The sequence below is a fragment of the Agrococcus sp. Ld7 genome, from assembly GCF_045064095.1.
Lineage (GTDB): Bacteria > Actinomycetota > Actinomycetes > Actinomycetales > Microbacteriaceae > Agrococcus.
Genome location: NZ_JBISGY010000030.1, coordinates 1 through 113,523, shown reverse-complemented (window position 1 = coordinate 113,523; position 113,523 = coordinate 1). Strand labels below are relative to the sequence as shown.

Here is a 113,523-nt window from a genome sequence, read left to right as displayed (position 1 = left end):
CGCCTCCAGAACCGCCTGCGCGAGCCGACCAATCTCCACACGCATGGGCTCCACGTCTCCCCGGCAGGGAACGGAGACAATCCCCTCATCAGCCTCGCACCCGGCGAGGTGTTCGACTACCTCTTCGACATCCCGCGCGACCACCCCAGCGGCGTGTTCTGGTATCACCCCCACCACCACGGCAACGTCGCCGATCAGATCTTCGGCGGCCTCTTCGGCGCCATCGTGGTCGAGGACGACGCGCTCGCGGTCGCCCGCGAGCGGGTGCTCGTGATCTCGGACATCTCGTTCGCCGGCGGAGCCGTCGCTGCCGCTTCGGAGGCAGATCGCATGATGGGCCGGGAGGGCGACTTCCTGATGGTCAACGGTCAACTGCTGCCCGAGATCGTCGCGCGGCCGCGGGAGCGAGAGCGCTGGCGGATCGTCAATGCCTGCACGGCGCGCTACCTCCGACTCGCGCTGCCTGGTCAGCGGCTGGAGCTCCTGGGCATCGACTCCGGGCACGAACCGCGGCCCCGCGCCGTCGATGAGGTCCTGCTGGCTCCCGGCAACAGGGCGGATCTCCTGGTGACGATGCAGACCGGAAGTGCCCAGCTGCGCACACTCGGCTACGACCGGGGCGCCGCCATGATGGGCGGGATGATGGCCGGCGGGGGCAGTTCCTCCGGCCCGGCGCTGCTCGCCTTCGTCGAAGTTCGCGGGCCCGACGCCGCGGTGCTGCCCGCCGTGCCCCCGCGCGCGCCCGACGCCGACCTGCGCTCGCACACGCCCGACGCGCGGCGCGAGATCTCCTTCACCATGACCATGGGCATGGGCATGCCGCAGCAGGGCGGGATGATGGCCCTGGGTTTCGACGGGCGCGCATTCGACGCGGGGCGCATCGATCAGCGCGTCGGCGCGGAGACCGTGGAGGAGTGGACGATCCGCAACCCCACGCCGATGGATCATCCGTTCCACCTGCACGTCTGGCCGATGCAGCTGATCCAGGTGAACGGATCGGCGATCGACGGCACCCAGTGGCGGGACGTCGTGAACGTCCCGGCTCAGGGCTCGGTCGTGGTGCGCATCGACTTCGCGCGGTTTACGGGCCTCACGGTCTACCACTGCCACATCCTCGATCACGAGGACCTCGGGATGATGGGAACGGTGAAGGCCGCCGCGTGAAGCGCGACGCGAGTCGCCCTGCTCCCGCGACCCGCGGAGCCTCGGTAGGCCGCGAGCCGCCGTCGACGGTAACGGCCCGACACGCCGGCCGGGATCGCGTCTCGATGTGATGCCCAGGGACGTTGTTTCGTGACACGCCCTCTTCGCCAGGCTGGTTGTGAATCATTTCACGATCAGCCAGGAGGCGATGTTCATGTCTATCGGTCCAGGGTCCACGGCGTCGGAGATTCGCGAGTTCGTGCATGAGTACCAGGTGCAGCCGCACGGGCAGAAGGGTGCGTGGCCGCTGGCGCGGAACGTCCCGAATCGGCGTCCACGATCGAGACGGCGCTCGAACATCAGACTGCTGAACCCGGCCGATGCTCATAGCCACGTCCTTCGCCTCCGGTGCGCTGAAACGGGCGCGCCAGACCTGCGCATCCACGGCGCTGAGACCCGCGACCGCTCCATCGCGCTCGGCGAGCCGGAGCATCTCGACAGCTCCGGGGCGGGCCAGGACGCGGCCGTCACCGGATCGTTGGGATCGACGAGCATAGACAGCACCATTCGCGCGGTTCGTTCGTCGGTCGCCAGCTCACTCAAGCTCGGCATCGTCGGTTCCTCTCGGCGTTCGTTACCGACGAGGTGCGCCGACAGCCCCAGTGGATCAGCTCCGCGGAGGTGCGCTATGAACCGTCGCTGGCGTCGTCCATGATGAGCCCAGCCTCGACCAGCGCCGCTCGCACGGCCTTGCGGTTTACGCCCATCCGGCGACCGATCGCCCGCATCGAGACACCCGCCCGCGTGAGCCGCACGGCCTCCGCCTTCTCGTCGAAGCCCAGCCCCGGTCGACGACTCGGCACTTTCCGGCGGCGGAGGTGGGAGAACACCGTGGCACGATGGATTCCGTACCGCTCGGCGAGCTGCTTGACGCCCATCCCGGCCAGGTAGTCGCCGACGAGAGTGTCCACCTCAGCAGCGGTCAGAAAAGTTTGAGCCGTCTCGACAGTCCTCACGACTGGCCCCCGATCGTCCCTCGGAGCGCTACACCGGGGACGCCGCGAGACCTCGTAGACCCCACGATTCAAACGGTTGACAAGGGTTTTCGTCTTGGAGGCGGAGTTGCCGAACGTACTACTCAGGTACCCCGAACGGGTCAGGTTCGGATGTTCGACGCGGGTAACCCGCCGGACGTTCGAGCCTGGCCCAGGCTTGTCCCATCCCGCAGCTTCGGAATCGCGCTCAGCCGGTCGGTTCCTTCTCAGCGGAGCGACGCGGGAAGTGCGCTTGATTGCCCTCGCGATCCAGGATCGTGAGGATCTCGGCGGGGCCGCCGTGGGCGCGGACGGCGTGGGGCGTCATGGTGGAGAACTCCGCCGCCTGCCCCTCATCGACGACCACGGTCCGCTCCCCCAGCTGCAGGTGGATGATGCCGCGCAGCACGGTGAACCACTCGTAGCCGGGATGCACCTGCAGTCCGCCCAGCTCCCGATCAGGCTGCAGGCGCATCTTGGCGATCATGACCCCACGGCGATCCTGCTCGCGGGAGAGCAGCCACAGCGTTGCGCCGTTCATGGATTCGGCCGCGGGACGGATCACCACGTCCTCGTCGTCGTCCGGCTCCACGAGCTGATCGAGCGTGGTGCCGAGCGCCTGGGCAATGGTGACGAGCTGCTCGAGTGCGATGCGGCGCTGCCCCGTCTCGATGCGACTCAACGTCGAGATCGAGACGAACGCGCGGGAAGCGAGCGTCTCGAGCGTCCATCCCCGAGCCAGTCGGAGCGCACGCACGCGCTGGCGCACCACGGCATCCACATTGCTTTGCGTCATAGGCAAAAGACTATGCCTCAAACGCGAATACGTCTACCGTTGCCGTATGCACGCATCATCTCCCTCCTCCCATGAGTCCCGCCACGACCCGGTTTCCCTCGGCGGCGACCGTGCGTCCCACGCCGCCCACGGCGCGGACGACCTCGCTCATCACCTCGACCTGGGGGCGGCCGTCGCCAGACCCGCGACCGAGGCCGCGCTCGACGCCGCCGCGGCCGCGCTCGGCTCCGAACCCGCCCGGATCATCGACCTCGGCGCAGGCACGGGCGCTGGCTCCGTCGCCTTGGCCCGTCGGTTCCCGAACGCTCGCGTCGACGGCATCGATATCGCCCCGGATCTGCTCGACCGGCTCGGCTCAGCCGCCGCCGCTGCCGGCGTGGCCGAGCGCGTCACGGCGCACCGCGCCGATCTCGACGGCGACTGGTCGAGCCTGATCCCGGCCCCCGTCGACCTCATCTGGGCCTCGCTGTCGCTGCATCATGTCGACGACGCGCAGGCGGTCCTCCGGCAGGCGTTCGCCGCTCTGCGACCGGGTGGCGTGATCGTCGTCACCGAGATGAACGGCACCCTCGCCCTCGAGCCCCAGCACCTCGGCAGCAGCGTGGCGGGGCTCGGCGGCCGCATCGTCGCCGAGCTCGAGGCGGCGGGGTACCCGCCGAAGGCCGAATGGTCGCACGCACTCGCAGCAGCCGGCTTCGCGTCGGTGCGGCGCGAGGAGCACACCCTTGCCGCGGCCGGAGACACGGTCGAAGGAGCCTGCTACCTGCAGCACCAGCTGGAGTCCTGGCGGCATCGCATCGCCGACGGCCTCAGCCCCGCAGAAACCTCCGGCCTCGAGCGCGCGATCGCCGACCTCGAGGCCGATGACTCGACGATCGTGCTCAGCTCGGGTCGGGCGACCTGGGTGGCCGTGCGACCCGCGGAGGCGGCTGCGCCCGCGACCGAGCCGCACCGGTCGACCGCGGCGAATGCGGACGATTCCGCGCAGGGCCGGCGTGCGACGGTCGCTGCGGAGGTGGTCGTGATCGGCGGAGGTGCTGCAGGACTTGCGGCAGCCATCGCCCTCGCCCGCTCGCGGCGACGCGTCGTCCTCATCGACGCCGGAGAGCCTCGCAACGCCCCCGCGCATGCCGCGCACAACGTGCTCGGCAACGAGGGCATCGCACCCCGCGAGCTCCTGGCCCGGGGCCGTGCGGAGGCGCGTGGCTACGGTGTGGAGATCCTGCGTGGCGAAGCGACTGCGGCGCGCGGTGCGATCGACGACTTCACGATCGACGTCGACGGCGGGACGAGCCGGGTGCATGCCCGCCGCGTCATCCTCGCCACCGGTCTGATCGATGCGCTGCCGGACATCCCAGGCATCCGGGAGGCGTGGGGGACGTCGGTGCTGCACTGCCCCTTCTGTCACGGCTGGGAGGTTCGCGACCAGCGCATCGGCATCCTCACCAGGGACGAGATCGCGATCCACCACGCCATGCTGTTCCGCCAGCTCAGTGACGACGTCACGCTGTTCCTGCAGGGAGCAGCCGAACCGACGCCGGAGCAGTCGGAGCAGCTCGCAGCGCTGCACGTGCGCGTGGTCCGCTCACCCGTCGTGAGCCTCGTGCTCGACGGACGCCGGCTGCAGGCAGCGGCACTCGACGACGGGCAGCGCTACGGCCTCGACGCCCTCGTCGTCGCTCCGAGGTTCGAGGTGCGCACCGAGCTGTTCGAGAGCCTGGGCGGCGCGGCCGTTCCGACGCCCTGGGGCAGGCAGGTCGCGGCGGACGCGCGCGGCACCACTGCCGTGCCGGGCGTGTTCGCCGCCGGGAACGCGAGCGAGCAGATGGCGATGGTCGCGGCCGCGATGGCATCCGGTGTCGCCACGGGCTCGGGCGTCCACGGCAGTCTCGCGTCCGCAGATCTGGAGGCTGAGGTGCAGGCTCGGCGAACGATCTCCGATCCTCGAGGCCCCAGCGTTCCCCCGCTGTCGTAGCGTTGAGGCATGCCGCCTCGCTCTCGTCTCTCCCGCCTCGCCGCGGTGCCGCTGGCCGTCGCGCTCCTCGTGACCGGCTGCACGAGCGCCGACCCCGAGCCGTCGCAGGACGCGATGGTGCGGACGAGCGATCCGGATGCCGCACTGACCGTGATCGCCGACGCGAGCGACGCGGATGCCTCCCTCGCCACCAGTCGGGCGCTGTTCGACAGCTCGCCGCTCGTCATCATCGCCGCGTCCGGCGACGCGGTGGCGCAGGAGCTGAGCGCGCGAGCTGCGATCGAGCTCGGCGTGCCCCTGCTGCTGGCTCCGGCGGCCAGCGCCACCGAGGCCTCCACCGCGCCACCGACGACTGCCGCCTCCGCTACGTCCGATGATGAGGATGCGGTGCCATCGCTGTCGGGAGAACTGGAGCGACTCGAGGCCTCGTCCGCGCTCATCGTCGGCGCGGTGGCGCCGCTCGCAGAGGAGGACGACGGCGGATCACTGACTGCCGAGCGGGTCGAGGTCTCGGCCGATGCCGTGGGTGAAGCCGTCGGCGTGACGCTCGGCGCGCCGACCGCAGCCGACGCTGTCGGGTTCGCAGCGGCGATCGCTGCCTACGACGGCGAAACGCGCGGCTCTGCTGATTCGGACGAGGACGCCCCGCAATCCGGCACGCTGCCGCAGCCGGTGCCCGCGGCGCCCCTCGATGACACGGTCGCCCTGGCCGTCGACGGCATCGACCAGCTCGCGGCCATCGCCACCGCCCGAGCAGCGGGCATCGCCGTGCACCTCATGCCCGAGGGCTCCACGAACCCGCAGGCAGCGCCATCCGTCATCGATGCCCTGCACGCCTCCACCACGAGCAGGACGCTCGCGATCGGGGCCGCGTTCAGCGAGGACCCCGCACTGGACTGGCGGGTGCGCGCCGCGCGCAGCGGCTTCCAGCTGCCGGGCGGCGGACAGCTCGTGTTCGACGAGCGCCAGTTCGTCGCGCTCTACGGCACGCCGAGCACGAGCGTGCTCGGCGTGCTCGGCGAGCAGGATGTCGCCGGGTCGGTGCAGCGCGCCCGCGAGGTCGCGGCCCCGTACGAGGCACTGACGGACAGCACCGTGGTGCCGATGTTCGAGGTCATCGCGACGGTCGCGGCTGGTCAAGCTGGGGCGGATGGCAACTACTCGAACGAGCTGCCGGTCGAATCGCTGCGACCGCTGATCGATGCGGCCGGCGAGGCGGGCATCTCGGTCGTGATCGATCTGCAGCCCGGACGGGCCGACTTCCTCACCCAGGCGAAGCAGTACCAGTCGCTGCTCGAGCTGCCGCATGTCGGGCTCGCGCTCGACCCCGAGTGGCGCCTCGCCCCTGACGAGGTGCACCTGCGGCAGATCGGCTCCGTCAGCGCCACCGAGATCAACAGCGTGGTCACCTGGCTCGCGGATCTCACGAACGAGCGCGGCTTGCCGCAGAAGATGTTCGTGCTGCACCAGTTCCGCCTGGACATGATCACGGATCGGGACACGCTCGAGATGAGGCGGCCGGAGCTCGCGATGCTCATCCACGTCGATGGGCTCGGCTCGCAGCCCGCGAAGCAGGCCACCTGGGCAGCGCTGATGCGTGACGCCCCCGCTGGGCTGCACTGGGGCTGGAAGAACTTCTACGACGAAGACCTCCCCATGCTCACTCCCGAGCAGACCATGCGCGACGTCTCTCCGGTGCCCGATCTGGTGACGTACCAGTAGCGCGATGCGAGACCGCGCATCGCGCTCGCATCAGCCGTCGAGCCGGATGCGGATCGGGCCGCGCGCGAGTTGCGGATCGACCGGCTCGCCGCCCTGGGTGATGACGACCTCCCCGCGATCGACGAGCCGCGCCGCCGCGGCCCGCGCCTCATCCATGCGCGGCCGCCAGTCGGCCGGGTCATCTCCTGCGACGCGACGAGCGGCATCGCTCGGGCAGATGGTCGCGCCCTCGCGACGCGCGGCGAGCAGCTCGAGGATCGCGGTCTCCATCGCATCGTCCATGCCGATCATCCTGGCGCGAAGTGCGAGTTCGCGCACGCGCAGCCCCGCGGGTCAGCGCTCCGGCGGCAGGACCACGCCGATCGGCTCGCGCTTCTCAGCCTGGAACCGATCCTCGGTGCGGCCCTGCGCCCAGTAGCCCGACAGCGACACCTGTGTGCGCTCGAGCCCGCGGCGAACGAGCAGCTCATCGCGCATCGCCTTCATCGACTCTCGCTCCCCGTGCACGAACGCGTGCACGCGTCCCTCGGGGAACTCGAGCGCCGCCACGGTCTCGGCGAGCAGACCGACGGTCTCCTGGCGCGGCGCACCGCGATGCAGCCAGCGCAGCTCGACGCCGGCCGGCGCGGCGATGTCGAGCTGCTCGGTCGCATCCCGCACCTCCAGGATCGCAATGCCCTGCGCATCCGGCGGCAGCGACTCGATCGCACGTGCGATCGCGGGCAGCGCGGACTCGTCGCCCACGAACAGATGCCAGTCGGCGGCAGGATCCGGGGCGTAGGCACCGCCTGGGCCGGAGAGCGCGATCCGCTCCCCGACCTGCACGTTCTCGGCCCACGGACCGGCGAGCCCACCGTCATCACCGTGGGTGACGAAGTCGAGCGAGATGGATTCGGCGCCGACCTCGCGCACGGTGTACGTGCGCGTCACCGGGATGTCGTCCGGCGGCAGGCTCCGTCGCAGCTCGGCCAGGTCGTACGGCGGCTGCAGTCCGAGCTCTGGCTTGACGAAGATGAGCTTCACGTAGGCATCGGAGAACTCGTTCGGGCTGAAGGTTGCCAGGCCGGGTCCGCCGAGGTGCACGCGCACCATGCTCGGGGCGATGCGTTCGCTGCCGAGCACCTCGAGCACGTGCTGGGGACGGGGTGGGCGGGGCGGACGCTGCGCAGGGCCTGGGTTGCTCATCGCTGTCGACGCTAGCAGCGGGGTGCGGACCGGAAGGCGGATAGGCTCCGACGCAGGTGCGGAACGGGGTGGGTCGATGGTCGAGATGCGCTTGGAGGCGTTCGAGGAGCTCGTGACCGCTGTGCTGGACGAGCTGCCCGATGAGATGGTCGAAGGGCTCGACAACGTGGTCTTCCTGGTCGAGGACGAGCACCCCGATGAGGACCTGCTCGGGCTCTACGAGGGCGTCGCCATCACCGAGCGCGGCAACTACGGCTTCGGCGAGCTGCCCGACCGCATCATGGTCTACCGACTGCCGCACACGGAGACGGCCGAGACGCTCGACGAGCTGCGCTCGGAGGTCCGCACGACGCTTGTGCACGAGATCGCCCACTTCTACGGCATCGACGACGAGCAGCTGCACCAGCTCGGCTGGGCCTAGCCCCTCCTCCGCCCCGCCGCACCCCGTAGGTCGAGCAGCCCCGCCGCAGCCGCCCGCATCCCACCCCCGTAGGTCGAGGAGCGCCCACCGCAGCCGCCCGCGTCCCACCGTCGTAGGTCGAGGAGCGCCCACCGCAGCCGTCCGCGTCCCACCTTCGTAGGTCGAGGAGCAGGCGGCGTAGCCGTCGGCGTCCCACCTTCGTAGGTCGAGGAGCGGTCGCCGGAGGCGTCCGCGTCACGAGACCGAAACCGTCCCCGACGTCGCCCTGTGGAGAACGCTCTCCATGTCAGTGGCCCATGGTTTCCTTCGCTCATGGACACCTGGGGCATCGATGGCGAGGACTACATCGCCGCGATCCGCGCCGGCGCCATCGACCCGTTCGGGCAGTCCGCCGATGAGCTGCAGGCGTCGCTGGATGCCGACGACCGCGACTGGGCGGAGCGGCTCGCTGCGCTGTCGGAGGCGGAGATCGACGCGGTGGTCGACGGCCGCATGACCGTCCCCGAACTGCCCGTGCCAGCCGATTCCGACTACACGCGTGAGCTGGCCGCGGAGGCCGAGTTCGTGGGCCGCATGCGGGCGTTGGAGGCGCGCACGGCCAGGCTGGAGGCGGAGAAGCGGGAGCTGTTCGCCGCCCGCCTGTCGCAGCTGCTCGACGGCGGCGGCAACATCGATACCGCCCGGCGTGAGAGCGCGTCGGTGCTGGCGGCCGAGTTGCGCTTGTCGGATCGCACGATCGAGCAGCGCATGACCGGCGCCTGGCAGCTGGTGCGGGAGCTGCCGCTGGCGCACCAGTCCCACAAGGCTGGCCGGATCACCGCCGGGCACCTGCGCACCATCGACCAGGCCACCCGGGCGCTGCGCCTGGATGCGAACGTCGACGCCGACGAGCGGGCCCGGGTGGAGGCGGCGCTGGTCGCGATCGCCGAGACCACCACGCCTGGCCGGTTGCGGTCGCGCGCGAAGCTGATCGTCGACCGGGCCCTCACCGCCCCGCTGCAGCAGCGGCACGATCTCGCCCGCGAGCAGCGGGCCGTGTGGGTCGACGACGCCGGCGACGGGATGGTCGTCCTCGCCGGCCGCGTACCCGCCGCGCTCGGCTACGGCACCCTCGACCGGCTCAGCCAGGCCGCCCGAGCCAAGGACAAGGACGACCCGCGCACCTTCGACCAATACCGTGCCGACGCGTTCCTCGAACTGCTGCTGTGCGGTCAGGTCCCGGACGACCTCACCGGCGTCAACACCCTCACCGCCACCATCGCCGTCACCATCCCCGCAACCACCCTGCTGCTCGACGACATGCAGCGGCGCGACGACGGCGCTGACGCTGAGGCGGGCAGTGGCGAAGACGCGGGAGATGGCGCGGGCGGGCGCCAGGGCCCGCCGGACCCGGAGCTGCAGTACCCCGCCATGCTCGATGGCCGCATCCTGGTCGACGCCGCCACCATCCGCGCACTCGCCGCCGACACCATCACCTGGGAACGACTCTTCCTCCACCCCGTCACCGGCATCCCCATCACCGTCGACACCTACCCGCCCAACCGCGCCATGCGCCGCTGGCTCAAAGCCCGCGACGGCCACTGCCGCTGGCCCGGCTGCAACAACCCCGTCAGCCGCGCCGACACCGACCACACCCGCGCCTACGCCGACGGCGGCACCACCGCCCTCGCCAACCTCGCCCACCTCTGCCGACGCCACCACACCATGAAGCACGCCACCCGCTGGGCCGTCCAACAACTCGCCGACGGCATCCTCGAATGGACCAACCCCCTCGGCGACACCTACCGCGACGAACCCCAACCCCAAGGCCCACGCTTCACCACCACAACAACCACCGACGACCGGCCACGAGGCACCCACGAACGCGGCGAACCCGAGCAATCCAACGCCCCACCCGCCGCACTGCCGTTCTGACCGCGGTGCGCCCGGCTCAAGTGGAAGGCACGACCTCCTCGTCGGCGAACGTGGCCGTGTCGATCACGAAGCGGAACTTGACGTCGCCGTCGACGACGCGGTCGTAGGCTGCATCCGCATCCGCGACGCCGATCCGCTCGATGACAGCACCGATGCCGTGCTGCGCGCAGAAGTCGAGCATCTCCTGGGTCTGACGGATGCCGCCGATGTTCGAGCCCGCAAGCACCTTGCCGCCGCTAATGAGCGAACCGAGACCGAGCGACTGGGCGTCGGGCGGCAACCCGACGTTCACCATTGCCCCGTGGGGCTTCAGCAGCCGCAGGTAGCGGTCGAGGTCGAGGTCGGCGCTGACGGTGTTCAGGATGACGTCGAACGTGCCTCGGAGCTCAGCGTCCCAATCCTCTTCGCCCGTCGCGATGGTGCGGGATGCGCCGAGCTCTGCCGCGAGATCCGCCTTCGCGAGCGAGCGCGACAGGACCGTCACGTCCGCGCCCTTCGCGGCCGCGATCTGCACGCCCATGTGGCCGAGGCCCCCGAGTCCGATCACTGCGACCGCCTTGCCCTCGCCAACTCCCCAGCGGTCGATCGGCGAGTACAGCGTGATGCCGGCGCACAGCAGCGGTGCCGCGACGTCGAGCTCGATCCCCTCCGGGATGCCGAGCACAAAGCGCTCGTCGACGACGACGTGCTCCGCGTATCCGCCCTGCGTGATCGACCCATCCCTGTCCTTCGAGGCGTAGGTGCCGACGTTGCCGCGCAGGCAGTCCTGCTCCTCGTCGGCGAGGCACTGCTCGCACTCGCCGCACGAGTCGACCAGGCAGCCGACGCCCACCCGGTCGCCCACCGCGTGCTTGGTCACGGCGTCGCCGACCGCTTCGACGATGCCGGCGATCTCGTGGCCGACCGTCAGCGGGAACGGCGCCTTGCCCCACTCGTCGCGGGTCGTGTGGATGTCGCTGTGGCAGATGCCCGCCGCCTTGATCGCGATCACAACGTCGTGCGCGCGCGGGTCGCGGCGCTCGATCTCGGTGACCCGGAACGGCTGATCCGGTGCGGTCTTCTGCAGTGCCTTGGTCTTGAACGGCATGGGGCCTCCTCGAAGTCGGTGGCATGCGGGATGCCGGCGGTCAGACTACGCGCACGTGGTGGGGAGAGCCTGGGCGAAATGTGAGCGCCGCGGGCAGCGGCAGGAGCGCGCCAGGCAGCGGCAGGAGCGCCGCAGGCAGCGGCACGAGCGCCGCGGGCAGCGGCAGGCAACAGGATGCGGCCGCCGACTGGGCTGGCAGCGTGCTCATCGGTGCAGCTCAGCCGGTGTGTCGCACCTCGTCGGCGAGCAGCGCCGGGCGGTTCGCGCTGATGTGGAGATCCTCCTGCTCGCGCCACAGCGTCCACCAGGAGTCCTCCCCGTCGCGCCGCAGCGCTCGAGCACGTCGCACGCGCTCCGGCGCCTCCAACCAGATGGCGCGATCCGCATGCTCACGGCTCTCGATCGTGAGCGACCCGCAGCCTTCGATCACGAGCGACTCCGCCGGCCCCGCGTGGTCTGCGGTGCCCCAGTCGCCCGCGAGCCAATCCCAGCGCCGCCAGTGCGCCGTCTCACCGCGCGCGATCGGCAGCAGGATGCCTCGCTCGAGCAGACGAGAGCCTGCCGCGAGCCCGTGCCAGCCCGCATAGAGGTCATCCATGTGGATGACGCGGGCTCCGAGTTCGTTCGCCAGTTGAGCCGCGAGCGCCGTCTTGCCCGACCCGGAGCGCCCGTCGATGATCGTGATCACCACGCGCCCTCCCAGACCGGTCGGAACGAGCCGGTCGCGAGCGAGACGCCGATTGCGAGTGCCGTGATGGCGACGGTGATGACAAGCAGCACCAGGTCGGCCCTGCCGACGGTCGAGGGCCGCGCCCAGGTGCGCTCCGGACCACCGAAGCCGCGAGCCTCCATCGCCGTCGCGAGGGTGCCGCCGCGCCGAAGGGCGACCACGAGCAGCGCGAATGCCGCCTGCAGCGCGCGCCGCACCGCGCCGGTGTCGCCGAGCCCGCGCGCTCGCCGCGCGAGGGCGATCTGCCGCCAGTCCTCGCCCAGCACACCGAACAGCCGCACGCCGGCGAGGGCTGCGAGCACGAAGCGGTGCGGAAGGTGCGCGACCTGAGCGAGCCCATCCGCGAGCCTCGTCGGATCCAGGCCCACGATCCCCACGAGCGTCGGCACGCCCACCGCCAGCACGCGGAGGCTGATCGCGAGCGCCAGCTCGATCGACTGATCGCTGATGATCGCCAGCCACACCTGCGCATGGATGCGGCCAGCAGGCTCGGCGTAGAGCAGCATGCTGATGCCGGACAGCGGCGCGGCGATGAGCAGCGGCCAGGAGCGCCGCAACACCGTGCGCGGCCCGATACCGGCCGCCGCGAACGCGATCGCCCACCCGGCGAGAGCAACGCCCGCTGAGACGAGATCGATCGTCAGCAGCATGGGGATGGAGTAGAGCAGCGCGGCGAGGAACGGCGTGACCGGGTTCGCCCGCTCCAGCGGCAGCAACCGCGCGGCAACGGGCGTCGCACGAGCAATGTCTGTCATGACTCCCCCAGCCGCAGCGTCCGATCGCCGAGCACGCGCTCGACGTCGGCGTCGTGCGTGACCGCGACGACCGCGCAGCCTCGGTCGTCCACGAGCGATGCGATCAGGCGCACGAGCTCTCGCCAGGCGCGACGGTCTTGGCCGAACGTCGGCTCGTCGAGCACCATCACTCGCGGCGCGGGCGCGAGCACGGTCGCGACCGAGAGTCGCCGCTGCTCACCACCCGAGAGCGTGAACGGATTCGCGTCGGCCAGCGCGTCAAGGCGCAGTGCGGCGAGCAGTCCGTCGACGCGCGCGTCGATCTCGGCCTGCGGCTGGCCGAGCGCTCGGAGCCCCGCCGCGATCTCGTCGCGCACGCGAGCGGCGACGAACTGATGCTCGGGCTGCTGGAACACCGTGCCGATGCGCGTCGCCAGCTGCTTCGGTCGCCACCGCAGCGGTGCGGATTCGCGGAGGTCCGGAGCACGCAGTGCCTCACTGGCGCGCACCGATCCGCGCACCGGCGGCATGAGGCCGGCGAGCGTGAGCGCCAGCGTCGACTTCCCCGCACCGTTGGGGCCCGTGACGACCAGGCACTCACCGGCGCGGATGTCGATCGTGACCGGCTCGTGCACCGGCAGGTCGCCGCGGCCCGCCTGCACGGCGTCGAGCGCCAAGAGCGGGCCGCCCGGCGAGCGATGGCCGCGGGCGATGTCCACGGGCATGCCCGGCACCCACACGCCATCGGCCGCGAGCGGCTCGCGATGCGCGTCGAGCACGCGCGCCGGGGTGCCATCTGCGACGGCACCGCCGCCGGCGGCCAGCACCACCACGCGATCGACGACCGGCAGCCACGTCTCGACGCGGTGCTCCACCACCACGAGCGTCGCGCCCGTGGCGTCGGCGACACGCGCCACCGCATCCCGGACCTCGAGCACCCCTGCGGGGTCGAGGTTCGCGGTCGGCTCGTCCAGCAGGATGAGCCCCGGCCGCATCGCGATCACGCCCGCCAGCGCGAGTCGCTGCCGCTGCCCGCCGGAGAGCGCCGCCGTCGAGCGGTCGAGCGCGACCTCGAGGCCGACGGCATCGAGGGCGTGGCGCACCCGCTGCCAGATCTCATCCCGCGGCACGGCGAGGTTCTCGCAGCCGAACGCCACGTCGTCGCCGACGCGCGACATGATCGTGTTCGCCTGCGGATCCTGCAGCACGAGTCCCGCGGTGCCGCGCAGCGTCGACGGGTGGGCCCCGTCGACGCTCAGCGCACCGGACTCGTCGCCCTCGTCCTCGCCGCCGAGCACCCCGGCCAGCGCCGACAGCAGCGTGGACTTGCCCGCGCCGGACGGCCCGAGCAGCAGCACCCGCTCGCCGGGCTCGATGTCGAGATCGAGCCCGGCGAGCGCAGGCGCATGGCGACCGGCGTGCCGCCAGCCCCATCCGCTCGCGCGGACGCGAGAACCGGTCACTTGCCGCGCGACCGACCCGACGCGAAGCGGTCGAGCACGCCGGTCGATGCAAGCGCTCGCGTCAGCAGCCAGCCGACGAGGCCGGCGAGGAGCGCACCCGACACCACGAGGCTCGCGAAGTAGATCACGAGGAACTCGCCGCTCATCGCGAGGTTGCCGGATGTGAAGAGCTCGAGCACCCACGCCGCGACCGCGGCGCCGGCGCCTGCGAGCATCGCGACCGGCAGGCCGAAGCGCCGATAGGCGAACAGCAGGAAGATGAGCTCGGCGCCGAGACCCTGCGCGATGCCCGCATAGACGGTCTCGATCGCCCACTGGCTGCCCAGCAGCATCGAGACGGTTGCGGCGAGCAGCTCGACGAACAGCGCCGCACCCGGCTTGCGGATCACGAGGCCGCCCAGCACGCCGCCCAGCAGCCAGATGCCTGCGGCCAGGCCGCCGAAGCCGGGCGTGAGGGCGTCCATGGCGCTGAACCAGACGTAGCCGACGCCGTTCCAGAGCACGAAGATGAGGCCGGTGGCGACTCCGAGGACGGCAGCGACGACGATGTCGACGACCCGCCAGCTGCTGGTGCGCTTCGCGGGCGCGGTGGATGTGGTGGTCATGATGAGTGCCTTTCTCCGAGTGAGATGGCACGGGTGTTGTGTCTCCCTGCGCTGGCATGATCCAGATCAGGTGTGACGGTCGAAGATTGCGATCTTCCTCTCAGCCCGGCGCACCGGACTCCCGTGTTGACCCCTAGCCTAGCCTGCGCGCGATCGCGCGTCGCGCCTCAGGCGGGCGGTCGTAGGCTGGGCCGGTGGCTGAGACCGTGCAGGAGATCCGTTCATTCGTCGCCGTGGGCGACAGCTTCACGGAGGGCGTCGGTGATGAGCTGCCGGATGGCTCGGTGCGGGGGTGGGCAGACTTCGTCGCCGCGGGTCTCGCCACGGCGCAGGGATTCCCCGTGCGCTACGCGAACCTCGCGATCCGGGGTCGCAAGCTCGCCGGCATCCTGCACGAGCAGCTGGATGCCGCGATCGCCCTGCGGCCGGACGCGATCTCGATCAACGGCGGCGGCAACGACATCCTGCGCCCGCGCGTCTCGATCGAGCACGTCGCCGAGCGGCTCGCCGACGCCGCGCATCGCATCGCTGACGCAGGCATCCGGCCGATCCTGCTCTCGGGCGGCAACCCCAGCCAGGTGATGCCGATCGGCGCCGTCATGCAACGCCGCGGCGACGCGCTCGCCCGAGCGGTCGAGCGGCGCGTCGGCGACCTGGATGCGCCCTACGTCGACAACTGGGCCGACCCCGAGCTGCGCGACGCGCGGTTCTGGTCGGTCGATCGGCTGCACCTGAACGCCGCGGGGCACGCGCATGTCGCGCGCAACGTGCTGCGAGCGCTCGGCCACCAGGCACCGGATGGCTGGCGCGACCTCGCCGCGGCGAGCACCGCCGAGGGCCCCCGGAGCCTCGCGTACTACCGCGAGTTCGTGCTGCCGTGGCTCGGCCGACGCTTCACCGGCCGTTCGTCCGGCGACGGTCGCGACCCGAAGCTGCCGCAGCTGGTCGAGGTCGAGCCGATCGCCTGATGCGGCTCGAATGAGCCGGAGCCGGCGGCAGGCGGGTGTGGCCCGGCGCGCACGACGAAGGGCCGCGACGCGAACGCCGCGGCCCCTCAGCCCTGTCTGGATCAGCCGGCGTCGACCAGCTGCTCCTTGAGCGAGTCGATCGCGCCCGCGAGCGTCTCGACGTGCGTGCCGAGGCCATCGGCGATGGCGTCAGCCGGCAGCTCGCCGCCCGAGATCTCCTCGAAGAACGCCCCTGCCGTGGGGCGGTAGCCGTCCAGGTCCATCAGCGCCTGGTCTGCTGCTGCCTGGTCATCCGTGGCGATCGCCGTCGCGTAGTCGACGAAGTAGCCGATGTGCTCGCGCCACAGCTCGAGGAACGCGGTGCCGTTCTCCTCGCCCGCCAGCGTGCCGATGGCCTCGCTGAGGGCCACCGAGTTCGCGTCGAGCGTTGCCGCTGCGCCCTCGAACGCCTGCGACTCGACGCCGTCCTCGGCCGTGTACGCCGTGAAGACGGCGATGCTGGCGAGGTAGACGTGCTCCTGCAGGCCAGCGACGAGCTGCGAGCGCAGCGTCGACGCCTCATCGGCGACATCGCCCTCGAGCGCGCCTGTCGTGGCAAGACCACCGGCGAGCACCTCTGACGTCATCACGACGTGGCTCGCGGCCTCCTGCAGCGTGTCGGTCGCGGTCGGCTCGCCCGCTGCGAACGCATCGATCGCGGCGCTGAGGGTCTCGACGTGCATGACGAGGTTCTCGGCGATCGCGTCTGCGGGCAGCACGCCGCCCGAGATCTCCTCGAAGAAGGCGCCGGCCTCGCCGGTGTAGCCCTGCAGGTTCATGGTCGCCTCGTCGGCCGCGGCGTCGTCCCCGCCCTTGACGGCGACCGCGTAGTCGACGAAGTAGCCGATGTGCTCGCGCCACAGCGCCAGGAAGGCCTCGGCCTCATCCTCGTCGGAGAACGAGCCGACAGCCTCGGAGAGGTCGACCGAGTTGGTGTCGAGCGCGGCCGCGGCGGCCTCGAACTGCGCAGAGTCCGCACCCGCGTGGTACGCGGTGGCGACGGCGATGCCTGCGAGGTAGACGTGCTCCTGCAGCAGCGCGGTCAGGTCGGCGCGCAGTGTCGCCGCGTCCGAGTCGACCTCGCCCGGGATGTCGAGGGCCGTGACGAAGCCGCCCGCGAGCGTCGTCGCCGTCATCGGCATGTGGCTGGCGGCCGTGCGTGCGTCAGTGAAGGGATCGCCGGTGCCGGAAGGCATGAGCATCGAGCCCGCGTCCATGGACTCCATGGGCGTCGCGGAGGTCTCGGGTGCCTGGCTGGTGGCCGGATCGCTCATGGGCGAGCAGGCGCTGGCTCCGAGGACGACTGCGACGGCGCCGACCCCGGCGACCGCTCGGTAGAACGCTGACTTCTGCATGGTGTGACTCCTTCGTGCACGAGCACCTGGTGGGTGCTTTCGATTGCGTGCACCGGGGGTTCGGCGCCGTCCCCGATCCGGATGGGTTCGGTCCGATCACTCCTGCGCGGTGACGAAGTCGATGAGCTCCTCGACGCGACCGAGCAGCTCGGGCTCGAGGTCGTTCCAATCGCGCACGCGCGAGCGGATGCGCTGCCACGCGCGTCCCACGTCGTCCTGACTTCCGTGCGGCATGCCGAGGCGCCTGAGCGTGCCGCGCTTCCAATCCTCGCCCTTCGGCACCTCCGGCCATGCCTGGATGCCGAGCCGGGCGGGCTTGATGGCCTGCCAGATGTCGATGAAGGGGTGCCCGACGATCCGCACGTGCGCCCCGTAGCGCCCGCTCGTCACCGTCGTGGCGATCCGTGACTCCTTCGAGCCCGGCACCAGGTGGTCGAGCAGGATGCCGAGGCGGCGGCCGCGGCTCGGCGCGAACTCGGCGACGATCGCCGCCAGGTCGTCGGCGCCGTGCAGCGGCTCCACGACCACGCCCTCCACGCGCAGGTCGTGGCCCCACACCTGCTCGACCAGCTCGGCGTCATGCACGCCCTCGACGAGGATGCGGCTGGGCAGCGCGACGCGCGCCCGCACCCCGGAGACCGCCCTCGAACCGGATGCGGTACGGGTCGGACCCGCTGCGGCGGCGACCGCGGGCACGAGCTCGACCTCGACACCGTCGATGAAGAACCCGCGCCCGAGTGGGAACGCGCGCACCGCGCCACGCCTGTCCTCGAGGTGCACGCTGCCGGCCTCGACGCGCACGACAGCACCGACGTAGCCGTCGTGTCGCTCGACCACCAGCTCGCGTGCGGCCGGCACGCGCTTCGGGGGCGGAGGCGTCCGCGCAGCCTTGGCCTCTGCGGAGAGCACGTCGCCGCCCCAGCTGTCCCAATCCATCTGCACCGCTCGATCGTATGGATGGTCCGGATGCGGGCGCGCCTGAAACGCCGCCGGCGGCGTGAGGCGCGAGCGGTCAGCCGCGCAGCTGCGCGATCGCCCGGAGCGCGGTCGCGTCGCCCTGCACGAGCATCCGCGTCACCACCGACTCCTCCCAGCGCTCCAGTCCGTCACGGATGCGCTCGGCCGGTCCGACGAGCGCGATCTCATCGATGAGTCGCATCGGCACGGCGGCGATCGCTTCGGCCTTGCGCCCGGCGAGGTAGTGCTCCTGGATCTCCAGGCACTCCGCCTCGAAGCCCAGCCGCGCGACCGCATCGAAGTGGAAGTTGGCGCCCTTCGCGCCCATGCCGCCGACGTACAGCGCGATCATCGGGCGCAGCCGGTCGGCGGCGGTGTCGAGATCGTCATCGACGACGATCGGCACCGGCACCGAGACCTCGAAGGCATCGGCGGGCGGGAGCGCCCTGTCGCGCTTCGCGAAGCCCTCGGCGAGCAGGGCCCGCGCGTCGGCGTCGCGGTCCGGCGAGAACAGGAATGGCAGCCAGCCGTCGGCGATCTCGGCCGCGAGCGAGGTGTTGCGCGGCCCTTCCGCTGCGAGGTGGATGGGGATGTGCGGACGCAGCGGGTGCAGCGTCGAGATGAGTGCCTTGCCGAGCCCGGTGGTGCCCTCGCCGGTGCGCGGCAGCGGCAGCTGTGGGCCGGGAGCCTCCACCGGAGCCTCGCGCGCCATCACACTGCGCATGATCGACACGTACTCGCGGGTCCGTGCCAGCGGCTTCGGGAAGGGCTGGCCGTACCAGCCCTCCACGACCTGCGGGCCGCTGATCCCCAGCCCCAGGATGACGCGGCCCCCCGAGAGATGATCGAGCGTCATCGCGGTCATCGCCGTCGAAGCGGGCGTGCGGGCGGAGAGCTGCGCGATGCCGGTCGCCAGCTTGATGGTCGACGTGTGCGCGCCCCACCACGCGAGCGGCGTGAAGGCATCGGAGCCGTATGCCTCCGCCGTCCAGACGGAGTCGAAGCCGAGGCGCTCGGCCTCCTGCACCGCTTCCAGCGCGCCAGCAGGCGGGCCTGCCTTCCAGTAGCCGAGCGAGTAGCCGTAGTCCATGCCTCGATCGTCGCACCTGCCGACCTGCGGCGAGCGTCCTTTGTGGCACTCCGACCACGCGGAGCGCGGTGTCGGCGGCTCCGTAGGCTGAGGGCATGGACTTCCGCATCTTCACCGAGCCCCAGCAGGGCGCCTCCTACGACCAGCTGCTCGCCGCGGCGCTCCGCACCGAGCAGCTCGGCTTCGACGGCTTCTTCCGCTCCGACCACTACCTGCGGATGGGCGACGGCGACCCCGGCTACGGGCCGACGGATGCGTGGACGGCGCTCGCGGGCCTCGCGCGCGACACCCAGCGGGTGCGGCTCGGCACGCTCGTCTCCTCCGTCACCTACCGGGTGCCGGGGATCCTCGCGGTGCAGGTCGCGAACGTCGATCAGATGTCAGGCGGCCGGGTCGAGCTCGGGCTCGGCACCGGGTGGTTCGCGGAGGAGCACGCGGCGTACGGCATCCCCTTCCCGAAGCGCCGCTTCGACCTGCTCGAGGAGCAGCTGGCGGTCGTCACGGGCATGTGGGAGACCCCGGAGGGAGCACGCTTCTCGTTCGACGGGGCGCACTACGAGATCGTGGACTCCCCCGCGCTGCCGAAGCCGACGCAGGATCGCCTGCCGGTGATCGTGGGTGGGCTGGGCGAGCGGCGCACGCCGCGGCTCGCGGCGCAGTTCGCCGACGAGCACAACCTGCCCTTCCCCGCACTCGACCGCATCCGTCCGCTCTTCGCGGCGCTCGACCGCGCGATCGAGGCCGAGGGGCGATCGCGGCCGGTGGTGCGCTCGGTGGCGCTCGTGGCCTGTGTCGGTGAGGACGAGGCGGCCGTGCACCGGCGCGCGGCTGCGATCGGGCGCGAGCCGGCGGAGCTGCGCGAGCACGGCATCGCGGGCACGCGAGCCGAGGTCGAGGATCGACTATCAGCGCTCCAGGCGGCGGGCGTCGAGCGCGTCTACCTGCAGACGCTCGACCTCGAGGACCTCGACCACATCGACGACCTGGCGGCGTTCACGGGTGTCGACGCGCCATGATTACACGAAGAAGGGGGCTGCCAGCAGGCAACCCCCTTCTCTGTTCAGGAACGGCCGTCAGGCGGCCGTGCGTCCGCGGTTCTTGGTGAGCAGGCCCCAGATCAGCAGCACGATGATCGCGCCGCCGATGGCGAGCAGCCACGTCTGGATCGACCAGAACTCCTCGAGGCCAACGCCGAAAATCGCCGAGCCGATGAAGCCGCCGAGCAGTGCGCCGACGACCCCCAGGATGAGCGTCATGATCCAGCCGCCGCCCTGCTTGCCGGGGAGGATGAGCTTCGCGATGGCGCCGGCCACAAGGCCGAGAACGATCCAACCGATGATTCCCATGATTGTGGTCCCTTCTCTGTGAAGGCGGTGCAAGGGTAAGCTCCGCCGGTTCCCCGCACATGCGAGGTCCTGGAAACGAGAATACCTAGGCGATTGAGAGTTTCCTGAGAAGCCGCTCCTAGGAGGCCGCTCGCTCGATCACGATCTCGCGCACGCGAGCCGCATCAGCCTGCCCGCGCATCGCCTTCATGACCGCGCCGATCACGGCGCCGGCTGCCTGGATCTTGCCGTCCCGGATCTTCTGCAGCACGTCCGGCTGCGCAGCCAGCGCGTCGTCGACCGCAGCGACGAGCGCCGACTCGTCGCTCACGACCTGCAGACCGCGCGCCTCTGCGACCGCCGCCGGGCTCCCCTCGCCCGCCATCACGCCTTCGAGCGCCTGTCGCGCAAGCCGATCGTTGAGCGTGCCCGCGTCGACGAGCCGCTGCAGCTCCGCGACGTGCGCGGGCTCGACGAGGCTCGCGGCCTCGACGCCGCGGTCGTTCGCGACCCGGGCGATCTCGCCGGTCCACCACTTGCGCGCCGACTGCGGCGAGGCTCCCGCGAGCACGGTCGCCTCGATCAGGTGCAGCATGTCGGCGTTCACGACGTCCTGGAACTCCAGATCGGTGAACCCCCACTCCGTCTTCAGACGGCGGCGCCGCGCCACCGGCTGCTCCGGCAGCGCTGCGCGCAGCTCGTCCACCAGCTCGCGGCTCGGCGCGACCGGCAGCAGGTCGGGCTCCGGGAAGTAGCGGTAGTCGTCGGCATCCGACTTCGGCCGCCCGGGGCTCGTCGCACCGGTGTCCTCGTGCCAGTGCCGCGTCTCCTGCGTGATCGTGCCGCCGTCGGCGAGGATCGCCGCCTGTCGCTGGATCTCGTGCCGCACCGCGCGTTCGACCGAGCGCATCGAGTTGACGTTCTTCGTCTCGGTGCGCGTGCCGAGCTGCTCCGAGCCGCGAGGGCGCAGCGACACGTTCGCGTCGCAGCGCAGGTTGCCGCGCTCCATCCGCGCCTCGGAGATGCCCAGCGACAGCACGATGTCGCGGATCGCGCGCACGTAGGCGCTCGCGATCTCGGGCGCGTCGTGCTCGGCGCCGAAGATCATCTTCGTCACGATCTCGACGAGCGGCACGCCGGCGCGGTTGTAGTCGACCAGCGAGTACTCGGCGCCCTGGATCCTGCCTGTCGCGCCGCCCACGTGCGTGAGCTTGCCGGCGTCCTCCTCCATGTGCGCGCGCTCGATCGGCACCGTGACCGCTCGCCCGCTCGCGAGCTCTATCTCGACCTGCCCCTCGAAGGCGATGGGCTCGTCGTACTGCGAGATCTGGTAGTTCTTCGGCGTGTCGGGGTAGAAGTAGTTCTTCCGCGCGAAGCGGCAGCGCTCGGCGATCTCGCAGCCGAGCGCGAGCCCGAGCGAGATGGAGTGGCGCACCGCCAGCGCGTTCGTCACCGGCAGGCTGCCCGGCAGGCCGAGACTCAGCGGGTCGATGAGCGTGTTGGGCGCCGCGTCGTGGAAGTCCGGATGCGCCGGATTGGGCGCCGCCGAGAACATCTTCGTCCGGGTGCCGAGCTCGACGTGCACCTCGAACCCGAGGACGGGCTCGAACAGCTCGAGCGCCTTGTCGAAGTCCATCAGCTTGTCTTTCATCGCTGCACGCCCTCTCGATCGTTCCCGTTCCCTGAGGAGCCGCCGGAGGCGGCGTCACGAAGAGCCGGTGCCTTGGTGGTGAGGATGCCGCCCCAGCGGTCGGCGAGCAGGGCCTCGATGGTCGCCCCTGCGCGGTAGAGCCGCACGTCCTCGAACATCGGGGCGAGCAGCTGCAGGCCGACGGGCATGCCGTCGTCGCCCAGGCCCATCGGCAGGCCCATCCCGGGGATCCCCGCGAGGTTGGCGGGGATCGTGGTGATGTCGTTGACGTACATCGCCAGCGGATCGTCGATCTTCTCGCCGATCTTGAACGCCGTCGTGGGCGCCGCAGGGCTGATGAGCAGGTCGACCTGCTCGAACGCGGCATCGAAGTCGCGCTGGATGAGCGTACGCACCTGCTGCGCCGAGCCGTAGTAGGCGTCGTAGTAGCCGGCCGAGAGTGCGTAGGTGCCCAGGATGATGCGGCGCTTCACCTCCGGCCCGAAGCCCGCCTCGCGGCTGGCCGCCATGACGTCCTCGACGGTCTGACCCGGCTGCTCGACGCGCATGCCGAAGCGCACCGAGTCGAACCGCGCGAGGTTCGACGACGCCTCCGCGGGCAGGATCAGGTAGTAGGCCGCGACCGAGTACTCGAACGACGGGCAGGAGACCTCCACGACCTCGGCGCCGGCATCCGTCAGCAGCTGCACCGTCTCCTGGAACCGCGCCTGCACATCGGGCGCGATGCCCTCGCTGTCGAGCTCCTTGACCACGCCGACCTTGAGCCCCGTGAGGCTGCCGGTCTCGGTGCCCTGCCGAGCCGCGGCTGCGAACGACGGCCAGGTGCGATCGAGGCTCGTCGAGTCGTGCGGGTCGAAGCCGCCGATCACGTCGTGGACGAGCGCTGAGTCGAGCACCGTGCGCGTGACCGGGCCGACTTGATCGAGGCTCGATGCGAGCGCGATCGCGCCGTAGCGGCTCACGCCGCCGTAGGTGGGCTTGACGCCGACGGTGCCGGTGACGGCAGCGGGCTGGCGGATCGAGCCGCCGGTGTCGGATCCGAGCGCGAACGGGGCCTCGAATGCGGCGACAGCGGCCGCGGAGCCGCCCCCGGAGCCACCGGGGATGCGGTCGGTGTCCCAGGGGTTGCGCGTGGGGCCGTACGCGGAGTGCTCGGTCGACGAGCCCATCGCGAACTCGTCCATGTTCGTCTTCCCGAGCGCCACGAGCCCAGCGGCCTTCAGGCGCGCGACGACGGTCGCATCGTACGGCGGGACCCAGCCCTCGAGGATCCTGGAGCCGGAGGTCGACGGCATCCCGATCGTGCAGAGCACGTCCTTGATGGCGACCGGGCTGCCCGCGAGGGGGTGGAGCCGCTCGCCTGCAGCGCGACGGGCATCGATCGCCTCCGCCTGCTCGAGCGCGCCGTCGTTGACGTGCAGGAACGCGTGGATCTCGCCGTCGACCGCCGCGATGCGGTCGAGGTGCGCGCGGGTGGCCTCGACGCTCGAGATGTCCCGCGAGCGCAGCAGCGCCGCGAGCTCGTGCCCGTGCATCCGCGTCAGGTCGTTCGTCGACTGCTCCATCACTGCTCCTCCCCCAGGATCGCGCTGACGCGGAACCGCTCGCCGTCGTGGCCGGGCGCACCCGCGAACGCCTGCTCGTGCGTGAGGGTCTCGCCCACGACGTCGTCACGCAGCACGTTGTCCATCGGCACCGGATGGCTCGTGGCGGGCACGTCGTCGCCCGCGACCTCGCGGATGGTGGCGATGGCATCGACGATCTGCGACAGCTCGGTCGTCAGGCTCGTCACCTCGTCGTCGGTCAGCGCGATGCGAGCGAGCCCAGCCAGGTGCTGGACCTCTGCGCGTGTGATCTCAGACAATGCGTCTCCAACTCTTCTGGGCTGCGTCCGGGAGATCTCGTGACGCGCCGCGCTCGCGCGGCGCTCCTCGATCTGGAGTCCTCCGGGCTCACGGCCGTGAGCCCTGCGGACTCCAATCCTACGGTTGCTGGAGCAGCAGCCAGGCCGCGAGCGACCAGAGCGCGGCAGCCAGCCCTGCGCTCCACCACCGATGCTCGGCAGCGACCGCGAGTGCCTCACGCACCACCGCTCCCGGCAGGTAGGAGCGCCGCGTCCACGCGCCGACCACGACGCCGTCGATGCCGACCTTCGCGAGCAGCCCAGCGGTGCGGAAGGCGTGGTACTCGCTCGTCACCACCGCGAGCGGTGCCCTGCCCGGTCCGATCACGAATTCGCGGGAGCGCTCGAGGTTCTCGCGCGTCGTGGTCGACGCCTCCTCCAGGTCGATCGCCGTCGCCGGCACCCGCAGGTGGCGGACGAGGTGCTCGGCCATCGCCGACGCCTCGGTGCGCTCCTCGTCGGGCCCCTGCCCGCCGGAGACCACGATGCGCGCATCCGGTCGGTGTTCGAGCGAGCGACGCCACAGCTCGGCGCCGCGCTCGACGCGCCGGCGCAGCAGCGGACCGACCTCCCGGCCTCGCAGCCCAGCGCCCAGGATGAGCACCGTGCCCGGCGTGGCGGGCATCCGCCCGCGCCGCAGGTGGATGAAGATCGCCATGGCGAGGCTTGCGCTCGCGATGCCCGCGGCCCAGAGCGGGAGCGCGAGCAGCAGCATCGCCCGCGCTGCCGCAGCGTCGATCGCCGCGGCCGCCGCGATCGCGAGCGCGAGCGCGAGCACCCCCACGCCCAGCGCGGCGATGAGCAGATCGACGCGGCGCACGCGCACGAGCCTGGTGAGCACGAACGCGTGCCAGAGCGAGGCTCCGCCGAGCCCGACGGTGGCGACGACCGCGGAGGCGACCAGCAGTGCCCAGCCGCCGTGCTCCACGGGCGTCTCCAGCCACACGGCGACGGGACGGCGCAGCGCGCGCGTCAGCAGCGCGGTGAACGCCACCACGATCGCGGTCGCCCAGAGCGCGGGCCGCAGGACCCGCATCCGTCGACTCGCCCTCACGCACTGCACCCTAGCCGCGGACGGCTGCCGCTTGCGCGAGGCTCGAACGTGTGTTCGAATAGTGGCATGCGATGGGACGGGCAGACGGCGACGCACGTCGACGCCGACGCGCTGCCGGGGCTGCAGGAGCGCGCGAGCGTGCTCGAGCAGTGGCCGACGCCTGGATTCGACGGCACCTCGTTCCTGGAGGTCACCGCGAAGAGCGCCCTGAACCGCGTGCCGGGCGACGGGTTCATGGGCGGCACCTGGACGATCAATCCCTACCGCGGCTGCCAGCACGCGTGCCGCTACTGCTTCGCACGCAACACCCACACGTATCTCGACCTCGATGCGGGCGCCGACTTCGACTCGCGCATCGTCGTGAAGGCGAACCTGGTCGCGGTGCTCGAGCGCGAGCTCGCGGGCGCCAGGCGCGAGGTCGATGCGGTGCAGCTGGGCACGAACACCGATCCGTATCAGCGCGCCGAGGGCCGCTACCGGCTCATGCCGGGCGTGCTCCGTGCGCTCGCGCGCCACGGAGCGTCGATCTCGATCCTCACGAAGGGCACGCTGCTGCGCCGTGACCTGCCGCTGCTCGCCTCGATCGCGCGCGACGTGCCGGTGTCGGTCGCGATGTCGATCGCGATCTTCGACGACGAGCTGCAGCAGGAGGTGGAGCCGGGCACGCCGACGACGCGGTCACGGCTCGCGACCGTGCGCGCCGTGCGCGACGCGGGCCTGGACTGCGCGGTGTTCGCGATGCCCGTGCTGCCGGGGCTCACCGACACCCGCGAGCACTTGGAGCGAGCCTTCGCGTCGATCGCCGAGGCCGGTGCCACGAGCGCGATCGCGTCCTCGCTGCACCTGCGACCCGGCGCCCGCGAGTGGTACCTCGCCTGGTTGCGCGAGGCGCACCCGCATCTCCTGCCGCTCTACGGGCGCGTCTACGGCCGAGGTGCGTACGCCAACCGCGACTACCGCGAGTGGCTGCGTGCGCGCATCCGCCCGCTCATGCGGCAGCACGGCCTCGCGACGGTGCGCACGACCAGCGGTACGGGCCTCGCTGCTCCGCCGCCCAGGGCACGGCAGCTGCCCTCGACGAGCGAACCGGTACCCGTGCCGACGCTCTTCTGACGCGCCGCCTCAGGCGGTGACGAAGTCGCGGATGCGCTCGGAGCACGCCGGGTGGTCGACGACGCGATGATCGTGCCCGGCGAGCACCTCGTGCTCGGCGCCGAGCTCGACGAGTGCGGCCGCGACCTCCTCGTACTCATCCTTCCAGCCACCGGTGAGCACGAGCGTGCGCGTCTCGGCGAGGCACTCCGGGTCGATCGGATGCCGCCATGGCGCGCCATGCAGCCGTGTGCGGCGCGACCACCGCAGCGACTCGGCGGCGAGGAGCGGTCCCGGATCCTCCCCGCGCAGCGCGGCCAGGAAGCGGCGCCCGAAGGTCTCGTCGTCGAGGCTCGCATCGAGGTAGATCGGTTCGAGCCGCGCGATCAGCTGCGCGGTCGCCGGCCGTTCGCGGGCGAGCTGGAACAGCGCCGGCTCGATGAGCACGCGCGCCGCCGGCGGCTCCATGCCGACGGCCATCGCCGCGCTCACACCGCCGAAGCTGTAGCCGACCAGGCCATCGGCGTCGGCGGCGCGCATCGCGAGCGACTGCGCGGCGGCCGCGACGTCGCAGACGGTCGGGCCGTCGTCGCCGTAGCCCGCAAGCACGGGGAATTCCGCATCGGGGAACGCCGCGACCTGCTGCGGGAACGCGTGGCGGCCGACGTCGCCGGAGCCGTGCGCGAAGACGAGGTGCACGCTCGGCTCAGCGCTCCCGGGGCGCCGCGAGCGCGATGCGCGACTGGCTGCGGTGTGCTGGCATGCGATCCACTGTAGGAGCAGCGCGGACTGCCCGGAAGCGGTGCCGTGGGCGATCGCCTCAGGCGATCGGGTAGCGCGCGTGCTCGTCGAGCGTCAGGAGATCCTCGAGGTAGCCGAGGTTGCCCTCCGGCTCGGTCTCGACGCCCTCGGTGAGGTGCCACGTGCCCCACTCCAGCTTCATGTAGCTGAGCGCCGCCGGCCACAGCTCGCGCTCCTGACGCGTCAGCGGACACACCTCGAGGTAGGCGTCGCGGAACGCCAGCCACTCGTCGCTGCCCAGTGCACTGCCGCCGGAGCCCGCGTGCTCGAGCGGGAACAGCAGCACGGCGACCGCGAGATCGAGGATGCGCGGTGCGAGCGCCGCGTTCTCGAGGTCGAGCATGAGCGCGCCCTCGGCATCGAACAGCAAGTTGGAGGCCCGGTGATCGAGCGATGCGGGCAGCTGCGGCACGTCGGCGGCGCGCACGCGCTCGAGCAGCGCCGCGAAGTCGTCGAGCTGCTGCACCCAGCGCGCGACATCCGCGCCCGACCAGTGCTCGGCTGCGGAGGCTTGGATCGCGGCGATGTCCTCGTCGATCGAGTCCCGCTCGGCGCTGCCCCACTCGAAGCCGGGGAACCCGTCGATCGCGAGCGCCTCGGAGGCGACGTGCATCTGACCCAGGAGTCGCCCGGCCGCGGCCAGATCATCCGCACCCCCTGCGGGCTCGCCGTCGACCGACGCTCGTCCAGCCCACTCGCGACCGACGAGGCGCGGATACGCCACCCAGCACTCCGCATCGTCGCCCTCGCCCACCGTCACCGGTGGCACGAGCGGCGCAACCGTGCGGATCCCTCGGGCGACGAGGGTGCGCTGCCAGGCCTCGAGCGGCTCGGGGCTGCGCCACGTCTGCTTGACCACCGCCTGCACCTCCTCCGGACCGCCGTGCACGCGCGCGGGCCAGACATCGCTCCACGCCGAGAGGGAGACACCGCCGTCGATCGTGAGCAGGTCACCGAATGCGGTCTGGACGTCCTGTCGATCAGCCATGCCGAACACGGTACCGATCGCGGCTGTGGGCTGGGTCAGCGCTTCGGCCAGTGCCAGGCGGGCTGGTCGAGCAGCCCCTCGCGGCCCGCGACGATCGTCTCGCCGCCGCGCTTCGCGAGCTCGATGCGCAGACCGTCCAGCGCATCCGCCAGCTCCCGCTGGTGCGTGACGACGATCACCTGCGTGCTCGCGGCGGCATCGCGGATGCGCGCGGCCAGTGCCGGCAGCAGATCGCCGTGCAGGCTGCGCTCGGGCTCGTTCAGCACGATGAGGTCGGGCTTCTCGGCCGAGAGCATCGCCGCAGTCAGCAGCAGGTACTGCAGGGTGCCGTCCGAGAGCTCCGGCGCCGAGAGGGGCCGCAGCATGCCGGGCTGCTCCAGCGCCACCTGCATCCGGCCCTCGGCCACCGGCAGTCGCAGCCGCGAGCCCGGGAACGCGTCGTCGATCGCCCGCTGCACCTCGCGATCCCATCCCGATTCGATCGCGGTCTGCAGCACGGCTGCGAGGTTGGCTCCGTCATCGTCGAGCCGGGCGGCGCGCGTCGCGACCTGCGGCCGGCGCGCGGGCGCCGTCGCGTCGGTGCGCAGCGCGTCGTGGAACCTCCAGCCCCGCAGCATCCGACGCGCACCGGCGAGCTCCGCAGCCTGCGCGTGCCCCGCGAACTCGTCCAGCACCGACGACCACGGGTGCATGCCCCGCGCGAGCTCGGCGAAGCCGTCGTCGATCGCGACCCGCGCTATGCCGCGCGTGCGATCCATCAGCACACCCGCCGGCCGCGGCTCGGCGCCGACGAACACGTGCTCCAGCTTGATCTCCGGGTCCAGGTCGAACGCGCTGCGCTGCTCGATCGGCAGCCCCAGGTCGATCGCGTAGCCGAGATGATCGGTCGCGACGCCGAGCCGCAGCGCCACCGGTCCGCGCCGCACCGTGCCCTCCGTGCGCTGCCCGCGCGAGGTGCCCTGCTCCGGCCCGGCCCAGCGCACCGCGTCGATGCCGCCGACGCTCGCGAGCGAGCCGATCACCCGACCCTCCCCGCAGTCGGCGAGCAGCCGCAGCGCTCGGTAGAGACTGGATTTGCCCGAGCCGTTCGCGCCGGTCACCACCGTCAACGGCGCCAGGTCGACCACGAGCGACCGGATCGAGCGATAGCCCTCGATCGCCAGCCGCGTGATCACGCGCCCTGCAGCCCGCGCACGTAGGCGGCCTGGCCGGCGTGCTGCACATCGTCATCGACGATGCTGACGAGCCGCGCGCCGAGCGTGACGGGCGGGTCCCACGAGTCGTCCACCACGCGATCGAGATCGGCAGCAGTCAGCGTGCCGAGGAAGGCGCGCGTCGCCTCGTGCACGGCGTCCAGGTAGTCCAGGAGCGCCTGCGGCGAGGCGGGGCGCACCGCGTGCACGGCCGCCGAGTCGTGCCCGTAGCCGGTGTCGGCGGGATCGGGCCGCAGGCCGAAGCTCGCGGCCCAGTCGCCGGTCGCGTACACCTGCTCCGTGCCCGCGAGCTCGGCGATCTGGGCGTCCTGCCCTCTGGCGAGGTGCCAGATGAGCCACGCGATCGGGTTCGCTCCTTCGACGGGCGCCCAGCTGAGCTGCTCCGCAGTGAGTCCGTCGACCGCGCGATGCGCCAGCTCCGGCACGCGCGCGTACGCCTCCGTCAGCACCGCGATCGCGTCCATCACTCCCCCTCCACGGCCGGCAGCGCCTCCGGTCCCTCCGTGACCAGCAGCCGGAACCCCTCCGCGTCGAGGATGCGCACGCCGAGCGCCTCCGCCTTCGCGAGCTTCGAGCCCGCGCCCGGCCCGGCCGCGACGAAGTCGGTCTTCTTCGACACGCTGGACGCGGCCTTCCCGCCAGCCGCCATGATGGCCTCCTGGGCGCCCTCGCGGGTGTAGCCGTCGAGCGTGCCCGTCGCGACGACCGTGAGACCAGCGAGCACCCCGCCGCGCTCCGCGGCTGCACCGGGACCGGGGTGGTCGGGGGTCGCGAACCGCACTCCGGCCTCGCGCCACGCCTGCACGATCTCGCGATGCCAGTCGACCGCGAGCCACTCGACCATCGCGTCGGCGATGATCGGCCCGACGCCCTCGACCTCGGCGAGCTGCTCGGCTGTGGCCTCCTCGATCGCGGCCAACGAGCCGAACCAGTCGGCGAGCGCACGCGCGGCAACGGGGCCCACGTGCCGGATGTTCAGCGAGACAAGCTGGCGCCACAGCTCCTTCGTCTTCGCGCGCTCGAGCTCGGCCAGCAGCGTCTCGGCCTGCTTCGACGGCATCGGGCCCTTGTGGCCCGCCTTGCGCTCGGCAGGCGTCGCCGCGCGCTGGAACGGCCGGCGGATGCTCGGGTTGCCGTCGTCGTCGCGCTTCGGCTCACCGGTCTCGGCGTCACGCACGACCACCTCGATCGGCACGAGCTCGTCCATCGTGAGCTGGAAGAGCCGCGCCTCGGTCACGAGCGGCGGCTCGGCCGGCACCGTCGGCTGCGTGAGCGCGGCGGCCGTCACCTCGCCGAGCGCCTCGATATCGAGCGCGCCGCGCGAGCCGAGGTGCTCGACGCGCCCGCGCACCTGCGCAGGACAGGAGCGCGCGTTCGGGCAGCGGAGGTCGATGTCGCCCTCCTTCATGGGGCGGAGGGGGGTGCCGCACTCTGGGCACGCATCCGGCATCACGAACTCCCGCTCGCTGCCGTCGCGCAGCTCGACCACTGCACCGAGCACCTCGGGGATCACATCGCCGGCCTTCCGCAGCACGACGGTGTCGCCGATGAGCACGCCCTTCGCGCGCACCACATCCTGGTTGTGGAGCGTCGCCTGCCGCACCACCGAGCCGGCGACCTGCACGGGCTCCATCATCGCGAACGGGGTGGCACGGCCCGTGCGACCCACGGAGACGACGATGTCGAGCAGTCGCGTGTGCACCTCCTCCGGCGGGTACTTGAACGCGATTGCCCAGCGCGGCGCGCGCGAGGTGTGACCGAGCTCGGCATGCAGCGCCAGCTCATCGACCTTCACGACGACGCCGTCGAGCTGGTGCTCGACCTCGTTCCGGCCCGCCCCGTACCGCTCGACAAACGCGACGACCCCGTCGACGCTCGTCTCGACCCTCGTGTGCGGGCTGGTCGGCAGCCCCCAGTCGGTGAGCAGCTGGTAGATCTCGCTCTGCGCCGCGACGGGCGGGTCCTCCCAGGCGCCGACGCCGTGCACGTACAGCGCGAGCGAGGCGATGCGTGCCTCACCGGCCTCGAGCTCGAGCCCGCGCTTCTTCTCGAGCTGCTGCCGCAGGCCGCCGGAGGCGGCGTTCCGCGGGTTCGCGAAGGTCGGGAAGCGGTTCGTGGCGCGCTGCCGCTCGAGCATCTCGTCGAAGTCGGCCGCGCCGCCGCGGGCCTCGAACCGCGAGCGCGCCTCCTCCACCGCGCGGTCGCGCAGCTCCTCCTGCAGCACGTTCAGGCGCTCGAAGGCCGCGACCGGGATGAACGCCTCGCCGCGCACCTCCATGAGCGCCGGATGGCCCTCGCCCGAGAGCCGCTCGGGGATGCGCGCTACGCGCAGCGCATTCGCGGTCACGACCTCGCCGACACGGCCGTCGCCGCGGGTCGCCGCTGAGGTGAGCACGCCTCGCTCGTAGCGCAGCGCGACGGCCAGCCCGTCGATCTTCAGCTCCGTGAGCCACGCCACGCTGCGGCCGGATGCAGCCTCGGCCTTCGCGCACCACTCGCGCAGCTCGTCGACCGAGAACACGTTGTCGAGGCTCAGCATGCGCTCGGCGTGCTCGATCGTGGGGAGGCCGCTCGAAGCGCCGCCCTGCACCGCCTGCGTCGGTGAGTCCTGGCTCTGCAGCTCCGGATGCTCGCGCTCCAGCGCATCCAATTCCTGCACCATGGCGTCGTACGCGGCATCGTCGATGATCGACTCGTCGCGGTCGTAGTAGGCCGCCGAAGCCTCCTCGATCTGTGCACGCAGCGCCTGCGCACGAGCGTTCGCCTCGCTCAGCGCCGCCCCTTCACCGTTTCCCACCATGACCCCATTGTGCACGCGTGCGCCCGCGTGCATGCTGACGGCAGACGTGTTCCTCTGCGTCTGCTGTTCACTGCATACGGCCCTCCTCTCCCCCGACCAATCCGCCTGCGGGGGCGCTCCGAACCCTGACCAACACCGACGTGCCACGCAGGTGCGCGGGCCATCCACAGCCAGAACAGAAATGAGCAGTCATGACTCAGTCCCCGAACCGTCTCGTCGCCACCGTCTTCGGAGCCGTCTACCTGCTGGTGGGCGTGCTCGGCCTGTTCGTCGCCGGCAACAACTTCGCCGGGCCCGACGGCGGCCTGCTGCTCGGCATCTTCCAGGTCAACCACCTGCACAACATCGCCCATCTCGCGATCGGTGCCGCGCTGCTGATCTCCGGTCTGCGCAGCGCCCCGGCCGCGAAGGGCACCAACATCACGGTCGGCGCCGTCTACCTGCTGCTGGGCGTCGTCGGCTTCTTCCTGGTCGGCACCGCGCTGAACATCCTGGCGCTCAACACCGCCGACCACATCCTGCACCTCGCCTCGGCGATCGTGCTGCTCGGCACCGGCCTCGCGCTCGACCGCACGACGACCGCCCGCGCAGCGGTCTAGGACAGCACGTGTCTGCGCTGCTGCGGATGACCGGATCCGTCACGGCGCTCGGGTCGGCGCTCATCGCACTCGCGGTGGGCGCCGGCCCCACGCTGTCGCTCGGAGCCCCGTGGCTCAGCGTGCCGCTGCTGGCCGCGGGAGCCGCCCAGGCGGTCGTCGCCGTGCTCGCGCTGCGCGGCAAGCGACTCGCGTCGTCGGCGGTGCTCGCGGCGTTCGCGGTGCCGACGCTCGTCTGGGTCGGCACGCTCGCGGTGCCCACCGAGCAGGTGGGCGGTCTGCCGCTCGGCCCGATGCTGGGCGAGACAGTGCTTGCGCTCGTCGCCGCCGTCGTGCTGAGCCGCCAGTCGCGCGCGACCGCGGAGCCGAGAGCCCTCCCCGCCGTGCTCTCGCTGCTCGCATCCGCCGGCGTCGTCGCCGCGGTCGCCACCGCCGCGCTCGCGGGCACCGAGGCGGGGCAGTTCGCGGTGCCGCACGGCGAGCACGGCGGCGCCGAGCAGATCGAGGCGCCCGACGGTGATCTCCCCGTGCTCGACGAGTCGCTGCTCGAGGAGCACGGCCACCACTGAGGCTCGGGCCCGGTCCCGGGACGGCTGATCACAGCCGAGCTCGAACGGCAGCGCCGCCTCCCGTCACACAGCGAACGCCAGCCGGCGTGCCCGAGCTAGAGCAGCCCGCGGATCGCGCTCATGCGGCTGCCTCGGCATGGGCAACGGCGCCGGGCTCCGACCGGTCAGCCGCGACCGTCCGGTCGATCGTGCACTGACCGAGCACGCGGGTCCCCTCGTACAGCACTGCCGACTGCCCCGTCGCGACGCCGGTGAGCGGCTGGACTGCGGCGATCACGAGCTCGTCGCCCTCCAACCACGCGCGCGCGGGCTCCGGGTCGGCGTGGGCGCGGATCTGCACCTCGACGTCCAGTCCGTGCACGAGACCCGGGTGCGGTGCGCCGGCGTGCGAGACGCGGCTGCCGGCGAGGTGCGACACCGCGAGGGCCTCCTTCGGCCCGACCACCAGCTCGCGCGTCGCCGGCTTCACCTCGAGCACGAAGCGCGGGCCGCCATCCGGCGAGGGCACGCCCAGCGACAGCCCCCGCCGTTGGCCAACGGTGTAGCCGTGCACGCCGTCGTGGTTGCCCACCACGGCGCCATCGCGGTCGACGATCTCGCCCGGATCCGACCCCAGCCGCTCGGTGAGGAACCCGCGGGTGTCGCCGTCCGGGATGAAGCAGATGTCGTGGCTGTCGGGCTTCTGCGCCAGCGTGAACCCGCGCTCGGCAGCCTCGGCGCGCACCTCAGCCTTGGTGGGTGTCGAGGCGAGCGGGAACCAGCAGTGCGCGAGCTGGGATGCAGTGAGCACGCCGAGCACGTAGGACTGATCCTTGGCCCAGTCCGCGGCACGATGCAGCTCGGGGCCCGCGTCGGTGTGCTCGACGCGTGCGTAGTGACCGGTCACGACACGGTCGAACCCGAGCCCGATGGCGCGGTCGAGCAGCGCCTCGAACTTGATCTTCTCGTTGCAGCGCAGGCACGGGTTGGGCGTGCGGCCAGCCGCGTACTCGTCGACGAAGTCCTGCACGACATCGGCGTGGAAGCGCTCGGAGAAGTCCCAGACGTAGAACGGGATCCCGAGCCGGTCGGCGACCCGGCGAGCATCCATCGCGTCCTCGACCGTGCAGCAGCCGCGGCTGCCGGTGCGCAGCGTGCCGGGCATGCGGCTGAGCGCCAGGTGCACGCCGACCACCTCGTGCCCTGCATCGACGGCGCGCGCGGCCGCGACGGCAGAGTCGACCCCGCCGGACATCGCCGCAAGCACCTTCATGGCTCCCCTTTCGCCGGAACCAGGGTAGCGAGCCTCCCGCTCCGTCGGGGCCGGGCGTGGGAAACTGCAGGTGTGACCGATCCGAGCGCATCCCAGCATCCGAGGGTGTCGGTCGTCATCCCCGTTCGCGACGACGCCGCGGCGCTGCGCCGCTGCCTGGCGCACCTCGCCGCACAGACGGTCGCGCCGCACGAGGTGCTCGTGATCGACAACGGCTCGAGCGACGACTCGGCGGAGGTCGCGCTGGCGGCGGGGGCACGCGTGGTCGTCGAGGCACGCCGCGGCATCCCCGCGGCAGCAGCGCGCGGCTACGACGCGGCCACCGGCGACGTCATCGCCCGCTGCGACGCCGACACCGTGCTCCCAACCGACTGGGTGGAGCGCATCCGAGATGCCTTCGCCGACGACCCCCAACTCGAGGGGCTCACGGGACCGGGGCGGTTCCACGACCTGCCTCGGCAGTGGACGGCGCTCGCGAGCGCGTTCTACGCGCTCGGCACCTTCGTCGGCGGCGGCGCCGCGATGGCGAACGTGCCGCTGTGGGGCTCGAACATGGCGCTGCGACGCTCGGCGTGGCTCCGCGTGGCTGACCGCGTCGAGCGGACGGACTCCGGGGTGCACGACGACCTCGACCTGACGATGCAGCTGGGGCCGCGAGCCCGGCTGCGGTTCGACTCCCAGCTGCGCGTGGGTGCGGAGGGGCGCTTCTTCCACAGCCGCCGCGACGCGGGCGACCGCGTGCGCATCGCGATGCGCACGTTCCGCCGCAACTGGGCGACGGACGGCTCCGCGGGCCTCCGCTGGGTGCGGCGCGCAGGCGGGCCCGACCTGCGGCGCGTGCGCCCGTGAGCGCCCGGGCATCCGAGGGCTGGCTCGCCTCCCAGGGTCGGTGGATGCTCGGTGACGTGCTGCGCATCGTCCTGGCCGCCTCCGTGCCGCTCGCGTGGGCGGTCGCAGGGGGTCCGGCAGCCGCGGCGATGCTGCTCGCGCTGGGCGGCGCGATGGCGCTCCGCTTCGCGCGCATGCCGCTCGTCACCGACCTCTTGGGGCAGCTGGTGCTGCTCGCCGGCGCCTGGTTCGCGGCGCTCGGCACCTTCGAGGTCGTCCCCGGCCTCGACACGCTGTCGCACTTCGCGAGCGGCGCGGTGCTCGCGCTGCTGTCGCGCGAGCTGCTGCTGCAGCTGCGACTGCTGTCGAACGCTCCGGGCCGCAGGGCCGCGACGGCGCGCGTGCTGCACACCAGCACCGCGGTGCTGCTGCTCGGCTTCGTGTGGGAGCTCGGCGAGTGGGCCGGCCACGCGCTCATCACCCGCGACATCCGGGTCGGCTACGAGGACACGATGCTCGACCTCGCCGCCGACCTGGTCGGCGCGGTCGTGGCCGCGGCCGCCGTCGAACTGGCAGCGCGCGCCGCCTGACGCATCCGTCGCGTGTCGACTTGCTGCACGTTCCGAGCCGATCCAGTGCAACAACCCGACACGCCGCACCCGGATGCCCGGCGGGGCGGGGCGGGCGCGGCGGGCGCGGGTCAGGCGGCGAGCGCACGGGCTCGCGCGATCGTTGCGGGCAGCGCATCCAGCAGCGCATCGACGTCGGCCTCGGTCGTCGTGCGCCCGAGCGAGAGGCGCAGCGGCGCCACTCCCTCGATGCCGCACGCCCGCACCACGTGCGACTCACGGGCGACGCCCGCGGAGCACGCGGAGCCGTTCGAGACAGCGAAGCCCGCCTCATCGAGCAGGAACTGCAGCGACTCCCCCTCCGCGCCCTCGACGACCAGGTGGGCGATGCCCGGCAGCCGCTGGTCGCTCGCGAGCAGCCGGACGCCGGGCAGCGCTGCGGCGGCGGCGAGGATGCGGTCGGTGAGCCCACGCAGCCGCGCGGACTCACCGTCGAGCTCCGCGATCGCCTCCTCGGCCGCGAGCGCGAACAGGGAGGCGCCGAGGGCATCCTGCGTGCCGGAGCGCAGGCCGCGCTGCTGGCCGCCACCGTGATGCAGCGCGTGCAGCCGTGCGTCGCGGCGCACCACGAGGGCGCCGACGCCGTGCGGTCCGCCGAGCTTGTGGCTCGCGACGCTCATGAGCGCTGCCCCCGTGTCGGCGAACCGCAGCGGCAGGTGGCCGAAGGCCCCCACGGCGTCGAGGTGCAGCGGCACGCCCGCGCGCGCTGCGGCATCCGCGACGTCGGCGACCGGCTGCAGGGAGCCCACCTCGTTGCTGGCGACCAGCATGGTGGCGACCGACGCGACGGCACCCGACGCGGCGGCGACCGACGCGGTGGCGACCGACGCAACGGCACCCGACGCGGCCGCGTCCGACGTGGCGGCGCCCGACGCGGCGCTGCTCGACCCGCCGGTGACGGTTCCGCCCAGCCCGCCGAGCGCGGCCGCGAAAGCCTCCGCGTCAGTCACGGCGTGGGCGTCGACGGGCACCCAGCGCAGCACCGCGCCACAACGCTCGAGCCACTCGGCGGCATCGAGCGTCGCGTGGTGCTCGGCGACGGGCACCACGATCGGGCCGGGCGCGCCCGCGTCGGCGGCGGCCCACCACGCGCCCTTGAGCGCGAGATTGATCGATTCCGTGCCGCCGGACGTGAAGACCACCTCGGTCGGATGCGCGCCGAGCGCCGCCGCCAGGCGCTCGCGGGCGTCCTCGAGCACGGCCAGAGCCCGCTGTCCCTCGCGGTGGGTGGACGCGGGATTGGCGAGCGGCTCGGCGGCAGCGAGCGCAGCGCGCACCGAATCGCGCATGGGCGTGGCCGCGGCGTGATCGAACAGGTGCACGCTCACATACCCTAGAGCGCATGGTGGAGCTGCTGCGTCGGTCGCGAGGCGTCGAACGCACGGTGGACGGGCATCGCCTGACGGTCTGGTCGGCGAACGCAGACTCGATGGAGCTGCGGATCTTCGACCGAGACGACCCGGACTGGCTCCTGCACCGCGTCCCGATGGAGCGCATCGGCGATGACTTCGTCGTCGAGACCGCGCTGCTGGAGGTCGGCACGCCCTACGCGGTGGGCGTCGACGGCCCGGACGGACCCGGTCACGCCTTCGATCCGCATCGCAATGCCGTCCCGCCGCACGCTCGCGGCATCGTCCGCACACCGCACGGCCAGTACCGCGCGACCGTGATCGATCCGAGCTTCGACTGGGGCGACGTCGCGAGGCCGCACGTGCCGCTGCAGGAGCAGGTCATCTACGAGGCGCACGTCAAGGGGATGACGAAGCTCAACCCCCACCTGCCGACCGAGTTGCGCGGCACCTACGCCGGCCTCGCGCATCCGTCCACGATCGCGTACCTGCAGGACCTCGGCGTCACGACCGTGCAGCTGCTGCCGATCCACCTGTTCGTCTCCGAGCAGCGGCTGCTGCAGCAGGGACGCGTGAACTACTGGGGCTACAACACGCTCAGCTGGTTCGCCCCCCACAGCGCCTACGCATCCCGCCGCGCCCAGTTCGACGGCACCGGAGGGGTGCTGCGCGAGGTGAAGGGCATGGTGCGCCTGCTGCACGAGGCGGGGCTGCAGGTGTTCCTCGACGTGGTCTACAACCACACGGCCGAGGAGGGCATCGACGGGCCGCCCTCGAGCCTGCGCCTGATCGACAACGCCTCCTACTACCGCCACGATGCGCACGGGCGATACGTCGACTACACCGGCTGCGGCAACACCGTCGACTTCTCGGTGACGGCCGCGCAGGAGCTCGTGCTCGACTCGCTGCGCTACTGGCACCAGGACATGCAGATCGACGGCTTCCGGTTCGACCTGGCGCCCGTGCTCGGCCGCCGCGCCGACGGCGCCTACGACCCCGGGCATCCGCTGCTGCGCAGCATGCTGGAGGATCCCGTGCTGCAGTCGGCGACCATGATCGCGGAGCCATGGGATGTCGGACCGGACGGCTGGCAGACGGGCCGCTTCCCGGCCGGCTACGGCGAGTGGAACGACCGCTACCGCGACACCGTGCGGCAGTTCTGGCTCGGCGACTACCGCTCCTTCCGCCACGGCGGCGATGGCTCGACGGGCGTCGGCCCGCTCGCGCACGCCGTCTCCGGCTCTGCCGGGCTCTTCGACTCCACCCGCGGGCCGCTCGAGAGCGTCAACTTCATCACGGCGCACGATGGCTTCACGCTCACCGATCTCACGCGCTACGACCGCAAGCACAACGACGCCAACGGCGAGGAGAACCGGGACGGCGCCGACGAGAACCGCTCGTACAACCACGGCGTCGAGGGCCGCAGCGAGGATCCCGCCGTGCAGCTCGACCGTCGCACGTCGATGCGCAACGTGCTCGGCACGCTGCTCGTCTCCGCGGGCGTGCCGATGCTCACGATGGGCGACGAGTTCGGTCGCAGCCAGCGCGGCAACAACAACGCCTACTGCCAGGATTCGGCGCTGACGTGGATGCGGTGGGACCGCAAGGAATGGCAGCACACGTTCTTCGCCCAGACGAAGCGCCTGCTGCAGCTGCGCCGCGAGCATCCGGCGCTGCGACCGCTGGAGTACGGCGAGTCCGAGCAGCGCGTCGCCGGCTCCTCGAGGCTCGACTGGCACAACGCCGACGGCGCGCACATGACGATCGACGACTGGGATCACTCCCACGACCGCACGATGCAGATGCTGGCCGAGTCGACGCCGATCGACGAGCCGTACTCCCGCGTGCTCGTGATCTTCCACGGCTCACCGCGCGACGCATCCATCCGCACGCCGCGAGCCGACGGCGCCACCGAGCTCGAGCTGCTGTGGGACTCTGCTGCCGAGCAGCACGAGGACGAGCGGGTGGTCCCCGGTGACCGGGTTCCGCTCGACGCGATGAGCATGCGCGTCTACGCCGTGCACGGCGTGCCCGCGCGGGGCCTGCCGGAGGCGACGGTGATGCGACTGCGCACACCCCCGTCGCCGTCGGCGCCGACCGACCAGCCGGGCGGCTGATCGCGCCTACGCGGTCGCGTAGGTCACGAGCCCCAGCTCGGCGTGGGACGCGAGCATGTCGTGCTTCGGCACGACCCGCACCGTGTAGCCGAAGGTGCCGGCCGTCGGCATGGCGATCGCGAGCTCGAAGCGGTGCACCGTGCCCTCTGCGCTCGTGGGCGCGAGCGGGAAGCGCCGCCGACCGCGCAGCTCACCCTCCTCGGTGATCGCTCCCGCGACCACCTCGACCTCGACGTCGCCGGGGAGCAGCTCGCCCAGCTCGACGAAGGCACGGACGCGCACCTCCTCGCCGACCACCGGCGGCACATCGACGCCGTCGGCCTCGACGTGCTTGACCTCGACCCGCTCGAAGCCGTCACGGATCCGCCTGGTCCAGGCGGCGAACGCGCGGCCCGCTCGTGCGTCGTCGGCGGCTGCGAGCTTCGCGGCCTTCGCCGCGGGCGCGTAGAGCCGGTCGACGTACTCCGCGAGCATGCGCTCGGCCGACAGACCGGGGCTCAGCGTCGCGAGCGTGTGACGGATGGAGGCGAGCCAGGCCTGCGGCAGGCCCTGGGCATCGCGCTCGTAGAAGCGCGGGGCGACCTGGTGCTCGATGAGCTCGTACAGGGCGTTCGCCTCGACGGCGTCGCGCTGCTCGGCATCCATGTGGTCGTGCGCAGAGGGGATCGCCCAGCCGTTCTGCCCGTCGAAGTACTCCTCCCACCAGCCGTCCAGGATCGACAGGTTGAGCGAGCCGTTGAGCGCCGCCTTCATGCCGGAGGTGCCGCATGCCTCGAGGGGGCGCAGCGGGTTGTTGAGCCACACATCGCATCCCGGGTACAGCGACTTGGCCATCGAGATGTCGTAGTTCTCCAGGAAGACGATGCGGCCGCGCACGTCGGGCTCCTGCGAGAAGCGCACGAGCTCCTGGATGAGCTCCTTGCCCGCCTCGTCGGCCGGGTGCGACTTCCCGGCGATCACGAGCTGCACGGGGCGCTCAGGGTGCGTCAGCAGGGCGCGGAGGCGCTCGCGGTCGTGCAGCATGAGCGTGAGGCGCTTGTACGTCGGCACGCGGCGCGCGAACCCGATCGTGAGCACGTCAGGATCGAGGAGTCCGTCGATCCACGCCGGCGCGACGCCCTCGTTCCGCTCGTGCTTGCGGCGCGTGCGCTCGCGAGCCTCGTGCACGAGCGCCGCACGCATCTCGCGCCGCACCGACCAGAGCGTCTCGTCCGAGACCGCGTCGGAGGCCCAGTCGCAGCGCGTGGTATCGAGCGTGCCCAGCTCGCGCTCCGCCAGGTGCTTGAGGATGGGCGAGGTCCAGGTGGGCGCGTGCACACCGTTGGTGACGGAGGTGATCGGCACCTCTGCGGCGTCGAAGCCGGGCCAGCGGCTCTGGAACATGCCGCGCGAGACGCGGCCGTGCAGCTTCGAGACACCGTTGGCCCGCTGCGCGAGCGAGAAGCCCAGCTGCGCCATGTTGAAGATGCCCGGGTCGTCCTCGCGGCCCAGCTCCAGCACGCGCTCGACATCCACCCCCGGCACGAGCTCCTCGGTCAGGTGGCGGCGCACGAGTCCCACGTCGAAGCGATCGATGCCGGCGGGCACCGGCGTGTGCGTCGTGAAGACGGTGCCAGCGCGCACGACCTGCAGCGCCTCGTCGAAGGACAGCCCCTCGCCGATGAGGCGCGAGATGCGCTCGATGCCCAGGAACCCGGCATGGCCCTCGTTCGAGTGGTAGACGGCCGGCGCGGGCGCCCCGGTGAGCGCTGCGTGCACGGCGAGCGCTCGCACGCCGCCGATGCCGAGCAGCAGCTCCTGCTGCAGCCGGTGCTCGCCGCCGCCGCCGTACAGCCGGTCGGCGACCCCGCGCAGATCGCCGTCGTTCTCGAGGATGTTCGTGTCCAGCAGCAGCAGCGGCACGCGGCCGATGGTCGCCTGCCAGATGCGGGCGTGCAGCGTGCGCCCGCCCGGCAGCGCGATCGAGACGGTCGCGTGCGTGCCGTCCGGGTGACGCAGGATCGCCAGCGGCAGCCCGTCAGGATCCAGCACCGGGTAGCTCTCCTGCTGCCAGCCCTCGCGGGAGATCGCCTGCTTGAAGTAGCCGGCCTGGTAGAACAGGCCGACGCCCACGATGGGCACGCCCAGGTCGCTCGCGGCCTTCAGGTGGTCGCCCGCGAGGATGCCGAGGCCACCGGAGTACTGCGGCAGCGCGCTCGTGATGCCGAACTCGGGCGAGAAGTAGGCGATCGACTCCGGCGCGTCCTCGAGCGACTGGTACCACCGCGCCTGCGAGAGGTAGTCATCGAGGTCATCCGCGATGCGCTCGACGCGCGCGACGAACTCGTCGTCCTCTGCGAGCTCCTCGAGCCGCTCCGGGCCGACGCGTCCGAGCACCTGCACGGGGTCGTGGCCCGAGGCGCGCCACGCGTCGAGCGAGATCTCGCGGAACAGCTCCCTCGTCGGCTCATGCCAGGACCAGCGCAGGTTGGATGCGATGGTGTCGAGCCGGCGCAGGCGCTCGGGCAGGGACGTGCGGACGGTGAACTTGCGGATGGCTCTCACACTCGTCGAGCCTAGCGGCGGGGTGGGCCCTCGCCGTGCGCCCACGGCGGTGGGTAGGTTTGTGGCGTGGCGACTACACCCGAGACTCAGCGCACGACCATCCTCTCCGGACGGATCCCGGTGCTCGACCTGTATCCGCAGCAGCCGGACGGCCGGTTCCCGGCGAAGGCGGTGGTGGGCGACGTCGTGCCGTTCTCGGCTGTGGCCTTCCGCGAGGGGCACGACCGCATCGGCGTGACGCTCGTGCTGCGCTCGCCCAGCGGCAGCGTGCAGCGCGTGCCGATGGAGCCGCTCGGCGACGGCTTCGACCGGCACCGCGCGCTCGCGCTCGTCGACGAGCAGGGCATGTGGAGCTGGCACGTCGAGGCATGGGCCGACGAGTGGGCCACCTGGCACCACAACGCCGAGATCAAGATCGCCGCCGACATCGACGCGGAGCTCATGGCGACGATGGGGACGCAGCTGCTCGAGCGGGCCGCCGTCGACGCGGACGGTGCCGACGCGACGCTGCTGGAGCAGGCGTCGCTCGCACTCGCCGAGGCGACGACACCGATCATGCAGCGCTGGGCGGCGGTCAACCGGCCCGACATCCTCGCCGCCGTCGACCGCCACCGCCCGCGCTCGCTCGTCACCGCATCCGAGACCCAGCAGCTGCGCGTGGAGCGCACCCGCGCCGGCGTCGGCGCCTGGTACGAGCTCTTCCCGCGCTCCGAGGGCGCGGTCCAGCGCGCCGACGGCAGCTGGCAGAGCGGCACCTTCGCGACCGCGGCGAAGCGGCTTCCCGCAGTGAAGGCCATGGGCTTCGACGTGCTCTACCTGCCGCCCGTGCACCCCATCGGCGAGGTCAACCGCAAGGGGCCCAACAACACGCTCACACCGCAGCCGGGCGACCCCGGCAGCCCATGGGCCATCGGGTCGAAGGACGGCGGCCACGACACCGTCCACCCCGACCTCGGCACGATCGACGACTTCCGTGCCTTCGTGCGCGCGGCGGCGGATGCGGGGCTCGAGGTGGCGATGGACCTCGCCCTGCAGGCCGCGCCGGATCATCCGTGGGTGACGGAGCACCCGGAATGGTTCACGACCCTGCCCGACGGCACCATCGCGTTCGCCGAGAACCCGCCGAAGAAGTACCAGGACATCTATCCGGTCAACTTCGACAACGACCCGGACGGCATCGTCGCCGAGGTGCTGCGCATCATCGACCAGTGGGTCGACTGCGGCGTGCGCATCTACCGCGTCGACAACCCGCACACGAAGCCGCTGTGGTTCTGGGAGCTCGTCATCCGCGAGGTGAACGCCAAGCACGGCGACATCGTCTTCCTCGCGGAGGCCTTCACCAAGCCCGCGATGATGCAGGCCCTCGGCAAGGTCGGGTTCCAGCAGTCCTACACCTACTTCACCTGGCGCAACACGAAGGCGGAGCTCGAGGAGTACCTGCAAGAGGTCACCGGCACGCAGGCCGCCTGGTTCAAGCCCGCGTTCTGGGTCAACACGCCAGACATCCTCACCGAGTACCTGCAGTTCGGCGGCGTGCCCGCGTTCAAGGTGCGCGCGGCGATCGCCGCCACGGCAGTGCCCACGTGGGGCATGTACGCCGGCTACGAGCTGATCGAGGACGTCGCGCGGCCGGGGGCCGAGGAGGCGATCGACAACGAGAAGTACGAGTACCGTCCGCGCGACTGGGATCGCGCCGCTCGCAACGGCACGACCATCGCGCCGTACATCACGCGCCTCAACGAGATCCGTGCGGCGCATCCCGCGATCCGCCAGCTCTGGTCGCTCGACGTGCACTGGTCGGACGACGACGCGGTGCTGGTCTACTCGAAGCACCTCGACGGCCGCTTCACCGACAGCGGCGAGCACGACACGATCCTCGTGGTCGCGAACGTCGATCCGCACTCGGCGCGGGAGACCACGGTGCACCTCGACCTGACGAAGCTGGGCCTGCGACCCGGGGAGACGTTCGAGGCCCACGACCTCATCAGCGGCGACACCTGGCACTGGAGCGACCACAACTTCGTGCGCCTCGATGCCTTCGTGGAGCCGGCACACGTCATCCGCGTGCGACGATCGGGGGCATGATGCTCGAGAAGGAGACCATCCAGCAGCTCGCAGCCGGTGCGCACCCCGCACCGCACGACTGGCTCGGCGCCCACGTCGAGGCGTCCGCGCCGGACGCGGTCGCGAGGTCGACCGCTGCCGGCGGCACCACGCCGTCCTACGTCGTGCGCGCCGTCCGACACCTCGCGCAGGCCGTCACCGTGCTCGTGGAGACCGCGACCGGGCAGGAGGAGGTGCCGATGGAGCACGTCGAGCACGGCCTCTGGGAGGCGCGCGTGCCCGGCGACATCCAGCCATACCGGATCCGCACGAGCTACGGCGAGGGCAGCGCCTGGGAGTCGGAGGACCCCTACCGCTTCACCCCCACGCTCGGCGAGCTCGACCTCCACCTCTGGCGCGAGGGTCGGCACGAGCAGGTGTGGCAGGTGCTCGGCTCGCGGATGCGCGTGCACGAGGGCGTCGCCGGCACGTCGTTCGCCGTCTGGGCCCCGAACGCCCGCGCCGTGCGGGTGATCGGCGACTTCAACGACTGGGTCGGCCGCTCGCATCCGATGCGCACGATGGGCGCGTCCGGCGTCTGGGAGCTGTTCGTGCCCGGCGACCTCGAGCACAGCGCCTACAAGTACGAGATCCTCACCGACACCGGTTGGGTGACCAGGGCCGATCCGATGGCGCGCTACACGGAGGTGCCGCCCGCGACCGCGTCGAAGGTGGGCTCGAGCCGCTACGTCTGGAGCGACGACGACTGGATGCGCTCGCGCGCCGCGCGCGACCCGCACAACTCCCCCATGTCGGTCTACGAGCTGCACTTCGGCTCGTGGCGACCGGGACTCGACTACCGCGAGATGGCGGATGCGCTCATCGAGCACCTGGAGGAGACGGGGTTCACGCACGTCGAGTTCATGCCGCTCGCCGAGCACCCGTTCGGCGGGTCGTGGGGCTATCAGGTCACCGGCTACTTCGCCCCCACCAGCCGCTTCGGCCACCCCGATGATCTGCGCTACCTCATCGACCGCCTGCATCGCGCGGGCTACGGCGTGCTGATGGACTGGGTGCCCGGCCACTTCCCGAAGGACGAGTGGGCACTGGCTCGCTTCGACGGTCAATCGCTCTACGAGCACCCGGACCCGCGTCGCGGCGACCAGCCCGACTGGGGTACGCACGTGTTCGACTTCGGGCGCCCGGAGGTGAAGAACTTCCTGGTCGCGAACGCGGTCTACTGGATGGAGGAGTTCCACCTGGATGGGCTCCGCGTCGACGCCGTCGCCTCCATGCTCTACCTCGACTACTCCCGCAAGGACGGCGAGTGGCTCCCGAACGTGCATGGCGGCCGCGAGAACCTGGAGGCGATCGCGCTCCTGCAGGAGGTCAACGCCACCGTCTACCGACGATGCCCCGGCACCATCATGATCGCCGAGGAGTCGACCTCGTGGCCCGGCGTGACGAAGCCGACCGATGCCTCCGGCCTCGGCTTCGGCCTGAAGTGGAACATGGGGTGGATGCACGACACGCTGCAGTACATGGCGGTCGACCCGATGTACCGCTCGCACCACCACGGCGACATCACGTTCTCGTTCCTCTACGCCTTCTCGGAGCAGTTCCTGCTGCCGATCAGCCACGACGAGGTCGTGCACGGCAAGGGCTCGCTGCTGGGCAAGATGCCGGGCGATCAGTGGCAGAAGCTCGCCTCCGTGCGCGCCTATCTGACGTTCATGTGGGCGCACCCGGGCAAGCAGCTGCTGTTCATGGGCCAGGAGTTCGGGCAGCCGAGCGAGTGGAGCGAAGCGCGCGGGCTGGACTGGTGGATCCTCGACCAGCCCGTGCACCGCGGGCTGATGTCGCTCGTGTCGCAGCTCAACCGGCTCTACCGCGACACCTCGGCGCTCTGGCTGCGCGACAACGAGCCCGGCGGGTTCGAGTGGATCGACGGAGGGAACTCCGCCGACAACCTGGTCGCCTTCCTGCGCTGGGGCGCAGACGGCGATCCGGTCGCGGCGATCGTCAACTTCTCGGGCCGACCGATCGAGGGGTACCGGCTGGGCTTGCCGTTTGCGGGCGAGTGGGAGGAGGCCGTGAACTCCGACGCCATGGAGTTCGGCGGCTCGGGCCAGGGCAATCTCGGCACGGTGCACGCGGTGGCGGAGCCGTGGGGCGGCCGACCCGCGTCGGCCACCGTCACGGTGCCGCCGCTGGCCGGACTCATCCTGAAGCCCCGCGCGACCCAGCCTCCAACCCCGTAGGTCGGAGAGCGTGCGGCCGCCGCCCCCGCCCGTAGGTCGAGGAGCGCGCGGCCGCAGGCCGCCCGCGTCACGAGCTTGGCGGGGCGCCCTGCGGGCGCCGCTTTGGATGGGCGAAAGTGGGGCTATGGCTGGGTCTGGTGGCGGGCCATGCTGGGTGTGCTGCGGTCGACGCCGGTCGGTCTTAGTGCTTGTGAGCCTGTTCACGAGCTTGGCGTGGAGGGCTTCCACGGGGACCGTGGATTGGTGCGTCGACTACTACGACCACCGCAACCCCGACCAGATCAAACGACGCGCGCTCCGCAGCCTGCGCGGCCTCGGCTACGACGTCGACCTCACACCAGCAGCCGCATAGCTCACGTCACTTTCCTAGGAGACCGGAACCACCCCCGCCCGTAGGTCGAGGAGCGCGCGGCCGCAGGCCGCCCGCGTCACGAGACCGGAACCACCCCCGCCCGTAGGTCGAGGAGCGCGCGGCCGCAGGCCGCCCGCGTCACGAGACCGGAACTGTCCCAGCGAGGTCTCGCGACGCCTGCGGCCCCACGGGCCGCAGGCTCCTCGACCTTGAGGCCTCCGCGCGCAACGCGGCTCCGCCGCATTGCGCGCTGCGGCCTCAACTCAGTACAGCAGCGTCGTCAGGCGCCTGCGCGCCGCATTCACGCGCGGGTCGTCGACCCCGACGATCTCGAACAGGTCGAGCAGCCGCAGGCGCAGCTGCTGCTTCTCATCGCCGAAGCGCGAACCCACGAGGTCGAGCAACCGTAGGAACGCGTCCTCGACGTGGCCGCCGGAGAGATCAAGATCGGCCACGAGCATCTGCGCCTCGGTGTCATCGGGCTCGGCCGCCGCTGCCGCACGGATCTCGTCAGCGCTCCTGCCCTGCAGACGCGCGAGCAGGCGCACCTGCGCGAGCCCGGCGACGGCGTCGCTGTCGCGCGGGTTCTGCGCGATCGCCTTCTCGAACGCAGCGATCGCGGTCTCGAAGTCGCCGGCGTCGATCGCGTCGTACGCCTCCTGATGGAGCGGCGGCACGGGCGGCGCCGCCGGCTCGGCCGCCTCGCCCTCCTCGCCGTCCGCCTCGGGCCCATCCCCCGTGGGCACTGCCCCCGTGACGCCCTGCTGCGCGGCGAACTCCAGCACCTGCGCGAGCACGTCCTGCAGCTGGTCCTCCGGCAGCGCGCCGGTGAACAGCGGGGCCGGACGCCCACCGATGACGGCGGCGACCGTCGGCACGGACTGCGCCTGGAAGGCCTGGGTGATCTGCGGATTGCGGTCACCCTCGACCTTCGCCAGCACCAGCTTGCCGCGCTGCGCGACCACGAGTCGCTCGAGCAGCGGCAGCAGTTGCTGACTGGGCTCGCTCCACTCGGCCACGATTGCGACGAGCACCGGCACGCGGCTCGAGAGCTCGACGAGGGTCGGCAGGTCAGCATCGGTGATCGTGATGACCACCCCGGGTGCTCCCTCGGCGGGCGCCGCGGACTGCGGCGCTGCTGCCTGCTCGTGCCGCGCGGCGAGCGCCGACAGGTCGACCGCCCCCGCGATCGATGCGGGCATGGACTCTGGCATCATTCCGGAACCTCCTTCGCGTCCAACAGCGATTGCGCGTAGCCGACGACCTGGATCTGCGCCCCCTCGGGCGCGTCTGCCGGCGGCACCGCGAACAGCACCTGGATCTGGTACGTCGTCTCGATGCCGCGGCTGGAGGATTCGACCCCCGCGAGGATGCCCGCACCGTCGGCCGTGCTGATCTCGACACCCTCCTCCGCCGGCGTGGTCCGCTGCGTCTCGTTGAACGACGTCGCGACGAGCGCGCCGCCGTCGTTCGTGACCAGCATGAGCGGCTCCTGGTCGTCATCGCTCCACGTCCAGCTCAGGTCCGAGAGCTCGTACTCGGGCAACTCGCGCTGCTCATCCTTCCAGGCGCGGCCGGTCTGCTCGCGCAGCGCATCGCCGTCCTCCTGGAACCACGACGCGAACTCCGACTCATCGCCCTTGATCAGCACATCCGCGTACGCCGGGGTGACCTGGGTCGGCCGGTGCAGCAGCAGCGGGGTGTCGCCCGGCAGGCTCGCAGCACCGATCGTGGGGCTCGCGACGGCGGGGAGCTGGACACCCGACGCGAGCGTCATCTGGTAGACGAGCCGGTAGTTGCTGCGCGCGTCGGCCTGCTCGAAGACGAGCGCCGACTGCGCCTGCTCGGCATCCTGCCATCCGACCACCGCCATGACGGTCCGCGGCCACGACTCGGTCTGCTGCGGGAGCAGCAGCTCGACGTCGCCGTCGGGGATCCCCCGGATCGCTGCGAGCTCCTCATCCTGGCTGCGCACCTCGTAGTTGACCGCGAGCGCTGCGAGCGTCGGATCGGCGACTCTGCGTCGCGCGACCTCGCTAGAGAGCTGCTCGTCGGCCTCGGCGACCACGGCCCGCGTGTCCTCGAGGATGCGAGTGAACTGATTCTCCGTGAGCGCGACCTGGGGCAGCGTCTCCTCGAGCGTCGACGGCGTCGGCTCCGCAGCGGTCTCGCTCGGCTCGGCGCTGGGCCAGTACTCCGGCGCGCAGCCCGAGAGCGCGATCGAGGCGAGCACCGGCAGCGCGAGCAGCCCGAACCGCCGCGGGCGCTGCGTCGCACGTCGCTCGTTCCGGCCATCGCCGCGCGGCTGGGACGGCTCGTCACCGGCGGCATTGTTCGCCGAGTCCGAGCCGCTGGAGGCATCGGGCCCGTCCGCGGTGGGCCTGGCCCCCGCACCCTGCTCATCGGACGCCCCGGTGTCTGGCACGCCGGTGTCTGGCACGCCGGTCTCGATCGCGTCCTGCTCAGCGCTCGCCTCGATGCCGCGCTCCGGCCTCGGCAGGCCCGCGCGAGCATCGCGCTGGAGCTGGCGCCGCTCCGCCCGCGAGAGCTCCCGATGCGACCGCCGCTGCGGACCGCGGCGGCGCCGGTGGCGGCGCAGTGCCAACAGGAACAGCAGCAGCGCCAGCGCGAGGAAGATCAGTCCCGCGGTCACGAGCGGCCCGAACAGCGGAGTCTTGGCATCGAACGGCCACTCCACGCGGATGTCCGCGGGGGCGGCAGCACCGGGCTCACCCTGGACCAGCATCGAGAACCCGTCCGGGAGGTCGATCGCGAACCGCAGGTCGCCGTCGCCCTCGTACTCCTCGATCCACAGGTCGCTGCCGGCGATGGGCGGCAGCGCCTCGCTCTGGCCGGACTCCTCGTCGAGCACGAGCTGCCCGCTGTCGTCGAGCTGCGCGAGCGCATGCGCACTCTCGCCGATCCATCCGAGCACATCGTGGTCACGGCCGACCACCGCGGTCACGGGGCCGTCACCGTTGATGGCGACGCTCTGGCGACCGTCGTGCTCGTTCATGGTCGCACCCGAGATCACGATGACCTGTGCGTCGGTCGTCTGCTCGAGCTGGGTGACGATCGACTCGGGGGGCGCCCAGATGGTGCGCTGCCCGATGCCGAGGCCGAGCAGGATGAGCGAGATCACGAGGCTCACCGCCGCGAGGATGTATCGCACGAGTCAGGGGTCCTTTCACGCTCTCCCGGGCGTGCACGGGCCGCAAGGAGTGGACCGCGCCCGACAGGCAAGCCTCCAGGGTACCGGAACCCTGCGGGCTGGCGCCATCGAGAGCCCCAGCGTGCCGCACGGGGAGCCTCGAGGCCGCACCCTAGGATTCTCATGTGAACATCAGGAACGGCTTTCTGCTCGGGCTCGTCGGTGGCCTCGGCGTGCTCCTCGCGCTCGCGATCGGCGCCGGTGTCCAGCAGATCAGCACCGTGCTGCTGTGGGCGTTCGCGGGCATCTTTCTCGCCCTGGGCGTCGAGCCGCTCATCCAGTTCCTGCTGCGGCGCGGCCTCCCCCGCTGGGCGGCTGTACTCGTGGTCTTCGTCCTCATCCTGGGCATCGCGGTCGGCGCGATCTGGCTGATCGTGCCGACGATCGTCGCGCAGTTCACGCAGCTGGTGGAGTCGATCGTCGCGGAGATCGAGGACGGCGCCTTCGAGAGCGTGCTGGACTGGGTGCGCACCACGTTCCCGCAGTTCGATCTCGATGGAACGCTCGAGCAGCTCAGCAGCGCCCTGACGGACTTCGACACCTGGTCGAGCCTGCCGCCGTGGGTCGCGAACATCGCCACCGGCATCGTCGGGGGTGTGGGTCAGGTGGCGTTCGCGCTCGGCGGGCTGCTCATCGTCGTCGTGCTGATGCTGTACTTCACGGGTTCGCTGCCGACGCTGAAGGCCGGCATGTACCGACTGGTGCCCGCCTCGTCGCGGCCGAAGTTCATCGAGATCGCCGAGCAGATCATGAAGTCGGTGGGACGATTCGTGCTCGGCCAGGGTGCGCTCGGCCTCCTGAACGGCGTGCTCTCGTTCATCATGCTGTCGATCGTCGGCTCGGATCTCGCCGTCGTCTACGCCTTCATCGCGCTCATCGCCTCAACCATCCCGCTCGTCGGCACCATCTCCGCATCCGTGCTCATCTCGCTGCTGGTGCTGCTGCTCGACGGCCCGCAGACAGCGCTGCCGGTCGCGATCTACTACGCCGTCTACATGCAGGTCGAGGCCTATGTGATCAGCCCGCAGATCATGAACCGGGCCGTCAAAGTGCCGGGCGTCGTGGTCGTGCTCTCCGCGCTCATCGGCGGAACCCTCCTGGGGATCCTGGGCGCGCTCGTGGCGATCCCGGTGGCTGCGGCGATCCAGCTCATCCTGAAGGAAGTCGTGATCCCGAGGCAGGACGCACGGTAGCGCTCGCTGCACAATCCGCGGCGCTCGAAGCGCCAGTGCAGGGCGCGACCGGCCGTCAGTGCGCTCGCCAGCAGCCCGTGTGCCAGTGCCGACGGTCCTCGATCGCGCGATCCGCGAAGATCGAGTCCGCACGCCAGATCACGAGGTGCGCGGTGCCCTGCGACACCGTCCCTCCGCAACCGGGGCACGAGTAGTCCTTGACGGCGCTCGTCGCGGCCATAGGCTGCACGTGCCACTCGCCGGAGCCGCGCCGCTCGACCCGCGCGACACCGTGCATCAGCCGATCGACATCGAGCGGCACATGGGGCTGCGCGCGACGCTTCGGCCGCCGCGCAGGCATCAGTACCAGCCGACCGACTCGGAGTGCGCCCAAGCGCCGCAGGGCGTGCCGTAGCGGCCGGAGATGTACCCGAGGCCCCAGCTGATCTGCGTCACGGGATTCGTCTGCCAGTCGCCGCCGGCCGTCGCCATCTTGGAGCCCGGCAGTGCCTGCGGGATGCCGTAGGCACCGCTGGAGCTGTTCTGCGCGTAGACGTTCCAGTTGGATTCGCGCTGCCACAGGTTGTAGAGGCAGGAGTACTGCTCATCACCCCAGCCTCGGGCGCTGACCATGTCGCGCGCGACAGCCTGGGCGCTGCCCGGGTTGGGGGCCGCTGCGCGCGGGATCTCGATCGAGGGTGCGCTGCTGGCAGCGCTCGCGTTGCTCTCCGTGCTCCCGGACGCATCGTCCGGGGTCGCGGCGACCACCGGCTCGGACGTGGGTGTCGGGGTGGGTGTCGGCGTGTGCACGATGACCTGGTCGCGGACCAGCGCAACCTGCCCGCCGGTGACCTCGTCGAGCGCCTGACCGGGCCGCTGCTCGCTCGGCAGCTGCACCGGGTCGGCCATCACCTGCGGGCTCGGGCTCGCAGCGAGGGTCACGAGCACGAAACCGGCGGCCGCGAGCAGCGAGAGCCCGGAGAGCACGCCGCGGGTGCGCGTCGAGCGCGCAGCAGCGGAGGCAGGTCGGGTGAACACGAGGAGCGAGGTTATCACGAAACGGTAACGAAGCCGAGGGTGCTCGGTCAGCGCACCGCCAGCATCAGGCTGACGATGGTGTCGAGCAGCGCGTCGACCTCATCCTCGTCGTACCCGCCGAACTGCGCGTCGAACTGCACGGTCCGCACTTCGCGCGCGGTCATGTCGGGGCCGTCCTGCAGGTAGTCCGCGACCCGGCCGGCGAAGCTGTCGACCTCGGTCATGCGGTATCCGCGCGAGATGCGGCTCACGCGCCGGAAGCGCTTGCCGTCCGGCAGCGTGAGCGTTGCGAGAGCGGCCTCGGCGCGGTCGCGGACCTTGGCGAACCAGGCGTCCTCGCCGTGCTCGACGATGCCGCGCTCGTGCTCTCGGCGCGCGAAGGCCTCTTCCAGCCGCTCCAGCGCCGCGTCCACGTGAGCGGGCGAGTAGCCGCCCTTCTGCATCGTGAAGCTCGTGCGTCGGATCGCGGATGAGTCGATCGCCGTCGCTGCGCGGGCATCCGTCGCGTAGGCGCGTCGAGCATCTTCGAGGAAGTCTTCGACCTGCTCGATGTTGTAGCCCGGCTGCGACCGTCTGGCTCTGGGGAACGTGCTCATCGTCTCCATCATGCCAGCGGCCGCACGCGGTTCATGCGTGCGTGATCTGGAACAGGGCCATCATGACGACCGCGCTGGGCAGCACGGAGTCCAATCGGTCCAGGAAGCCGCCGTGGCCGGGCAGGAACGATCCGATGTCCTTGATGCCGAGATCGCGCTTGATGATCGACTCGGCGAGGTCGCCGACGGTCGCCGCAGCCACGAGCAGGACCGCGAGGATGATCCCGAACCACCACTCCTGCCCGAGCATCCAGATCGACAGCGGCACGCCAGCCGCGATCGCGAACGCCGCGCCGCCGAGCAGACCCTCCCAGGTCTTGCCCGGGCTGATGCGGGGCGCCAGCTTGTGCTTGCCGAGCCAGATGCCGACGGCAAGGGCGCCGGTGTCGATCACGGTGGTCATCGCGATCATCGCGAGCGTCCACCACTCGCCGCCGTCCTGCGAGGTCAGCAGCACCGCGAACGCGCCCAGCACGGCGACGTAGGCGATGCAGAGCGCGCCCGCGGTGACGTCGGCGAAGACGGCGCCCGCGCCGGTGCGCGTTGCAGGATCCGACAGCTCGATCAGTCGCACGATCGCGACGATCGCGATCGCGGCCAGGGTCGACCACCACATGCCGGCCGCCCCCAGGTACCAGGTGACGGGCACGATGGCGCAGCCGAGCAGCACGAGCGGCACCCGAGGCACATCCCGCCCCGCGAATCGCAGCGCGCTCGCCAGCTCGAAGAGCGCGAAGCCGATCAGCACGGTCGCGAAGACCATGAACAGCGTCTTGACGAACAGCAGGCTCACCAGCAGGGTGCCGCCCAGCACGATCGCCATGCCCACCGCGGCGGCGAGGTTGCGCCCGGTGCGCTTGTTCACGCGCTCGCGGGTCGCCTCGATCTGCTCTCGGGCGGCGTGGATCTGCGCCTGGATCTGCGCCTGGATCTGCGCCTCGATCTCAGCGGCGCTCCGATGCTCGCGTCGCACGCGTCGCCCCCCGTGCCCTCGATCAGACCTCGAGGAGCTCGGCTTCCTTCTTCTTCAGCGCGTCGTCGATGCCGTCGATGGCCTGCTTGGTGGCCGCCTCGAGCTCCTTCTCGGCGCGCGAGATCTCGTCGTCGCCGACATCGCCCTTCAGCTTCTCAAGATCGGACATCGACTGGCGTCGGACGTTGCGCACCGCGACGCGCGCCTGCTCGGCCTTGTCCTTGACGACCTTCACGTAGTCCTTGCGACGATCCTCCGTGAGCTCGGGCATCACGATGCGCACGATGTTGCCGTCGTTCTGGGGCGAGACGCCCAGGTGCGGTGCCGCGACGATCGCGCGCTCGATCTCCTTGAGCGCACCCTTGTCGAACGGCGTGATGACGAGCGTGCGCGCGTCGGGCTGCTGGAACGACGCGAGCTGCATGAGCGGCGTCGGCGAGCCGTAGTAGTCGGCGTTCAGCCGCTGGAACAGCGCGGCGTTCGCGCGGCCCGCGCTCACCGTCGCGAAGTCGGACTTGGCGACCTCGATCGACTGGGTCATCTTCTCCTTGGCCGAAGCCAGCACATCGCTGATCACGAGGTTCCTTCCGTCGCTGTCGAGTGTATCTGCGGGTCTGAGGCTCAGGCGCGCACAAGCGTGCCGACCGGCTCGCCGAGGATCGCGCGGCGCAGCTGGCCGTCGCCGTCCATCGCGAACACGCGCATCGGCATCCGGTTGTCCATACAGAGGCTGAACGCGGTCGAGTCGACGACCTTCAGGCCGCGCACGAGCGCCTCCTGGTAGGTGATCTCCTCGTAGCGGGTTGCGCCAGGATCCTGCTTCGGGTCGGCCGAGTAGACGCCGTCCACGCCGTTCTTCGCCACGAGCACCTGCTCGGCACCGATCTCGAGCGCCCGCTGGGCGGCGACGGTGTCGGTCGAGAAGTACGGCAGGCCCGCGCCCGCGCCGAAGATCACGACGCGTCCCTTCGCGAGGTGGCGCTCGGCGCGGCGCGGGATGTACGGCTCGGCGACCTGCGTCATCTGGATCGCCGACTGCACGCGCGTCTCGGCTCCCGCCTGCTCGAGGAAGTCCTGCAGCGCGAGCGCGTTCATCACGGTGCCGAGCATGCCCATGTAGTCGGCGCGGCCTCGCTCCATCCCTCGCTGGCTGAGCTCTGCGCCGCGGAAGAAGTTGCCGCCGCCCACGACGATCGCGACCTCGACCGTCTCGGCCGCCTCGGCGATCTGGCGCGCGATGCCCTGCACGACATCCGGGTTGACCCCCAGGCTGCCCGCGCCGAACGATTCGCCGGAGAGCTTCAGGAGGACTCGACGGCGCGGCTGTGCTGGCATGGATGCTCCTCGTGCAGGTCTCGGCCCGAGCGCGGACCGTGCAGAAGTCTATCCCGATCGCGTCCACGGGACGACGCAAGGGCCGGGGTCTCCCCCGGCCCTTGCGTCGTGCACTCGGTGCTTATGCGCCGATCTTGAAGCGGGCGAAGCCCGTGATCTCGAGGCCCGCGGCCTCGAGCACCTTCGCGACCGACTGCTTGTTGTCGCGTGCGTAGTCCTGGTCGAGCAGCACCATCTGCTTGAAGAACCCGGTCAGGCGTCCCTCGATGATCTTCGGCAGGGCGCCCTCGGGCTTGCCCTCGCCGCGCGCGATCTCGGTGACGAGCTCGCGCTCCTTCTCGACCTCTGCAGCGGGCACCTCGTCGCGCGAGACGTAGCGCGGGTCGAACATGGCGATGTGCTGGGCGACCGCGCGGGCGGTCTCCGCGTCATCGCCCGTGTAGGCCACCACGACGCCGACCTGCGGGGGCAGGTCCTTGGAGGTGCGGTGCAGGTAGACGGCGTGCTCGGCGCCCTCGAGACGAGTCACCTTCGTGAGCTCGACCTTCTCCCCGATGGTCGCCGCCTGCTCCTCGATGATCGACTGCACGGTGCCGGACTCGGCCGGTGCCGCGAGGCCCGACTCCAGATCGGTGGCACCGGAAGCCGCCACTGCCGCGACCACGCGCTCCGACAGCGCGATGAACTTCTCGTTCTTCGCGACGAAGTCGGTCTCGCACGCGAGGGCGATCATCGTGACCGCGCCGTCGCTCTCAGCGGTGGCGATGAGGCCCTCGCTCGTCGAGCGGTCGGCGCGCTTCGCGTTGCCCTTCGCACCCTTGAGACGCAGGATCTCGGTCGCCTTCTCGACGTCGCCGTTGGCCTCCTCGAGGGCGGCCTTGGTGTCGCTCATGCCGGTGCCGAGCTGCTCGCGCAGCATCTTGAGGTCGGCGATGCTGATGTTGGCCATGCAGCTGCTCCTTAGTTCGAGGTGGACGCGGCGGCGTCCTCGGTGGTCTCTGCCGGGGTCTCGGCAGCAGCGGGCGCCTCCGCGGCCTCGTCCGTGGTCTCCTCGGCAGCGGGGGCGGCTGCCGCGTCAGCGGCCGGCGCCTCGGTGGCAGTCGTCTCAGCGGCGTCGGCGGCAGGCGCCTCGGTCGCGTCCGCGGCGGGCGCCTCTGCAGGAGCGTCGGCGGCGGGTGCTGCGGACTGCTCCTCGAGCAGCTCGCGCTCCCACTCGGCCATCGGCTCTGCGGCGGCGTCGCCGCCACCGTGGCGCTGCATGAGGCCCTCTGCTGCGGCGTCCGCCACGATCTTCGTCAGCAGCGCGACCGAGCGGATCGCGTCGTCGTTGCCCGGGATCGGGAACTGCACGTCGTCCGGGTCGCAGTTGGTGTCGAGGATCGCGATGATCGGGATGCCCAGCTTCTTGGCCTCGTCGACCGCCAGGTGCTCCTTGTTGGTGTCCACGATCCAGATCGCCGAGGGCGTGCGCTGGAGGTTGCGGATGCCGCCGAGCGACTTCTGCAGCTTGATGAGCTCGCGCTTCTTGAGCAGCAGCTCCTTCTTGGTGTAGATCGACGTGTCTTCGAAGTCGAGCTCCTCGAGCTCCTTCATGCGGCTGAGGCGCTTGGAGATCGTGTTGAAGTTCGTCAGCAGACCGCCGAGCCAGCGCTGGTTCACGAAGGGCTGGCCGACGCGCGTCGCCTGCTCGGCGATGGACTCCTGCGCCTGCTTCTTCGTGCCGACGAACAGCACGCTGCCGCCGTGGGCGACGGTCTCCTTGACGAAGTCGTACGCCTTGTCGATGTAGGCAAGCGACTGCTGCAGGTCGATGATGTAGATGCCGGAGCGCTCCGTGAAGATGAATCGCTTCATCTTGGGGTTCCAGCGTCGGGTCTGGTGCCCGAAGTGCACGCCGCTGTCGAGCAGCTGGCGAGTGGTGACGACGGCCATTGCCGCCTCCTTCTTCTGTTGCGGTTCTGTCGGCATGGCCGGTGGCCCTGCCCCTGGCGCCCTGACCCGCTCCCGCCACCTGCCGGAGCACGAGGGCTCAGACGGATGGACCGGTGGAAGAGGTGTCGCGACGGACGCGCGAAGTCATCGCAGAAACGATGCCCTCCCATGGTACATGCCCGGTGACCGCGCTCGCGTGCCGAGCTGTCCACCGCGGCGCGGCACCGCGCAGCGGGCAACGGCACCGGTCGTGCACGATGCCGGCATGCATCGGATCATGCTGCTGCTCGTCGCCGCGCTCGCCGCCTGGGCCTGGCCGGCGGTGCCGCACGACGTCGTGCGGGCCTTCGATCCGCCCGCGACACCGTACGGACCCGGCCATCGCGGCATCGACATCGCGGCGCCGGAGGGGTCGCCGGTGCTCGCCCCGCAGGATGGCGTCGTGCGGTTCGCGGGACCGGTCGCGGGGCGCCCCGTCGTGTCGATCGACCATGCGGGCTCTCTGGTGTCGAGCTTCGAGCCCGTGCAGCCCACCGTCACCACGGGAGAGGTCGTCACGCAGGGGCAGCAGATCGGCGTGCTGCTGGCCGACCACGTGCCGGGAGCATCACGGCTGCACCTCGGCGCTCGGCGGGACGGGGCCTACATCGATCCGCTCTCGCTGCTGGGCGTCGAGCGTCCGGTGCTGCTGCCGAGCGGGGAGCGGAAGGCGGCGAGCCGGCCGCGCCGCGCGCTCACGCCCGAGGGTGCGCCGTCCGATAGGCGCTCGCGAGGCGATCCAGCGAGACGTGGGTGTAGATCTGCGTCGTGCCGAGGCTCGCGTGCCCGAGCATCTCCTGCACCGCCCGCAGGTCGGCGCCGCCGTCGAGCAGGTGCGTGGCAGCGGTGTGGCGCAGCGCGTGCGGTCCGTGCGGCCCCGATCCCGGCAGCTCGGCCAGCAGGGCGGTGACGAGCTCATGCACCCGCCGTTGACCGAGCCGTCCGCCGCGCGCCCCGAGGAAGAGTGCCGGATGCGGCTTCGCGGGGTTGGCGAGCCCGACGCGCCCCAGGCGCATCCAATCGACGAGGGCGTCGAGTGCGGGGCGCCCGAACGGCACCACGCGCTCCTTCGTGCCCTTGCCGACGACGCGCACCGTCAGTCGCTCGAGGTCCACGTCGTCGACATCCAGCCCGACGAGCTCGCTCACGCGGAGCGCTGACGCGTAGAGCAGCTCGACCACCGCGAGATCTCGCAGCGCGGTGCTCTCCCCCTCGGCAGCCGCAGCTGCCAGCCGCGCGAGCACGTCGTCCATCGCCTGCCGGGAGAGCACGCGGGGCAGGTGCCGATCTCGCTTGGGGGTGCGCAGTCGACCCGCGACATCGGCGCCTCCCTGCGCGGCGATCCAGCGGCTGAGGCCACGCGCCGCGGCACTGCGGCGCGCGATGGTCGCCTTGCCCATCCCGGCCTCCGCGCTGGAGAAGAGCCAGTCGCGCAGCGTGTCGATGTCGATCGCCTCGGCGTCCTCGATGCTCGCGGCGTCGCAGTGCTCGGCGAGGCTGCGCAGATCGCCGCGGTAGGCGCGCACGGTGTTCGCGGCGTATCCGCGCTCGCGCTCGAGGTGGGCGAGGTAGCCGTCGATGGCCGCGTCGAGCAGCACGTCAGTCGGGCTTCCTGCTGAAGCGCTCCATGCGCTCGGCCGGGTCGAGCTGCAGCACCTGCTCGACCACGTGCGCGGGCAGCGTCTCGCGCGACTCGTGCTGCAGCGCCGGCACGACCGTGTGGGACATCGAGTCGGGGTAGAGCTCGACCAGGTTGAACGACTGCGTGGCATCGATGCCGTGCATGGCCGGCGGCGGACCGCCCAGGTCGTCCGCATAGCTGGTCGCTCCGGCGAGCACCACGGGGATCCCGCGGAACGTGCCGGAGCCGTTGACGTGCAGGTGGCCGGAGAGGATCGCGCGCACCCGACCGTCTCCGAGCACCTCGGCCAGCGGCTCCTCGTCGCGGAACTCCAACAGCCGCATGAGCCTGCTGCGATACGCCAGCGGCGGATGGTGCATCACGAGGACGGTCCCGAGGGCGGGCGGATCCGCGAGCGCCGCGCGCAGCCAGTCGGCCTGCCCAGCATCGAAGCCGCCGTGGTGCCAGCCCGGCAGGCTGGAATCGAGCGAGACGATGCGCAGATCGCCGACCTCGATGGTGGCGTCGATCGGATCGGCGGGCGCGCCCGCGAGCCCGAGCGAGGTGCGCATCGACTGCCGCTCGTCGTGGTTGCCCGCGGCCCACACGATCGGCGCACCGAGCTCGGCGGCGACCGGCTCGATGATCTCGCGCGCGAGCGCATACGCCTCCGGCTCGCCCCGATCGGCGACATCCCCGGAGACGACAACGACGTCGGCGTCCGCAGCCGCCACGCGCAGGCGCTGCGCCGTGGCACGCAGGTGCGCGGCGGTGTCGACGAGATCGGCCAGCAGCGCACCCCCGGCCAGCAGGTGGGTGTCGCTCAGATGCGCGATCACCGCCGCGGGTGCTGGATGGATGCCGAAGCTCACGCGCCCAGGCTAGCGGCGGTGCCGCCCCGGGGTGCGCGGCTCCAGCCACTCGCCCGCTCGACGACGCGGCCGCCGAGCTCGAGCAGGGCGAGCACGGCGCGCACGTCGCGCGGTGCCATCCCGGTGCGGGATGCCAGGTCGTCGACGGTGCGCGCGGCTCTCGTGCTGAGCGCGTCGAGCACACGCACCTCATCGTGCGTCTCCCCGCCGAGCGGCGGGCTCTCCCGCGCGGGCCCGTCGATCAGCTCGACCACGTGCTCGGCGCGCTCGATGACTGCTGCGCCGTAATCCCGCAGCAGCCGATGGCACCCCGTGCTCGAACCGGAGGTCACCGGACCCGGGACGGCGCCGAGCGGACGGCCGAGTGCAGCCGCGTGCCCAGCGGTGTTGATCGAGCCCGAGCGCTGACCGGCCTCGACCACGACCGTCGCGCTCGCGAGCGCCGCAATCAGGCGGTTGCGCGCCAGGAACCGCCAGCGCGTCGGCGGCACGCCGCTGGGCGCCTCCGCGATCACGCAACCGGTGCCGGCCACGCGCTGCAGCAGCTCGTCGTGGCCAGCAGGATAGAAGCGGTCGAGCCCGCCCGCGAGCACCGCGACCGTCGTGCCGCCGCTCGCGATCGTCGCTCGGTGCGCCGTGCCGTCGATGCCGTAGGCACCGCCGGAGACGACCGCGAAGCCGCGACCGACGATGCCGCCGGCGAGCTGACTCGTGACCAGCTCCCCGTAGCCCGAGGACGCTCGGGAGCCGACGAGTGCCGCAGAACGCCCGCAGGTGTCGAGCGCAGCAGGGTCGCCGCGGACCCAGAGCGCCGACGGCGCATGCGGTCCGAGGTCATCGAGCGCACCCGGCCACTCGGCATCGTGCCGGGTGAGGAGGCTCTGCCGGTGGGTCGCACCCTGCGAGAACGCGGCCAGGATCCGTTCGGCGTCCAGCCGCGGCCGCCAGCGCGCCAGGGCGTCCGGCACCAGGCGAGCGACCTCGGGATCATCGAGCGCGCGCGCCCATGCTGCCGGTTCGGCGCCATCGACGAGCAGTGTCAGCGCGCGGACGTCGCCGAGCCGTTCGCGCACGAGCCCCGCGGCCGCATCACCGGGTTCCGGCAGCACGGTCCATGCGCCCGCCGCGAAGCGCGCGAGCACTGCTTCGTCGTCGGGAGGGCTGCTCGCGGTCGGCAGCGTGCTGACCACCGCTTCCCGGACGCGAGCTCGATCCAAGCGGAACGGCGTCTGCGAGTGCGTCATGCGGGGATCCCCTTCCTGAGCGCGAGCGCGCGCCCGACGTGCGTGCGGGTCGGCGCCGCGAGGCGGTCGAGGTCGGCCATGGTCCAGGCGACTCGCACCGCTCGATCGACGCCGCGCATCGTGAGCACGCCGCTCTCGAGCGCACGCTCGAGCGGCGCGAGCAGGTGGCCCTCGAGCGGTACGTGCCGGCGCAGCCACGGGCCGGGGACATGCCCCATCGCCGTCCACCCGGTGTCTCGCAGTCGTCGCGCAGCCCGCTCGCGCGCCTCGCGGACGCGCGCTGCCGCATCGGCGGTCGAGCGCCGCTGACCGGTGGTCTCCGTCGGTTCGAGGCCGGTCGCGGCGCGATCGACGCGGACCTGCAGGTCGACCCGGTCGAGCAGCGGGCCCGACAGTCGAGCGAAGTATCGCCGTCGCTGCTGCGGCGCGCACGTGCACTCCCCCGTGCCGAACTGACCGCACGGGCAGGGATTCGCGGCGAGCAGCAGCTGGAAGCGCGCCGGGAAGGTCGCGCTGCCTGCCGCGCGATCCACGGTGATCGTGCCCGACTCGAGCGGTTGGCGCAGCATGTCGAGCACCGCGCGCGGGAACTCCGGTGCCTCGTCGAGGAACAGCACCCCGTGCGAGGCCCGGGCGGCGGCGCCCGGCCGGATCACACCGGAGCCACCGCCGATGAGCGCCACCCCTGTCGCGGTGTGGTGCGGGTGCTCGAAGGGCGGCAGCACGTCGAGCGTCGCCGGGACGGCCTCCCCGCAGAGCGATCGCAGCGACGCCACCTCGAGCGCCTGCTGCTGGGTGAGCGGCGGCAGGATGCCGGGCAGGCGCATCGCGAGCATGGTCTTGCCCGCGCCCGACGGACCGATCATCATCAGGTGGTGCGCCCCCGCGGCGGCGACCTCCAGCGCCTCCACCGCATCGCGATTGCCGACGACATCCGCCAGATCGACCGCATCGTGCGCCCGTCGCGGGACAGCCTCTCGCGGCACGACATCGACCGGCGCTGGATCGAGCTCGGCGCCCAGCAGCGCCGCAGCGTGCGCGAGGCTCGGCGCGCCCTGCACGCGCAGGGCCGTGACCAGCGATGCCTCCTCGACGGAGGCGGTGGGCACGACCAGCCGCGTCATGCCGGCCTCGGCGGCGGCGCGCGCGAGCGGCAGGATGCCCGCGACCGGCCGGAGCCTGCCATCGAGCCCCAGCTCGCCCAGCAGCGCTGTCGATCCATCATCCGCGGGGACGACCCCGCTGGAGCGCAGCACGGCGATCGCCATCGCAAGGTCGAAGTGCGTGCCTGCCTTCGGGAGCGAGGCGGGCGTGAGGTTGATGACGACGCGCCCCGTCGGTGCCGTGAGGCCCATGCGGCTGATCGCGCTCCACGTGCGGTGGCGCGCCTGCTGCACGGCCGGTCCGGGCAGACCGACGATCACGACAGCCGGCAGCCCGGATGCGGCGTGCACCTCGATCTGCACCCCGATGCCCGTGAGTCCTCGCAGCGCCACGCAATCCGCGCGTCCGAAGCCGCTCACGAGATGCCCCGCAGGTGCTCGATGCGCCAGCTGCCGGATCGCGGTGCGATGACCGCGACCGCGTCCATCCGCACGGGTCCGCGCAGCTCATGCGCCTGCAGCCAGAGCCCGGCGAGTGCCCGCAGCCGGCGCACCTTCGCGGGCGTGATGGCTTCGAAGGGGTGCCCGAACGCGATGTCGCGCCTGGTCTTCACCTCGACGAAGACGACCGTGCTGCCGTCGATCGCGACGATGTCGAGCTCGCCGTGCGCGCAGCGCCAGCGTCGATCGACGATGCGCATGCCGGCTCGCTGCAGGTGCAGGCTCGCCGCCGCCTCGCCATCAAGCCCCAGCTGATCCTTCGCTCGCATGAGCGCAGGAAACCGGAGGTGAGCCCTCGCGCGCGCTGCGCTGCGGCACGGCTGTGGAGAGTCGGGTCGGTGCCCGGGTCACTCCTCGATCGCGAGGTCCTTCGGCAACTCCAGATCGCGCGACGCGAGCTCCTCGACGTTGACGTCCTTGAAGGTGAGGATGCGCGCCGACTTGATGAAGCGATCGGAGCGGTAGATGTCCCAGACCCACACGTCGGTGAGCTCGAGCTCGAAGTAGAAGTCGGTGCCCGCATCGTGGCGGGTGATCTTCACGTCGTTGGCGAGGTAGAAGCGCCGCTCGGTCTCGACGACGTGCTTGAACATCCCGACGACGTCGCGGTACTCCTTGAACAGGGCGAGTTCGACCTCGCGGTCGTAGTCTTCGATGTCCTCGGGTTCCACGCTGCCATCCTATGGCCCCGCGTCCGGCCCGATCGCTCAGCCGCCGTGCAGCCCTCAGCGCAGCCAGGTCCGCCGATGGAGGGCCGTCGCGCCGAGCGCCGCGATCGCCGCCATGTGGGCCGCAGAGCCGTAGCCCTTGTTCGATGCCCAGCCGTAGCCGGGGTGCTGCGCGTCGGCCTCGACCATCTGCTCGTCGCGCTCGACCTTCGCGACCAGCGCCGCCCCGGAGACGGAGGCGCAGTCGCGATCGGCCTTCGCCCGCAGCGTCGTCCGCACCGGCGCTCGCAGCGCGGGCGCGAGCCAGTCGAAGGTGCCGTCCAGCAGGATCGCTGCGGCACGCACGTCGACACCGGCCGTGTGCAGGCCGACGAGCGCCCGTCGGCCCGCGAGACCGAGCGCGACCGTCAGCCCGAGCGTGTCGATCTCGTCGTTCGACGCGTGGCCGACGGCGCTCACGCCCCATTCCCGCACGAGGGGTGCCGTGGATGCGCGGCGCAGGGGCGTCATCGTCTTCGAGTCGCGCAGGTGCTGCGGCCACTCGCCGCAGTCCGCGGCCAGCGCGAGCGCCCCGACGCTGACGGGGCCTGCCAGTGCTCCCCTGCCGACCTCGTCCATGCCGATGACGCAGGGCGCATCCGCCCACAGCGTCTGCTCATGATCGAGCGTCGGGGTGGCCGGCATCAGTGCGCCACCGCCTGCGGCAGCATCACCTCGGTCGCCGCGCCCTGCGCCTCCACGCCGACGAAGGACTGCGGGTAGTCGTCGAGCCAGGTCCAGCGGTCGACCGGCCAGGAGATCAGGATGGCGCGACCGACCACCGACTGCATGGGCACGAAGCCGCCACCGGGCGCGTCCGTGTGCGCGCGCGAGTCACCGGAGTGGTTGCGGTTGTCGCCCATCACCCACAGGTGGCCCTCCGGGACGGTCACGTCGAAGGTCGACGCGCTCGCCGGCTGGCCCTCCTGGTCGAGGCGCAGGTACGGCTCATCGATCGGCACCCCGTTGATGAGCAGCTGCCCGAAGTCGTTGCAGCACTGCACCGTGTCACCGGGCAGCCCGATGACGCGCTTGATGAGATAGCCGTGCTGATCCTCCGGCGCCAGGCCCACGAAGGTCAGGAACCAGTCGAGGGCTCCCGCGATGCCGGTCTCGGGCTCGCGCGGCTGCTCGGGCAGCCAGCCGCCCGGATCCTCGAACACGACGACGTCGCCGTGCTCGACCGGGATCAGCGCTGGGGTGAGCAGGCTGACGATGATGCGGTCGTCGACCTGGAGCGTGTCGTTCATCGACTCCGACGGGATCCAGAAGGGTCGGATGAGGAAGGTCTTGACGAGGAACGAGATCAGCAGGGCGACCAGGAAGATGACGACGATGTCGCGGAGGAACAGCAGCGCGCCGCGCCCACGACGGGCAGTGCCCTCACCGCGGCTCGACTCGCCAGCCTCGACCGAATGCGTCATCCCCGCCCTTTCGCTCTCGCAAGTCTAGGCGCGCACCGCTCGCCGTTCGGTCGCTGCCGGCCGCGTTGCATCACGATTCGGCGTCGAACGCACGAACGGGGTCGGCGTGATGCCGACCCCGTTCGCCGAAGACCTCAGCTGGCGCGCTTCTCGCGGATCTTCGCTGCCTTGCCGCGCAGTCCGCGCAGGTAGTAGAGCTTGGCGCGGCGCACGTCGCCGCGGCTCACGATCTCGATCTTGTCGACGACCGGCGAGTGCACCGGGAAGGTGCGCTCGACGCCGACCTGGAACGAGACCTTGCGGACGGTGAACGTCTCGCGCACGCCGTGGCCGGAGCGGCCGATCACGACGCCCTGGAACACCTGGACTCGCGAGCGCGAGCCCTCGATGATGTTGACGTGCACCTTGACGTTGTCGCCGGGGCGGAAGTCGGGGATGTCGGACTTGAGGCTTGCTGCGTCGACCTTGTCGAGGATGTGCATGGCGATGTCGCTCTCTGCGGCCGCCACAGGTCGACCGCGTCTTGGATAGGAAGCTTGGATGCGGTGCCGCGCGTCTGCTCCCCTGTGGCAGAGGCCGCCCCGAAGGGCCGCGCCGCGAGTGGCACCAAGGAACTATCTTGCCACACGCTGGAGGCTGTCACGAGCGCGACGGCCCCGTCAGCGCTCCGGGTCGTCCTCGATGCGGATCACGCGGCCCTGCTGCGGGCCGTCGATGCGCTGGAATGAGGCGTCTGCCTCGCGCGGCCGCTGCTCGAGCAGCGGAGCCTGCAGGTCGCTGACCACGCGCTCGACCCGGCGACGCGTCTCGCGGCCGAGCGCCATCGCCTGCAGCCAGAAGAGCACGATGCCGCCGAGGATCGTCACGAAGGTGCCGATGGCGGTGAACGACAGCGATGCCGTCAGCCAGCCGTCGCCGAACCAGGCAGTGAGCGCGCTGCCGGTGCGGCCTCCGGCCGAATCCACCACCGTGAATCCGAGGAGTGCGATCACGAGCAGCCACGGCCCGACCAGGCGCAGGTCGCGCCAGGTGATGGCGCGCGGTCTGCGCACCTCCTTGCGGGCGACCGTGATGCCGACGACGAGCGCGATGGCGATCGCGAGTCCCGGGCCGAGGAAGGCCTGCAGCAGCAGCGCGTCACCCAGCGGTGCGCCGGCCAGCGCGCGACCGAACATGATCCAGGCCGGCAGCACGATGATCGAGGCCGCGAACACCCAGAAGCCCGCGTGCAGCACGCCGTGCCGCCGGGGCCTGCGCTGGTCTGCTGTGCTCGTCGCCATGCCTCGAGGCTAGCGACCCGAGCCCGGCACCGCCGGAGTGTTCGCTGAGGGCTACCGACCGGAGTCGTCGTGCGAGAGCAGATCCGGTCGCACCCGGCGCGTGCGCTCCAGCGACTGCTCGTGCCGCCACGCCGCCACGTGCGCGTGATTGCCGCTGCGCAGCACCGCGGGCACCTCGAGCCCCCGCCAGACCTGCGGCTTCGTGTAGGAGGGGTGCTCGAGCAGCCCCGCCTCGTGACTCTCGTCGACGAGGCTGTCGGGGTTGCCGACCACACCGGGCACCAGGCGTCCGATGGCCTCGATCATCGCCATCGCGGCGACCTCCCCGCCGTTGAGCACGTAGTCGCCCAGGCTCACCTCCAGCACCCGGGCGCGCGTCGCGGCGTAGTCGGCGACGCGCGCGTCGATGCCCTCGTAGCGGCCGCACGCGAACACCAGGTGCGGCTCGGCGGCGAGCTCGCGCGCGAGGGCCTGGGTGAACGGCACACCCGCAGGCGTCGGGAAGACGACCACCGCATCCACGATCGGGTCTGCGTCGAGGATCGCGTCGAGCGCCTCACCCCACGGCTCCGGCTTCATCACCATGCCGGCGCCACCGCCGTAGGGGGTGTCGTCGACGGTGCGGTGCCGGTCGTGCGTCCAGTCGCGCAGGTCGTGCACGCCCAACTCGAGCAGACGCTCGCGGCGGGCCTTGCCGAGCAACGAGACGTCGAGCACCCCGAAGAACTCCGGGAAGATCGTGACGATGTCGATCCGCATAGCCTAGGCCTGGTCGTCGGCGGCGGTTCCGTCGGCGGGCTTGCCGGGCTCGAGCGTCTCGTCGTCGGGCTCGAGCTCCTCGAACAGTCCAGCAGGCGGCGTGACGGTGAGGCGCCCTGCCCGCAGATCGACCTCGGGCACGATCGCCTTCACGAACGGCACCATCACCTCGTTGCCACCGTGGTCGACGATCAGCATGTCCTGCGCGGGCATCGCGTCCACGCGCACGACGCGGCCGATGCGGGCGCCATCGCGCCACACCTCGAGGCCCGCGAGCTGATGCACGTACCAGGCATCGGGCTCGACCGGCAGCTCCGTGGGGTCCTGCTCGACCCACAGCACCGCCTTCACGAGCGACTCGGCCTCGGTGCGGTCGGTCACGCCGTCGAAGAACGCGACGGGACTGCCGTTGTAGACGCGGAGCTCTCGCAGCTCGAGCGACTTGCCGTGCCACTTCGACGACGTCGGCACCTGGAGCGCGAACCGGGCGCCCGGGACGAAGCGTCGACCGGGATCATCGGTGTAGAGCTCGACCTTGATCGCGCCCTTGAGCCCGTGGGCCCTGGCAAGCCGTCCGACGCGCAGCTGGGTGCGCGCTGGCACGGCGGGCCTAGCGATCGGTGTCCACCACGTCCACGCGGACGCGGCGTCCTCCGGGGAGCGCACCCATGACGGTGCGCAGAGCGCCGGCGGTGCGACCGCCGCGCCCGATGACACGACCGAGGTCCTCGGGGTGCACGCGCACCTCGAGGACCTCGCCGCGCTGCGTGTCGCGCGCGCCCACGCGCACCTCATCGGGGCGATCGACGATCCCCTTCACGAGGTGCTCGAGTGCATCGCGCAGCATGCTCAGTCCTGCTTCTCGGCTTCGCCGGCGTCCGCCGACTCGGTCTCGGTCGCCGGAGCCTCTGCGGCGGCGGTCGACGCCTCCGAGGCCTCGGCCTCGGCTGCGGGCGCCTCAGCGGGCTTCTCAGCCTTGGGCTTCAGGACCGGCTTCTTGGACTCGTCGGCCTCGAAGGACTTCTTGCCCTCGGGCGCCTTGACCTGGCTCTCGGTGGGGCCCTCGCCCGTGAAGCGACCCCAGTCGCCCGTGAGCTTCAGGAGTGCCGCGACCTGCTCGGTCGGCTGCGCACCGACGCCGAGCCAGTACTGCGCGCGCTCGCTGTCGATCTTGATGAACGAGGGGTGCTCGGTCGGGTGGTACTGCCCGATCTCCTCGATCACGCGGCCGTCGCGCTTGGTGCGCGAGTCGGCGACGACGACGCGGTAGAAGGGCGCACGGATCTTGCCGAAGCGCTTCAAACGGATCTTGACTGCCACAGTTCTCCTGCTTTGTGTAATGGATGTTGCACCGCGGCCTGCGCATGTGGGGATGCGCGGCCCGCAAAGCTCGGTGAGCGTCGCGCGCCGGATAGAGGGTCGGGCGCGTGCTCGACCCCCCATTCTGGCACATCTGCGAACGATGCGCGCGCCACTCGGGTTGTCGCCGTACGCTTCAGCCATGCAGTTCGCCGCCTCCCCGCGCTCGTCGCTCGGTGTCGAGTGGGAGCTCGCGCTCGTCGACCCCCGCACCGGCGAGATCGCGCCGCGCGCGAAGGAGCTGCTCGAGGCCATCGATGACCGGCGCTTCGACAAGGAGTTCCTGACCGGCATGATCGAGCTGATCACCGGTGTCCACTCCACCACGGACGAGGCGATCGACGAGCTGCGATCGATGCGCGACACCGCGTGTGCGGCCGCTGATCGGCTGGGCGTCGCGCTGGTCGGCACCGGCACCCACCCCACGAGTCGCTGGCGCGAGCAGTCGCAGGGCGACGATCCCCGGTACGCGCGCGTGGTGCAGAAGGCGGGCGATTGGGGGCGCCGGCTCATCATCTTCGGCGTGCACAATCACGTCGGCGTGGAGGACAGGAACAAGGTCGTGCCGCTCATGCGCACGATGCTCGACCGGTTGCCGCTCATCCTCGCCCTCTCCGCCTCCAGCCCGTTCTGGCAGGGGCTCGACACCGGCTTCGCCTCGCACCGCACGATGCTCTTCCAGCAGCTGCCGACGGGGGGCCTGCCGCCGATGCTCGTGGACTGGGGGGAGTACGAGCGCACACTGCACGACATGCTGACGGCAGGCGTGATCGACGACGTCGGCGAGCTCCGCTGGGACGTTCGCCCCTCCCCGGCGATCGGCACCGTCGAGGTGCGCGTCGCCGACGGCGCGCCGTCGATCGACGACCTCGCTGCGGTCACCGCCCTCATCCACTGCCTGATCGAGGAGGCATCGCGCGCACTCGACGAGGGAGAGCCGCAGCGGCATCTGCCCTCCTGGCTCGTGCGCGAGAACAAGTGGCGAGCGGCTCGCGACGGCCTTGAGGCGACGGTGATCATGGATGAGGACGGCACGCTGCAGCGTGTGCGCGATGCCATCGGCGAGACGCTGGAGCGCGTGGCGCCCATCGCGCGGGATCTGGGGGCGACGCGCTCGATCGCGGCCGCGGGAAGGGTGCTGGCGCGCGGCGGCTCGGCCGCGCAGCAGCGCGCCGCCTACGCCCGCGGCGGCCACGGCGCGGTGCTGGCCGAGATTCGCGAGGCGATGCGCGCCTGATCGTTGCGCTTCCCGGAATCGAGCCGCTGCGCGCTCATCCGCACCGGTGCGCGACGCCGGCCGTCACGCGTTCTTGCGGTCGCGCCAGTCGAGGAAGCCCTGCACGCGGTCGAAGGCATAGCCGTCCGGGGTGTCGTCGCCAGAGAGCGGGATCGTCAGCAGCCGGGTGCCCGCCGCGTGGAGGGCGTCGAGCCGTTCGAGGCCGACGGCGTCGCTCCCGCTGCGCACGCTCGCACCGTTCGAGATCTCGATCTCGGCGATGTCGCGTCCGCGCGTCTCGCACGCCCGTCGGAGCACGTCGAGCTTGTGCGGCAGCTCGTCGGGCCCGACGAAGGAGTGCCAGATGTCGGCGTGCTCTGCGACCATCGGCAGGGTCCTCCGCTCCCCCTTCCCGCCGATCAGGATGGGCATCTCGCCCATCGGCGGCGGGTTCAGCTTCGCCCATCGCGCACGGATGCGGGGCAGCGATGCCGCCAGGTCGCGCAGCCGCGAGCCCGGCGTGCCGAACTCGTAGCCGTACTCCTCGTAGTCGCGCTCGAACCAGCCGCCGCCGATGCCGAAGACGAAGCGGCCGCCCGCGATGTGGTCGATCGTGCGCACGGTGTCGGCCAGCAGCTCCGGATTCCGGTAGGAGTTGCAGAACACCAGCGCGCCCAGCTGCACCCGCTCGGTCGCGACCGCCCATGCGGCCAGCTGCGCCGTGGCCTCGAAGTGCACCCCGTCCGGGTCCCCCGAGAGCGGGAAGAAGTGATCCCAGCCGAAGACGGCGTCGACGCCCATGTCTTCGAGCCGCTTCGCGGCATCGATGGTGGCCTGCATCGTGATGTGCTGCGGCGCGAGCTGCACGCCGATCCTGGTGGGTCGATCGATCATGCGTCGAGCCTATGCGGGTCGCCGCGGGTCGCATCGCTCTACGCTGGTTTCGTGAACCAGCTCTCCCCCATTGCCGACCGTGCGGCCGCGCCCGCGACCCTGCCATCGATCACCGCGGGCTCGCTCTCGTGGCGCCCAGCGACCGTCGAGGACACGGCGCGCCTGACCGCCTTCAACAACACGGTGGCCGAGGCCGACGGTGCACCGTACCGCGAGACCGAGGCTGAGACCCGCGAGGAGCTCGGTGCCGCCTGGCGCGACCTCGAGCACGACACACTGCTGGGATTCGATGACGAGAGCGAGCTGCGCGCCGCGGCACTCGTGGGCACGGCCCCGGGCGACACGACCACGATCCGCGTCTTCGTCTTCGGCGGCGTGCACCCGTCCCGACGCGGCGAGGGCATCGGGCGCGAGGTGCTCGCGTGGCAGCTCGCACGCGCTCGGCAGATCCTGGCGTCATCCGGCAAGGAACTGCCCGCTCGCATCGCCGCCTACGCCGAGGACGACGATCCCGCCTCGAAGCACCGGCTCTACACGCACGCGGGCTTCGAGCCGCGCCGCTACTTCTCCGATCTCAAGCGCCCGCTCACGAGCGATGCGCCAGCCGTGCCCGAGGTCGAGCTCACCGGCTCGCTGCGCCTCGTGCCGTTCTCTCCCGAGCTCGACGACGCCACTCGGCTCGCGCACAACGACGCGTTCCGGGACCACTGGGGCAGCCAGCCGCAGACGATGGAGCAGTGGACGAACGGGCGCAGCGAGTTCGCACCCGAGTGGTCGTTCGTCGTCGTCGACGACGCGCCCGATGTGGGCGCGCTGCTGGCGGACGAGACCACGGATGCGGGGACGCGAGCGGCGCTCGAGGCCGGCGATCCGCTCGTGGTCGCCTACTCGATCAGCAGTCGCTACGCCGCTGACTTCGATGTGCGCGGCTACAGCTTCGGCTACGTCGACGTGCTGGGAACCCGTCGCGCCTACCGCGGCAGGAAGGGTGCGATCGCGGCGCTCGTCGCGAGCATGCGCGCATTCGCGGACTCGGGGATGGACGCGGCCGTGCTGGACGTGGACACCGAGAACCCCTCCGGCGCCCAGGGACTCTACGCCAGCCTCGGCTACACGAAGGAGCACGGCTCGACGATGTACTCGATCGAGCTCTAGCGCGTCACCCCCGCAGGTCGAGGAGCGTGCGGGCGCACCCCGCGCGCGTCACCTGTAGGTCGAGGAGCGTGCGGGCGCAGCCCGCGTGTCACCGTCGCAGGTCGAGGAGCGTGCGGGCGCAGCCCGCGCGCGTCACGAGACCGACATCCCGTCCAGCGCCTCGCCGACCTGCGCCGCGCCCGCGTTCGCACGGATCGTGACCCCGCGCAGCTCGGGCCGCGCGACGACCTCCGCGATGAGCCGCGCAACCGTGGCCCGCGGGATCTCGGTGGCTTCCAGCGAGCCCTCCGGCTCGTCGATCTCGATGCCGCTCTCGTCATCGAGCGTGAGCGACGACGGCGCCAGGATCACCCAGTCGGCGCCCGAGTCGCGGATCGCCTCGTCCACGAGCGACTTGGCCTCCGCGTAGGCGAAGAAGTCGTTGTCCTCCGGGACCCCGTGGTCGCGGCTCGCGCCGAAGTAGGAGACCATCAGCAGCCGCGCACCGGCGCGATCCGCGGCATCCACCACCTTGAGCGCGGCGTCGTGATCGACGGACCACGTGCGTTCCGGGCTGCCGCCGCCCGCACCCGCCGACCAGACGACGACGTCGTAGCCCTGCAGGAGCCGGTCGACCGCCGGCTGCTCGAGCGACTCGAGATCTGCGACCACCGGCTCAGCACCGGTGGCTTCGATGTCGCCCGACTGCTCGGGCTTGCGGATGACGCCGTGGACCGTGTGCTCCGCGTGCGCGAGCATGCGCAGCGCGTGGAGCCCCACCTTGCCGTGGGCGCCGAGGACGATGATGCGTGCCATGCCCCCACCGTACGCGACCCGATGCGCGGCCGCCTCAGTAATAGACCGCGAGCGGCCCGCTCGGGCCCTCGATCACCCGCACTGGAGTGTCGAACACCCGAGAGAGCACGTCGTCGGTCATGATCTCGGCCACCGGGCCGAACTCCGCGACTCGCCCCTCCTTCACGGCGCAGATGCGGTCGGCGTAGTGCCCCGCGAAGTTGATGTCGTGCACGACCAGCACGATCGTGCGCCCGAGCTCCTCGGCGGCGCGGCGGAGATGGCGCATCATCTGCACCGAGTGCCGCATGTCGAGGTTGTTGAGCGGCTCGTCGAGCAGCACATACTCGGTGTCCTGGGCGAGCACCATCGCGACATACGCACGCTGCCGCTGCCCGCCGGAGAGCTCGTCCAGGTAGCGGTGCTCGAGCGCGGCGAGGTCGACGAAGTCGATCGAGCGGTCGATCAGCTCCTCGTCGTGGGCCGTCAGCCGGCCGCGGGAATGCGGGAATCGACCGAACCCGACGAGCTGACGCACCGTGAGCCGGGTGATGAAGTGGTTCTCCTGCCGGAGGATCGAGACCACCTTGGCGAGATCCTTGGACCGCGTGCCGGTCACGTCGAGACCGGCGATCTCGATGATGCCGGCGTCGAGCCCCAGCAGCCGACCCATCATGGTGAGCAGCGTCGACTTGCCCGCGCCGTTCGGCCCGATGAGCGCGGTGATGCCGCCCTGCGGTATCTCGATGGTCACGGGACCGATCGCGACGTCGTCGCCGTAGTCCTTGCGGACGTCGTGGAGCGTGATCACAGTCGACCCTTCCTGAGGATGACGAAGAGGAACACGCAGCCGCCGACGAGCTCGATGATGATCGAGACGACGCCCTGCGCGTAGAAGATGTGGCGCATGACGAAGTAGGCGCCGCTGAGCACGACGAACGCGAGCAGCACGGCGACCGGCAGGATGCGTCGGTGGTCGTAGGTGTCTGCCGCCTGGTAGGCGAGCGTCGCCACGAGGAAGCCCAGGAACACCATGGGTCCCACGAGCGCGGTCGACACCGCCATCAGGACCGACACCAGGAACAGCACCTGCATCGTCTCGCCGCGGTGGCGCAGGCCCATGCCCATGCTGATGTCGCGGCCGAGCGCCATGACGTTGAGCCGGCGGGCGCGCAGCCAGAGCGCGCCCGCCGCGAGCACGCACAGGGGGATCGCGACCGGCAGGTAGGCGGGGTCGGCGTTCGAGACGTTGCCGAACAGCCTCGCGGTGAGCACGTCGAACTCGCTGGGCGTGAGCAGCCGCTGCATGAACGCGGAGACCGATCCGAGCCCTCCCCCGACCACGATGCCGATCAGGAGCATCACGGGCAGGCTCCCGTAGCGCCCGGAGAGCAGCCAGCCGTAGAGCAGCAGCGACAGCGCGACCATGAGCACGATCTGCAGCATGAACTGGGGCACGCCCTGCAGCGCCACGATCCCGGCGATGCCGAGGAAGTACACCGCCGAAGTCTGCACGGCGGTGTACAGCGACTCGAAGCCCATGATCGAGGGGGTGATGATGCGGTTGTTCGTCACGGTCTGGAAGCTCACCGTCGCGACCGCCTGGCACAGCGCGACGACCGCCATGACGACGACATCCGTCGCGCGCATCTGCGCGATGCGCCAGAACCCGTCGGTGCCGATCGGCATCGGGTTGTCCCACGCGAGCAGGCCGAGCGCGAAGGCGGCCGAGAGCACGATCAGCCCGGTCAGCACGATGCGGTAGCGACGTCCCGCCGCGGGCGTCGGAAATGCACCCGACCCGCTCCGCGGCGCGCTCCGCGCGGGCTCCACGGACGTCGTCCCAGCGATCGGCAGCTCAAGCACGACGACGCTGCCGCAGGATCAGGGCGATGAAGACCACGGCGCCGAGCACACCGAGGATCAACGAGACGGGCACCTCGAACGGCGCGATGATCGTGCGCCCGACGAGATCGCAGACGGTGACGATGGCGATGCCCGTGAGGCACACCCACGGGAGGTTGCTCCGCAGGTCATCGCCGCGCACCATCGAGACGATGTTGGGGACGATGAGCCCGAGGAACGGGAGGCTGCCCACGATCACCGTGACGACGCCGGTCGCGATGGCTACCAGGCCCGCGCCCAGCAGCACCACGCGGTGGTAGTCGACTCCGACGTTCGTCGCGATCTCCTCTCCCAGACCCGCAACGGTCAGGCGATCGGCGACCACGGAGACGGCGATCGCGACCAGCGCGACGATCCAGAGGAACTCGTACTGCCCGCGGAGCACCGACGTGAAGCTCCCCGCGAACCACACCCCGAGGCTCTGCAGCATGTCGGTCTGCAGGGCGATGAAGGTCGAGACGGCGGAGACCACGGCGCCCAGCATGATGCCGATGATCGGGACGATCAGCGACGCCCGCAGCGACACGCGGCGGAGGAACAGGAAGAAGACCATGGTGCCCACGAATGCCGCTGCGATCGCTCCCACCATGCGCGGCAGGATGCCGGCGCCGGGGATCGCGATCATCACGGTGATGAGCCCAAGACCGGCCCACTCGGTGGTGCCGGTGGTGGTGGGCTCGACGAACCGGTTCTGCGTCAGCAGCTGCATCACCAGTCCGCTCATCGCCATCGCAGCTCCCGCGAGCACGAGGGCGACCGTGCGAGGGATGCGCGTGATGGCGAACATCTCAGCGCCGTCGGCAGCGCCGACCACGTCGTAGACGCCGGTGACGAGCGACAGCGCCAGCAGTGCCGCGACGACGCCGACGCCCAGCAGCAGCCGCCAGTCGAACAGCCGGCGGCTGCGCGCGAGCGGCTGCGGTGCGGTCGTCGTCATCGTCCACCCATAGTCGTCTCCTGCGGTCGTGGCGGGCGGCGCACCCGGCTGGATGCGCCGCCACGGTCCATGCGTCAGCTGGCCTCGAGGGCCTCGGCGAACGCCTCGAGGAACTCGGTGTAGGTCTGGATGCTCTCGTTCGTGTAGGTGTCGGCGGGCATGTAGACGAGGTGGCCCTCCTGCACGGCGGTCACGCCTGCCAGCGCCTCCGAGTTCTCCAGGATGTCTGCCGCGGGCGAGAACTCCGGGTCGTCGGCGAGGATCGCGGCATCGCGATCCATCACCAGGATCCAGTCGGGGTTTGCTTCGGCGATCGCCTCGACCGAGATGTCGTCGCCCTGGTGGTCGTCCGTGGCGCCATCGACCTCGAGCGCCGGCGTAAGGCCCAGCAGATCGAAGATCGGCCCGAGCGTGCGACCGACGGAGGGCGCGAGGTAGCCGATCTCCCCACCGGAGGTCGTGACGGCCATCGTGGTCTCTGCCCCGTCATAGGCCGCAGCGGCGCGCTCGATCGCGGCGTCGAAGTCGGCGACCAGCTGCGAGGCCTCAGTCTGCTTGCCGAACACCTCGCCCAGCACCGTCACCTGGCGTCGCAGCTCCTCATCGAAGGGCTCACCGTCGCGCGGCTCCAGCTGCAGGATCGCCGCGTCCGGCACGAGCGCTGCCAGCTCTGCATCCCGGTCCGAGAAGCGCTGGCCGCTGACGACCAGGTCGGGATCCGCGGCCACGATGAGCTCGAGGTTGGGCTCGCGATGGTTGCCGATGTCGACGATGGAGTCGTCCTGCGTGTACGCGATCGTGTCCGGCATCAGTGCCACGGCAGCGGCAGAGAGCTCGATGCCCCAGTCGGACAGGGTCTCGAACGTGCGGTTGTCGAGCGCGACCACCGAGCTCGGGTTCGCGGGCACCGACTGCGAGCCATTGTTGTCCTCCACCTGGATGGCGGTGGTGGCCGCGGTCGTGGCGGCGGGCGCGGCATCGGAGGCAGCGCAGCCGGAGAGCGCTACGGCGGCCACGGAGAGCAGCGCCAGAGTGGCCAGGGGTCGCTGAGCGGGCATGGGAGTCTCCTTGGGAGGTGCGGATCGACGACGATCGGGCGGAACCGGGACGTGACCGTCGAACGGGGGTCACGTTAGGTAAGCCTAACCTAACCTAACCTACCGCCGTGCCGAACCCCAGTCGCCGCACCGCGCACGGCGCGCGAGATTCGGCGGCTGCTCTGCGGTCAGCGGTTGCCGAGCATGCGCTGCAGCGTCTCCTGATCGTCGCCGGAGAGCTCGCCGAAGGCGCCTTCCGCCTTCGGCGTGCCGAAGGCGCTGCCCTGCGGGGCGGCCGGTGCCGGCTCGACCCCCCGCTTCGCGGGGTTGCCGGAGCGGCGCTGCTGCTTGCCGCCCTTGGGCGCGGCCTTCTTCGACTGCCGCATGCCCGGCATCGGGCCCATGCCCGGCATCTGCGGCACGCCGCCGCGCGCGACGGTCTTCATCATCTTCGCCGCCTGCTCGAAGCGAGCGATCAGCTGATTGACGTCGGTGACAGTCACACCTGCACCTCGGGCGATGCGCAGACGACGGGAGCCGTTCAAGATCTTCGACTGCTTGCGCTCCTGCGGCGTCATCGACTGGATGATCGCCTCCGTCCGCACCAGCTCGCCCTCGTCGAAGGAGTCGATCGCCTCGCGCATGCCCTTGGCACCGGGCAGCATGCCGAGCATCTGCTTGAAGTTGCCGGCCTTGCGCAGCTGCTGCATCTGCTTCAGGAAGTCCTCGAGGGTGAAGCCATCGGTGGCGATCGACTCGGCGAGGCGGAGCCCCTCCTCCTCGTCGAACGCCTTCTGCGCCTGCTCGATGAGCGTCAGGATGTCGCCGAGGTCGAGGATGCGGCTCGCCATGCGATCGGGGTGGAACGGCTCGAAGTCGTCGAGCGTCTCGCCGGTCGACGCATACATGATCGGCTTGCCGGTGATGCCTCGGATCGACAGCGCCGCACCGCCGCGCGCATCGCCGTCGAGCTTCGTCAGCACGACGCCGGTGAAGTCGACGCCCTCCTGGAAGGCCTTGGCCGTCGCGACCGCGTCCTGCCCGATCATCGCGTCGATGACGAACAGCACCTCGTCCGGGTCGACGGCCCTGCGGATGTCTGCGGCCTGACGCATCATGTCGGCGTCGACGCCGAGGCGGCCGGCGGTGTCGACGATGACGATGTCGAACTGGCGCCGCTTCGCCTCCGCGACACCGTCGCGAGCGACCCGCACGGGGTCGCCGACGCCGTTGCCGGGCTCCGGGGCGAACACCTGCACGCCCGCCTGCTCGCCCACCACCTGCAGCTGCGTGACCGCGTTCGGTCGCTGGAGGTCGCTCGCGACCAGCAGCGGCTGGTGCCCCTTGCCCCGAAGGTGCTTCGCAAGCTTGCCCGCGAGCGTCGTCTTTCCCGCACCCTGCAGGCCGGCGAGCATGATCACGGTCGGTGGCTGCTTCGCGAGCTGCAGCTGGCGGCTCTCGCCGCCGAGGATGCCGACGAGCTCCTCATTGACGATCTTCACGACCTGCTGCGCCGGGTTCAGCGCCTCCGACACCTCGTGCCCGAGCGCGCGCTCGCGCACCGCTGCCGTGAAGGACTTGACGACTTCGAGCGCGACGTCGGCGTCGAGCAGCGCGCGACGGATCTCGCGCACCGTCCCGTCGACGTCCGACGCGGAGAGCTTGCCCTTCGTGCGGAGCTTCGCGAGGGTCTCGGTGAGTCGAGTGGAGAGTGAACCGAACGCAGCCATGGTGCCGCCAGTCTACCGTCGGCCTGGCATGCTGGTTCCGTCACCGCAGAGGGGAGACCGCATGGGCCTTCGAGGCATGCCGCCGACGCACGCGCGATCGCTCTGGAAGAGCGTGCGCGCCTACGGCTTCACGATCACGGCGCTCGCCCGGCACGCAGCCCGGGTGCATGGCGACCGGCTGGGGCTGGTGGTGGACGGCTGGAGCACGACCTTCCGCGACCTGTGGCGCTCGGCAGAGGGCGTCGCGGCGGTGCTCTACGTCGAGCCGCTCGAGCGCAAGCGGCTGCCCGTCGTGCTCGCGTGCGCGGGGCCGGCGATGGAGGTCGCGCTGCTGGCCGTCGCGCGACTCGGGCTCGACGTCATGCCGATGAGCCCGCGACTGCTGGACGACTTCCGGCGCGCCGTCCCCGGCGATGCGCTGCTGATCCACGACGGCGACGCACCCGAGTGGCATCGCGGCCCCGCGGCATCCGCCGACCAGATCATGTCGTGGGCGTCGACCGACGGCTCGGGCCTCGGCCGCACCCGGCACCGCGCGCGCATCGTACTGCCGTCGAAGACCGTCGCCGGCACGATCACGCCGCACGTGCAGGGCGCGATGGGCGTGCAGGGGCTGCGGCAGCTCGCTGGCCTGCATGATCGGCTGGGCATCGTCGGCACGGATGTCGTGCTCGCCTGCGCTCCCCCGCACCGCGGGCAGGGGCTGCAGATGCTCGGCATGTCGCTGCTCACCGGCGCGACGCTCGTGAGCGCCGCGCACACGTCGCCGGCCGACCGCATCCGCATCGTCCGGGAGCGCTTCGTCTCGGTGCTCTCCGCATCGCCGCTGCAGCTGCGGGGCATCCTCGACGAGCTCGAGCGCGCGGGCGCGGAAGCGCCGCGGCTGCGCCGCATCATGGTCGCTGGCGACGAGCTCGACGCCGATCTCGTGCGACGGCTGCACGCCACCTGGGGCCCGATCGTGCTGAGCGCGTACGGCTCGGTGCAGACCGGCACCGTGGCGGTCGCGACGCCCGAGGTGCTCGCCTCGCATCCCGGCACGGCTGGGCTGCGCCTGCCCGGCAGCGACTTCGGCGTCGTCGGCCACGCCGGACGCAGCGATGCCACCGGGCTGCTGTGGGTGCGCGGCGCGCACGCGACCGTGATCACGGAGGATCAGGCACGCATCGAGGACGCCAGGCTCACCATCGTGGGCGCGCTCTCGCAGCCCGACACTGCCGATTGAAGCGGGTCTCGTGACGCGCCGGCCTGCGGCCGCCGCTCCTCGACCGACGAGTCGGCTAGCCGACGAGCTGCTCGACGAAGACGTGGCTCGTGAAGCCGGTGAGGTCGTCGATGCCCTCACCCTGGCCGATGAGCTTGATGGGGATGCCGGTGCGCTCCTGCACCGCCAGGATGAAGCCGCCCTTGGCGCTGCCGTCGAGCTTCGTGATGACGAGCCCGGTGATGCCGGCCGACTCGATGAAGGACTGGGCCTGGGAGACGCCGTTCTGACCGGTGGTCGCGTCGAGCACCAGCAGCACCTCCGAGATCGGCGCCTGCTTCTCGATCACGCGCTTGATCTTCCCCAGCTCGTCCATCAGGCCGCCCTTGGTGTGCAGCCGGCCGGCGGTGTCGATGATGCACATCGTGTGCCCGTGGGTGATCGCCGCCTGGACCGTCTGGAAGCCCACGGATGCCGGATCCTGCCCCTCACGCTCCGGCCGCACGATCGCGACGCCCGCGCGCTGCGCCCAGGTGGCGAGCTGCTCGACCGCCGCGGCGCGGAAGGTGTCTGCGGCACCGACGACGACCGATTGGCCGTTGACGACCAGGAAACGCGCGAGCTTGCCGATCGTGGTCGTCTTGCCGACGCCGTTGACGCCAACGACCAGGATCACCGCGGGACGCTCCTGGAGCGACAGCGTCGGGTCGTACTGCGCGAACCGCTCCTCGAGCCGCTCCCGCAGCATGCGCTTGAGATCGCGCGGATCGTCGATCATCAGCCGCTCGACATCGGCGCGCAGCGAGTCGATGAGCTGCTCGGTGATGTCCGGTCCGAAATCCGCCGTGATGAGCGCCGTCTCGAGGTCATCCCAGGTCTCATCCGTGATCGTCTCGCGCTGGAACATGCCCTTGAGGGCGCCGGAGAGGGACCACTTCGCTGCCATGCGTCCATGCTAGGCGGCTCAGCCGCTAGACTCGGCCTTCGGCGAAGGGGAGTATCCCGTCACGCCGCGATCGTCATCACGGAGCCGCAATGCGGCGCCCGGTCGCGGTGGCGCAGTCTGCGTGGGAGAGACGTTCGCGTCCATGCACGCACCCGTTCGAGAGGCCTTCCCCTGTGACCGCGTATCAGATCTTCGAGATCGCCTCGATGGCGATCTTGGTCGCCATCCTCGTCTTCGACCTGCTCATCGTGGTCAAGCGGCCGCACGTGCCGTCGATGAAGGAGGCGACCGCGTGGGTCGTCGTCTACGTCTCCCTCGCGCTCGTGTTCGCGGGAGTGCTCTTGCTGCTGGGCGACGGGGCCAAGGCCGGCGAGTTCGTCACCGGCTGGCTGCTCGAGTACTCGCTCTCGATCGACAATCTGTTCGTCTTCATCATCATCTTGAGCCGCTTCACCGTGCCGAAGGAGATGCAGCAGCGCGTGCTCATGATCGGCATCCTGATCGCGATCGTGCTGCGCGGCATCTTCATCGTCGCGGGCGTGCAGCTCATCGAGTCGTTCTCATGGCTGTTCTACATCTTCGGTGCCTACCTGGTGTACGTCGCCTGGAAGCAGGCCTTCGGCGGTGAGGACGAGTCGGGTGAGAAGGACAACCTGGTGGTGCGGATGCTGAAGAAGCGCGTCAACCTCACCGACACCTGGAACGGCGGCAAGTCGACCGTCACGATCGACGGCACGAAGTACGTCACGCCGTTCCTGATGGTGATCCTGGCGCTCGGCACCACCGACCTGCTGTTCGCGATCGACTCGATCCCCGCGATCTTCTCCATCACGACCGACCCGTTCCTGGTCTTCACCTGCAACATCTTCGCCCTGATGGGCCTGCGCCAGCTCTACTTCCTGCTCGGGGGCCTGCTCGATCGGCTCGTCTACCTGCACTACGGCATCGCGGCCATCCTCGGCTTCATCGGCGTCAAGCTCGTCCTGCACGCCATGGAGGAGAACGACCTGCCGTTCATCAACGGCGGTGAGGGCATCACCTGGGTGCCCCACATCGAGACCTGGCACTCGCTGCTCGTCATCCTCGGTGCGATGGTCGTCGCCACCGTCGCCTCGCTCATCAAGCTGCGCATCGACGCCCGGGCCACCGGCGACGCCTCGCTGCACCTCGGACCCTCCGAGGCCGAGCTCGGTGCCGACGGGCACTACCACATCGTCGACGCGATGGGCAACACCTTCTACCGTCCCCTGCGCGTCGAGCACAGCGAGACGGGCACGCTGCAGGTGGTCGACGCGAAGGGCACAGAGGCGCCCGCCGCCGACTTCTCGGCCGACGTGCTCCGGGAGGCTGCGCGGGAGGACATGGATCCCGAGGATCTCGACGAGGTGCGCCGCCGAATGCGTGAGGGGCGCGAGTTCGACGAGCGCACCGACCGCGAGGTGTGATGATCGTGCCGTGCCGGGCCGAGGCGCCGCTGCCGTGACGGGCGCGCCCGGGATCCTCGCGTGGCTGCGGCCGCGCGCCGTGCCGGGTGTCGAGGTGGTCTCGGCTGACGGCTACCGCCGTGCGCTGCCAGGACCGCGCGTCGCCGCGGTCGCCGTGACCGGGGAGACCGCGGCCACCGACGATGCCGACCTCGCGCGGCTGTTCGACCTCGGGGGATCCGCCGCCCGCCTCGCGGCCGACGACCGGCTCCGGTGGGCGGCGGCCCGGCACGGCGCGCTGCCGCTGGTCGCGGCCATCGCAGCGCAGCCGGCACTGGCCCAGCCCGGGTGCGCAGACGCGCACGAGATGCTCATCAGGGCGATCGTCGGGCAGCAGATCACGGTCGCGGCCGCAACACGGCAGCTGGGCCTCCTCGCGGCGCTCGGCGACCCGCTGCCGGCCGAGCTCGCGGGCGACGGCATCGATCGTCGCTTCCCCACCGCGGCTCAGGTGGCCGATGGCGCGGACGTGCTGCGGGGGCCGGCGGCGAAGACCGCGGCCGTGCGCCGAGCGGCGGAGGCCATCGCATCGGGCGCGATCGCGCTGCCCTCCTCCGCTGCCGCCGCTTCGAGCAGCGACCTCGCACTGCTGCGCGCGAGGCTGCTGGAGCTCAAGGGCATCGGGCCGTGGACCGTCGGCTACCTCTCGCTGCGGCTCGGCGACCCCGACGCGCTGCTGCTGGGCGACGTCGCGGTGCAGAAGGGCGCGCGCCACCTGGGCATCGCCGATCTGCGCTCCCTCGCAGCGGACTGCGCGGGGCATCGTTCAGCGCTGATGCTGCGCTGCTGGGCAGCCGCGACGAAGCCCCCGACGGCCTGACCTGTCAGCGGCGGGTGGCGGTCACCGTGAACTTCGCGTTGCGGGAGACCTGGCGCGTCTCGCCGATGCGGTCGAGCAGCGCGCGGTAGCCGAGCGGGCTGTTCCACACGCACCACAGCTCGCCGCCGCGCGCGAGCGCGCGACCGGCGTCGCCGATCAGTCGCTCGGCCATGCCCGTGTGCACGGCGGCACCGACGTGGAAGGGCGGGTTCAGCAGGATGAGCGACGCGGATGCATCCGGCACGCCCTCGAGCCCGTCGGCCTGCCTCGCGGTCACACGGTGCGCGACCCCATTGGCCTCTGCCGTCGCGCGGGTGGAGGCGACGGCGGCAGCGGAGGCGTCGGTCGCGAGCACCTCGATGCCGGGCCTCGCGAGTGCCAGCGCGATGCCGAGCACACCCGTGCCGCACGCGAGGTCGATCGCGCGCGCCGCATCCGGGAGCTCGTCGAGGTGCTGCAGGAGCGTCTGCGCTCCGATGTCGATCGAGGTGCCGGCGAAGGCGGCGCCGTGCGCGACCACGGTCAGCGGGTGGCCGGCGACCTCGTGCTGGCGACGGCGAGGCCAGCTGATCCCCGGCCGCAGCGGCCCCTCGGCGTGCAGCACCCGAGACTTGCGACGCCCGAGCGACGCGTGCACGTGCCGGAAGGATCGGCTGAGCAGCGCGTTCATGCTCATCGACATGTGCTTGACGCGGCCGCCCGCGATCACGCGCACGCGCTCGTCGGCATGCGTGGCCACGAGCTCGGCGATCTCGTCGAGCGCGTCGAGCGAGCGCGGCAGCTGCAGCAGCACGAGCGTCGCGCCCTCCACCAGGGCCGCATCCAGCCGGTGGTGCGCGAACCCCGTCATGCCCAGCTCGGCGGCATTCGCATCCAGCGCGCGCTCCCCCACCACGAGATCCTGATGCACGCGCACACCGTTCGCACCGGCGTGCAGCGCGCCGAGCGTGAGCGCACCGTGGCGGTCGCCGATCACCACGACATCCCCGACCTCGCTCACGAGCTCTCCCGCCTCGTCCAGGATCAGCGCGTCGGAGGCATCGTGCGCATGCAGCGTCGGGTCCTCGACGTCGGGGCGGCGTCGCAGCCGCGAGAAGAGCGCGTCGCGATCGGTCACGTGCTCGATCCTCGCACTGAACGCCCGGGCTCACGCACACGCGCACGCCGGCAGCCGACCCCTGGCGTGCAGTCACACCCGCGAGTAGGTTCGCCCTCGTGATCGCACCGCTTGCCTCGCACGCCCTCGCCGCGCTCAGCCAGACGATGACCGGTCGCCTCACGGTGCCGGGCGACCACGCCTACGACGCGGAGCGCCGGGCGTGGAACCTCGCGGTCGAGCAGCGTCCGATCGCTGTCGCGCACCCTGCGGGAATTGCCGATCTGCGCGCGATCCTCGGCGCAGCACGCGACAGTGGCGCCACCGTGGCCGTGCAGCCGAACGGCCACGGCGCGTCGAGCGCGCTCGAAGACGCGATGCTGGTCCGCACGGCGGCGTTCGATCGGCTCGAGATCGACGCGGATGCGCGCACGGCCCTGCTCGGGGCCGGCGTGCAGTGGGGCGCGGTGCTCGAGGAGCTGCGCGGCACCGGGCTCACCGTAGCCGCGGGGACCAGCCGCGTGGTCGGCGCCGCCGGCTACCTGCTCGGCGGCGGGCACTCCTGGCTGAGCCGCGCTGCGGGGCTCGGCGCGCAGTCGCTGCGGGCCGCGTGGATCCTGCGACCGGACGGCTCCCACGAGCGCGTCGACGATGCATCCGACCCCGACACGATGTGGGCGCTGCGCGGTGCCGGAGGCGTCGTCGGCATCGTCACCGAGCTCGAGATCGACCTGATCGATGCTCCCGCGCTGGTCGGCGGGTCGCTGCAGTTCGCCGCCACCGACGGCCCGGCCGTGCTGCGTGCGCTCCGCGACATCGCCGAGGATGCGCCCGTGGGCCTGAACGCGTTCGCGAACTCGATGCGGATGCCCGATGCCCCGATGGTGCCGGAGGCTGTGCGCGGGACGAGCTTCGTCACCGTCGACGTGGTCGTCACGTCGGAGCGCGACCTGGCGCCGCTCGACCGGGTGCGTGCCGTGGCGACGCCGCAGCCCGAGCAGCAGGGGCTCGTGGGCATCAACCTGCGCATGCTCGGTGGTGCACTCGACCGGCAGGAGCTGCCCGCGTTCGCGACGCTCGAGGGCGCGCGCTGGCTCGCGATGGGGCTCGCGCCGCTGTTCCCCGGGATGCCGACCGCGCCGGGTGACGCGAGCCTCGCGGGGCTCGACGCCATCCTGCGGCCGGCGGCGTCCGAGCGCATGCTGCCGACCTTCCTCGACGGAGGCGACACGCTCGAGCGCTGCGCCTCCGACGATCAGCTGGAGCGGCTGCGCGGCATCCGTCACGCCGCCGATCCGGACGGTGTGCTGCATGCGGGACGGCTGCCGCGCTGACGCAGCTCCCCTGATGAGTCGGTGCCCGGCCGACGTTCGACGGGGGCGGAACGTTGGGATGTGGTTCCGGTGCTCGCGCCCTAGGTTGAGCCCATGAGACGCATCGCGATCGGTGGCCTGGCGGCCGCCATCCTCCTCGGCACCGCCGGCTGCACGGGCCCCGCGCCGGCAGCCCCGGCTGCCCCCATCCCGACGGGACCGGCAGTGCAGGCACAGCTCGCCGAGCTCCCGAGCCCCGCGCCCGACTCCCCCGTGCTCGCCGTCTCCACCGTGCTCGAGCAGGACGACGGCGCGCTGCTGTGCCTCGGCGCGGTCGCCGAATCCGCCCCGCCGCAGTGCGAGGGGCTGGAGCTGCTCGGTTGGGACTGGGCTGCCTTCGAGCACACCGAGACCGGCGGCGTGCGCTGGGCGCAGGGGGTCGCGATCGAGGGAACCTATGAGCCCGAAGCGCGCACCTTCACGCAGACGGGCGAGCCCATGAGCGCCGCCGCCATCACGATGCCCGCGATCGAGGTGCCGCAAGGGTCGCTCGACGCCGCCGCCATCGAGGCGGCGCAGCGCGACGTCGAGGCGGTCGATCGGGCGGATGTGCTGGGCAGCTACGGCGAACGGGGCACGCTCGTCGTCGAGGTCATCTACGACGACGGCACCGTGCAGGCGGCGATCGATGCCATCTACGGCCCGGGTGTCGCCTTCGTCATCTCGGCACTGCGCGGAAGCGCGGCACCGCCCACGGTCACGGAGCCGCCCCTGGATACCGCAGCGCCCGTCATCACGGGTGACACCGAGGCGCGGCTCGGCGAGCTGCCGACACCGAGCGCGACCGAGCCGGTGCTCGCTGTCGGCACCGTGCTCGACAACGGCACGCCGATGCTCTGCTACAACGTCGCCACTTCCTTGCCGCCCCAGTGCGGCGGCCCCGAAGTTGTCGGCTGGGACTGGTCTGCGGTCGAGTATGAGGAGGCCAACGGCGTGCGGTGGACGGATGCCGTGGCGATGATGGTGACGTACGACGCCGCTGCGCACGCGGTGACCCCCGTGGAGATGCTCGACCTCGCCGCGCTGACCATGCCGGCGCGCGAGAGCGTCAGCGGCAACCTGGATGCGGCGACGCACCAGGCCGTGCAGGACGAGATCTGGAGCCTGCAGCGCCCCGACGTGCTTGGCAGTGGCGGCGATGGGATCGTCGAGATCGAGGTGGTCTACGACGACGGCTCGATCCAGGCCGGCTTCGACGAGATCTACGGGCCGGGCGTCGTCCACGTGTGGTCGTGGCTCGGCTGAGCGCAGGCCGCGGGCGCTACGCGTCGACCGTCTCGCGCTTCGTCCGCTGGCCGACCACTGCTGAGACGCCGTCCTGGCGCATCGAGACGCCGTAGAGCGCATCCGCGATCTCCATCGTGCGCTTCTGGTGCGTGATGATGATCAGCTGGCTGGTCTCGCGCAGTTGCTCGAACACGGCCAGCAGACGGCCGAGGTTGGCGTCGTCGAGCGCCGCCTCCACCTCATCCATGATGTAGAACGGGCTGGGCCGCGCCTTGAAGATCGCGACCATGAGCGCGACCGCAGCGAGCGATCGCTCACCGCCCGAGAGCAGCGAGATGCGATCGATCTTCTTGCCGGCGGGCCGCACCGTGACCTCGATGCCGGTCTCGAGCAGGTTGTCGGGATCGGTGAGCGCGAGCGCTCCGGAGCCGCCGGGGAACAGCACCGGGAACACCTCGGTGAACGCCGCCCTCGTATCCTCGAACGCCGCCGCGAAGATCGTCTGCATCGTCTCGTCGAGGTCGGCGATGATCTGCTCGAGGTCTGTGCGGGTCTTGGCGAGGTCGGCCAGCTGCTCGGTGAGGAATGCGTGGCGCTGCTCAAGCGCCTCGAACTCCTCGAGTGCGAGCGGGTTCACGCGACCCAGCCGCTGCAGCTTGCGCTCGGCCTCCTGCAGCCTCGCCTGCTCCGCCTTGCGATCCCAGCCCTCCTCCGGCTCGTACTCGGCGACCAGCACCCGCTCCTCCAGGCCCAGCTCGCTGCCGGCCCGCTCGAGCAGGTTCGACAGGTGCAGGCGCTGCTCGTAGGCCTCCATCTCGGCGACGTGCACGTGCTCGGTGAGCTCCTGCAGCCGCTCGCGCAGCCCGCCCTCGTCGCGACGCAGCCGCGTCAACTCCTCGCTGCGCTCGCGGCGCGCGGCCTCGCGCTCGGCGAGCACGCCTCTGGCCTCCTGCACGGAGCGCTCAGCGACGGCCAGCACGGGCGGGATCGCCTCCAGCACCCGCGATGCCTGCGTGCGCTGGCGCTCCCGCAGCACGGCGCGGCGGGCGGCCTCCTCGGCGCGCGCCCGTTGCGCCTCGACGTCGCGGGCGAGCGATTCCGCGCGCGCGAGCTCTGCCCGCACGCGCTCCCTCGCGGTCTCGAGCTCGATGCGCAGGTCGGTCTCGCCGGCACGCGCCGCCTCCAGCTCCTGCAGCAGCCCCTCGCGTGCCGACGCGTCGAGCATCGGCCGCGGCTTCGCCGCGAAGCGCTCGAGCGCCCGCTCGGCGGCCTCGACGCCGCGCTGCGCCTCGTCGATCCCGCGTCTCGCTTCGCCGAGCGCGGCATCCGCGCGCTCGTGCTCGCCGATGGCCGACTCGAGCCGGGCTCGCACGCGGCTGCGCTGCTCGCCGCGCGCAGCGGATGCCGCGTCGTGTGCGCGCAGCGCGTCCAGCGCATCCGCGGCCGCGCGCTTGGCCTGCTGGTGCGCCTGCCGCGCATCCTCGAGCGCGCCCGACTCCCGCTCGATCGAGGTGGAGAGCTGCTCGAGCCGCTCGGTCGCGGCGTCGCGCTCGGCGATCAGCTCGAGGCGCGACTGCGCGTCGTCGCTGCCGCCGCGCAGCAGGTAGTCGCTGACGTAGTCGCCGCGCTTCGTCACGATGGTGGCGGGGCCGACGAGATCGAGGTCGGCGATGGCCGGCCCCAGTCGCTGCGCCGTCTCGAGCGAATCGACGATGAAGGTGGTGGCGAGCAGCCCCAGCACGCCCGCTGGCGCATCCACCACGGTCGGTGCGTGCACCGCACCGTCCACGGTGCCGGCCTCGCTGCGCGCGACTGCAGCATCGGCGACGACCGCCTCGATGCGCCCGAGCCCCTCGCGGTGCGCGTGCTCGATCGCGGCGGCGGCGGCCTCGCGCGTGTCCGCCAGCACCGCCTCGCCGAGCGTGCCGAGCGCCGCGGCGATCGCGGCCTCGAAGCCCTTGTGCACCTTCACGCGCTCGGCCACCAGCCCACCGATCCCGTCGAGCCCCGCGTCGAGCACACCCGCGGATGCGTTCGCCTTCGACAGCGCCAGGTTCAGCGCCGAGGTGCGGGCGGCGATGGCGTCGCGCTCGCGCTCGACCGCGTGCAGGGCGTCGCGCCGCTCATCGAGCGCCGCCGAGAGCCGCGCCTGCGCGTCATCCGCGTCCCGGTAGCCGCGGGAGAGCGACTCGGCGTCATCCGCCTCATGCTCGTCACCGGTCTCCTCCGCCGCTGCCCTCGCCTCCGCGAGCCGCTGCTCGGCGTTCGCGAGCGCGCCCTCGCGGCGCGTCACGTCGGCCTCGCGCGCGGCGAGCGTGGATGCCGCGACCTCGACCTTCGACCGATGACCGGCTGCCTCGAGGTCGTGCTTCGAGACCAGCGCCGCCTGCTCGGCGATCTCCTCGTCGAGCGAGTCGAGGTTCGCTCGTGCGAGCGCGGTCGCCGAGGCCGCCCTGCCGAGGCGCGCCTCCGCATCCGCGACCCGCTCCGTGAGGCTCGCTGCCTCGTCGCGCGCGGCGCTCACCATGTCCGGCGTGACCAGCGGCGAGGCATCCCCGACCTCTGGTGCCTCCTCGAGCAGCGCGAGTCGCTGCCCCGCGAGCGCGTGCAGCGACTGCAGCCGCGACAGCTCGCGCTCGAGCCCGTGCGCGACGGTACGCGCCCGATCGACGTCATCGCCGACCATGGACGCCTCGAGTCGGCCGGCGCGCAGCTGCGCCTGCTCGAGCTGCTCCTGCAGCACGATGCGCTCCGACTTCCGCTCCGACTCCGAGCGCGCGGAAGCATCCAGCTGCGCGCGCAGGCCGATGACCTCGTGCGCCATGAGCCGCGCGCGCGCGTCGCGCACGGTCGCCTGGATGGTCGCGGCCTCCTTGGCGATCTCCGCCTGCTGCCCGAGCGGCTTCAGCTGCCGACGGATCTCGCCCGTGAGGTCCTGCAGCCGAGTGAGGTTGGCCTGCATGGCGTCGAGCTTGCGGAGCGTCTTCTCCTTGCGGCGCCGGTGCTTGAGGATGCCGGCGGCCTCCTCGATGTAGCCGCGGCGATCGGCAGGCGTCGCCTGCAGCACGTTGTCGAGCTGTCCCTGGCCGACGATCACGTGCATCTCGCGGCCGAGCCCCGAATCGCTCAGCAGCTCCTGCACGTCGAGCAGCCGGCACGACTCGCCGTTGATCGCGTACTCCGAGCCGCCGTTGCGGAACAGCGTGCGCGAGATCTGCACCTCGGCGTACTCGATCGGCAGGGCGCCGTCGGCGTTGTCGATGACGAGCTCAACGTGCGCGCGGCCGAGCGGCCCGGTGGTGGCCGTGCCGGCGAAGATGACATCCTCCATCTTGCCGCCGCGCAGGGTCTTCGCCCCCTGCTCCCCCATGACCCAGGCGAGAGCGTCCACGACGTTCGACTTCCCGGAGCCGTTCGGTCCCACGACGCAGGTGACGCCCGGCTCGAACTGGAACGTGGTGGGGCGCGCGAACGACTTGAAGCCCTTGACGGTCAGGGTCTTGAGGTGCATGCGGCTCCCGGTTCGCGACTGCGAACACCGTAGCCCGGCGATTCCGCATTGCGCGCACGGCGCGCGCGGGTCTATTCTGCAAGGCTGCCCACAGGCACCGTGCCTCGCGCGAGCGGCAGAGACCGACATGCCCCTGCAGATCCGCTCCCTGCCGCTGCCCGAGCGCTGCGACGAGCCCACACCGGTCGGCGCCACCTTCCGGGCCGCGGCCCTGCATGCTGAGCGTGTGGGTGATGAGCGCCTCGGCGTCGGCGTCGCGACGCTCACCCTGGCCGAACGACTGGCGGCGTGGCAGTCGTCCGACGCCGAGCTGCACGTGCGGCGCATCGCCGTCGACGGCGACCGCATCGTCGGTGCCGTCAGCATCTGGTTGCCAATGCTCGAGTCGACCGGGGTCGCCGAGCACATCCTGACGGTGGATGCCGGTGCTGCTCGCGCGCATCCTGCGCTCGTCGGTGCCCTCGTGGACGACGCCGAGCACGTCGCCGCAGAGCACCACCGCACCACCCTCATCGGCGGCTCCGCGGCAGCGATGCGCGGTCGGGTGATGGCGACGACCGGCGTCGGCGGCGCGGACCCTGCCGAGCCAGGGGCCGCCGCGATGCTCGCGCGCGGCTACACGCTGCAGCAGGTCTACCGGACGAGCGTCGCGGATCTGCGCGAGCTGGATCTCGACCAGCGGTGGGCGGATGCGACAGCCAGGGCCGCGTCGGCCGGCTACGAGACGGTCGTCTGGTCGGGCCCGACACCCGCCGAGCACCGACCGGCGATGCGGGAGCTGCACGAGCGCATGTCGACCGACTCGCCCGCGGGCGAGCTCGTGCTCGAAGCCCAGACCTGGAGCGATGAGCGACTCGCGGAGTTCGAGACGCAGAAGAGCGCCGCGGGGCGCACCATGCGCACCGCGGTCGCCCGGCAGATCGCCACCGGCGAGATCGTCGGGTTCACCAGTCTGTTCGTCGGTGCCACGATCGGGGTCGCCGGCGGCGACGTCGCACGGCAGCACGACACGCTCGTGCGGCGCGACCATCGCGGGCACGCACTCGGCATGCTGCTGAAGCTGGCGAACCTCCGCGAGCTCCGTGACCACCACCGGACACATCCGCGCATCAGCACGATGAACGCCGTGGAGAACCAGCACATGCTGGCGGTGAACGACGCGATCGGCTTCCTGCCCGTGCACCACGAGGGCGTCTGGCAGCGGAAGGAATCAGCATGAGTGCACCGGAGCTCGCATGGCTCGAGCTCACCGCCCCCGTCGATCCGTTCGACGAGCCGGCCCGCTCTCGCATCGCACGCTATGTCGAGACCGCGAACCGCGTGACGCAGGCGTTCTGGCAGGACGACTCCCAGGACACGACGGTCGACGAGATCCTGGCATCCCTGCGGCACGTCGACGATGACGACACCGTCCGCTTCCTCGTGGTCGCCGATGGGCGCGACGTGGGGCGTGCGATCGCCTCGATCAGCCGAGACGAGGGAGCGACCGTGGGCTTCGTCTCCGCCTGGGTCGTGCCGGAGGCGCGCGGCCTTGGCATCGGACGCGCGATCGCCCGTCGTATCGAGCGCGTCGCGATCGAGCGCGGGGCGACGACCCTGCAGACGTGGCTCGACCACCGGGCACCGGCAGCGGACGGCGAATCGATCGCGGCGCGCAGCGGACACGGCCTGGTCGCCTCCGACCCGGCTGCGCGCCTGGCCGTCTCGTTGGGCTACACGCTCGAGCAGGTCGACCGCATCTCGGCGCTCGACGTGGCGGCTGCGCGGCATACGCTCGAAGCGCTGCGAACGGATGCCCTGGCGCACGCGAGCGATGCCTACGAGCTGCGGACCTGGCAGGGCGCGACACCGGAGGAGCTCGTCGAGGCGATGGCCTCGCTCCACGGCCGCATGAGCACCGATGCGCCGAGCGCCGCGCTCGACGTCGACGAGGAGCGCTGGGATGCGGCTCGGCTCGGGCGGGTGGAGGCCGAATGGGCCGACGCCGGCCAGGCGGCGCTGCAGGCGGTCGCGGTGGAGCGCGCCAGCGGTGCCGTCGTGGCCTTCACGGTGCTGCTGCTCCCCGCCCCGGGCCGGCCCGCGTTCCAGGAGGACACGCTCGTGCACGGCGACCATCGCGGGCACCGACTCGGCATGCTCGTGAAGATCGAGAACCTGCTGCAGCTGGGGCGCCTCCACCCCGATCGCGCACGGATCCTCACCTGGAACGCCGAGGAGAACCGACCGATGCTGCGCGTCAACGAGGCGCTCGGCTTCATCGCCATCGGCGCGGAGGGCGGATGGCAGCGCCGCGTCCGCGCGGATGAGGAATCCACAGCGTCCCCTGGCACGATGGAGGCATGAGTGACCAGACCGCACCGCTTCCTGCAGCACCGGCCCTCGACGGCATCGCCGAGGACCTGCGCCGACCGGTGGGCCAGGGACTGACGCGTCCCCGCCGCTACCGCGAGCAGCAGCTCGATGCACTCATCCGCATGCTGCAGCAGAACCTCTCGCTGTGGGAGTCGGCGCTCGCCCAGGATCTGGGCAAGAGCGAGGTCGAGGCGCACCTGAGCGAGATCGCGTTCACCATCGGCGAGGCGAAGCTCGCCCGCCGGCAGCTGTGGCGCTGGATGCTGCCGACGCCCGCGCCGCTGCCCCTCGCACTGCAGCCCGCGCTCGGGAAGGTCGTGCCGGAGCCGTTCGGTGCGACGCTCGTGATCGCGCCGTGGAACTACCCCCTGCAGCTCGCGCTCGGACCCGTCGTCGGTGCGCTGGCCGCGGGCAACGCGGTGCTGCTGAAGCCGTCCGAGGTCGCCCCCGCGACCTCCGCCCTGCTCGCGCGACTCGTGCCCGCATACCTGGATCCGCTCACGGTTCGCGTCATCGAGGGCGGCGTGCCGGAGACCACCGCGCTGCTCGAGCAGCGCTGGGACCTCATCTTCTACACGGGCAACTCGCTCGTGGCGCGCATCATCGCGGAGGCCGCTGCCAAGCACCTCACCCCGACGGTGCTCGAGCTCGGCGGCAAGAGCCCCGTCTACGTGCATCGCTCGGCCGACATCCCCGCCACCGCCCGCCGCATCGCGTGGGGCAAGTGGCTGAACGCCGGCCAGACGTGCGTCGCCCCCGACTACATCCGGGTCGACCGCGAGGTCGCCGACGAGCTCGTCGAGGAGCTGCGGCACGCGATCGCGGAGCAGCTCGGCGATGCCCGCTCCTCGCCCGACTACTCGCGCATCATCAACGGCAAGCACATGGATCGATTGCAGGGGCTGCTGACAGGGGGCAGAGTCGTCGTCGGCGGCGATGCCGACGACGACGAGCGGTACTTCGCGCCGACGATCCTGACCGACGTCGATGAGGATGCTGCGGTGATGCAGGAGGAGATCTTCGGCCCGATCCTGCCGGTGCTGCCGGTCGACGGCGTCGACGCCTTCATCGATTCCATGCAGGCGCGCGACAAGCCGCTCGCACTCTATGTCTTCGCGCGCGACCGCGAGGTCGTGCGGCGCGTCGAGCGCGAGACGAGCTCCGGCGCGGTCGGCGTGAACGTCGTCGTCGCGCAGTACGGCGCGAAGGCGCTGCCGTTCGGCGGCGTGGGCGAGAGCGGCATGGGCCGGTACCACGGTCGCTTCTCGTTCGAGACGTTCAGCCATCGCAAGGCCGTGCTCTCGAAGGGCACCGCGATCGACACCCTCCGGCTCATCTACCCGCCGTTCACACAGCTGCGCGCGAGCCTGACCAAGCGCATCATGGGCTGACCCCTCCCGTCGGCCGAGGAGCGCCCGCCGCAGGCGGGAACCTCCCGTCGGCCGAGGAGCGCCCGCCGCAGGCGGGAACCTCCCGTCGGCCGAGGAGCGCCCGCCGCAGGCGGGAACCTCCCGTCGGCCGAGGAGCGCCCGCCGCAGGCGGGCGCGGCACGAGGCCCCTACCGCTTCGGCGCGATGTGCCGGGCAGCCCACCCCACGAGCGGCTGCAGCTCGTCGACGGTGTCGAACAGCGCGTCCAGCAGCTCGGGCCCGAGCGCATCCGTCTCGCTCAGCTGTCGCCTGGCGGTCATCCACTTGTAGCGCAGCAGCGCGATGCGCGGATGCTCGGGGTCGGTGCCGCGCGGGGCGGTCTTCAGCTGCTCTCCGCCGAGCTCATAGCCTGCCGCGGTCAGATCCGCCACGATCCCCTCGAGCTCCGTGCCGGGTCCGACGGCCTCCACCGCAGCGCGATACGCCCTCGTGAACGACGCATCGCCGAAGAAGCCGCCGCCGATCGAGACGCCTTCGGCGTCGAGGTTCAGGAACCAGCCGATGCCGGGCGCGCGCTGCGCGAACATGCCCTGCCGGGTCTTGTAGGGCGTCTTGTCGTGGCTGAAGCGCACGTCGCGGTACGGGCGGTAGATCTTCACGGCGCTCGCGACCGGCTCCAGCTCCTCTGCGAGCGCCTCGAACGGCGCGCGCACGAACTCGTCGTAGCGCGACTTGTGCTCGAGCCACCATGCACGCTCGTTGTGCACCTCGAGGTCGCGGTAGAACGCGAAGGCGTCAGGCGTGAATCCGTCGAAGGCCATCCCTCGAGCCTACGACCGCTCGTGGCCCACACCAATCCCGATCGCACCCTCGCCCTCGCCCTCGCGCGCTCCGGGGCGACTGGGGCAGTTGCGCCGGACGAGTGCTGGCACGCCGGCCCCAGTCCGGCGCAACCGCACCGCTCGATGCGCGGACGAGAGGCCACGCGCCCGAACGCCAGCGGTGCACTTCCGCACGAGCAGGGCTGGCACGCCAGCACCATTCGCGCGGAAGTGCACGACTCGATGCGCGCGAGGGGGCGGTTGACGCGCGTCAGGCAGTTGCGAGGCCGCGCGGGCGTCGCTGGCAGCGCGGGCAGCGCGTCGAGCCGCGGTTCGCCCATGCCTCGCGCACCATGATGGCGCCGCACCGGTGGCAGGGCTGGCCGCCGCGGCCGTAGGCGTGCAGGGCGTGCTCGAAGTAGCCCGCCTGCCCGTTGACGTTCACGTACTGCGCGTCGAACGAGGTGCCGCCCTCGGCGAGCGCCTGCTCGAGCACGTCGCGCACGTCGGCGAGCAGGGCGAGCGCGCGCGCCTGGCTCAAGCGCTGCCCGGGCGTCGCGTAGTGCAGGCGGCTGCGCCACAACGCCTCGTCGGCATAGATGTTGCCGATGCCGGAGACGAGCTGCTGGTCGAGCAGCGCAGCCTTCACGCCCTGACGGCGCAGTCGCAGCCGTCGAGCGACGGCCGGTGCGTCGAAGTCGGGATGCATCGGGTCGAGCGCGATGTGCGCCGCCTGATCGGGGATGCCGCCCTGCGTGGGGCGCACGGCGAGCCCGCCGAACAGGCGCTGGTCGGCGAAGCGGATCTCGAGCGCCCCGTGCCGCGGCTGCTCGAGCAGCAGCCGGATGCGCGTGTGGCGGTCGGCGGGTGCGCCGGGTTCGCGCACCAGCAGCTGACCGGACATGCCCAGGTGCGCGAGCAGCGCATCCGCTCCGCCGTCGAGCGGCACCCAGAGGAACTTGCCCCGCCGCGCGGGCTCATCGAGCGTGCGGCCGAGGAGCGCGGCCTCGAAGGCTGCCGAGTCACCGTCGTGGCGCGAGATGGAGCGCGCGTCGAGCACCTCGACGCCCTCGACGCGCGCGCCGCGGACGGCGAGCGCGAGGCCCGCGCGCACGACCTCGACCTCCGGCAGCTCTGGCACGTCAGCGGTCGGTGTCGGCCGCGGTCAGCTGACCGTGCGCGGCGAGTGCCGCCGCCATCTCTGCGACCTTCTTGCTGGTGCCCGTGCCGCTCGCGACCTCGCGATCGTCGATGCGCACGACGGCGGTGAAGGTGCGCGCGTGATCGGGGCCGGCCGCTTCGATCTCGTACGCCGGTGCGCCGAGCCCGCGGGCGGCCGCGACCTCCTGCAGCGCGGTCTTCGGATCGAGTGCTGCGCCGGTGCGGCCCGGATCGTCGAGCAGCGGGGCGACGAGCCGCAGCACCAGCTGCGCCGACTCGGTGTGCCCGGCGCTCAGGAACGCTGCCCCGAAGATCGCCTCCATGGTGTCAGCGAGGATCGACGCCTTATCGGCGCCTCCAGAGGCTGCCTCACCCTTGCCCAGCAGGATGTGCTCGCCGAGCCCAATGCCTTGGGCCACTTCCGCGAGCGCAACGGTCGAGACGACGCCCGCGCGGCGCTTCGCGAGCTCGCCCTCTGTCGAGTCGGGGAATCGACGGTAGAGCTCGATCGTGATGGCCTGCCCGAGGATCGAGTCGCCGAGGAACTCGAGGCGCTCGTTGTGCGGCACGCCGCCGTGCTCGTAGGCCCAGGACCGATGGGTCAGCGCAAGCACGAAGAGCTCGGGGTCGATGTCGACCCCGAGCTGCTCCAGCAGTCGGCGCTGCTCCGCCTCGACCGTCGGGTACATCGACCCGGTCGTGGCGGCAGCGTCCGCGTGCTCCGTCATGCGACGGCGATCCTCGTCAGAGGGATCAGGCGTCGGCGACCCTGCGGCCGTTGTACTCCATGTACAGCGCCGTGCCGGCCGAGTCCTCGACCACCTTCGCGCGGTGCGGGAGGCTGTAGACAGTCTTGCCACCCTCGATGGTCTTGACCAGCTTGGGGGCCTCGGCCTTCCACTGCGAACGGCGCGCGCGGGTGTTCGACCGCGACATCTTCCTCTTGGGAACAGCCATTGCTCACTCCTTCTTCGACGCCTGGGCGTCCTCATCCGACGAATCGTCGGCTACGTCTTGTGCGAAACCTTGGAGCGCAGCCCACCGAGGATCGATGGTCTCCGCCGGCACGTGATCGGTGCCCGGCTCGAGCCGCTCCCCTGTCTCTGGATCGAGCCCAGAGCAGTCCGGTCGGTCGACCGGTTGGAACGGCAGCGCCAGCACAACCGCGTCCCGGACCACCGAAAGCATGTCGACTGAGTCGTCGACCACGAGGTAGTCGGATTCCGACGCACCATCATACGCGAACAGCTCGAGGAAGTCGACATGGAGGTCGAGGTCGAACTCCGTGAGGCACCGCGCGCAGGTCGCGAGCGCCGTGGCGTCAGCGGTGCCGGTGGCCAGGATGCCCTCGTGCACGCTCTCGAGGCGCAGCACCAGCTCGACGGGCTGGTCGGGCAGCACTGCCGCGAGGCCCTCGCCGACCTTCTCGCCGAAGGGCGCGGTCCGATAGACCTCGCGCATGTGCCCCGGCTGGCGCGAGATGTCGCGCACAGCGATCACGAACGGATGGGGGGTGGGCATCCCTCCATCCTACGCCATGCGCCGCCCCCGCCCCGCAGGTCGAGACCCCCACAGGTCGAGGAGCGCGCGTGCGCAGCACGCGCGCGTCACGAGACCCCGCGCGTCGCGAGCGAACGCTGAGGATTCCTGCGACCGAGTGCCATGATGCATCCGTGTCAACGATGCGCGCCCTGCCCCTCGCCCTGATCGGCTGGCTCGTGTTCGTCGAGCTCACGAGCGGCGTGCTGCAGGGCTACTACGTGACCCTGACGCCCGATATCGCCCGCCACATCGGCGTCACCGATGCCGACGTCAACTGGTTCGAGGCCGGGCAGCTGCTGCTGTCGGCGCTCATGGTGCCGGTGCTCGCGAAGCTCGGCGACATGCACGGGCACAAGAAGATGCTGCTGGTCTCCACCGCGATCACCGCGGGCGCGAGCTGGTGGATGGCCTTCTCGGGCGATTTCGTGAGCTACCTGCTTGCCTTCTCGCTGCAGGGCGCCTACACGGTCTGGCTGCCGCTGGAGGTGGCGCTCATCTTCGACCGCGGCCGCCGCACGGGAGCCGCGCCCTCGGCGACCCGTCGGGCCGCCGGGCTGCTCGTCATCGCGCTCGAGGCCGGCGCCATCATCGGTGCCCTCGGTGCGGCGATGGCGTTCGGCGCCTTCGGCGAGGCCATGCCGCCGACGCTCATGCTGCCGGCGGCGATGGTCACCATCTGCTTCTTCGCGATCCTGTGGGGTGTGCCGGAATCCGAGCCGCTCCCCGGACGCAGGCTCGATGCCGGAGGCTTCGTGCTCCTGGCGCTGTCGCTGCTCACGATCACCTCCGGCCTCACCTTCCTGAAGATCGGCGGCCCCGAGGCGTGGTGGGGCTGGGCGGTCATGGCGGTCGGCGCCCTGCTGCTGCTGCCGTTCGGCAAGTGGGTGCTCGGCAAGGCCGATCCCGCGATCGACCTGCGCGTCATGCGTCGGCCGGAGATGTGGCCCGTGCAGCTCACGGCAGGACTCGTGGGCGTGAGCCTGCTCGGTGCGCAGACCCCGCTCGCGACCTACGCCGGCACCGACCCCGCCCTCGGCTACGGGTTGGGACTGGACGCGAGCGGGCGCTCCATCCTCATCGGCGTCTACCTGCTGTCGCTCATCGTCGGAGCAGCAGCGCTCGCCGTGCTCTCTGTGCGCGTGCGCCCGCGCCTGCTGCTCATCGTCGCGGCGACGCTCGTCGGCATCGGCTACCTGCTGCTCGTGCCCTTCCACCTGGAGATCTGGCAGGTGTTCGCCTGCATGGCAATCGCGGGCGTCGGATCCGGCGCACTGGTCGGTGCGCTTCCGGCCGCCGCGGCGGCGGCAGCGCCGCGCGGCCAGACCGGCGTCGCCACCGCGATGACGAACACCACCAAGACGATCGGCGGCTCGTTCGCCTCCTCGATCTTCGCGATCGTGCTCGCTGTCGGCGCCATCGGCACGGCGGCGAGCATCGGCGGCTACATCGTCGTGTGGATCATCTGCGGCGTCACGGCGCTCGTCGCCGCCGTGGGCCTCATCGCGGTGCCGAAGCTCGCCTTCGCCGACCCGGAGCCCGCTGCAGAGCGGACCGCGGCACTCGGCTCTCCGTGAGGTTGAGCCCGCCACGGGCGGGCGGGGTGGGGGTCGCCGTCCCTGCGAAGGCGATTGCTCAGAAACCCCACGGAGCGTGACCGGGGGGCATCTGCAGCAGAACAGTCATCTCGATATCGTCGCGCACGCTCTGGGGGGTGTTCTTGTCGGAATAGTCGATCACGATGTAGCGGTCCATCGTTGCGTCGTCCGCCGCGTTCGCGTGCTCCGCAGCATCACCGGTGGTCTCGAACCGCAGGTAGCGAGCGTGGTCTGAGTCCCAGGCTTCGAGACACGGCACCTCGACGCACATGACGGCCGTCGCTTCGGTGAGACCAGCAGCTGACTCCGCCTCGAGAACCCACTCGGGGTTCGTCAGCGGCGCGGCCAGCTCGAACTCGGCCGAGGACGGCGGGAGCGACACACAGGCGGCGAGGAGGAGCGATGCCGCCACGACCGCCAGCGCCGCGCAGCCGCGAAATCGAGAGCTCCGCGGTCCCTCGCGTCGGTGTTCCAACTGGGCCAGGCCGGTGGCGCGCCGTCGCGCGGCCTCTGCGCCTTGCTCTCGACCGCGCGCCGTGCCGCCCGTCCACGCCGTCATCACCTCGACCACCGCATGACGAGACACGCGCTAGCCTCTCGCCTGCAGCGGCCCCTTGAAGACGCGCCACGGATGCGTCTGCGCAACCGGCTTGATGATCGTCTCGTCGATCGAGACGTGGCCCGGCAGCGCGAGGATGTCGGTCATCACCTGCGCGACGTCATCGGCCGACAGCGGGTCCTGCACATCCTTGTACACCGCATCCGCCTTCTCCTTGTCGCCCTCGAATCGCACCAGGCTGAACTCCTCCGTCCAGACCATGCCCGGCGCGATCTCCATCACGCGGATCGGCTCCCCGTGCAGCTCGAGGCGCAGCACATCGACGAGCTGTTTCTCTGCCGACTTCGCGGCGTTGTAGCCGGAGCCGCTGGGGTACGGGACAGTCGCCGCGATCGAGGTGACGACCATGATCTCTGCGTAGGAGCCGTCGGCGGTCGATGCGCGCAGCAGCGGCAGCACCGCGTCGATGACGCGCTTGGTGCCGATGACGTTCGCCTCGAACATCCACCGCCAGTCGTCGATCGACGTCTCGGCGAGCTCCGCCGCCCCCTTCGCGCCGCCGGCGACCTGCACGAGGCTCGTGGGCTTGAATGCCGCGGCAGCCTGCGCGAACGCGGCGACCGCGTTCTCGTCGGTGAGATCGGCGACGAACGTGTCGCAGCCGATCTCTGCCGCGAGCGCGTCGAGCCGCTCCTCGCGCCTGGCGACGGCGAGCACCCGCCAGCCGCGCGCCACCGCCTGCCGGGCCACGGCCTCGCCGATGCCGCTCGATGCTCCCGTGACGATGATCCGCTTCTCGCTCATGTCGCCATGCAAGCAAACGCGGGCCGCTTCCGCCACTCGGTGCGCGTGCTGCGTCGCGGCGAGTGTTACGTCATGCGACGCCGCGGCCTCGCCAACTCGGCGACGCCGCCGCACACTGGGGTCACGACCTCATCACCGCCGAGCAAGGAGACACCATGAGCGACTGGAAGTTCGAGACCCTGCAGGTGCATGCCGGCGCGCAGCCCGACCCCACCACCAAGGCGCGGATCACGCCCGTGTACCGCACCACGTCGTACGTGTTCGACAGCACCGACCACGCGGCCCGCCTGTTCGGCCTGGCCGAGTTCGGCAACATCTACTCGCGCATCCAGAACCCCACGAACGACGTCGCCGAGCAGCGCATCGCGGCGCTCGAGGGCGGCACTGCCGCGCTGCTGCTCGCCTCCGGCCAGTCCGCGACGACCTACGCGATCCTCAACATCGCCGAGGCAGGCGACCACTTCGTGTCGTCGTCGTCGATCTACGGCGGCACCTACAACCTCTTCAACTTCACCCTCCGCAGGCTCGGCATCGAGGTCACCTTCGTCGAGGACCAGGACGATCTCGAGCAGTGGCGCAGCGCCATCCGCCCCAACACCAAGGCGCTGTTCGGCGAGACGATCGGCAACCCGCGCATCAACCTGCTCGACGTCGCCGGCGTCGCGTCGGTCGCCCACGACGCAGGCGTGCCGCTCATCGTCGACAACACCATCGCGACCCCGTACCTGCTGCGACCGCTCGAGCACGGTGCCGACATCGTCGTCCACTCCGCGACCAAGTTCCTGGGCGGCCACGGCGCGGTCGTCGCCGGCGCGATCGTCGACGGCGGCAGGTTCCCGTGGTCGACCTCCGACCGCTTCCCGGGCCTCACGACGCCCGACGCGTCCTACCACGGCGTCACCTACACGGAGGCGCTCGGCGACAGCCTCGCCTACATCGTCAAGGCCCGCGTCACGCTGCTGCGCGACACCGGTGCGGCCGCGAACCCGGATGCCGCATGGCAGCTGCTGCAGGGCATCGAGACGCTCTCGCTGCGCATCGACCGCCACGTCCAGAACGCCACGAAGGTGGCGCAGTTCCTCGAGGCGCACCCGCAGATCGCCACGGTGCACTACGCCGGACTACCCTCGAGCCCCTGGCACGCACGCGGCAAGCAGCTCGCCCCGAAGGGCACGGGCGCGGTGCTCTCGTTCGAGCTCGTGGGCGGTGTCGAAGCGGGCAAGGCCTTCGTCGACTCGCTCGAGCTCTTCAGCCACCTCGCCAACATCGGCGACGTGCGATCGCTCGTGATCCACCCCGCCTCCACGACGCACGCGCAGCTGAGCCCGGAGCAGCAGCTCTCGGCGGGCGTCACCCCGGGCCTCGTGCGCCTCTCCGTCGGCATCGAGCACGTCGACGACCTGATCGCCGATCTGGTGCGCGGCCTCGATGCGGCTGCGGCCGTGTCGAGCCCGGTCACCGCGGCGACGGCCTGACGAGCACCGGGCGGGCACCGTGGACTGGCAGCTGAGCGACGACGCGCAGCCAGCATCCAGGGTGCCCGCGTGGCGCCTCGATGACGCGGTGCTCGCCGGTCCCGGACACATCAGCAGCGGCACCGTTCCCGTCACCGGCGCCTGGCGCCCCGGCGACGACCCCGGCGAGCGGCGCTTCGCCAGGATCGGCGACCTCGATGCCGAGGCGGGCAGCACGATCGCGGATGCGGTGGTCGCCTACGAGACCTGGGGACGCCTGAACGACGCGCGCGACAACGCCGTGCTGGTGCTGCACGCACTCACGGGCGACAGCCACGTGCGCGGCCCAGCCGGCCCGGGTCACGCGACCGCCGGCTGGTGGGAGGAGGTGGTGGGGCCGGGCCTCGCGATCGACACCGACCGGTGCTTCGTCGTCGCGCCCAACATGCTCGGCGGCTGCCAGGGCTCCTCCGGGCCAGCGTCGCTCGCGCCCGACGGGATCGAATGGGGCTCACGCTTCCCTCGCGTCACGGTGCGAGACCAGGTCGAGGCGCAGCGCCGCCTCGCCGACCGTCTCGGCATCGACCGCTGGCACGCGGTGGTGGGCGGCTCCATGGGCGGCATGCACGCGCTCGAGTGGGCCATCGCGCACCCCGAGCGCGTGGGGGCGACGGCACTGCTGGCATCGAACGCGGCCACGAGCGCCGACCAGATCGCGCAGAACACGCTGCAGATCGAGGCCGTCACGACCGATCCCGGGTGGCTGGGCGGCGACTTCTACGACCTGCCGGGGAGCGCGGGACCGGCGCGCGGATTGGCGCTCGCCCGCCGCATGGCGATGCTCGGCTACCGCTCGCAGCAGGAGCTGAACGAGCGGTTCCAGCGCGGCTGGCAGTCGAGCGTCGATCCGCTCGCCGGTGGCCGCTTCCAGGTCGAGTCCTACCTCGATGTGCACGGCAACCGGTTCACGCGCCGCTTCGACGCGGGCTCCTACGTACGGCTCGTCGATGCCATGTCGACGCACGACGTCGGACGGGGCCGCGGCGGTGTGGAGGCGGCGCTCGCCCGCATCACCTCACCGACGCTCGTCGTCGGCATCTCGAGCGATCGGCTCTTCCCGGTCGCGGATCAACGGCGCCTCGCCGCCGGCATCCCCACCTGCACCTCCGGCTCGGAGCCCATCGTGCTCGAGAGCGGCTTCGGCCACGACGCCTTCCTCATCGAGTCGGGTCGCGTTGGCGACCTGCTCGCGACGCTCATCGGCTGAGAGCGCGAACGGGCCGCGCCGCCCGGAGCGCACCAGCATCCAGACGGCGCCGATCAGGATCGCGATGTGCACAAGGTTCCGCAGCGTCAGCAGCAGCACCGCGGCCGGGTCGGCCACCACCAGGGCGTCGTAGGTCCAGGGGAACTGCAGCTGCGTCAGCAGCGCAACGGTGCCGATCGCGCTGACACCGATCCAGTGCCGACGTGCACCCGCCTCGGCCAGCAGCAGCGCCGGGAGGGTGAGCCACAGCACGAACTGCGGCGAGCCGACCTTGTTCGTCACGATCATCGCCGCGACCAGCGCCACCGCGAGCCAGACGATCGCCTCGCGCCCATGCGAGCGACGCACCGCGAGCGCGCCGAGCACGGCCAGCGCCAGCACCGTGAGCACGAGCACGGGGGTCGCGAGAGCGGCCACCCGCCCGACACCGTCGAAGTCCACCTGGAACGTGTAGATCTGCCGATCGAAGTACACGTGGCCGTCGCCGAACGCAGCGAGCCACATGAACGGCGTCGCGGCGACCGCCTCGATCTGCAGCCCCCGGTCGCCCTGCTGCGTGAGGAAGGAGAGCGCGTGCTGCGAGCCGAGCAGGAGCGCGACGAGCATCACCGCACCAGACACGATCGCACCGGCAGCGAGGATCCTGCCACGCTGCCTGCGGGCGACGAGCAGCGCGAGGTAGAGCACGCCGGGCCACACCTTCATCCACGCGGCGATCGTGAACGCGGCTGCCGCCCAGCCGGTCCTGCCCTGCCGCAGCACCACCAGGCCGATGACGCACACGGCCACCGCGACCGTGTCGATGCGGGCGAGCGCCACCGGTCCGAGCGCAAGCTGCAGTCCCAGCCACACCCACGCGAGCACGTGGCCGCGCGGCACGCGCAGCAGCATCGCGAACGCGACGGCGTCGAGCGCGGAGACCACCAGGATCCACACGAGCGGCAGCGCCTCAGGGCCCAGCACGCTCGAGAGCAGGATCGGCACCCACGCCAGCAGCGGATACACCCATTCGACGTCGATGCCGAGCCAGCGCCCCGCGAGAGCCTCCTCCACCCAGAACGGGTAGACGACCAGCACGTCGCCGTAGGCGTCGGAGACGCTCGGGATGTTGAGGATCGCGAGCAGCGCGTGCACGCCGCCGAACGCGAGCCACGGCCACGTGCGATCGCGCGTCAGAACAGCCTCCTGGTCGCGTCGCGCACCTCGCCGACGAGCTCCTCGATGATGTCCTCGAGGAACAGCAGACCCGTGGTGTCGCCGTGCTGGTCGAACGAGCGAGCGATGTGCGCACCCGTGGAGCGCATGAGGGCGAGCGCGTCCTCGACCTCGGCATCCTCGTAGATCGAGGCGAGCTGGCGGATGCGCTTGGCGGGCACCGGCAGGTCGGCATCGATATCGTCGGCACCCAGCACGTCCTTGATGTGCACGTATCCGTTGGGCGTGCCCTCCGCATCCGTCACCACGTAGCGGGAGAAGCCCCGCTCGCGCACGGCCGCCTCGATGTCGGTGGGCGTCGCGCCGGGCGCGAGCGTGACGATGTCATCGAGCGGCAGCGCGACGTCGCGCACGCGCCGCTCGGTGAACTCGAAGGTGCGGCTGATGGCACCAGTGGGGTCGAACAGCACGCCCTCGCGCTTCGACGTCTCGACGATCGTCTCCACCTCGTCGATCGTGAATGCGCTCGCCGCCTCGTCCACCGGCTGCACGCCGAACAGCCGCAGGATGCCGTTCGCGACCGCGTTCATGATCCAGATCACCGGCTTGAAGATGCGGGAGATGAGCACGAGCGGGGGCGCGAGCAGCAGCACCGCCCTGTCGGGCACGGAGAACGCGGCGTTCTTCGGCACCATCTCGCCGAGCACGACGTGCAGGTAGGTCACGAGCAGCAGCGCGATCACGAAGGCGACGATCGAGACCGCCTCCGGAGGGATCCCGGTCCACTCGAGCGGCCCCTCGAGGAGGTGGTGGATCGCGGGCTCGGAGACGTTCAGGATCAGCAGCGAGCAGATCGTGATGCCGAGCTGGCACATCGCCAGCATGAGCGAGACATGCTCCATCGCCCACAGCGCGAGCTTCGCAGCACGGTTGCCGCGGTCGGCGAGCGGTTCGATCTGACTGCGCTTGGCGGAGATGACGGCGAACTCCGCGCCGACGAAGAAGCCGTTCGCGGCCAGCAGGATGACGAGCCACATGATGCCGAGCCAGTCGCTCATCGCTCCTCCTCCTGCCGCTGCGGCCGCTCGATATGGCGCACGCGGTCGACGCGGCGACCGTCGACGCGCTCGACCCGCAGCGTGCCGCTGTCGATCTCGACGGTGTCGCCCACGGTCGGCAGCGAGCCGAGCTCGGCCATGATGAAGCCGCCGACCGTCTCGTAGGGCCCGTCCTCGGGGATCGTGATGCGCGCCCGCTCCGCGAGCTCGTCGGGGCGGAACTCACCCGGGAAGCTCGTCCAGCCCGGCCCCTGGATGACATCGACATGCATCCGGTCGTGCTCGTCCGCGACCTCGCCCACGACCTCCTCCACCAGGTCCTCGAGCGTCGCGATGCCCGCGGTGCCGCCGTACTCGTCGACGACGATGGCCAGCTGGTAGCCGCTCTCCTTCAGATCCGACAGCAGCGCGTCGAGGTGCACGGACTCTGGCACCCTGTGGGGGTCCTCGGCGATCGCCGCGACCGGCACATCCGCGCGGCGATCGCGCGGCACCGAGATCGCCTGCTTGACGTGCGCGATGCCGATCACCTCGTCGAGGTCGCCGTCGATCACCGGGAAGCGCGAGAAGCCGGTGCGGTGCGCGAGCGCCACCAGCTCGGCGACGGAGTCGCCGCGCTCGATCGCCTCGACCCTCGGCCGCGGCGTCATGACGTCGCCTGCGGTCAGCTCGGAGAAGCGCAGCGTGCGCGACAGCAGCGTCGCGGCATCGGCGTCCAGCGCTCCCTCCATGGCACTGCGGCGCACGAGCGTCGTGAGCTCCTCCGCCGTCCTGGCGCCCGAGAGCTCCTCCTTGGGCTCGATGCCGATCGAGCGCAGGATGCCGTTGGCGGAGCCGTTGAGGCCGAGCACCGCGGGCTTGAAGACGGCGGTGAAGGCGCGCTGGAAGGGCGTGACGGCGATCGCGGTGCCGAGCGGCACCGCGAGCGCGAGATTCTTGGGCACGAGCTCGCCGATGATCATCGACAGCACGGTCGCGGCGGTGATGGCGATGACGCTCGACGCCGGCCCTGCGATGGGCTCGGCGAGGCCCCAGGAGACGAGCACGGGCGTCAGCAGGCGCGAGATGGCCGGCTCCATCGTGTAGCCGGTCAGCAGCGTCGTGAGCGTGATGCCGAGCTGCGCGCTCGAGAGGTGCGTCGAGGTCTGCTTCAGCGCCTTGATGGTGCCGACCAGGCGCGGCTCGCCGCGGTCGCGTCGCGCTTCGACATCCGATCGGTCGAGGTTCACGAGCGCGAATTCGCTCGCGACGAAGAGGCCGGTTCCGATCGTCAGGACGACGCCGATGGAGATGAGGATGAGGTCCATCAGCCGATCGGATCCGGCTTGGGACTATGACTGTGGTCGTCGTTCACGGGCAGAATCCTATCGACCGCAGCCTGGTGCAGCACGAGTGCCGCTCGCACGGCGTCTGGCATCGGTCACCAGCTGACCGGCAGCGCCTTGCCCTCCTCGTAGCCGGCGGCCGACTGCACCCCGACGCGCGCACGGTCGCGGAACTCCGGCACGGTCGACGCGCCGGCATAGGTGAACGAGGAGCGCACGCCGGAGGTGATCATGTCGAGCAGGTCCTCGACGCTCGGCCGCTGCGGATCGAGCAGGATGGTGGAGGTGGAGATGCCCTCGGCGAAGAGCGTCTTTCGCGCCAGCTCGAAGGCGTCCAGCCCCGCGTTGCGACCCAGCACCGCGCGGGTCGACGCCATGCCCCACGACTCCTTGTAGAGCCGGCCCCGCTCGTCGCGCTGCAGCCGACCGGGCGCCTCGATCGTGCCGGCGAACCAGGAGCCGACCATGACGCTCGAAGCGCCCGCGGCGAGCGCGAGCGCGACATCGCGCGGGTACCGCACGCCACCGTCAGCCCAGACGCGCGCATCCAGCCCGAGCGCGGTCTCGGCCGTGTCCAGCACCGCCGAGAACTGCGGCCGGCCGACCGCCGTCATCATCCTCGTCGTGCACATGGCCCCTGGACCCACCCCGACCTTCAGGATCGACGCGCCCGCCGCGACCAGGTCGCGCGCCCCCTCCGAGGAGACCACGTTGCCGGCCGCGACCGGCATCGCGTCGCCGACGGCAGCACGAACAGCCTCGAGCGCGCGCAGCATCCCGCCCTGGTGACCGTGGGCGGTGTCGACCACGATGACGTCGGCGCCGGCGGCGACGAGCGCCGACGCCCTCGCGCCGGGGTCGCCGTTGATGCCGACGGCCGCCGCGACGTGCAGGCGGCCGGATGCATCCAGGGCGGGCCGGTAGATGTCGGCGCGCAGCGCGCCCAGCCGCGAGGCGACGCCGAGGCACCGCCCGTCCTCGACGACGGGCGCGACCTCCACGCCCGCGCGCTCGAGCGCGGCGAACATGGTGCGGCCGTCGGCGACCTCGGCGATCGAGAGCTCCGGGAGCCGCGAGTGCAGCAGGTCGCCGAGCGTCGCATCCGAGAGCGCCGACGCGAGCCGCTCTGCGGGGATGGCGCCCAGCATCGCGCCATCGGCGCCCTCGATGACCACGCAGTGGCCGGGGAGCGCCGGCACCCGCTCGAGCACGGCGGCGACGACATCGCCGGGGCGCGCGGTGTGCGGCGACTCCAGGCCGATCGGCTGCGCCTTCACCCACGCGATCGAGTCGCACGTCTCGTGGAGCGGCGGATCCTGCGTCAGCACGGCGAGTGCCCCGCGACGCGCGAGCGTCGCGGCCATGCGCGGCCCGGTGACCGAGTTCATGTTGGACGCGACGATCGGCAGCGTCGAGCGCGTGCCGTCGTCCGGCGACAGATCGACGCTCATGCGCGAGCCGACGTCGCTGCGGCTGGGCACCAGGAAGACATCCGAGTAGGTGAGGTCGTGCTCGGGGATGTCGTCGATGAAGCGCATGCGACCAGCGTAGATGCGCGCTGGCGATCAGCCCTTCGCCTGGCTCCAGTCGTCGACGATCGCGGTCTGCACCGGGAACTCGATCGGGAAGCGCGCGAACAGCATGCGTCCGGCATCCGCTGCGGACTCGCGGATCGCGGCCGCGACCTCCGTCGCACGCTCTGCGGGTGCCTGCACGATGACCTCGTCGTGCAGGAAGCAGACGAGCGCGGCGTCGTCCATGTCGCGGATGGCACGGCGAACACCTGCCATCCACGCCAGCGCCCACTCGGCGGCGGTGCCCTGCACGACGAAGTTGCGCGTGAACCGGCCCCACGAGCGCGCCTGCCGCTGCCCGCGCTGGTCGTCGGACCACGCGGACGGCAGCGGCGAGGTGCGGCCGAGCCAGGTTCGCACGCGCTCGCGGCGCTCCCCCGCCCGTGCCGCTGACTCCACGACTCCCATGGCCATCGGGTAGGCGCGCGCAAGCCGTGGCAGCACGACCGCGGACTCCCCCGTCGTCCCGCCGTAGAGCGCCCCGAGCATGCCGAGCTTCGCCTGCTGCCGCGTCGCCACGACACCCCGATCGACCAGGCCCTGATAGAGGTCGGTGCCGCGGCCCGCATCGGCGAGCGCCGCATCGCGCGCGATCGCCGCGAGCACGCGCGGCTCCAGCTGTGCCGCGTCGGCGACCACGAGCCGCATGCCCGGCTCCGCTGCCACCGCGGCCCGGATCTGCCGCGCGATCTGCATCGCGCCCGACCCCTCCGTCGCCCAGCGACCTGTGACCACGCCACCGGGCACGTACTCGATCGCGAGCCGACAGCGACCCTGCGCGTCGGTGCGCGCCCATCGCTCGGCCCACGACCAGCCGTTCGCGGTGTGCAGCCGCGCGAGGTGCTTGTACTCGATGAGCGGTGCGATGCCGGGATGCCTGTGCTCGCGCAGCTCGTGGCGCGAGGTCGACGAGACGTCCACGTTCGCGCGCCGCAGCGCCTGCAGCACCTCCTGCGGCGAGTCCGGGTTCAGCGAGGGCGCGGCGAGCGCGGTGCGGATCTCGCTCGCGAGCGCCTCCATCCGCCGCGGTCTCGCGCCGCGGGTCGCACCCGCGGCACGCTCCCCCAGCGCGTCGACCAGCAGCGCATCGTGGCGGGCGCGATCGAAGGGCAGGCCCTGGCGGCTGAGCTCCACCGAGAGCACCGCCCCCATCGACTCCGCTGCTGCGAGCATGCGCAGCCCCGCGTCGTCGCCGATCGCCGCCTCCTGGAGCGCCAGCTGGGCCGCGAGCGCGTCGAGCGGCTCCGCCTCGGGCGCCATCGAGAACAGCCCCTCGCCGTCGGCGTGCAGCGGCCGCGCCCACCTGGCCTCGGGCTCGAGCCCGCGAGCGTCGACGAGGATCCGGTGGACCAGCCGCACGTCCCTGACGCGCTCGAGCCGAACACCGGCGTCGAGCAGCGCGCCTGCGATCACCTTGGCGTCCTGCCAGACGATCCTGGCTCCCGCTGCCGCGAGGCGCGGGTCCGAAGCGACGCGCTCGGTCGCGTGGACCGCGACATCCACAGCCCGTCCGCCCGTCAGGGTCGCGACCGCGATGCGCGCCCCGCGCTCCATCGGTGCGACGCCCACGTCGAAGCTCGCGGCGGTCATTCCTGCACGCTAGTGCGCCGCGCCCACTCCCGATCTCGGCCCGCATGCGGCACGATGGGCTCCGGAGACAGCGATGACTGCGCAGGTGGTGGTGCTCAACGCGACGCTCGAGCCCATCGGCGTCGCCTCGCTGCAGCGCGCTGTCGCGTTCATCGTCAAGGAGCGGGCGCAGATCATGCTGGCCGCCGAGGGCGTCATCCGCTCGAACGCGCTCGAGCTGCCCGTTCCGCGCGTGGTCGCCTTCAACGACTACGTGCCGATCCCCCACACGCGCCTCTACGCACCGGTGCCGTGGAGCCGCCGCGGCGTGCTCGCGCGCGACGATCGGCGCTGCGCGTACTGCGGCGGATCCGGTGCGACGATCGATCACCTCCAGCCGGTCTCGCGCGGCGGCGGATCCAGCTGGCTCAACACGGTCACGGCCTGCGTCGCGTGCAACAGCGCGAAGGGCGCGCGCACGCCGACGGAGGCAGGCATGCGACTGCGCTTCGAGCCGCGCGCCGTGTGGTGGCGCGAGGTGATGCTGCTCGCGGTCGCCGCGACCGGTGTTGACCTGCGAGAGCTCGGCTTGGCGCATTGAGCCTGCGCCGGTCGCGACTATGCTTGTCGGCAGTGTCGCCGTGGACTGCCTGCGGCATGCCCCAAGATCTTGAAAGAGGCGATCGATACCGTGTCCAGCCCTGCGGACGACAACGATTTCGGAGCGAACGAGTGGCTCGTCGAGGAGCAGTACCAGCTCTTCCTGAAGGACAAGGACTCCGTCGCTCGATCATGGTGGCCGATCCTTGAGCGCTACGCCGCGCAGCGCGATGCCGGTGGCGCCCAGACCAGCATGAGCGACGCGTCCGCGCCGAAGGCTCCCGAGGCTCCGGCAGCATCCGGCGCACCGGCGCCGAGCGCACCCGCGCCCAGCGCACCGGCGCCCACATCTGCGGCCAGCGCCGCCGAGCCGAAGCGGCCCGCGCCGCCGCGCCAGCCACAGCGCGCCGAGTCGCGCCCCGACCAGCCGGTCGACTCCGGCGAGGCCCAGCGCGCGCAGGACGTGCCGCACGAGGAGACCGAGGGGCAGGCAGACACGCCGGCCCCGGCAGCCAAGGCCGACGGCGGCATCGTCGCCAAGACCACCGGCCAGGCCGCACGTCCCATGCCGGTGCCGGCGGATGCCCCCACGGCGGAGAAGAAGCAGGCGCCGGCCGCAGACGTCTCCGGCGACGAGCCCATCGTCACCACGCTGCGCGGCATGCCGAAGACGCTCGCTGCCAACATGGACAAGTCGCTGTCGATGCCGGTCGCGACCAGCGTCCGCACCGTGCCGGCGAAGCTGATGATCGATCAGCGCATCGTCATCAACAACCACCTGCGCCGCACGCGCGGCGGCAAGGTGTCGTTCACCCACATCATCGGCTACGCCCTCGTGCAGGCGCTGAAGGCGTTCCCGAGCCAGAACGTCTACTACGACATCGTCGACGACAAGCCGGCCATGGTCGCGCCGCCGCACATCAACCTCGGCATCGCCATCGACATCCCGAAGCCCGACGGCACCCGCGCGCTGCTCGTGCCGAGCATCAAGGCGTGCGAGACCATGGACTTCCAGGAGTTCGTCGCCGCGTACGAGGCACTCGTGAAGAAGACGCGGGCCAACAAGCTCGGCGCCGGTGACTTCGCGGGCACCACGATCTCGCTGACGAACCCCGGCGGCATCGGCACCGTGCACTCGGTCCCGCGCCTGATGCCGGGGCAGGGCTGCATCATCGGCGTCGGAGCGCTCGACTACTCGGCGGAGTTCATGGGCTCGAGCACCGAGACGCTCGCCAACGCGGGCGTCGGCAAGACCGTCACGCTCACCTCCACCTATGACCACCGGGTCATCCAGGGCGCGGGCTCCGGCGAGTTCCTCAAGATCGTGCACGGCCTGCTCGTGGGCGATTCCGAGTTCTACAAGGGCATCTTCGCCGACCTGCGCATCCCGTACGAGCCCATCAAGTGGGCCACGGATGTCGCGGTGCGCGAGGCCGACGAGCTCTCGAAGCAGACGCGCGTCACGCAGCTCATCAACTCCTTCCGCGTGCGCGGGCACCTGATGGCCGACATCGACCCGCTCGAGTACGTGCAGCGCACGCACCCCGACCTCGAGATCGAGCAGCACGGGCTGTCGTTCTGGGATCTCGACCGGGAGTTCGTCACCGGCGGATTCGGCGGCAAGCGCTCTGCGCTGCTGCGCGACATCCTCGGCGTGCTCCGCGATTCGTACTGCCGCACGATCGGCGTCGAGTACATGCACGTCGCCGATCCCGCGCAGCGCCAGTGGTTCCAGAGCCACCTCGAGGTGCCCTACGTCAAGCCCACGCATGACGAGCAGATGCGGATCCTGCGCAAGCTCAACGAGGCGGAGGCCTTCGAGACCTTCCTGCAGACCAAGTACGTCGGGCAGAAGCGCTTCTCGCTCGAGGGCGCCGAGTCGATGATCGCCTTCCTGGACGCGCTGCTGGCCGGTGCCGCCGAGGCGGGCGTCGAAGAGGTCGCGATGGGCATGCCGCACCGCGGTCGCCTCAACGTGCTGACGTCCATCGCCGGCAAGACCTACGGCCAGGTGTTCGAGGAGTTCGAGGGCGCTGCCGTCTTCCAGGGCTCCGGCGACGTCAAGTACCACCTCGGCAATGCGGGTGAGTTCACCGCCGCCGACGGCTCGACCGTGCCCGTCTACCTGGCCGCCAACCCCTCGCACCTCGAGGCGGTCAACGGCGTGCTCGAGGGCATCGTGCGCGCCAAGCAGGACCGCCTCGCCGATGGCGACTACAACGTGCTGCCCGTGCTCGTGCACGGCGATGCCGCGAACGCTGGCCAGGGCGTGGTGTTCGAGACGCATCAGCTCTCGCAGCTGCGCGCCTACCGGACCGGCGGCACGGTGCACCTGGTCGTGAACAACCAGCTCGGCTTCACCACCCCGCCGACCGAGTCGCGATCCTCGACCTACGCCACCGATGTGGCGAAGTCGATCCACGCGCCGATCCTGCACGTGAACGGCGACGACCCCGAGGCGGTCGTGCGCGTGGCGGAGCTGGCGTTCCAGTACCGCCAGGAGTTCAAGCGCGACATCGTCATCGATCTCATCTGCTACCGCCGTCGCGGGCACAACGAGGGCGACGACCCCACGATGACGCAGCCGCTGATGTACTCGCTCATCGAGCAGAAGCGGTCCGTGCGCACGCTCTACGCCGAGAACCTTGTCGGTCGTGGCGACATCACCATGGAGGAGTACGAGGCCGCGCAGGCCGACTTCCAGGGCAAGCTCGAACGCGCCTTCATGGAGACCCACGCGGCCGCGACGGGATCGATGCCCGTGGTGACGCCGGAGCTGACCGAGATCGCGACCAGCGAGCCGAAGGTCACCGGTGTCGACGCGGCCGTCATCGCGGCGATCGGCGACGCGCACGGCAACAAGCCGGACGGTTTCACCGTGCACCCGAAGGTGCAGCAGGTGCTCGACCGGCGCGTCAAGGCAAGCCGTGAGGGTGGCATCGACTGGGCGTTCGGCGAGCTGCTCGCGCTCGGTTCGCTGCTGATGGAGGGCACCCCCGTGCGGATGTCCGGGCAGGACACGCGCCGCGGCACCTTCGTGCAGCGCCACGCGGTCATGCACGACCGCGACAACGGCCAGGAATGGCTGCCGCTGGCCAACCTCGGCGAGCAGCAGGCGCGGCTGTCGATCTACGACTCGCTGCTGAGCGAGTACGCATCGATGGCGTTCGAGTACGGCTACTCCGTCGAGCGCCCCGACGCGCTCGTGCTGTGGGAGGCGCAGTTCGGCGACTTCGCGAACGGCGCCCAGATCGTCATCGACGAGTTCATCGCCTCTGCGGAGCAGAAGTGGAACCAGCACTCCTCGCTCGTGCTGCTGCTGCCGCACGGCTACGAGGGGGCCGGCCCCGACCACTCCTCTGCGCGCATCGAGCGCTTCCTGCAGATGGCCGCCGAGAACAACATGACCATCGCGCGGCCCTCGACGCCGGCGAATCACTTCCACCTGCTGCGCCGCCAGGCATACTCGTTGCCGCGTCGCCCGCTCGTGGTGTTCACCCCGAAGGCCATGCTCCGCCTGCGCGACGCGACGAGCGCGGTCGAGGACTTCACCTCCGGCCGCTTCCAGCCCGTGATCGACGACCAGCAGGTGCAGGAGGCGGGAGCCGTCAAGCGGGTGCTGCTGCACTCGGGGAAGATCCATTACGACCTCAAGGCCGAGCTCGCCAAGCGCGGCCGCACGGACGTCGCGCTGGTCAGAGTGGAGCAGCTCTACCCGCTGCCGATCGACGAGATCAACGCCGCGGTCGACCGCTACCCCGACGCGCAGCTCGTCTGGGTGCAGGAGGAGCCGCTCAATCAGGGATCGTGGCCGTTCGTGCACCTCGCGCTGCCCCGCCACCTGCACGGCCGAACCCTGCGCGTCGTCGGTCGGCCGCAGTCGGCGAGCCCCGCAACCGGCTCTGCGAAGCGCTCGGCACGCGAGCTCGCGACGATCCTGGACTCCGCGATCGGCTGATCCTCCACCGGTCGCCCGGATCCTCAGGAACGGCTCAGCAGACAACGGTCCCCGCATGCGCAAGCGTGCGGGGATCTTTGCGTGGCCCCGATGTCTTCGCTCCCGATCCTCCACATAGTGTTACCAAACACTGTTATGAGCCTCCGGTGAGCCTGCCGGTGGTGGGCAGGGAGTGGGGGCAGACGTGCAGCGGGCGGCATCACCGGCGGGAGCGCGATGGTTCGGCGGGGCGCCGGCGGCGGCGGGGGTCGGGTTCGTTCCGGCCCCGATGCTCTCGGGTGCGCAGTCGCCGCGGGCG

The 113,523-nt window shown here is 71.3% G+C and carries 100 protein-coding genes, 3 pseudogenes and 1 riboswitch (1 of these 104 only partly in view); of the genes and pseudogenes, 32 read left to right on the top strand and 71 right to left on the bottom strand.

Features of this window, described 5'->3' with window-relative positions; all coding sequences use genetic code 11:
- Window positions 1–1,164: the 3' portion of a multicopper oxidase family protein gene (locus tag ACJJVL_RS08960; protein WP_405218268.1), read on the top strand. Its footprint begins 300 nt before the window's first position; only the last 1,164 of its 1,464 coding nucleotides appear in the window; its start codon lies off the left edge, out of view; it ends in the stop codon at window positions 1,162–1,164.
- Between the two features lie 665 nt (window positions 1,165–1,829).
- Here ACJJVL_RS08960 and ACJJVL_RS08955 read toward each other — a convergent pair.
- Both ACJJVL_RS08955 and ACJJVL_RS08950 read right to left on the bottom strand, forming a co-directional pair.
- Window positions 1,830–2,159: a hypothetical protein gene (locus ACJJVL_RS08955; RefSeq protein ID WP_405218267.1), complete on the bottom strand. Its 330-nt coding sequence runs from the start codon at window positions 2,157–2,159 to the stop codon at window positions 1,830–1,832.
- Between the two features lie 226 nt (window positions 2,160–2,385).
- Window positions 2,386–2,973, bottom strand: coding sequence for a helix-turn-helix domain-containing protein (locus ACJJVL_RS08950; RefSeq protein WP_405218265.1), 588 nt, complete (start codon window positions 2,971–2,973; stop codon window positions 2,386–2,388).
- A gap of 46 nt (window positions 2,974–3,019) precedes the next feature.
- Between ACJJVL_RS08950 and ACJJVL_RS08945 the strand changes: the two genes are divergently transcribed.
- Together ACJJVL_RS08945 and ACJJVL_RS08940 are read left to right on the top strand one after the other, a co-directional pair.
- Complete coding sequence (locus tag ACJJVL_RS08945; protein WP_405218263.1) at window positions 3,020–4,948, top strand: FAD-dependent oxidoreductase; 1,929 nt, start codon at window positions 3,020–3,022, stop codon at window positions 4,946–4,948.
- 9 nt (window positions 4,949–4,957) lie between these two features.
- Complete coding sequence (locus ACJJVL_RS08940) at window positions 4,958–6,670, top strand: hypothetical protein (RefSeq protein WP_405218262.1); 1,713 nt, start codon at window positions 4,958–4,960, stop codon at window positions 6,668–6,670.
- Between the two features lie 30 nt (window positions 6,671–6,700).
- Here ACJJVL_RS08940 and ACJJVL_RS08935 read toward each other — a convergent pair whose 3' ends face one another.
- Both ACJJVL_RS08935 and ACJJVL_RS08930 read right to left on the bottom strand, forming a co-directional pair.
- Window positions 6,701–6,952 carry a DUF3253 domain-containing protein gene (locus ACJJVL_RS08935; RefSeq protein ID WP_405218261.1) on the bottom strand — a complete coding sequence of 84 codons (252 nt, stop codon included), beginning with the start codon at window positions 6,950–6,952 and terminating at the stop codon, window positions 6,701–6,703.
- Window positions 6,953–7,003: 51 nt separating this feature from the next.
- Entirely contained in the window at window positions 7,004–7,855 is an 852-nt protein-coding gene (locus ACJJVL_RS08930) for a siderophore-interacting protein (RefSeq protein WP_405218260.1), read from the bottom strand.
- A gap of 76 nt (window positions 7,856–7,931) precedes the next feature.
- Here ACJJVL_RS08930 and ACJJVL_RS08925 point away from each other — a divergent pair, with 76 nt between their 5' ends.
- Together ACJJVL_RS08925 and ACJJVL_RS08920 are read left to right on the top strand one after the other, a co-directional pair.
- On the top strand, window positions 7,932–8,276 hold the full coding sequence (locus ACJJVL_RS08925) for a metallopeptidase family protein (protein WP_405218259.1): 345 nt from the start codon (window positions 7,932–7,934) through the stop codon (window positions 8,274–8,276).
- Window positions 8,277–8,588: 312 nt separating this feature from the next.
- Window positions 8,589–10,190, top strand: a complete 1,602-nt coding sequence (locus ACJJVL_RS08920; RefSeq protein WP_405218258.1) for a DUF222 domain-containing protein — start codon at window positions 8,589–8,591, stop codon at window positions 10,188–10,190.
- 16 nt (window positions 10,191–10,206) lie between these two features.
- On the opposite strand, the gene ACJJVL_RS08915 is transcribed toward ACJJVL_RS08920, so the two are convergent.
- From ACJJVL_RS08915 to ACJJVL_RS08895, 5 genes are all read right to left on the bottom strand, one after another.
- Entirely contained in the window at window positions 10,207–11,277 is a 1,071-nt protein-coding gene (locus tag ACJJVL_RS08915; protein ID WP_405218256.1) for an NAD(P)-dependent alcohol dehydrogenase, read from the bottom strand.
- 217 nt (window positions 11,278–11,494) lie between these two features.
- Window positions 11,495–11,968 (bottom strand): hypothetical protein, encoded by a 474-nt coding sequence (locus ACJJVL_RS08910; protein ID WP_405218255.1) that lies wholly within the window; start codon window positions 11,966–11,968, stop codon window positions 11,495–11,497.
- Window positions 11,962–12,762, bottom strand: coding sequence for an energy-coupling factor transporter transmembrane component T family protein (locus tag ACJJVL_RS08905; RefSeq protein WP_405218254.1), 801 nt, complete (start codon window positions 12,760–12,762; stop codon window positions 11,962–11,964). The genes ACJJVL_RS08910 and ACJJVL_RS08905 overlap by 7 nt, the downstream gene beginning before the upstream one ends.
- Window positions 12,759–14,204, bottom strand: coding sequence for an ABC transporter ATP-binding protein (locus ACJJVL_RS08900; RefSeq protein WP_405218253.1), 1,446 nt, complete (start codon window positions 14,202–14,204; stop codon window positions 12,759–12,761). The genes ACJJVL_RS08905 and ACJJVL_RS08900 overlap by 4 nt, the downstream gene beginning before the upstream one ends.
- Entirely contained in the window at window positions 14,201–14,809 is a 609-nt protein-coding gene (locus tag ACJJVL_RS08895) for an ECF transporter S component (RefSeq protein ID WP_405218252.1), read from the bottom strand. The genes ACJJVL_RS08900 and ACJJVL_RS08895 overlap by 4 nt, the downstream gene beginning before the upstream one ends.
- A 26-nt stretch (window positions 14,810–14,835) precedes the next feature.
- A riboswitch (TPP riboswitch) is annotated at window positions 14,836–14,944 on the bottom strand.
- A gap of 59 nt (window positions 14,945–15,003) precedes the next feature.
- On the opposite strand from ACJJVL_RS08895, the gene ACJJVL_RS08890 reads away from it, so the two are divergent.
- The gene (locus ACJJVL_RS08890) at window positions 15,004–15,777 is read left to right on the top strand and encodes an SGNH/GDSL hydrolase family protein (RefSeq protein WP_405218251.1); all 774 of its coding nucleotides are present in this window, start codon (window positions 15,004–15,006) and stop codon (window positions 15,775–15,777) included.
- 101 nt (window positions 15,778–15,878) lie between these two features.
- Here ACJJVL_RS08890 and ACJJVL_RS08885 read toward each other — a convergent pair whose 3' ends face one another.
- The 3 genes from ACJJVL_RS08885 to ACJJVL_RS08875 form a co-directional block, all read right to left on the bottom strand.
- Entirely contained in the window at window positions 15,879–17,171 is a 1,293-nt protein-coding gene (locus ACJJVL_RS08885; protein WP_405218250.1) for a hypothetical protein, read from the bottom strand.
- 96 nt (window positions 17,172–17,267) lie between these two features.
- A complete protein-coding gene (locus ACJJVL_RS08880; RefSeq protein ID WP_405218277.1) occupies window positions 17,268–18,107 on the bottom strand; it encodes a DUF3097 family protein in 840 nt (279 codons plus the stop codon).
- Between the two features lie 76 nt (window positions 18,108–18,183).
- Window positions 18,184–19,218: an LLM class F420-dependent oxidoreductase gene (locus tag ACJJVL_RS08875; protein ID WP_405218249.1), complete on the bottom strand. Its 1,035-nt coding sequence runs from the start codon at window positions 19,216–19,218 to the stop codon at window positions 18,184–18,186.
- Between the two features lie 95 nt (window positions 19,219–19,313).
- Here ACJJVL_RS08875 and ACJJVL_RS08870 point away from each other — a divergent pair, with 95 nt between their 5' ends.
- Window positions 19,314–20,234 (top strand): LLM class F420-dependent oxidoreductase, encoded by a 921-nt coding sequence (locus ACJJVL_RS08870; RefSeq protein WP_405218247.1) that lies wholly within the window; start codon window positions 19,314–19,316, stop codon window positions 20,232–20,234.
- Between the two features lie 57 nt (window positions 20,235–20,291).
- On the opposite strand, the gene ACJJVL_RS08865 is transcribed toward ACJJVL_RS08870, so the two are convergent.
- The 5 genes from ACJJVL_RS08865 to ACJJVL_RS08845 form a co-directional block, all read right to left on the bottom strand.
- A complete protein-coding gene (locus ACJJVL_RS08865) occupies window positions 20,292–20,564 on the bottom strand; it encodes a GlsB/YeaQ/YmgE family stress response membrane protein (protein ID WP_405218245.1) in 273 nt (90 codons plus the stop codon).
- A 118-nt stretch (window positions 20,565–20,682) separates the two neighbouring features.
- Window positions 20,683–22,194 (bottom strand): Asp-tRNA(Asn)/Glu-tRNA(Gln) amidotransferase subunit GatB, encoded by a 1,512-nt coding sequence (gene gatB / locus ACJJVL_RS08860; RefSeq protein ID WP_405218243.1) that lies wholly within the window; start codon window positions 22,192–22,194, stop codon window positions 20,683–20,685.
- Complete coding sequence (gatA, locus tag ACJJVL_RS08855; protein ID WP_405218241.1) at window positions 22,191–23,759, bottom strand: Asp-tRNA(Asn)/Glu-tRNA(Gln) amidotransferase subunit GatA; 1,569 nt, start codon at window positions 23,757–23,759, stop codon at window positions 22,191–22,193. The genes gatB and gatA overlap by 4 nt, the downstream gene beginning before the upstream one ends.
- A complete protein-coding gene (gatC, locus tag ACJJVL_RS08850; protein WP_405218239.1) occupies window positions 23,759–24,058 on the bottom strand; it encodes an Asp-tRNA(Asn)/Glu-tRNA(Gln) amidotransferase subunit GatC in 300 nt (99 codons plus the stop codon). Before gatC ends, gatA begins: the two co-directional genes overlap by 1 nt.
- 118 nt (window positions 24,059–24,176) lie before the next feature.
- Window positions 24,177–25,151, bottom strand: coding sequence for a YdcF family protein (locus ACJJVL_RS08845; protein ID WP_405218237.1), 975 nt, complete (start codon window positions 25,149–25,151; stop codon window positions 24,177–24,179).
- Window positions 25,152–25,217: 66 nt separating this feature from the next.
- Between ACJJVL_RS08845 and ACJJVL_RS08840 the strand changes: the two genes are divergently transcribed.
- Complete coding sequence (locus ACJJVL_RS08840; RefSeq protein WP_405218236.1) at window positions 25,218–26,264, top strand: Rv2578c family radical SAM protein; 1,047 nt, start codon at window positions 25,218–25,220, stop codon at window positions 26,262–26,264.
- Between the two features lie 9 nt (window positions 26,265–26,273).
- Here the strand turns inward: ACJJVL_RS08840 and ACJJVL_RS08835 are convergent, their stop codons facing one another.
- From ACJJVL_RS08835 to ligA, 5 genes are all read right to left on the bottom strand, one after another.
- Window positions 26,274–26,942: a hypothetical protein gene (locus ACJJVL_RS08835; protein WP_405218234.1), complete on the bottom strand. Its 669-nt coding sequence runs from the start codon at window positions 26,940–26,942 to the stop codon at window positions 26,274–26,276.
- Window positions 26,943–27,063: 121 nt separating this feature from the next.
- Window positions 27,064–28,032: a hypothetical protein gene (locus tag ACJJVL_RS08830; protein WP_405218233.1), complete on the bottom strand. Its 969-nt coding sequence runs from the start codon at window positions 28,030–28,032 to the stop codon at window positions 27,064–27,066.
- A 35-nt stretch (window positions 28,033–28,067) separates the two neighbouring features.
- Window positions 28,068–29,207 carry an AAA family ATPase gene (locus tag ACJJVL_RS08825; RefSeq protein ID WP_405218231.1) on the bottom strand — a complete coding sequence of 380 codons (1,140 nt, stop codon included), beginning with the start codon at window positions 29,205–29,207 and terminating at the stop codon, window positions 28,068–28,070.
- Complete coding sequence (locus ACJJVL_RS08820; RefSeq protein ID WP_405218229.1) at window positions 29,204–29,710, bottom strand: DinB family protein; 507 nt, start codon at window positions 29,708–29,710, stop codon at window positions 29,204–29,206. The genes ACJJVL_RS08825 and ACJJVL_RS08820 overlap by 4 nt, the downstream gene beginning before the upstream one ends.
- Window positions 29,710–32,046 carry an NAD-dependent DNA ligase LigA gene (ligA, locus tag ACJJVL_RS08815; RefSeq protein ID WP_405218228.1) on the bottom strand — a complete coding sequence of 779 codons (2,337 nt, stop codon included), beginning with the start codon at window positions 32,044–32,046 and terminating at the stop codon, window positions 29,710–29,712. Before ligA ends, ACJJVL_RS08820 begins: the two co-directional genes overlap by 1 nt.
- 191 nt (window positions 32,047–32,237) lie before the next feature.
- Between ligA and ACJJVL_RS08810 the strand changes: the two genes are divergently transcribed.
- Window positions 32,238–32,645, top strand: coding sequence for a DUF4383 domain-containing protein (locus ACJJVL_RS08810; RefSeq protein WP_405218227.1), 408 nt, complete (start codon window positions 32,238–32,240; stop codon window positions 32,643–32,645).
- Window positions 32,646–32,653: 8 nt separating this feature from the next.
- Window positions 32,654–33,211, top strand: coding sequence for a hypothetical protein (locus tag ACJJVL_RS08805; protein ID WP_405218226.1), 558 nt, complete (start codon window positions 32,654–32,656; stop codon window positions 33,209–33,211).
- Window positions 33,212–33,329: 118 nt separating this feature from the next.
- On the opposite strand, the gene mnmA is transcribed toward ACJJVL_RS08805, so the two are convergent.
- Window positions 33,330–34,463 (bottom strand): tRNA 2-thiouridine(34) synthase MnmA, encoded by a 1,134-nt coding sequence (gene mnmA / locus ACJJVL_RS08800; protein WP_405218224.1) that lies wholly within the window; start codon window positions 34,461–34,463, stop codon window positions 33,330–33,332.
- A 72-nt stretch (window positions 34,464–34,535) separates the two neighbouring features.
- On the opposite strand from mnmA, the gene ACJJVL_RS08795 reads away from it, so the two are divergent.
- Together ACJJVL_RS08795 and ACJJVL_RS08790 are read left to right on the top strand one after the other, a co-directional pair.
- A complete protein-coding gene (locus tag ACJJVL_RS08795; RefSeq protein ID WP_405218222.1) occupies window positions 34,536–35,312 on the top strand; it encodes a glycosyltransferase family 2 protein in 777 nt (258 codons plus the stop codon).
- Window positions 35,309–35,881: a hypothetical protein gene (locus ACJJVL_RS08790; RefSeq protein ID WP_405218220.1), complete on the top strand. Its 573-nt coding sequence runs from the start codon at window positions 35,309–35,311 to the stop codon at window positions 35,879–35,881. The genes ACJJVL_RS08795 and ACJJVL_RS08790 overlap by 4 nt, the downstream gene beginning before the upstream one ends.
- A gap of 110 nt (window positions 35,882–35,991) precedes the next feature.
- On the opposite strand, the gene ACJJVL_RS08785 is transcribed toward ACJJVL_RS08790, so the two are convergent.
- The gene (locus tag ACJJVL_RS08785; RefSeq protein WP_405218219.1) at window positions 35,992–37,242 is read right to left on the bottom strand and encodes a cysteine desulfurase family protein; all 1,251 of its coding nucleotides are present in this window, start codon (window positions 37,240–37,242) and stop codon (window positions 35,992–35,994) included.
- A 20-nt stretch (window positions 37,243–37,262) separates the two neighbouring features.
- Between ACJJVL_RS08785 and glgX the strand changes: the two genes are divergently transcribed.
- Window positions 37,263–39,386 carry a glycogen debranching protein GlgX gene (gene glgX, locus ACJJVL_RS08780; RefSeq protein WP_405218218.1) on the top strand — a complete coding sequence of 708 codons (2,124 nt, stop codon included), beginning with the start codon at window positions 37,263–37,265 and terminating at the stop codon, window positions 39,384–39,386.
- 6 nt (window positions 39,387–39,392) lie between these two features.
- Here the strand turns inward: glgX and glgP are convergent, their stop codons facing one another.
- Window positions 39,393–41,930 (bottom strand): alpha-glucan family phosphorylase, encoded by a 2,538-nt coding sequence (glgP, locus tag ACJJVL_RS08775; RefSeq protein WP_405218216.1) that lies wholly within the window; start codon window positions 41,928–41,930, stop codon window positions 39,393–39,395.
- Window positions 41,931–41,996: 66 nt separating this feature from the next.
- On the opposite strand from glgP, the gene ACJJVL_RS08770 reads away from it, so the two are divergent.
- Complete coding sequence (locus tag ACJJVL_RS08770) at window positions 41,997–44,015, top strand: alpha-1,4-glucan--maltose-1-phosphate maltosyltransferase (RefSeq protein ID WP_405218214.1); 2,019 nt, start codon at window positions 41,997–41,999, stop codon at window positions 44,013–44,015.
- Window positions 44,012–46,234 carry a 1,4-alpha-glucan branching protein GlgB gene (gene glgB / locus ACJJVL_RS08765; protein WP_405218212.1) on the top strand — a complete coding sequence of 741 codons (2,223 nt, stop codon included), beginning with the start codon at window positions 44,012–44,014 and terminating at the stop codon, window positions 46,232–46,234. The genes ACJJVL_RS08770 and glgB overlap by 4 nt, the downstream gene beginning before the upstream one ends.
- Window positions 46,235–46,849: 615 nt before the next feature.
- Here glgB and ACJJVL_RS08760 read toward each other — a convergent pair.
- Window positions 46,850–47,788 (bottom strand): tetratricopeptide repeat protein, encoded by a 939-nt coding sequence (locus ACJJVL_RS08760; RefSeq protein WP_405218211.1) that lies wholly within the window; start codon window positions 47,786–47,788, stop codon window positions 46,850–46,852.
- 11 nt (window positions 47,789–47,799) lie between these two features.
- The gene (locus ACJJVL_RS08755; RefSeq protein WP_405218210.1) at window positions 47,800–49,737 is read right to left on the bottom strand and encodes a hypothetical protein; all 1,938 of its coding nucleotides are present in this window, start codon (window positions 49,735–49,737) and stop codon (window positions 47,800–47,802) included.
- A gap of 185 nt (window positions 49,738–49,922) precedes the next feature.
- Between ACJJVL_RS08755 and ACJJVL_RS08750 the strand changes: the two genes are divergently transcribed.
- The gene (locus ACJJVL_RS08750; protein ID WP_405218209.1) at window positions 49,923–50,990 is read left to right on the top strand and encodes an AI-2E family transporter; all 1,068 of its coding nucleotides are present in this window, start codon (window positions 49,923–49,925) and stop codon (window positions 50,988–50,990) included.
- 55 nt (window positions 50,991–51,045) lie between these two features.
- Here the strand turns inward: ACJJVL_RS08750 and ACJJVL_RS08745 are convergent, their stop codons facing one another.
- From ACJJVL_RS08745 to rpsB, 8 genes are all read right to left on the bottom strand, one after another.
- Window positions 51,046–51,330, bottom strand: coding sequence for a hypothetical protein (locus tag ACJJVL_RS08745; RefSeq protein ID WP_405218208.1), 285 nt, complete (start codon window positions 51,328–51,330; stop codon window positions 51,046–51,048).
- On the bottom strand, window positions 51,330–52,025 hold the full coding sequence (locus tag ACJJVL_RS08740) for a lytic transglycosylase domain-containing protein (RefSeq protein ID WP_405218207.1): 696 nt from the start codon (window positions 52,023–52,025) through the stop codon (window positions 51,330–51,332). Before ACJJVL_RS08740 ends, ACJJVL_RS08745 begins: the two co-directional genes overlap by 1 nt.
- Window positions 52,026–52,054: 29 nt before the next feature.
- On the bottom strand, window positions 52,055–52,603 hold the full coding sequence (locus ACJJVL_RS08735; protein ID WP_405218206.1) for a DivIVA domain-containing protein: 549 nt from the start codon (window positions 52,601–52,603) through the stop codon (window positions 52,055–52,057).
- Between the two features lie 31 nt (window positions 52,604–52,634).
- On the bottom strand, window positions 52,635–53,576 hold the full coding sequence (locus ACJJVL_RS08730) for a phosphatidate cytidylyltransferase (protein ID WP_405218205.1): 942 nt from the start codon (window positions 53,574–53,576) through the stop codon (window positions 52,635–52,637).
- A 22-nt stretch (window positions 53,577–53,598) separates the two neighbouring features.
- The gene (frr, locus tag ACJJVL_RS08725) at window positions 53,599–54,153 is read right to left on the bottom strand and encodes a ribosome recycling factor (RefSeq protein WP_405218204.1); all 555 of its coding nucleotides are present in this window, start codon (window positions 54,151–54,153) and stop codon (window positions 53,599–53,601) included.
- Window positions 54,154–54,197: 44 nt separating this feature from the next.
- A complete protein-coding gene (gene pyrH, locus ACJJVL_RS08720) occupies window positions 54,198–54,911 on the bottom strand; it encodes a UMP kinase (RefSeq protein ID WP_405218203.1) in 714 nt (237 codons plus the stop codon).
- A gap of 121 nt (window positions 54,912–55,032) precedes the next feature.
- A complete protein-coding gene (gene tsf / locus ACJJVL_RS08715) occupies window positions 55,033–55,860 on the bottom strand; it encodes a translation elongation factor Ts (RefSeq protein WP_405218201.1) in 828 nt (275 codons plus the stop codon).
- Between the two features lie 11 nt (window positions 55,861–55,871).
- Complete coding sequence (rpsB, locus tag ACJJVL_RS08710; RefSeq protein ID WP_405218200.1) at window positions 55,872–56,843, bottom strand: 30S ribosomal protein S2; 972 nt, start codon at window positions 56,841–56,843, stop codon at window positions 55,872–55,874.
- Between rpsB and ACJJVL_RS08705 the strand changes: the two are divergent.
- A pseudogene (locus ACJJVL_RS08705) lies at window positions 56,731–57,486 on the top strand (murein hydrolase activator EnvC family protein); the annotation flags it as partial. The gene rpsB and the pseudogene ACJJVL_RS08705 overlap by 113 nt on opposite strands.
- A 91-nt stretch (window positions 57,487–57,577) precedes the next feature.
- Here the strand turns inward: ACJJVL_RS08705 and ACJJVL_RS08700 are convergent.
- The 14 genes from ACJJVL_RS08700 to rpsP all read right to left on the bottom strand — a co-directional run bounded on the left by ACJJVL_RS08700 (window position 57,578) and on the right by rpsP (window position 67,713).
- Window positions 57,578–58,480 (bottom strand): tyrosine recombinase XerC, encoded by a 903-nt coding sequence (locus tag ACJJVL_RS08700; protein ID WP_405218198.1) that lies wholly within the window; start codon window positions 58,478–58,480, stop codon window positions 57,578–57,580.
- 1 nt (window position 58,481) lies between these two features.
- Window positions 58,482–59,375: a metallophosphoesterase gene (locus ACJJVL_RS08695; protein WP_405218196.1), complete on the bottom strand. Its 894-nt coding sequence runs from the start codon at window positions 59,373–59,375 to the stop codon at window positions 58,482–58,484.
- Window positions 59,372–60,619 (bottom strand): DNA-processing protein DprA, encoded by a 1,248-nt coding sequence (gene dprA / locus ACJJVL_RS08690; RefSeq protein WP_405218194.1) that lies wholly within the window; start codon window positions 60,617–60,619, stop codon window positions 59,372–59,374. The genes ACJJVL_RS08695 and dprA overlap by 4 nt, the downstream gene beginning before the upstream one ends.
- On the bottom strand, window positions 60,616–62,115 hold the full coding sequence (locus tag ACJJVL_RS08685; protein WP_405218193.1) for a YifB family Mg chelatase-like AAA ATPase: 1,500 nt from the start codon (window positions 62,113–62,115) through the stop codon (window positions 60,616–60,618). Before ACJJVL_RS08685 ends, dprA begins: the two co-directional genes overlap by 4 nt.
- A 23-nt stretch (window positions 62,116–62,138) precedes the next feature.
- Window positions 62,139–62,492 (bottom strand): YraN family protein, encoded by a 354-nt coding sequence (locus ACJJVL_RS08680; protein WP_405218191.1) that lies wholly within the window; start codon window positions 62,490–62,492, stop codon window positions 62,139–62,141.
- Between the two features lie 78 nt (window positions 62,493–62,570).
- Entirely contained in the window at window positions 62,571–62,894 is a 324-nt protein-coding gene (locus ACJJVL_RS08675) for a DUF2469 domain-containing protein (protein ID WP_347756980.1), read from the bottom strand.
- Between the two features lie 54 nt (window positions 62,895–62,948).
- Window positions 62,949–63,575, bottom strand: a complete 627-nt coding sequence (locus ACJJVL_RS08670; protein ID WP_405218190.1) for a ribonuclease HII — start codon at window positions 63,573–63,575, stop codon at window positions 62,949–62,951.
- Window positions 63,575–64,354 (bottom strand): signal peptidase I, encoded by a 780-nt coding sequence (gene lepB, locus ACJJVL_RS08665; RefSeq protein WP_405218188.1) that lies wholly within the window; start codon window positions 64,352–64,354, stop codon window positions 63,575–63,577. Before lepB ends, ACJJVL_RS08670 begins: the two co-directional genes overlap by 1 nt.
- A 134-nt stretch (window positions 64,355–64,488) precedes the next feature.
- Window positions 64,489–64,836, bottom strand: a complete 348-nt coding sequence (rplS, locus tag ACJJVL_RS08660; RefSeq protein WP_405218275.1) for a 50S ribosomal protein L19 — start codon at window positions 64,834–64,836, stop codon at window positions 64,489–64,491.
- A 177-nt stretch (window positions 64,837–65,013) separates the two neighbouring features.
- A complete protein-coding gene (locus tag ACJJVL_RS08655; RefSeq protein WP_405218186.1) occupies window positions 65,014–65,634 on the bottom strand; it encodes a hypothetical protein in 621 nt (206 codons plus the stop codon).
- Between the two features lie 51 nt (window positions 65,635–65,685).
- Complete coding sequence (gene trmD, locus ACJJVL_RS08650) at window positions 65,686–66,393, bottom strand: tRNA (guanosine(37)-N1)-methyltransferase TrmD (protein WP_405218185.1); 708 nt, start codon at window positions 66,391–66,393, stop codon at window positions 65,686–65,688.
- Between the two features lie 3 nt (window positions 66,394–66,396).
- Window positions 66,397–66,996: a ribosome maturation factor RimM gene (rimM, locus tag ACJJVL_RS08645; RefSeq protein WP_405218184.1), complete on the bottom strand. Its 600-nt coding sequence runs from the start codon at window positions 66,994–66,996 to the stop codon at window positions 66,397–66,399.
- 7 nt (window positions 66,997–67,003) lie between these two features.
- The gene (locus ACJJVL_RS08640) at window positions 67,004–67,240 is read right to left on the bottom strand and encodes an RNA-binding protein (protein WP_405218183.1); all 237 of its coding nucleotides are present in this window, start codon (window positions 67,238–67,240) and stop codon (window positions 67,004–67,006) included.
- 2 nt (window positions 67,241–67,242) lie between these two features.
- Window positions 67,243–67,713 carry a 30S ribosomal protein S16 gene (rpsP, locus tag ACJJVL_RS08635; protein WP_405218182.1) on the bottom strand — a complete coding sequence of 157 codons (471 nt, stop codon included), beginning with the start codon at window positions 67,711–67,713 and terminating at the stop codon, window positions 67,243–67,245.
- A 181-nt stretch (window positions 67,714–67,894) separates the two neighbouring features.
- On the opposite strand from rpsP, the gene ACJJVL_RS08630 reads away from it, so the two are divergent.
- A complete protein-coding gene (locus ACJJVL_RS08630; RefSeq protein WP_405218180.1) occupies window positions 67,895–68,989 on the top strand; it encodes a YbdK family carboxylate-amine ligase in 1,095 nt (364 codons plus the stop codon).
- A gap of 63 nt (window positions 68,990–69,052) precedes the next feature.
- Here ACJJVL_RS08630 and ACJJVL_RS08625 read toward each other — a convergent pair whose 3' ends face one another.
- Window positions 69,053–69,862, bottom strand: coding sequence for an LLM class F420-dependent oxidoreductase (locus ACJJVL_RS08625; protein ID WP_405218179.1), 810 nt, complete (start codon window positions 69,860–69,862; stop codon window positions 69,053–69,055).
- Between the two features lie 51 nt (window positions 69,863–69,913).
- On the opposite strand from ACJJVL_RS08625, the gene ACJJVL_RS08620 reads away from it, so the two are divergent.
- The gene (locus tag ACJJVL_RS08620; RefSeq protein WP_405218178.1) at window positions 69,914–71,017 is read left to right on the top strand and encodes a GNAT family N-acetyltransferase; all 1,104 of its coding nucleotides are present in this window, start codon (window positions 69,914–69,916) and stop codon (window positions 71,015–71,017) included.
- A gap of 132 nt (window positions 71,018–71,149) precedes the next feature.
- Here ACJJVL_RS08620 and ACJJVL_RS08615 read toward each other — a convergent pair whose 3' ends face one another.
- The 6 genes from ACJJVL_RS08615 to ffh all read right to left on the bottom strand — a co-directional run bounded on the left by ACJJVL_RS08615 (window position 71,150) and on the right by ffh (window position 77,400).
- Window positions 71,150–71,812, bottom strand: coding sequence for an SDR family oxidoreductase (locus tag ACJJVL_RS08615; protein ID WP_405218177.1), 663 nt, complete (start codon window positions 71,810–71,812; stop codon window positions 71,150–71,152).
- A gap of 34 nt (window positions 71,813–71,846) precedes the next feature.
- On the bottom strand, window positions 71,847–72,602 hold the full coding sequence (locus ACJJVL_RS08610) for an ABC transporter ATP-binding protein (RefSeq protein WP_405218175.1): 756 nt from the start codon (window positions 72,600–72,602) through the stop codon (window positions 71,847–71,849).
- Complete coding sequence (locus ACJJVL_RS08605) at window positions 72,599–73,648, bottom strand: iron chelate uptake ABC transporter family permease subunit (protein WP_405218274.1); 1,050 nt, start codon at window positions 73,646–73,648, stop codon at window positions 72,599–72,601. Before ACJJVL_RS08605 ends, ACJJVL_RS08610 begins: the two co-directional genes overlap by 4 nt.
- Before the next feature lies 1 nt (window position 73,649).
- A complete protein-coding gene (locus ACJJVL_RS08600; RefSeq protein ID WP_405218173.1) occupies window positions 73,650–74,633 on the bottom strand; it encodes an ABC transporter permease in 984 nt (327 codons plus the stop codon).
- Between the two features lie 74 nt (window positions 74,634–74,707).
- Window positions 74,708–75,691, bottom strand: a complete 984-nt coding sequence (locus tag ACJJVL_RS08595) for a siderophore ABC transporter substrate-binding protein (protein WP_405218171.1) — start codon at window positions 75,689–75,691, stop codon at window positions 74,708–74,710.
- A gap of 167 nt (window positions 75,692–75,858) precedes the next feature.
- A complete protein-coding gene (ffh, locus tag ACJJVL_RS08590; RefSeq protein ID WP_405218169.1) occupies window positions 75,859–77,400 on the bottom strand; it encodes a signal recognition particle protein in 1,542 nt (513 codons plus the stop codon).
- A gap of 61 nt (window positions 77,401–77,461) precedes the next feature.
- Here ffh and ACJJVL_RS08585 point away from each other — a divergent pair, with 61 nt between their 5' ends.
- Window positions 77,462–78,625, top strand: coding sequence for an AMP-binding protein (locus ACJJVL_RS08585; RefSeq protein ID WP_405218168.1), 1,164 nt, complete (start codon window positions 77,462–77,464; stop codon window positions 78,623–78,625).
- A 55-nt stretch (window positions 78,626–78,680) separates the two neighbouring features.
- Here the strand turns inward: ACJJVL_RS08585 and ftsY are convergent, their stop codons facing one another.
- A complete protein-coding gene (gene ftsY, locus ACJJVL_RS08580; protein WP_405218167.1) occupies window positions 78,681–79,550 on the bottom strand; it encodes a signal recognition particle-docking protein FtsY in 870 nt (289 codons plus the stop codon).
- Between the two features lie 206 nt (window positions 79,551–79,756).
- On the opposite strand from ftsY, the pseudogene ACJJVL_RS08575 reads away from it, so the two are divergent.
- Together ACJJVL_RS08575 and ACJJVL_RS08570 are read left to right on the top strand one after the other, a co-directional pair.
- Window positions 79,757–80,710: pseudogene (locus tag ACJJVL_RS08575) on the top strand (TerC family protein); the annotation flags it as partial.
- Between the two features lie 295 nt (window positions 80,711–81,005).
- Entirely contained in the window at window positions 81,006–81,854 is an 849-nt protein-coding gene (locus ACJJVL_RS08570; protein WP_405218166.1) for a DNA-3-methyladenine glycosylase family protein, read from the top strand.
- A 4-nt stretch (window positions 81,855–81,858) separates the two neighbouring features.
- On the opposite strand, the gene ACJJVL_RS08565 is transcribed toward ACJJVL_RS08570, so the two are convergent.
- A complete protein-coding gene (locus ACJJVL_RS08565) occupies window positions 81,859–82,971 on the bottom strand; it encodes a class I SAM-dependent methyltransferase (protein ID WP_405218165.1) in 1,113 nt (370 codons plus the stop codon).
- 98 nt (window positions 82,972–83,069) lie between these two features.
- Between ACJJVL_RS08565 and ACJJVL_RS08560 the strand changes: the two genes are divergently transcribed.
- Window positions 83,070–84,284 carry an FAD-binding oxidoreductase gene (locus ACJJVL_RS08560; RefSeq protein ID WP_405218164.1) on the top strand — a complete coding sequence of 405 codons (1,215 nt, stop codon included), beginning with the start codon at window positions 83,070–83,072 and terminating at the stop codon, window positions 84,282–84,284.
- 93 nt (window positions 84,285–84,377) lie between these two features.
- The gene (locus ACJJVL_RS08555) at window positions 84,378–85,568 is read left to right on the top strand and encodes a hypothetical protein (RefSeq protein WP_405218163.1); all 1,191 of its coding nucleotides are present in this window, start codon (window positions 84,378–84,380) and stop codon (window positions 85,566–85,568) included.
- A gap of 16 nt (window positions 85,569–85,584) precedes the next feature.
- Here the strand turns inward: ACJJVL_RS08555 and smc are convergent, their stop codons facing one another.
- A complete protein-coding gene (gene smc / locus ACJJVL_RS08550; protein WP_405218161.1) occupies window positions 85,585–89,061 on the bottom strand; it encodes a chromosome segregation protein SMC in 3,477 nt (1,158 codons plus the stop codon).
- 127 nt (window positions 89,062–89,188) lie between these two features.
- On the opposite strand from smc, the gene ACJJVL_RS08545 reads away from it, so the two are divergent.
- From ACJJVL_RS08545 to ACJJVL_RS08535, 3 genes are read left to right on the top strand one after another with little or no spacing between them, the layout of a single operon-like run.
- On the top strand, window positions 89,189–90,280 hold the full coding sequence (locus ACJJVL_RS08545; protein WP_405218159.1) for a hypothetical protein: 1,092 nt from the start codon (window positions 89,189–89,191) through the stop codon (window positions 90,278–90,280).
- Window positions 90,277–91,404, top strand: a complete 1,128-nt coding sequence (locus tag ACJJVL_RS08540) for a GNAT family N-acetyltransferase (RefSeq protein WP_405218158.1) — start codon at window positions 90,277–90,279, stop codon at window positions 91,402–91,404. Before ACJJVL_RS08545 ends, ACJJVL_RS08540 begins: the two co-directional genes overlap by 4 nt.
- The gene (locus tag ACJJVL_RS08535; protein WP_405218156.1) at window positions 91,401–92,804 is read left to right on the top strand and encodes an aldehyde dehydrogenase family protein; all 1,404 of its coding nucleotides are present in this window, start codon (window positions 91,401–91,403) and stop codon (window positions 92,802–92,804) included. Before ACJJVL_RS08540 ends, ACJJVL_RS08535 begins: the two co-directional genes overlap by 4 nt.
- A gap of 167 nt (window positions 92,805–92,971) precedes the next feature.
- Here the strand turns inward: ACJJVL_RS08535 and ACJJVL_RS08530 are convergent, their stop codons facing one another.
- The 5 genes from ACJJVL_RS08530 to ACJJVL_RS08510 form a co-directional block, all read right to left on the bottom strand.
- A complete protein-coding gene (locus ACJJVL_RS08530; RefSeq protein ID WP_405218155.1) occupies window positions 92,972–93,604 on the bottom strand; it encodes a DUF2461 domain-containing protein in 633 nt (210 codons plus the stop codon).
- Between the two features lie 271 nt (window positions 93,605–93,875).
- Window positions 93,876–94,745 carry a bifunctional DNA-formamidopyrimidine glycosylase/DNA-(apurinic or apyrimidinic site) lyase gene (gene mutM / locus ACJJVL_RS08525; RefSeq protein WP_405218153.1) on the bottom strand — a complete coding sequence of 290 codons (870 nt, stop codon included), beginning with the start codon at window positions 94,743–94,745 and terminating at the stop codon, window positions 93,876–93,878.
- Window position 94,746: 1 nt separating this feature from the next.
- Window positions 94,747–95,454: a ribonuclease III gene (gene rnc / locus ACJJVL_RS08520; RefSeq protein WP_405218273.1), complete on the bottom strand. Its 708-nt coding sequence runs from the start codon at window positions 95,452–95,454 to the stop codon at window positions 94,747–94,749.
- 64 nt (window positions 95,455–95,518) lie between these two features.
- Window positions 95,519–95,722 (bottom strand): 50S ribosomal protein L32, encoded by a 204-nt coding sequence (rpmF, locus tag ACJJVL_RS08515; protein ID WP_405218152.1) that lies wholly within the window; start codon window positions 95,720–95,722, stop codon window positions 95,519–95,521.
- A gap of 3 nt (window positions 95,723–95,725) precedes the next feature.
- On the bottom strand, window positions 95,726–96,286 hold the full coding sequence (locus tag ACJJVL_RS08510; protein ID WP_405218150.1) for a YceD family protein: 561 nt from the start codon (window positions 96,284–96,286) through the stop codon (window positions 95,726–95,728).
- Window positions 96,287–96,447: 161 nt separating this feature from the next.
- Between ACJJVL_RS08510 and ACJJVL_RS08505 the strand changes: the two genes are divergently transcribed.
- Window positions 96,448–97,881, top strand: coding sequence for an MFS transporter (locus tag ACJJVL_RS08505; protein ID WP_405218271.1), 1,434 nt, complete (start codon window positions 96,448–96,450; stop codon window positions 97,879–97,881).
- A gap of 58 nt (window positions 97,882–97,939) precedes the next feature.
- On the opposite strand, the gene ACJJVL_RS08500 is transcribed toward ACJJVL_RS08505, so the two are convergent.
- Both ACJJVL_RS08500 and ACJJVL_RS08495 read right to left on the bottom strand, forming a co-directional pair.
- Window positions 97,940–98,488, bottom strand: coding sequence for a hypothetical protein (locus ACJJVL_RS08500; RefSeq protein ID WP_405218148.1), 549 nt, complete (start codon window positions 98,486–98,488; stop codon window positions 97,940–97,942).
- A gap of 3 nt (window positions 98,489–98,491) precedes the next feature.
- Window positions 98,492–99,265: an SDR family NAD(P)-dependent oxidoreductase gene (locus tag ACJJVL_RS08495; protein ID WP_405218146.1), complete on the bottom strand. Its 774-nt coding sequence runs from the start codon at window positions 99,263–99,265 to the stop codon at window positions 98,492–98,494.
- A 155-nt stretch (window positions 99,266–99,420) separates the two neighbouring features.
- Here ACJJVL_RS08495 and ACJJVL_RS08490 point away from each other — a divergent pair, with 155 nt between their 5' ends.
- Together ACJJVL_RS08490 and ACJJVL_RS08485 are read left to right on the top strand one after the other, a co-directional pair.
- Complete coding sequence (locus ACJJVL_RS08490; protein ID WP_405218144.1) at window positions 99,421–100,740, top strand: bifunctional o-acetylhomoserine/o-acetylserine sulfhydrylase; 1,320 nt, start codon at window positions 99,421–99,423, stop codon at window positions 100,738–100,740.
- A 19-nt stretch (window positions 100,741–100,759) separates the two neighbouring features.
- The gene (locus tag ACJJVL_RS08485; RefSeq protein ID WP_405218143.1) at window positions 100,760–101,986 is read left to right on the top strand and encodes a homoserine O-acetyltransferase; all 1,227 of its coding nucleotides are present in this window, start codon (window positions 100,760–100,762) and stop codon (window positions 101,984–101,986) included.
- A 297-nt stretch (window positions 101,987–102,283) separates the two neighbouring features.
- On the opposite strand, the pseudogene ACJJVL_RS08480 reads toward ACJJVL_RS08485, so the two are convergent.
- The 5 genes and pseudogenes from ACJJVL_RS08480 to ACJJVL_RS08460 all read right to left on the bottom strand — a co-directional run.
- A pseudogene (locus tag ACJJVL_RS08480) lies at window positions 102,284–102,991 on the bottom strand (glycosyltransferase 87 family protein); the annotation flags it as partial.
- A 167-nt stretch (window positions 102,992–103,158) separates the two neighbouring features.
- Window positions 103,159–104,199, bottom strand: coding sequence for a hemolysin family protein (locus ACJJVL_RS08475; RefSeq protein WP_405218142.1), 1,041 nt, complete (start codon window positions 104,197–104,199; stop codon window positions 103,159–103,161).
- The gene (locus ACJJVL_RS08470; protein WP_405218141.1) at window positions 104,196–105,506 is read right to left on the bottom strand and encodes a hemolysin family protein; all 1,311 of its coding nucleotides are present in this window, start codon (window positions 105,504–105,506) and stop codon (window positions 104,196–104,198) included. Before ACJJVL_RS08470 ends, ACJJVL_RS08475 begins: the two co-directional genes overlap by 4 nt.
- A 113-nt stretch (window positions 105,507–105,619) precedes the next feature.
- On the bottom strand, window positions 105,620–107,062 hold the full coding sequence (locus ACJJVL_RS08465) for a GuaB1 family IMP dehydrogenase-related protein (RefSeq protein ID WP_405218140.1): 1,443 nt from the start codon (window positions 107,060–107,062) through the stop codon (window positions 105,620–105,622).
- A gap of 27 nt (window positions 107,063–107,089) precedes the next feature.
- Window positions 107,090–108,688, bottom strand: a complete 1,599-nt coding sequence (locus ACJJVL_RS08460; RefSeq protein WP_405218138.1) for a bifunctional 3'-5' exonuclease/DNA polymerase — start codon at window positions 108,686–108,688, stop codon at window positions 107,090–107,092.
- 73 nt (window positions 108,689–108,761) lie between these two features.
- Here ACJJVL_RS08460 and ACJJVL_RS08455 point away from each other — a divergent pair, with 73 nt between their 5' ends.
- Complete coding sequence (locus tag ACJJVL_RS08455) at window positions 108,762–109,268, top strand: HNH endonuclease (RefSeq protein ID WP_405218137.1); 507 nt, start codon at window positions 108,762–108,764, stop codon at window positions 109,266–109,268.
- A 90-nt stretch (window positions 109,269–109,358) separates the two neighbouring features.
- A complete protein-coding gene (locus tag ACJJVL_RS08450) occupies window positions 109,359–113,225 on the top strand; it encodes a multifunctional oxoglutarate decarboxylase/oxoglutarate dehydrogenase thiamine pyrophosphate-binding subunit/dihydrolipoyllysine-residue succinyltransferase subunit (RefSeq protein ID WP_405218135.1) in 3,867 nt (1,288 codons plus the stop codon).
- Window positions 113,226–113,523: the final 298 nt, after the last annotated feature.

Bases quoted from the DNA above. Each gene is read 5' to 3' on its own strand.
- ACJJVL_RS08600 (WP_405218173.1), bottom strand. From the start codon at position 74,633: ATGACGACGACCGCACCGCAGCCGCTCGCGCGCAGCCGCCGGCTGTTC.
- ACJJVL_RS08735 (WP_405218206.1), bottom strand. From the start codon at position 52,603: ATGAGCACGTTCCCCAGAGCCAGACGGTCGCAGCCGGGCTACAACATC.
- ACJJVL_RS08470 (WP_405218141.1), bottom strand. From the start codon at position 105,506: ATGGACCTCATCCTCATCTCCATCGGCGTCGTCCTGACGATCGGAACC.
- ACJJVL_RS08935 (WP_405218261.1), bottom strand. From the start codon at position 6,952: ATGGACGATGCGATGGAGACCGCGATCCTCGAGCTGCTCGCCGCGCGT.
- ACJJVL_RS08930 (WP_405218260.1), bottom strand. From the start codon at position 7,855: ATGAGCAACCCAGGCCCTGCGCAGCGTCCGCCCCGCCCACCCCGTCCC.
- ACJJVL_RS08585 (WP_405218168.1), top strand. From the start codon at position 77,462: ATGGGCCTTCGAGGCATGCCGCCGACGCACGCGCGATCGCTCTGGAAG.
- ACJJVL_RS08625 (WP_405218179.1), bottom strand. From the start codon at position 69,862: ATGATCGATCGACCCACCAGGATCGGCGTGCAGCTCGCGCCGCAGCAC.
- ACJJVL_RS08875 (WP_405218249.1), bottom strand. From the start codon at position 19,218: ATGGACTACGGCTACTCGCTCGGCTACTGGAAGGCAGGCCCGCCTGCT.
- ACJJVL_RS08745 (WP_405218208.1), bottom strand. From the start codon at position 51,330: ATGCCTGCGCGGCGGCCGAAGCGTCGCGCGCAGCCCCATGTGCCGCTC.
- lepB (WP_405218188.1), bottom strand. From the start codon at position 64,354: ATGACGCATTCGGTCGAGGCTGGCGAGTCGAGCCGCGGTGAGGGCACT.
- ffh (WP_405218169.1), bottom strand. From the start codon at position 77,400: ATGGCTGCGTTCGGTTCACTCTCCACTCGACTCACCGAGACCCTCGCG.
- mnmA (WP_405218224.1), bottom strand. From the start codon at position 34,463: ATGAAGGTGCTTGCGGCGATGTCCGGCGGGGTCGACTCTGCCGTCGCG.
- ACJJVL_RS08460 (WP_405218138.1), bottom strand. From the start codon at position 108,688: ATGACCGCCGCGAGCTTCGACGTGGGCGTCGCACCGATGGAGCGCGGG.
- ACJJVL_RS08670 (WP_405218190.1), bottom strand. From the start codon at position 63,575: ATGCCGGCCACCCCGACGCTCGATCATGAGCAGACGCTGTGGGCGGAT.
- pyrH (WP_405218203.1), bottom strand. From the start codon at position 54,911: ATGCCAGCACAGCCGCGCCGTCGAGTCCTCCTGAAGCTCTCCGGCGAA.
- ACJJVL_RS08895 (WP_405218252.1), bottom strand. From the start codon at position 14,809: ATGACCACCACATCCACCGCGCCCGCGAAGCGCACCAGCAGCTGGCGG.
- gatA (WP_405218241.1), bottom strand. From the start codon at position 23,759: ATGGAGCAGTCGACGAACGACCTGACGCGGATGCACGGGCACGAGCTC.
- ACJJVL_RS08915 (WP_405218256.1), bottom strand. From the start codon at position 11,277: ATGCCGTTCAAGACCAAGGCACTGCAGAAGACCGCACCGGATCAGCCG.
- ACJJVL_RS08820 (WP_405218229.1), bottom strand. From the start codon at position 29,710: ATGGACGCGATCGCGGTGCTGACGGAGGCGTACGCGCGCGTGCCGGAG.
- ligA (WP_405218228.1), bottom strand. From the start codon at position 32,046: ATGGTGGGAAACGGTGAAGGGGCGGCGCTGAGCGAGGCGAACGCTCGT.
- ACJJVL_RS08530 (WP_405218155.1), bottom strand. From the start codon at position 93,604: ATGGCCTTCGACGGATTCACGCCTGACGCCTTCGCGTTCTACCGCGAC.
- trmD (WP_405218185.1), bottom strand. From the start codon at position 66,393: ATGCGGATCGACATCGTCACGATCTTCCCGGAGTTCTTCGGGGTGCTC.
- ACJJVL_RS08595 (WP_405218171.1), bottom strand. From the start codon at position 75,691: ATGCCCGCTCAGCGACCCCTGGCCACTCTGGCGCTGCTCTCCGTGGCC.
- ACJJVL_RS08455 (WP_405218137.1), top strand. From the start codon at position 108,762: ATGACTGCGCAGGTGGTGGTGCTCAACGCGACGCTCGAGCCCATCGGC.
- ACJJVL_RS08920 (WP_405218258.1), top strand. From the start codon at position 8,589: ATGGACACCTGGGGCATCGATGGCGAGGACTACATCGCCGCGATCCGC.
- ACJJVL_RS08465 (WP_405218140.1), bottom strand. From the start codon at position 107,062: ATGCGCTTCATCGACGACATCCCCGAGCACGACCTCACCTACTCGGAT.
- ACJJVL_RS08925 (WP_405218259.1), top strand. From the start codon at position 7,932: ATGGTCGAGATGCGCTTGGAGGCGTTCGAGGAGCTCGTGACCGCTGTG.
- glgB (WP_405218212.1), top strand. From the start codon at position 44,012: ATGATGCTCGAGAAGGAGACCATCCAGCAGCTCGCAGCCGGTGCGCAC.
- rpmF (WP_405218152.1), bottom strand. From the start codon at position 95,722: ATGGCTGTTCCCAAGAGGAAGATGTCGCGGTCGAACACCCGCGCGCGC.
- rpsB (WP_405218200.1), bottom strand. From the start codon at position 56,843: ATGGCCGTCGTCACCACTCGCCAGCTGCTCGACAGCGGCGTGCACTTC.
- ACJJVL_RS08905 (WP_405218254.1), bottom strand. From the start codon at position 12,762: ATGACAGACATTGCTCGTGCGACGCCCGTTGCCGCGCGGTTGCTGCCG.
- ACJJVL_RS08505 (WP_405218271.1), top strand. From the start codon at position 96,448: ATGCGCGCCCTGCCCCTCGCCCTGATCGGCTGGCTCGTGTTCGTCGAG.
- dprA (WP_405218194.1), bottom strand. From the start codon at position 60,619: ATGACGCACTCGCAGACGCCGTTCCGCTTGGATCGAGCTCGCGTCCGG.
- ACJJVL_RS08940 (WP_405218262.1), top strand. From the start codon at position 4,958: ATGCCGCCTCGCTCTCGTCTCTCCCGCCTCGCCGCGGTGCCGCTGGCC.
- rnc (WP_405218273.1), bottom strand. From the start codon at position 95,454: ATGTACCCGACGGTCGAGGCGGAGCAGCGCCGACTGCTGGAGCAGCTC.
- gatB (WP_405218243.1), bottom strand. From the start codon at position 22,194: ATGAAAGACAAGCTGATGGACTTCGACAAGGCGCTCGAGCTGTTCGAG.
- ACJJVL_RS08865 (WP_405218245.1), bottom strand. From the start codon at position 20,564: ATGGGAATCATCGGTTGGATCGTTCTCGGCCTTGTGGCCGGCGCCATC.
- ACJJVL_RS08840 (WP_405218236.1), top strand. From the start codon at position 25,218: ATGCGATGGGACGGGCAGACGGCGACGCACGTCGACGCCGACGCGCTG.
- glgX (WP_405218218.1), top strand. From the start codon at position 37,263: ATGGTGGAGCTGCTGCGTCGGTCGCGAGGCGTCGAACGCACGGTGGAC.
- ACJJVL_RS08510 (WP_405218150.1), bottom strand. From the start codon at position 96,286: ATGCCCACCCCCCATCCGTTCGTGATCGCTGTGCGCGACATCTCGCGC.
- ACJJVL_RS08760 (WP_405218211.1), bottom strand. From the start codon at position 47,788: ATGCCCGCATCGATCGCGGGGGCGGTCGACCTGTCGGCGCTCGCCGCG.
- tsf (WP_405218201.1), bottom strand. From the start codon at position 55,860: ATGGCCAACATCAGCATCGCCGACCTCAAGATGCTGCGCGAGCAGCTC.
- ACJJVL_RS08615 (WP_405218177.1), bottom strand. From the start codon at position 71,812: ATGGCACGCATCATCGTCCTCGGCGCCCACGGCAAGGTGGGGCTCCAC.
- ACJJVL_RS08885 (WP_405218250.1), bottom strand. From the start codon at position 17,171: ATGCAGAAGTCAGCGTTCTACCGAGCGGTCGCCGGGGTCGGCGCCGTC.
- ACJJVL_RS08540 (WP_405218158.1), top strand. From the start codon at position 90,277: ATGAGTGCACCGGAGCTCGCATGGCTCGAGCTCACCGCCCCCGTCGAT.
- ACJJVL_RS08880 (WP_405218277.1), bottom strand. From the start codon at position 18,107: ATGGATTGGGACAGCTGGGGCGGCGACGTGCTCTCCGCAGAGGCCAAG.
- ACJJVL_RS08475 (WP_405218142.1), bottom strand. From the start codon at position 104,199: ATGAGCGACTGGCTCGGCATCATGTGGCTCGTCATCCTGCTGGCCGCG.
- ACJJVL_RS08945 (WP_405218263.1), top strand. From the start codon at position 3,020: ATGCACGCATCATCTCCCTCCTCCCATGAGTCCCGCCACGACCCGGTT.
- ACJJVL_RS08630 (WP_405218180.1), top strand. From the start codon at position 67,895: ATGCAGTTCGCCGCCTCCCCGCGCTCGTCGCTCGGTGTCGAGTGGGAG.
- ACJJVL_RS08555 (WP_405218163.1), top strand. From the start codon at position 84,378: ATGAGACGCATCGCGATCGGTGGCCTGGCGGCCGCCATCCTCCTCGGC.
- smc (WP_405218161.1), bottom strand. From the start codon at position 89,061: ATGCACCTCAAGACCCTGACCGTCAAGGGCTTCAAGTCGTTCGCGCGC.
- ACJJVL_RS08950 (WP_405218265.1), bottom strand. From the start codon at position 2,973: ATGACGCAAAGCAATGTGGATGCCGTGGTGCGCCAGCGCGTGCGTGCG.
- ACJJVL_RS08640 (WP_405218183.1), bottom strand. From the start codon at position 67,240: ATGCTGCGCGATGCACTCGAGCACCTCGTGAAGGGGATCGTCGATCGC.
- ACJJVL_RS08535 (WP_405218156.1), top strand. From the start codon at position 91,401: ATGAGTGACCAGACCGCACCGCTTCCTGCAGCACCGGCCCTCGACGGC.
- ACJJVL_RS08870 (WP_405218247.1), top strand. From the start codon at position 19,314: ATGGACTTCCGCATCTTCACCGAGCCCCAGCAGGGCGCCTCCTACGAC.
- rplS (WP_405218275.1), bottom strand. From the start codon at position 64,836: ATGCACATCCTCGACAAGGTCGACGCAGCAAGCCTCAAGTCCGACATC.
- ACJJVL_RS08830 (WP_405218233.1), bottom strand. From the start codon at position 28,032: ATGGCTGATCGACAGGACGTCCAGACCGCATTCGGTGACCTGCTCACG.
- ftsY (WP_405218167.1), bottom strand. From the start codon at position 79,550: ATGGCAGCGAAGTGGTCCCTCTCCGGCGCCCTCAAGGGCATGTTCCAG.
- ACJJVL_RS08495 (WP_405218146.1), bottom strand. From the start codon at position 99,265: ATGAGCGAGAAGCGGATCATCGTCACGGGAGCATCGAGCGGCATCGGC.
- ACJJVL_RS08680 (WP_405218191.1), bottom strand. From the start codon at position 62,492: ATGCGAGCGAAGGATCAGCTGGGGCTTGATGGCGAGGCGGCGGCGAGC.
- ACJJVL_RS08545 (WP_405218159.1), top strand. From the start codon at position 89,189: ATGCCCCTGCAGATCCGCTCCCTGCCGCTGCCCGAGCGCTGCGACGAG.
- ACJJVL_RS08490 (WP_405218144.1), top strand. From the start codon at position 99,421: ATGAGCGACTGGAAGTTCGAGACCCTGCAGGTGCATGCCGGCGCGCAG.
- ACJJVL_RS08810 (WP_405218227.1), top strand. From the start codon at position 32,238: ATGACTCAGTCCCCGAACCGTCTCGTCGCCACCGTCTTCGGAGCCGTC.
- ACJJVL_RS08655 (WP_405218186.1), bottom strand. From the start codon at position 65,634: ATGGCGACGAGCACAGCAGACCAGCGCAGGCCCCGGCGGCACGGCGTG.